The 115343-nt window shown below is 52.3% G+C and carries 99 protein-coding genes, 1 tRNA gene and 2 pseudogenes (1 of these 102 only partly in view); 59 read left to right on the top strand and 43 right to left on the bottom strand.

Going from position 1 to position 115343, the window contains the following annotated elements:
- Positions 1-15 precede the first annotated feature (15 nt).
- Both ICA20_RS16105 and ICA20_RS16100 read right to left on the bottom strand, forming a co-directional pair.
- On the bottom strand, positions 16-831 hold the full coding sequence (locus ICA20_RS16105; protein WP_038639210.1) for a Cof-type HAD-IIB family hydrolase: 816 nt from the start codon (positions 829-831) through the stop codon (positions 16-18).
- Positions 831-2039, bottom strand: coding sequence for an MFS transporter (locus ICA20_RS16100; RefSeq protein ID WP_038639212.1), 1209 nt, complete (start codon positions 2037-2039; stop codon positions 831-833). Before ICA20_RS16100 ends, ICA20_RS16105 begins: the two co-directional genes overlap by 1 nt.
- 85 nt (positions 2040-2124) lie before the next feature.
- Here ICA20_RS16100 and ICA20_RS16095 point away from each other — a divergent pair, with 85 nt between their 5' ends.
- Positions 2125-2673, top strand: a complete 549-nt coding sequence (locus tag ICA20_RS16095) for a TetR/AcrR family transcriptional regulator (protein ID WP_038639215.1) — start codon at positions 2125-2127, stop codon at positions 2671-2673.
- Positions 2674-2678: 5 nt separating this feature from the next.
- On the opposite strand, the gene ICA20_RS16090 is transcribed toward ICA20_RS16095, so the two are convergent.
- Positions 2679-3593: a LysR family transcriptional regulator gene (locus tag ICA20_RS16090; RefSeq protein WP_038639218.1), complete on the bottom strand. Its 915-nt coding sequence runs from the start codon at positions 3591-3593 to the stop codon at positions 2679-2681.
- A 102-nt stretch (positions 3594-3695) separates the two neighbouring features.
- Here ICA20_RS16090 and ICA20_RS16085 point away from each other — a divergent pair, with 102 nt between their 5' ends.
- The gene (locus ICA20_RS16085; RefSeq protein WP_038639220.1) at positions 3696-4610 is read left to right on the top strand and encodes a DMT family transporter; all 915 of its coding nucleotides are present in this window, start codon (positions 3696-3698) and stop codon (positions 4608-4610) included.
- Between the two features lie 13 nt (positions 4611-4623).
- Here ICA20_RS16085 and ICA20_RS16080 read toward each other — a convergent pair whose 3' ends face one another.
- A complete protein-coding gene (locus ICA20_RS16080; RefSeq protein WP_038639222.1) occupies positions 4624-5421 on the bottom strand; it encodes an SDR family oxidoreductase in 798 nt (265 codons plus the stop codon).
- Positions 5422-5688: 267 nt separating this feature from the next.
- Positions 5689-7374, bottom strand: a complete 1686-nt coding sequence (locus ICA20_RS16075; RefSeq protein ID WP_038639225.1) for an aspartate:alanine antiporter — start codon at positions 7372-7374, stop codon at positions 5689-5691.
- A 269-nt stretch (positions 7375-7643) separates the two neighbouring features.
- Between ICA20_RS16075 and ICA20_RS16070 the strand changes: the two genes are divergently transcribed.
- Positions 7644-8024, top strand: a complete 381-nt coding sequence (locus ICA20_RS16070) for an inner membrane protein YbjM (RefSeq protein WP_061388467.1) — start codon at positions 7644-7646, stop codon at positions 8022-8024.
- Between the two features lie 34 nt (positions 8025-8058).
- Here the strand turns inward: ICA20_RS16070 and ICA20_RS16065 are convergent, their stop codons facing one another.
- A complete protein-coding gene (locus tag ICA20_RS16065) occupies positions 8059-8322 on the bottom strand; it encodes a GrxA family glutaredoxin (RefSeq protein WP_016152408.1) in 264 nt (87 codons plus the stop codon).
- 173 nt (positions 8323-8495) lie between these two features.
- Between ICA20_RS16065 and ICA20_RS16060 the strand changes: the two genes are divergently transcribed.
- The 10 genes and pseudogenes from ICA20_RS16060 (at position 8496) to rlmC (ending at position 17502) form a co-directional block, all read left to right on the top strand.
- The gene (locus ICA20_RS16060) at positions 8496-8786 is read left to right on the top strand and encodes a YbjC family protein (RefSeq protein ID WP_038639228.1); all 291 of its coding nucleotides are present in this window, start codon (positions 8496-8498) and stop codon (positions 8784-8786) included.
- A pseudogene (gene nfsA / locus ICA20_RS16055) lies at positions 8770-9492 on the top strand (nitroreductase NfsA). The gene ICA20_RS16060 and the pseudogene nfsA overlap by 17 nt, the downstream one beginning before the upstream one ends.
- 57 nt (positions 9493-9549) lie before the next feature.
- The gene (gene rimK, locus ICA20_RS16050; RefSeq protein WP_038639233.1) at positions 9550-10452 is read left to right on the top strand and encodes a 30S ribosomal protein S6--L-glutamate ligase; all 903 of its coding nucleotides are present in this window, start codon (positions 9550-9552) and stop codon (positions 10450-10452) included.
- A 90-nt stretch (positions 10453-10542) separates the two neighbouring features.
- Complete coding sequence (locus tag ICA20_RS16045) at positions 10543-11019, top strand: YbjN domain-containing protein (protein WP_038639236.1); 477 nt, start codon at positions 10543-10545, stop codon at positions 11017-11019.
- Positions 11020-11452: 433 nt separating this feature from the next.
- Positions 11453-12565, top strand: a complete 1113-nt coding sequence (gene potF / locus ICA20_RS16040) for a spermidine/putrescine ABC transporter substrate-binding protein PotF (RefSeq protein ID WP_038639239.1) — start codon at positions 11453-11455, stop codon at positions 12563-12565.
- A gap of 138 nt (positions 12566-12703) precedes the next feature.
- Positions 12704-13837 carry a putrescine ABC transporter ATP-binding subunit PotG gene (gene potG, locus ICA20_RS16035; protein WP_038639242.1) on the top strand — a complete coding sequence of 378 codons (1134 nt, stop codon included), beginning with the start codon at positions 12704-12706 and terminating at the stop codon, positions 13835-13837.
- Positions 13838-13846: 9 nt separating this feature from the next.
- Positions 13847-14800, top strand: a complete 954-nt coding sequence (potH, locus tag ICA20_RS16030) for a putrescine ABC transporter permease PotH (RefSeq protein ID WP_038639245.1) — start codon at positions 13847-13849, stop codon at positions 14798-14800.
- Complete coding sequence (gene potI, locus ICA20_RS16025; protein ID WP_038639247.1) at positions 14797-15642, top strand: putrescine ABC transporter permease PotI; 846 nt, start codon at positions 14797-14799, stop codon at positions 15640-15642. Before potH ends, potI begins: the two co-directional genes overlap by 4 nt.
- 59 nt (positions 15643-15701) lie before the next feature.
- Complete coding sequence (locus tag ICA20_RS16020) at positions 15702-16190, top strand: YbjO family protein (protein ID WP_038639250.1); 489 nt, start codon at positions 15702-15704, stop codon at positions 16188-16190.
- 184 nt (positions 16191-16374) lie between these two features.
- Positions 16375-17502, top strand: coding sequence for a 23S rRNA (uracil(747)-C(5))-methyltransferase RlmC (rlmC, locus tag ICA20_RS16015; RefSeq protein WP_038639253.1), 1128 nt, complete (start codon positions 16375-16377; stop codon positions 17500-17502).
- A 142-nt stretch (positions 17503-17644) separates the two neighbouring features.
- Here the strand turns inward: rlmC and ICA20_RS16010 are convergent.
- From ICA20_RS16010 to ICA20_RS16000, 3 genes are all read right to left on the bottom strand, one after another.
- A tRNA-Ser gene (locus ICA20_RS16010) sits at positions 17645-17732 on the bottom strand.
- Between the two features lie 149 nt (positions 17733-17881).
- Complete coding sequence (locus ICA20_RS16005) at positions 17882-18559, bottom strand: isochorismatase family protein (RefSeq protein ID WP_038639255.1); 678 nt, start codon at positions 18557-18559, stop codon at positions 17882-17884.
- A gap of 16 nt (positions 18560-18575) precedes the next feature.
- On the bottom strand, positions 18576-19436 hold the full coding sequence (locus ICA20_RS16000; protein ID WP_038639258.1) for a pirin family protein: 861 nt from the start codon (positions 19434-19436) through the stop codon (positions 18576-18578).
- Positions 19437-19544: 108 nt separating this feature from the next.
- On the opposite strand from ICA20_RS16000, the gene ICA20_RS15995 reads away from it, so the two are divergent.
- The gene (locus ICA20_RS15995; protein ID WP_038639261.1) at positions 19545-20456 is read left to right on the top strand and encodes a LysR family transcriptional regulator; all 912 of its coding nucleotides are present in this window, start codon (positions 19545-19547) and stop codon (positions 20454-20456) included.
- An 81-nt stretch (positions 20457-20537) separates the two neighbouring features.
- Here ICA20_RS15995 and infA read toward each other — a convergent pair whose 3' ends face one another.
- The 6 genes and pseudogenes from infA to trxB all read right to left on the bottom strand — a co-directional run bounded on the left by infA (position 20538) and on the right by trxB (position 26362).
- Positions 20538-20756: a translation initiation factor IF-1 gene (gene infA, locus ICA20_RS15990; RefSeq protein ID WP_002211347.1), complete on the bottom strand. Its 219-nt coding sequence runs from the start codon at positions 20754-20756 to the stop codon at positions 20538-20540.
- Positions 20684-21041, bottom strand: a pseudogene (locus tag ICA20_RS15985) (hypothetical protein). Before ICA20_RS15985 ends, infA begins: the two are co-directional and overlap by 73 nt.
- Complete coding sequence (gene aat, locus ICA20_RS15980) at positions 21042-21746, bottom strand: leucyl/phenylalanyl-tRNA--protein transferase (RefSeq protein ID WP_038639268.1); 705 nt, start codon at positions 21744-21746, stop codon at positions 21042-21044.
- A gap of 44 nt (positions 21747-21790) precedes the next feature.
- A complete protein-coding gene (gene cydC, locus ICA20_RS15975) occupies positions 21791-23512 on the bottom strand; it encodes a cysteine/glutathione ABC transporter ATP-binding protein/permease CydC (RefSeq protein ID WP_038639270.1) in 1722 nt (573 codons plus the stop codon).
- Positions 23513-25279 (bottom strand): cysteine/glutathione ABC transporter permease/ATP-binding protein CydD, encoded by a 1767-nt coding sequence (cydD, locus tag ICA20_RS15970; protein WP_149282223.1) that lies wholly within the window; start codon positions 25277-25279, stop codon positions 23513-23515.
- A gap of 114 nt (positions 25280-25393) precedes the next feature.
- Entirely contained in the window at positions 25394-26362 is a 969-nt protein-coding gene (gene trxB, locus ICA20_RS15965; protein WP_003831889.1) for a thioredoxin-disulfide reductase, read from the bottom strand.
- A gap of 547 nt (positions 26363-26909) precedes the next feature.
- On the opposite strand from trxB, the gene lrp reads away from it, so the two are divergent.
- The 8 genes from lrp to ICA20_RS15925 all read left to right on the top strand — a co-directional run bounded on the left by lrp (position 26910) and on the right by ICA20_RS15925 (position 39121).
- Positions 26910-27404 carry a leucine-responsive transcriptional regulator Lrp gene (lrp, locus tag ICA20_RS15960; protein ID WP_002439523.1) on the top strand — a complete coding sequence of 165 codons (495 nt, stop codon included), beginning with the start codon at positions 26910-26912 and terminating at the stop codon, positions 27402-27404.
- 134 nt (positions 27405-27538) lie between these two features.
- A complete protein-coding gene (gene ftsK / locus ICA20_RS15955) occupies positions 27539-31516 on the top strand; it encodes a DNA translocase FtsK (protein ID WP_038639280.1) in 3978 nt (1325 codons plus the stop codon).
- Positions 31517-31627: 111 nt separating this feature from the next.
- Positions 31628-32239: an outer membrane lipoprotein chaperone LolA gene (gene lolA / locus ICA20_RS15950; RefSeq protein ID WP_038639282.1), complete on the top strand. Its 612-nt coding sequence runs from the start codon at positions 31628-31630 to the stop codon at positions 32237-32239.
- Positions 32240-32249: 10 nt separating this feature from the next.
- Positions 32250-33593 carry a replication-associated recombination protein RarA gene (gene rarA, locus ICA20_RS15945; RefSeq protein WP_038639284.1) on the top strand — a complete coding sequence of 448 codons (1344 nt, stop codon included), beginning with the start codon at positions 32250-32252 and terminating at the stop codon, positions 33591-33593.
- A gap of 91 nt (positions 33594-33684) precedes the next feature.
- Positions 33685-34977, top strand: a complete 1293-nt coding sequence (gene serS / locus ICA20_RS15940; RefSeq protein ID WP_003836908.1) for a serine--tRNA ligase — start codon at positions 33685-33687, stop codon at positions 34975-34977.
- Between the two features lie 206 nt (positions 34978-35183).
- A complete protein-coding gene (gene dmsA, locus ICA20_RS15935; RefSeq protein WP_038639287.1) occupies positions 35184-37628 on the top strand; it encodes a dimethylsulfoxide reductase subunit A in 2445 nt (814 codons plus the stop codon).
- Positions 37629-37638: 10 nt separating this feature from the next.
- Positions 37639-38256 carry a DMSO/selenate family reductase complex B subunit gene (locus ICA20_RS15930; RefSeq protein ID WP_038639290.1) on the top strand — a complete coding sequence of 206 codons (618 nt, stop codon included), beginning with the start codon at positions 37639-37641 and terminating at the stop codon, positions 38254-38256.
- Between the two features lies 1 nt (position 38257).
- Entirely contained in the window at positions 38258-39121 is an 864-nt protein-coding gene (locus ICA20_RS15925; protein ID WP_038639293.1) for a dimethyl sulfoxide reductase anchor subunit family protein, read from the top strand.
- Positions 39122-39229: 108 nt separating this feature from the next.
- On the opposite strand, the gene ycaC is transcribed toward ICA20_RS15925, so the two are convergent.
- Positions 39230-39856 carry an isochorismate family cysteine hydrolase YcaC gene (gene ycaC, locus ICA20_RS15920; RefSeq protein WP_016152433.1) on the bottom strand — a complete coding sequence of 209 codons (627 nt, stop codon included), beginning with the start codon at positions 39854-39856 and terminating at the stop codon, positions 39230-39232.
- A 385-nt stretch (positions 39857-40241) separates the two neighbouring features.
- On the opposite strand from ycaC, the gene ICA20_RS15915 reads away from it, so the two are divergent.
- Positions 40242-41390 carry an MFS transporter gene (locus ICA20_RS15915; protein WP_038639295.1) on the top strand — a complete coding sequence of 383 codons (1149 nt, stop codon included), beginning with the start codon at positions 40242-40244 and terminating at the stop codon, positions 41388-41390.
- A 123-nt stretch (positions 41391-41513) separates the two neighbouring features.
- Here the strand turns inward: ICA20_RS15915 and pflA are convergent, their stop codons facing one another.
- The 4 genes from pflA to ycaO form a co-directional block, all read right to left on the bottom strand.
- A complete protein-coding gene (pflA, locus tag ICA20_RS15910) occupies positions 41514-42254 on the bottom strand; it encodes a pyruvate formate lyase 1-activating protein (protein WP_003035751.1) in 741 nt (246 codons plus the stop codon).
- A 185-nt stretch (positions 42255-42439) separates the two neighbouring features.
- Entirely contained in the window at positions 42440-44722 is a 2283-nt protein-coding gene (gene pflB / locus ICA20_RS15905) for a formate C-acetyltransferase (RefSeq protein ID WP_006685273.1), read from the bottom strand.
- 59 nt (positions 44723-44781) lie between these two features.
- Positions 44782-45639, bottom strand: coding sequence for a formate transporter FocA (focA, locus tag ICA20_RS15900; protein ID WP_032939923.1), 858 nt, complete (start codon positions 45637-45639; stop codon positions 44782-44784).
- 404 nt (positions 45640-46043) lie between these two features.
- The gene (ycaO, locus tag ICA20_RS15895) at positions 46044-47804 is read right to left on the bottom strand and encodes a 30S ribosomal protein S12 methylthiotransferase accessory factor YcaO (protein WP_038639300.1); all 1761 of its coding nucleotides are present in this window, start codon (positions 47802-47804) and stop codon (positions 46044-46046) included.
- A gap of 135 nt (positions 47805-47939) precedes the next feature.
- Here ycaO and ICA20_RS15890 point away from each other — a divergent pair, with 135 nt between their 5' ends.
- The 13 genes from ICA20_RS15890 (at position 47940) to ICA20_RS15830 (ending at position 62911) form a co-directional block, all read left to right on the top strand.
- Positions 47940-48632 carry a DUF421 domain-containing protein gene (locus tag ICA20_RS15890; RefSeq protein WP_038639302.1) on the top strand — a complete coding sequence of 231 codons (693 nt, stop codon included), beginning with the start codon at positions 47940-47942 and terminating at the stop codon, positions 48630-48632.
- Between the two features lie 213 nt (positions 48633-48845).
- Positions 48846-49934, top strand: coding sequence for a 3-phosphoserine/phosphohydroxythreonine transaminase (gene serC, locus ICA20_RS15885; RefSeq protein ID WP_038639304.1), 1089 nt, complete (start codon positions 48846-48848; stop codon positions 49932-49934).
- A gap of 68 nt (positions 49935-50002) precedes the next feature.
- Positions 50003-51286: a 3-phosphoshikimate 1-carboxyvinyltransferase gene (aroA, locus tag ICA20_RS15880; protein WP_038639307.1), complete on the top strand. Its 1284-nt coding sequence runs from the start codon at positions 50003-50005 to the stop codon at positions 51284-51286.
- A 171-nt stretch (positions 51287-51457) separates the two neighbouring features.
- Positions 51458-52141 (top strand): (d)CMP kinase, encoded by a 684-nt coding sequence (cmk, locus tag ICA20_RS15875; RefSeq protein ID WP_032939922.1) that lies wholly within the window; start codon positions 51458-51460, stop codon positions 52139-52141.
- A 113-nt stretch (positions 52142-52254) separates the two neighbouring features.
- Positions 52255-53928, top strand: coding sequence for a 30S ribosomal protein S1 (gene rpsA, locus ICA20_RS15870; RefSeq protein ID WP_003035776.1), 1674 nt, complete (start codon positions 52255-52257; stop codon positions 53926-53928).
- A gap of 159 nt (positions 53929-54087) precedes the next feature.
- Positions 54088-54372, top strand: coding sequence for an integration host factor subunit beta (gene ihfB, locus ICA20_RS15865; protein WP_003035780.1), 285 nt, complete (start codon positions 54088-54090; stop codon positions 54370-54372).
- A gap of 205 nt (positions 54373-54577) precedes the next feature.
- The gene (locus tag ICA20_RS15860) at positions 54578-56842 is read left to right on the top strand and encodes a ComEC family protein (protein WP_038639309.1); all 2265 of its coding nucleotides are present in this window, start codon (positions 54578-54580) and stop codon (positions 56840-56842) included.
- Between the two features lie 36 nt (positions 56843-56878).
- Complete coding sequence (msbA, locus tag ICA20_RS15855) at positions 56879-58627, top strand: lipid A ABC transporter ATP-binding protein/permease MsbA (protein WP_038639312.1); 1749 nt, start codon at positions 56879-56881, stop codon at positions 58625-58627.
- The gene (lpxK, locus tag ICA20_RS15850) at positions 58624-59601 is read left to right on the top strand and encodes a tetraacyldisaccharide 4'-kinase (RefSeq protein ID WP_038639315.1); all 978 of its coding nucleotides are present in this window, start codon (positions 58624-58626) and stop codon (positions 59599-59601) included. The genes msbA and lpxK overlap by 4 nt, the downstream gene beginning before the upstream one ends.
- A gap of 41 nt (positions 59602-59642) precedes the next feature.
- A complete protein-coding gene (locus ICA20_RS15845; protein ID WP_038639320.1) occupies positions 59643-60875 on the top strand; it encodes a winged helix-turn-helix domain-containing protein in 1233 nt (410 codons plus the stop codon).
- A 51-nt stretch (positions 60876-60926) separates the two neighbouring features.
- Positions 60927-61109: a protein YcaR gene (gene ycaR, locus ICA20_RS15840; protein ID WP_038639323.1), complete on the top strand. Its 183-nt coding sequence runs from the start codon at positions 60927-60929 to the stop codon at positions 61107-61109.
- On the top strand, positions 61106-61852 hold the full coding sequence (gene kdsB / locus ICA20_RS15835; RefSeq protein ID WP_038639327.1) for a 3-deoxy-manno-octulosonate cytidylyltransferase: 747 nt from the start codon (positions 61106-61108) through the stop codon (positions 61850-61852). The genes ycaR and kdsB overlap by 4 nt, the downstream gene beginning before the upstream one ends.
- A gap of 165 nt (positions 61853-62017) precedes the next feature.
- Positions 62018-62911 (top strand): YcbJ family phosphotransferase, encoded by an 894-nt coding sequence (locus ICA20_RS15830; protein WP_038639330.1) that lies wholly within the window; start codon positions 62018-62020, stop codon positions 62909-62911.
- 92 nt (positions 62912-63003) lie between these two features.
- On the opposite strand, the gene elyC is transcribed toward ICA20_RS15830, so the two are convergent.
- Positions 63004-63768: an envelope biogenesis factor ElyC gene (gene elyC / locus ICA20_RS15825; RefSeq protein WP_038639334.1), complete on the bottom strand. Its 765-nt coding sequence runs from the start codon at positions 63766-63768 to the stop codon at positions 63004-63006.
- Between the two features lie 135 nt (positions 63769-63903).
- Here elyC and cmoM point away from each other — a divergent pair, with 135 nt between their 5' ends.
- From cmoM to ICA20_RS15790, 7 genes are all read left to right on the top strand, one after another.
- A complete protein-coding gene (cmoM, locus tag ICA20_RS15820) occupies positions 63904-64707 on the top strand; it encodes a tRNA uridine 5-oxyacetic acid(34) methyltransferase CmoM (protein ID WP_038639337.1) in 804 nt (267 codons plus the stop codon).
- Positions 64700-66022 (top strand): chromosome partition protein MukF, encoded by a 1323-nt coding sequence (gene mukF, locus ICA20_RS15815; RefSeq protein ID WP_038639340.1) that lies wholly within the window; start codon positions 64700-64702, stop codon positions 66020-66022. The genes cmoM and mukF overlap by 8 nt, the downstream gene beginning before the upstream one ends.
- Positions 66003-66707, top strand: a complete 705-nt coding sequence (gene mukE, locus ICA20_RS15810; protein WP_038639343.1) for a chromosome partition protein MukE — start codon at positions 66003-66005, stop codon at positions 66705-66707. The genes mukF and mukE overlap by 20 nt, the downstream gene beginning before the upstream one ends.
- The gene (gene mukB, locus ICA20_RS15805) at positions 66707-71167 is read left to right on the top strand and encodes a chromosome partition protein MukB (RefSeq protein ID WP_038639346.1); all 4461 of its coding nucleotides are present in this window, start codon (positions 66707-66709) and stop codon (positions 71165-71167) included. Before mukE ends, mukB begins: the two co-directional genes overlap by 1 nt.
- 260 nt (positions 71168-71427) lie before the next feature.
- Positions 71428-73179 (top strand): L,D-transpeptidase, encoded by a 1752-nt coding sequence (gene ldtD, locus ICA20_RS15800; RefSeq protein WP_038639348.1) that lies wholly within the window; start codon positions 71428-71430, stop codon positions 73177-73179.
- Positions 73180-73356: 177 nt separating this feature from the next.
- Complete coding sequence (locus ICA20_RS15795; protein ID WP_003831948.1) at positions 73357-73905, top strand: YcbK family protein; 549 nt, start codon at positions 73357-73359, stop codon at positions 73903-73905.
- A 28-nt stretch (positions 73906-73933) separates the two neighbouring features.
- Positions 73934-74581 carry an MBL fold metallo-hydrolase gene (locus ICA20_RS15790; RefSeq protein ID WP_038639351.1) on the top strand — a complete coding sequence of 216 codons (648 nt, stop codon included), beginning with the start codon at positions 73934-73936 and terminating at the stop codon, positions 74579-74581.
- A 53-nt stretch (positions 74582-74634) separates the two neighbouring features.
- Here the strand turns inward: ICA20_RS15790 and aspC are convergent, their stop codons facing one another.
- The 4 genes from aspC to pncB form a co-directional block, all read right to left on the bottom strand.
- Complete coding sequence (gene aspC, locus ICA20_RS15785) at positions 74635-75825, bottom strand: aspartate transaminase (protein ID WP_038639354.1); 1191 nt, start codon at positions 75823-75825, stop codon at positions 74635-74637.
- A 183-nt stretch (positions 75826-76008) separates the two neighbouring features.
- Positions 76009-77082, bottom strand: a complete 1074-nt coding sequence (gene ompF / locus ICA20_RS15780; RefSeq protein WP_042309425.1) for a porin OmpF — start codon at positions 77080-77082, stop codon at positions 76009-76011.
- A 605-nt stretch (positions 77083-77687) separates the two neighbouring features.
- Positions 77688-79088, bottom strand: coding sequence for an asparagine--tRNA ligase (gene asnS, locus ICA20_RS15775; RefSeq protein WP_038639361.1), 1401 nt, complete (start codon positions 79086-79088; stop codon positions 77688-77690).
- A 165-nt stretch (positions 79089-79253) separates the two neighbouring features.
- Positions 79254-80456 carry a nicotinate phosphoribosyltransferase gene (pncB, locus tag ICA20_RS15770; protein WP_038639364.1) on the bottom strand — a complete coding sequence of 401 codons (1203 nt, stop codon included), beginning with the start codon at positions 80454-80456 and terminating at the stop codon, positions 79254-79256.
- Positions 80457-80722: 266 nt separating this feature from the next.
- On the opposite strand from pncB, the gene pepN reads away from it, so the two are divergent.
- Positions 80723-83335: an aminopeptidase N gene (gene pepN / locus ICA20_RS15765; RefSeq protein WP_038639369.1), complete on the top strand. Its 2613-nt coding sequence runs from the start codon at positions 80723-80725 to the stop codon at positions 83333-83335.
- A 71-nt stretch (positions 83336-83406) separates the two neighbouring features.
- Here the strand turns inward: pepN and ssuB are convergent, their stop codons facing one another.
- Genes ssuB through ssuE form a run of 5 tightly spaced genes read right to left on the bottom strand, consistent with a single transcriptional unit; the run spans position 83407 to position 87658 of the window.
- Complete coding sequence (ssuB, locus tag ICA20_RS15760; RefSeq protein ID WP_038639372.1) at positions 83407-84174, bottom strand: aliphatic sulfonates ABC transporter ATP-binding protein; 768 nt, start codon at positions 84172-84174, stop codon at positions 83407-83409.
- Positions 84171-84962, bottom strand: a complete 792-nt coding sequence (gene ssuC / locus ICA20_RS15755; protein WP_038639375.1) for an aliphatic sulfonate ABC transporter permease SsuC — start codon at positions 84960-84962, stop codon at positions 84171-84173. The genes ssuB and ssuC overlap by 4 nt, the downstream gene beginning before the upstream one ends.
- A gap of 11 nt (positions 84963-84973) precedes the next feature.
- On the bottom strand, positions 84974-86119 hold the full coding sequence (ssuD, locus tag ICA20_RS15750; RefSeq protein WP_038639379.1) for an FMNH2-dependent alkanesulfonate monooxygenase: 1146 nt from the start codon (positions 86117-86119) through the stop codon (positions 84974-84976).
- Positions 86116-87090 (bottom strand): sulfonate ABC transporter substrate-binding protein, encoded by a 975-nt coding sequence (locus ICA20_RS15745; RefSeq protein ID WP_087857549.1) that lies wholly within the window; start codon positions 87088-87090, stop codon positions 86116-86118. Before ICA20_RS15745 ends, ssuD begins: the two co-directional genes overlap by 4 nt.
- Complete coding sequence (gene ssuE / locus ICA20_RS15740; RefSeq protein WP_038639389.1) at positions 87083-87658, bottom strand: NADPH-dependent FMN reductase; 576 nt, start codon at positions 87656-87658, stop codon at positions 87083-87085. The genes ICA20_RS15745 and ssuE overlap by 8 nt, the downstream gene beginning before the upstream one ends.
- A gap of 242 nt (positions 87659-87900) precedes the next feature.
- Between ssuE and pyrD the strand changes: the two genes are divergently transcribed.
- Positions 87901-88911 (top strand): quinone-dependent dihydroorotate dehydrogenase, encoded by a 1011-nt coding sequence (gene pyrD / locus ICA20_RS15735; RefSeq protein WP_038639394.1) that lies wholly within the window; start codon positions 87901-87903, stop codon positions 88909-88911.
- Positions 88912-89076: 165 nt separating this feature from the next.
- Positions 89077-89619, top strand: coding sequence for a cell division protein ZapC (zapC, locus tag ICA20_RS15730; protein ID WP_038639397.1), 543 nt, complete (start codon positions 89077-89079; stop codon positions 89617-89619).
- Here zapC and ICA20_RS15725 read toward each other — a convergent pair.
- A complete protein-coding gene (locus ICA20_RS15725; protein ID WP_038639402.1) occupies positions 89616-90722 on the bottom strand; it encodes a YcbX family protein in 1107 nt (368 codons plus the stop codon). The two genes, zapC and ICA20_RS15725, sit on opposite strands and share 4 nt — an antisense overlap.
- Before the next feature lie 98 nt (positions 90723-90820).
- Between ICA20_RS15725 and rlmKL the strand changes: the two genes are divergently transcribed.
- The 6 genes from rlmKL to rmf all read left to right on the top strand — a co-directional run bounded on the left by rlmKL (position 90821) and on the right by rmf (position 98746).
- Positions 90821-92929, top strand: coding sequence for a bifunctional 23S rRNA (guanine(2069)-N(7))-methyltransferase RlmK/23S rRNA (guanine(2445)-N(2))-methyltransferase RlmL (gene rlmKL / locus ICA20_RS15720; RefSeq protein ID WP_038639405.1), 2109 nt, complete (start codon positions 90821-90823; stop codon positions 92927-92929).
- 12 nt (positions 92930-92941) lie between these two features.
- Entirely contained in the window at positions 92942-94849 is a 1908-nt protein-coding gene (locus ICA20_RS15715; RefSeq protein WP_038639409.1) for an ABC transporter ATP-binding protein, read from the top strand.
- Positions 94850-94864: 15 nt separating this feature from the next.
- Positions 94865-96118 carry a membrane integrity-associated transporter subunit PqiA gene (pqiA, locus tag ICA20_RS15710; protein ID WP_038639412.1) on the top strand — a complete coding sequence of 418 codons (1254 nt, stop codon included), beginning with the start codon at positions 94865-94867 and terminating at the stop codon, positions 96116-96118.
- A gap of 4 nt (positions 96119-96122) precedes the next feature.
- Positions 96123-97763 (top strand): intermembrane transport protein PqiB, encoded by a 1641-nt coding sequence (gene pqiB, locus ICA20_RS15705; RefSeq protein ID WP_038639416.1) that lies wholly within the window; start codon positions 96123-96125, stop codon positions 97761-97763.
- A complete protein-coding gene (gene pqiC, locus ICA20_RS15700) occupies positions 97760-98323 on the top strand; it encodes a membrane integrity-associated transporter subunit PqiC (protein ID WP_038639420.1) in 564 nt (187 codons plus the stop codon). Before pqiB ends, pqiC begins: the two co-directional genes overlap by 4 nt.
- A gap of 255 nt (positions 98324-98578) precedes the next feature.
- Positions 98579-98746, top strand: coding sequence for a ribosome modulation factor (gene rmf, locus ICA20_RS15695; protein WP_071888121.1), 168 nt, complete (start codon positions 98579-98581; stop codon positions 98744-98746).
- A 114-nt stretch (positions 98747-98860) separates the two neighbouring features.
- On the opposite strand, the gene fabA is transcribed toward rmf, so the two are convergent.
- On the bottom strand, positions 98861-99379 hold the full coding sequence (gene fabA / locus ICA20_RS15690; RefSeq protein ID WP_003035875.1) for a bifunctional 3-hydroxydecanoyl-ACP dehydratase/trans-2-decenoyl-ACP isomerase: 519 nt from the start codon (positions 99377-99379) through the stop codon (positions 98861-98863).
- 68 nt (positions 99380-99447) lie between these two features.
- Complete coding sequence (locus tag ICA20_RS15685; RefSeq protein ID WP_038639423.1) at positions 99448-101208, bottom strand: Lon protease family protein; 1761 nt, start codon at positions 101206-101208, stop codon at positions 99448-99450.
- Between the two features lie 185 nt (positions 101209-101393).
- Here ICA20_RS15685 and matP point away from each other — a divergent pair, with 185 nt between their 5' ends.
- Positions 101394-101846, top strand: a complete 453-nt coding sequence (gene matP / locus ICA20_RS15680; RefSeq protein WP_038639426.1) for a macrodomain Ter protein MatP — start codon at positions 101394-101396, stop codon at positions 101844-101846.
- 98 nt (positions 101847-101944) lie between these two features.
- Here the strand turns inward: matP and ompA are convergent, their stop codons facing one another.
- A complete protein-coding gene (gene ompA, locus ICA20_RS15675; RefSeq protein WP_038639429.1) occupies positions 101945-103003 on the bottom strand; it encodes a porin OmpA in 1059 nt (352 codons plus the stop codon).
- 357 nt (positions 103004-103360) lie between these two features.
- A complete protein-coding gene (gene sulA / locus ICA20_RS15670) occupies positions 103361-103870 on the bottom strand; it encodes an SOS-induced cell division inhibitor SulA (RefSeq protein WP_038639432.1) in 510 nt (169 codons plus the stop codon).
- A 216-nt stretch (positions 103871-104086) separates the two neighbouring features.
- Between sulA and ICA20_RS15665 the strand changes: the two genes are divergently transcribed.
- Positions 104087-104701 (top strand): TfoX/Sxy family DNA transformation protein, encoded by a 615-nt coding sequence (locus tag ICA20_RS15665; protein WP_038639434.1) that lies wholly within the window; start codon positions 104087-104089, stop codon positions 104699-104701.
- Here ICA20_RS15665 and yccS read toward each other — a convergent pair.
- Both yccS and ICA20_RS15655 read right to left on the bottom strand, forming a co-directional pair.
- Positions 104679-106832 (bottom strand): YccS family putative transporter, encoded by a 2154-nt coding sequence (gene yccS, locus ICA20_RS15660; RefSeq protein ID WP_038643097.1) that lies wholly within the window; start codon positions 106830-106832, stop codon positions 104679-104681. The genes ICA20_RS15665 and yccS overlap by 23 nt on opposite strands.
- 18 nt (positions 106833-106850) lie before the next feature.
- Positions 106851-107297: a YccF domain-containing protein gene (locus ICA20_RS15655; RefSeq protein WP_038639436.1), complete on the bottom strand. Its 447-nt coding sequence runs from the start codon at positions 107295-107297 to the stop codon at positions 106851-106853.
- A 125-nt stretch (positions 107298-107422) separates the two neighbouring features.
- Between ICA20_RS15655 and helD the strand changes: the two genes are divergently transcribed.
- A complete protein-coding gene (gene helD, locus ICA20_RS15650; RefSeq protein ID WP_038639439.1) occupies positions 107423-109477 on the top strand; it encodes a DNA helicase IV in 2055 nt (684 codons plus the stop codon).
- Positions 109478-109509: 32 nt separating this feature from the next.
- On the opposite strand, the gene mgsA is transcribed toward helD, so the two are convergent.
- Positions 109510-109968 carry a methylglyoxal synthase gene (mgsA, locus tag ICA20_RS15645; protein ID WP_038639442.1) on the bottom strand — a complete coding sequence of 153 codons (459 nt, stop codon included), beginning with the start codon at positions 109966-109968 and terminating at the stop codon, positions 109510-109512.
- Between the two features lie 93 nt (positions 109969-110061).
- Complete coding sequence (locus ICA20_RS15640) at positions 110062-110724, bottom strand: DUF2057 family protein (RefSeq protein WP_038639445.1); 663 nt, start codon at positions 110722-110724, stop codon at positions 110062-110064.
- Between the two features lie 172 nt (positions 110725-110896).
- Here ICA20_RS15640 and ICA20_RS15635 point away from each other — a divergent pair, with 172 nt between their 5' ends.
- A complete protein-coding gene (locus tag ICA20_RS15635) occupies positions 110897-111310 on the top strand; it encodes a CoA-binding protein (protein WP_006685217.1) in 414 nt (137 codons plus the stop codon).
- A gap of 104 nt (positions 111311-111414) precedes the next feature.
- Here ICA20_RS15635 and hspQ read toward each other — a convergent pair whose 3' ends face one another.
- Positions 111415-111732: a heat shock protein HspQ gene (gene hspQ / locus ICA20_RS15630; RefSeq protein WP_038639447.1), complete on the bottom strand. Its 318-nt coding sequence runs from the start codon at positions 111730-111732 to the stop codon at positions 111415-111417.
- A gap of 57 nt (positions 111733-111789) precedes the next feature.
- Positions 111790-113001 (bottom strand): 23S rRNA (cytosine(1962)-C(5))-methyltransferase RlmI, encoded by a 1212-nt coding sequence (rlmI, locus tag ICA20_RS15625; RefSeq protein ID WP_038639450.1) that lies wholly within the window; start codon positions 112999-113001, stop codon positions 111790-111792.
- 214 nt (positions 113002-113215) lie between these two features.
- On the opposite strand from rlmI, the gene ICA20_RS15620 reads away from it, so the two are divergent.
- The 3 genes from ICA20_RS15620 to yccX are packed head-to-tail and all read left to right on the top strand — an operon-like array spanning position 113216 to position 114896.
- A complete protein-coding gene (locus ICA20_RS15620) occupies positions 113216-113767 on the top strand; it encodes a YbhB/YbcL family Raf kinase inhibitor-like protein (RefSeq protein ID WP_038639453.1) in 552 nt (183 codons plus the stop codon).
- 13 nt (positions 113768-113780) lie between these two features.
- Positions 113781-114569, top strand: a complete 789-nt coding sequence (locus ICA20_RS15615; RefSeq protein ID WP_038639456.1) for an AraC family transcriptional regulator — start codon at positions 113781-113783, stop codon at positions 114567-114569.
- A 45-nt stretch (positions 114570-114614) separates the two neighbouring features.
- Positions 114615-114896 (top strand): acylphosphatase, encoded by a 282-nt coding sequence (gene yccX, locus ICA20_RS15610; RefSeq protein ID WP_038643100.1) that lies wholly within the window; start codon positions 114615-114617, stop codon positions 114894-114896.
- Here the strand turns inward: yccX and tusE are convergent.
- Together tusE and ICA20_RS15600 are read right to left on the bottom strand one after the other, a co-directional pair.
- Positions 114893-115222: a sulfurtransferase TusE gene (tusE, locus tag ICA20_RS15605; RefSeq protein ID WP_038639458.1), complete on the bottom strand. Its 330-nt coding sequence runs from the start codon at positions 115220-115222 to the stop codon at positions 114893-114895. The two genes, yccX and tusE, sit on opposite strands and share 4 nt — an antisense overlap.
- A 69-nt stretch (positions 115223-115291) precedes the next feature.
- Positions 115292-115343: the final stretch of a LuxR C-terminal-related transcriptional regulator gene (locus tag ICA20_RS15600; protein ID WP_038639461.1), read on the bottom strand. Its footprint extends 500 nt past the window's final position; 52 of the gene's 552 nt are visible here — the last part of the coding sequence; the start codon falls outside the window, past its right edge; the stop codon is at positions 115292-115294.

Raw genomic sequence — 115343 nt, 5'->3', positions numbered from 1 at the left:
GTCTGTGCTGAGGCGTTAATGCGTAAACGGCGCTTCGTTTTTTAATACGCGGTCGATAACATCCAGCACACCCTCTTCGTTGTTCGATCCCGCGCGATATTTTGCCGCCTGGACAACCGGTTCGTGAGCGTTGGCCATTGCGAAACTAAATCCCGCCTGACGCAGCATCTCAATATCATTTCCGCCATCGCCAAACACAACAACCTCGTCGTCGCTAATATTCCAGCGTTGTTGCAGCAGGCGCAGACCGTTTGCCTTATGCACACCTGGAATAATTAAATCGATGCTGCCGTAGCCGGTATGCACCGGTACCATGATATCGCCAATTGCCTCATGGAGATCGGCCTGCACCTGCGGGATACGGTCGTCTGAAATATTCAGCCCGAATTTGAAAAAAACGTCGTTGAGGTTGTCAAAATTATCTACAAATTCAAGACGATGATAGTACATGGCGGAAACGGATTTATGCTCATCGCTGTATTTTTTGAGCGTATAGGCGCTGTTTTTACCGCAGGCGATAATGTCGATGTCCGTACGGGTCAACAGATGCTCCACGATGGCCTTGAAATCGTCTTTTGCCAGTTCACCGTTAAAAATATCTTTCCCTTCACTGACTACCCAACCGCCGTTTTCAGCGACAAATGAGATTTCATTGGCCAGTTCAGGGAAAAAGGAGATGAGCTGGTAATACTGGTTGCCGCTGGCGACGACAAAACGGATGCCTTGTTTTTTCATCTGCTGGTATTGCGCCATAAACCGCTCACGGTTATAGGTTTTTTGGTCGCTTAAAAAAGTGCCGTCCATGTCGACCGCAATTAATTTGATGCTCATTAGCTGTTCTCCATCACAGGGGGATTTTTGAGATCCGGTTTCGCCACCGCTTTCGCGACGATGGCGGCGATAAGCACCAGCGCCAGCACCACCAGCATAGCGCTGCGCAGGCCGTAGTGTTCACCCAGATAGCCGAGCAGCGGCGGCCCTACCAGGAACGCCAGGTAGCCGGTGGTCGCCACAACGCTGACGCGGGTTGGCGCATCGGGACCGGTGTCGCTGGCGGCTGAAATGGTCAGCGGGAAGCCGAGCGATGCGCCAAGCCCCCAGAGAATAACGGAAACACCTGCTACCCATGTGCTATCGACAAAAATAATCAGACTGATGCCAAGCGCACCCATCAGCGCGCTGGCACGCACTACCGCGACGCGGCTGTAGCGGTCGATGAACCAGCCGCCGGTGAATCGACCCACGGTCATCCCCAGCGTAAAACCAGCATAAATCAGCGAGCCTGATGTCGGGCTAAACCCGTGGCCATCCACCATTAGCAGCGGCAGCCAGTCGTTGGCCGAACCTTCAGCAAACGCCATTGCCAGCACTACGACGCCAATCAGCAGCAACTGAATGTCGCGATAAAAAGGCACGCCTTTTTCGCTGGAGTGAGCGCCGTCAGAGGCATTCTTGCCTGTGCCGTCTGGAATGGCCTTGATGGCGATAAAGATAGGAGTGATTGCCACCATTGCCGCCAGTAAAATATGTAAAGTCGCTGGAACGCTGAAGGCGGTAAGCATCATCCCGACCCCGGCTCCCGCCAGCGTTCCCAGACTGTAAAAACCATGCATCATCGGCAGCACGGTTTTGTTCATTTCGCGCTCAACTGCCGCGCCTTCGACGTTGATGGCGACTTCCGCCGCGCCAAAACTGGCGCCAAACACGCCCAGGCCAAACGCGAAAAGCCATGCGGAATGCAACCAGAGCGCCGCGCTGAGGATAGCCATCCCGAGGACTGCACAGGACATGGTGGTGCGGATCACTTTACGCGTGCCAAATCGTTTCACCAGCCAGGCCGAACAAAGAATGCCACTCATCGAACCAACAGAGAGTCCAAACAATACCGCGCCCATTTCGGCGGTGGAGATGGAGAGGATATCTCGGATGGCAGGAGTACGCGTTGCCCAGGAAGCCATTAGTAATCCGGGTAAAAAGAAAAACGTGAAAAGCGCCCAGGTGCGACGTCTTAAGGCTTTGCGTGGTGAGGTGCCAGTCATGAATTCGAGCCAAAGAAAAGAGGGAAGAAGACAACATTAGCAAGACTGTGTACATTTGTACACAAATGCAAGGAGAGGAAATGCAGTGCGACGCGCGAACGATCCGCTACGGCGGGAAAAGATAGTTCAGGCCACCTTGGAGGCGGTAATCGCCTACGGTGTCCATGGGGTTACGCACCGAAAAATCGCCATGATTGCCGGGGTGCCGCTGGGTTCAATGACCTATTATTTCTCAGGAATAGATGAGCTTTTAATGGAGGCGTTCGGGCGCTTTACTGACACAATGTCTCAGCAGTATCAGGCTTTTTTTGCCGACGTTGCGGATGCGCAGGAAGCCTGCCATGCCATTACCGAGATGATTTACAGCTCCCAGGTTACGACGCCCGATAATATGGAACTTATGTACCAGCTGTATGCTTTCGCCAGTCGCAAACCGACGTTGAAAATGGTGATGCAAAACTGGATGTTACGCAGTCAACAAACACTGGAACAATGGTTTGAACCGGTAACTGCGCGGGCGCTGGATGCATTTCTCGAAGGAATGACGCTGCATTTTGTCACCGACAAAAAACCGCTGTCGCGGGAGGATATTCTGGTGATGGTGGAGCGTATTGCTGGATTGCCGCAGAGATAACATTATCAAAATGGTTTGTCGAGGCGGGTAACGGCCTGACGTAAAAAATCGATGACTTTCATCGCCGCTGGCGTCAATGGTCGGGCGGCTATTTTTACCGTCCCGACATCCATATAAGTAATAAAATCATCAATCGTTCTGTGCATAACGCGCAGACCATCCAGTGACCACGGGCGATACACCAGGTCGGATAAAATGGTTATGCCTCTGCCTTTTGCAACCAGGCTTCTTATGGCTTCAAAAGAGTTGCTGCGAAAACTGATATTGGGCGTATAACCACGCTGCTGCCAGTAATCGATGATTACGTCAGGGTACTTATCGGTTTCCAGCAGTAAAAATGGAAGCTTCTCGACGTCTTTTAAACGGATCGAAGATTTGCTCTGTAGCGGATGCCCAATAGACGTCCACAGGCGGCGCTGTGAACGAATAAATGTTTCGATCTCCAGGTCGTTATCATGGCTGATGTTTGAGGTCAGAAGCAGACAAAAATCGACCTTGTGTTCCCGGAGCGCCTGTACCAGTTCCGGTGCTGTAGCTTCATAAAACACGATCTCCAGCAAAGGAAAACGTCGTTCAATATCGTTGAGTATATCCGGGATAAGATAAGCAGAGAGCGTTTCGGCAATGCCTATGCGCACCGTGCCGGTAAGAATTTCACTTCTGTCATGCAGGTCGTCAACAGCCGAGTGGCTACTGTTGATGATGTTGCAGGCATGTGCCAGAAAGCGCTCGCCCTCGGCGGTGAGCTTCACCCCTTTGGGGTAACGTACAAATAGTTGCACGTCTAATGCTTCTTCCAGATTCCGCATGGCAATGGTCATTGATGACTGAGAAATATGACAGCGCGCAGCAGCTTTGGAAATTTGTAATGTTTCTGCAAGCGCGATGTAAAACTCAAGTTGCCTTAGCGTAAATTTCATAGTTTTAATCTATGCACATGGATAAAAACGTTATATTAGCATTCATTTTCACGCCGCCGTAGCCTTGTGGTCATACCGTACAACTGACAATAAGGCGCATATATGCCCTATTTTTTACTCAGTCTGGCCGCCTGTTTTTGGGGTGGAAATTATGTGATTGGTCATCTATTGGTTGCTGAAGTTGATCCCATTGTTTTATCAGCGGCACGCTGGATATTTACCGCGTTATTATTGATGGCGCTCTATTTTCGTCAGGTCGCAGAGCAATGGCCGGTGATGAAAAAATCCTTTGGTACTATCGTCTTCCTCGCGCTTTGTGGTCAGGTTCTTTTTCCCTTAACGCTGTATATCGGCCTGCAATATACAACCTCGCTCAATGCGGCGATTTATATGTCCACCACCCCGGCGCTCGTTCTGTTAATCAATAAGTTCTTTTTTAAAGAGCGGATTTCTGCGCGAAATATAGCCGGTGTGATCCTGAGTACTGTTGGTGTTATCTGGCTGGTGTCGCAGGGCGATATGATACACGCGCGGGTATTTGCACATCTGAATCAGGGCGATGTCTGGACCATGGGGTCGGCGGTAAGTTGGGCTGTTTATTGTGCTTTTTTGCGCATTAAACCGCGTGAGGTGAAGGGAAACGCCTTTGTCGCCGTGAGCGCGCTGCTCGGTGCGATGGTGCTGATTCCGGTACTGGTTGTGGAGCTGATGCGCAATGGTATGCCGGGCTGGGATAGCTATGCCAATACAGGTGTTATTACTGGGCTGGCATACCTTGTTATTTTTCCTTCCTGGCTGTCATATCTGTTATGGAACAAAGGGATTAGCGCCATTGGCGCAACCCGCGGAGAGATATACTCGCACTTGATCCCACTGAGTGGCGGATTATTTAGCGTTATGTTTTTGCACGTCACTCTGCATTCATATCATCTGGTGAGCGCGTTGGTTATTATGTGCGGTATAGCATTGTGTTCCCGCCCGAGTGCCAAAAAAGGCTCGCAGCAGCGCACGGCGTAAAAAAGCGAGTAAATTAGCTTACAGTTGCGCCCCCGGTAATATTTACCACTGTGGCGGTTATTGCTCCGGCATGGTCTGAAGCCAGAAAGGTTGTAACCTCAGCGATTTGTGCCAGCGTAGGCAGGCGTCCGATCATGGTGCTTTGTGCCGCACCGCCTAACCATTGTTCGATGGTTAAACCCATTGACTGTGCTTTCGCGGTGAAAATCTCCCCGGTATAGGAACCGGCCGCTACCGCATCCACAATCGCATGCGAGCGCACGCCGACGACACGAATGTTTATTGGTCCCGTCTCGCTGGCAAGCGCTTTAATAAACGCTTCTGTTCCTGCACAGCCGACGATATGGCCGAGATGCCCGGGCATCGCCATCGGGGCGGCGGGCGCAACGATGGTGAGAATGACGCCCGCTCGATCGCCGCCCATGTGCGGCGTTACGGCTTTTGCGATATTGAACTGCGCCGCAAGGAAAGGGGTGATACCACTCATAAACTCAGAGAGGGATAATGCGTCGATGTGCTTGCCCTGTTCATGCATAAAGCCGGTCGCGTTAACCACCACATCAATTCCACCGGTTTGCTGTACCAGGCGGGTAACTTGTGTTAAGGCGTCGTGCTCGTCGAGCACATCGGTGATAAACGTATCGACGGTACCCCCCGCCATTCGCAGGCGACTGGCCGCCCAATCAAGCTTTTCCTGACAGCGCGCGCCCAGGTATACATGAGCACCTTCGCGCGCCATCGCCTGTGCAACCGCGCTACCAATAGCGCCGCTGCCGCCGAAGATCACCGCAACCTTTCCAGTAAGCAACATAGTAAACTCCCGTCACCTGTAAGCACCGATTAAAAGTATGTGCCATAACCGGCGTGCTGCAAATTTGGGGAGGAATTACGGGGAGAAGGGGGGATAGCAAATTTCAGGCAACAAAAAACCCATCAACCTTGAACCAAAACGGCGGGGTTGATGGGCTCCACAAATTGGGGACATCAAAGAAAAGCAGTGGCAATAGTTATGACTGACACCTTGAAGAAAAGTTCTGCTGAACTGCAAAAAATTTTCTTTTAAGGGTAATTTTCAGTGCTAACCAAGGCCTGGCCAGACGATGACGATGAGTGTCCCCGCCAATGTCAGCAGAACGTTGGCAATGGCGTAGGTGCCAGCATAGCCTAATGCCGGGATGTTGCTGCGGGCCGTGTCGCTGATGATTTCCATTGCCGGAGCGCAGGTACGCGCGCCCATCATGGCGCCAAACAGCAGGGCGCGGTTCATGCGCAATACGTAAGCGCCAAACAAGAAACAAATAACAACCGGAACCAGGCTTACAATCAGACCGGCAATCAGCATTTGACCACCCACGGCGCCAAGGCCATTGCCAATGCCGCTACCCGCGCTTAAACCGACGCCTGCCATGAATACCATCAAACCAAACTCTTTCACCATGTTCAGCGCGCCCTGCGGGATATAGCCAAACGTAGGATGGTTGGCACGCAGGAAGCCCAGCATAATCCCGGCGAACAGTAATCCAGCTGCATTCCCGATGCCGAAGCTGAAATTGCTGAACTGGAAGGTGATCATTCCAATCATCAGACCAATGATAAAGAAGGCGCAGAAGGCCAACAGATCGGTCACCTGACTGTGAATGGAAATGAAGCCGATACGATCTGCGATCGTTTTAACGCGACGGGCATCACCGCTCACCTGCAACACGTCACCTTTATTGAGCACGACGTTGTCATCAATAGGCATTTCGATCTGGCTGCGGATCACGCGGTTGAGAAAACAGCCGTGGTCGGTCAGTTTCAACTGGGCCAGGCGACGGCCAACGGCATTGTGGTTTTTCACCACAATCTCTTCCGTGACGATACGCATATCGAGCAGATCGCGATCGAACACTTCTTTGCCGTTACGGAAACTGGGATCGAGGCGGGCATGCGCGTCTGGATAACCTACTAAGGCTATTTCGTCGCCCATTTGCAGCACTGCGTCACCGTCCGGGTTAGCCAGGATGCCGTTGCGGCGGATGCGTTCAATGTAACAGCCGGTCTGACGATAAATACCTAACTCGCGCAGGTTCTTACCATCAGCCCATGCTACCAGCTCCGGGCCCACGCGGTAGGCGCGGATCACTGGCAGATAAACCTTACGGTTGGCGTCAGTGTCCAGACCTCGTTCACGCGCAATTTGTTGGGCGCTGGTTTGCAGGTCCTGATGCTGAAGTTTCGGCAGGTAGCGCGCACCGACAATCAGACTGACCAGTCCAATCAAATAGGTGAGGGCGTAACCCAGACTCAGGTTATCAAGGGCAGTGGAAAGCTGCGCGCCTGCCATTCCGGAATGGCGCAAGGTATCGCCTGCGCCGACCAGCACCGGCGTGGAGGTCATCGAACCGGCCAGCATACCCGCCGTCAGGCCGATGTCCCAGCCAAATAGCTTACCCAGCCCCAGGGCGATCAGCATTGCGCTACCGACCATCACCAGAGCAAGCATTAGATAATTTTTCCCATCGCGAAAAAAAATCGAAAAAAAGTTGGGGCCGGCTTCGACGCCGACACAAAAAATAAACAGCATAAAGCCGAGATTTAATGCATCGGTGTTAATACTAAAGTGCTGCTGACCTAATAATAGGGACACCACTAAAACGCCAATGGAATTACCGAGTTGGACTGAACCCAGGCGTAATTTACCCAGGCAGAGGCCCAGAGCCAGGACCACAAATAATAACAGGATGTAATTCCCATTTAACAAATCTGCGACGTTTATATTCACTGAGGCTAACTTCTTGTTTACTAGTAAGCTATTGAAAGAAATGGCAATTTACGCTAATGTTTTTGCCAGAAATTAAGGGGCGACAGCACCGCACACAGCCCCGATTAATGCAGCATAACAATATATGCGGATAGTTTAATCTCATTACGTATCAACGGCTATAAGAATCGTGTGGGTGTGTTTTTGGCATGGAATGCCGAGTTACTTTATCTGACTGGACGCCTGCGGGCGAAAAGAGTGTTCGATAGAGAATGTGTCAGGAGGAACGATTGAAACATAAGCAAAGTTGGGCGGGGGCGATCTGCTGCTTTGTGCTGTTTATTGTGGTGTGTCTTTCATTAACGCTAAACGTGAAAGGGGCATTCAGAGCGGCAGGGCATCCTGAGGTCGGGTTGTTGTTTTTTATCTTGCCTGGTGCTGCAGCAAGCTTTTTCTCCCACCGTCGGGAGGTGCTCAGACCTCTTCTTGGTGCAATGTTGGCGGCGCCATGCTGTCTGTTGCTAATGCGGTTCGTTTTTATGCCGACGCGTTCATTGTGGCAAGAACTGGCGTGGTTATTCAGTGCGGTGTTTTGGTGCGCGCTTGGCGCATTGTGTTTTTTGTTTATCAGTAGCTTGTTCAATCAGCATCAACGACGGAAAAAGAACTGAACACGCCCTCCCGCGGAGGGCGTAGAAACAGCTGTCAGGCGAACAGATTCATATTCTCTTTTGCCCACGCCTCAAAATCCGTGCAGCCGCCGATGTGTTTTTGATCAACAAAAATCTGCGGAACGGTTTCAACCGGCTTACCTACCGTCTTTTCCAGATCGGCTTTCGTAATACCTTCGGCATGAATATCAATGTAGCGGAAGTTAAAATCGTCATGCTCATTGCTTAATTTTTCTGCTAATTCTTTTGCGCGCACGCAATACGGGCACCCTGGACGACCAAAAATAACGGCAAACATCTCTCTCTCCTCGAACTTATCAGGCCGGATGGCGAATACTTATTATGATGCCGCGATTTGTGACGGATGGAAAGCAGGTTCGGCCTGTTGCTTTGATATCCTCAAGCTATAACTGTTAAACACGACGAGCCGGAACGTTTTATAATGAAAGCCATTTCGCCGGGAGACCGCTTATGCGCACCATTGGTGTATTACCGAAAAGCGTATTGATGCTGGAAATAATGGGGATGGTTTTGTTATCGCTGGCGCTGCTGTCGCTTAACGATTACCTGACCTTACCCGCGCCGCTTAACAGCCCGCTCGCCTGGGTTGTGATGATATTTCTGGGCGTACTGCTGATGCTCCCCGCTGCGGTGATGTTGATGTGGCGCATTGCTCAACTGCTGGCGCCGCAGCTCCTGTCGCGCGCTCCCGACGATTCTTCCCATTCAGACAGAGAAAAAAGAGATGACGCCAACTATTGATTTAATCCGCAGCCACCGTTCCATTCGCCATTTCACCGAAGAAGCTATTTCTGACGCACAGCGAGAGGCGATTATTGCCGCCGCTCAGGGCACCTCAAGCTCCAGTTTTTTACAGTGCACAACGATTGTTCGGATAACCGATAAAACCCTGCGTGAATCGCTGGTTACCTTATCTGGCGGTCAAAAGCACGTGGCGCAGGCCGCTGAATTCTGGGTGTTTTGCGCTGACTTTAACCGTCATTTGCAGATTTGCCCTGACGCGCAGTTGGGGCTGGCAGAACAACTGCTGCTGGGCGTGGTTGATACGGCGATGATGGCGTAAAATGCGCTGACGGCGGCAGAATCGCTGGGACTTGGCGGTGTGTATATAGGTGGGTTGCGTAACAATATTGAGTCGGTCACGGAATTATTGAAGTTGCCGCAGCATGTTCTGCCGCTGTTTGGTTTGTGCCTTGGCTGGCCTGCGGATAACCCGGATATCAAGCCGCGCCTGCCAGCGTCGCTGGTTGTGCACGAAAACCAGTATCAGCCGCTTGATACAGACGTTTTGTCGCAGTATGACGAACAGCTTGCGCAGTACTATCTGACCCGCGGCAGTAATACGCGTCGTGACACCTGGAGCGATCACATTCGTCGAACCATCATTAAAGAAAGTCGTCCCTTTATCCTGGAATATTTGCATAAACAGGGATGGGCCACGCGCTAAAGATTTCAACCCAGTGTATGATACGCCTGCTTTTACCAGGTCATTGAGAGGTGCAGGGTGAAAATTGCCATTTTGTCCCGGGACGGAACGCTCTATTCTTGTAAGCGCCTGCGTGAAGCGGCGATGCAGCGCGGTCACCTGGTTGAAATTATCGATCCGCTTTCTTGCTATATGAATATCAGCCCGGCGGCGTCATCTATTCATTACAAGGGCCGCCAGCTTCCTCATTTTGACGCGGTGATCCCACGGATTGGTTCAGCGATTACCTTTTATGGTACGGCCGCACTGCGGCAGTTTGAAATGTTGGGTAGCTATCCGTTAAATGAATCGGTAGCGATTACGCGCGCGCGCGATAAGCTGCGTTCGCTGCAGTTGCTGGCGCGTCAGGGAATCGATTTACCCATTACCGGGATTGCTCACTCCCCGGACGATACCAGCGACATGATTGATATGGTCGGCGGCGCGCCGCTGGTGGTGAAACTGGTTGAAGGTACACAGGGGATCGGCGTGGTGCTGGCGGAAACGCGGCAAGCCGCGGAAAGCGTCGTGGATGCGTTTCGTGGGCTGAATGCTCATATTCTGGTTCAGGAATATATCAAAGAAGCGCAAGGGCGGGATATTCGCTGTTTCGTGGTGGGTGACGAGGTGGTGGCCGCCATTGAACGCCGGGCGAAAGAGGGCGATTTTCGTTCTAATCTCCATCGCGGCGGGGTTGCTACGATTGCGAATATCACGCCGCGCGAAAGAAAAATTGCGCTCAAAGCCGCTCAGACTATGGGGCTGGATGTTGCAGGTGTGGATATTTTGCGTGCAGAACGTGGGCCGCTGGTCATGGAGGTTAACGCTTCTCCGGGACTGGAGGGGGTCGAGAAAACCACCGGGATAGACATTGCCGGCAAGATGATCCAGTGGATTGAGCGCCATGCTACGCCTGAATTTTGTCTTAAAATCGGCGGCTAAACACAATATCGATTGCGATCGTGGTATGACACGCTCTTTTTTCGTAAGCTGTGCCGGTATTTTTTTCATCAATAGAGGTCGCACATTATTATGACATCACTGGTCGTTCCCACTCTGGATACGTTGCGTCAATGGCTCGACGACCTGGGCATGAGTTTTTTTGAATGCGATACCTGTCAGGCGCTGCATTTACCTCATATGCAGAACTTTGACGGCATCTTTGATGCAAAAGTTGATTTGGTGGATAACGTCATCCTGTTTTCTGCAATGGCGGAAGTCAGACCTTCCGCACTGCTGCCACTGGCCGCCGATTTGTCCGCGATTAATGCCAGTTCGCTGACGGTAAAAGCATTTCTGGATATGCAGGATGATAATCTGCCAAAGCTGGTGGTTTGCCAGTCTTTATCCGTTACGCCGGGCGTAACGTTTGAACAGTTTGAGTGTTTTGTTCGCCAGAGCGAAGAGCAGATATCGATGGTGATCCTCGAAGCCGGGGCGCATCAGCTGTTATTCAACGCTGAAGACGATACGCAAAACAGCAATGCTGAAGTCCATTTCCTCCATTAATTCCCCCTGAATCTGGACACATTTTGCGCAGCCGCTACCAGAGCGGTTGCGTACTGCCTGTTTTTATTCTGCGTTTAACCTTTTATTAAAGAATTATTCACTTCCATTCTGCTCCTTCCGCTTTATGTCATAGACAATTCCTGCATAAAAAATTGATAAAAGACGTTTTTTAATCTGGGCTATATCCACAAAACCTGGCTAAAGTTATTCTTGCGAAGCATATAGACGTCAATTCTCGAACTGCCCCGTGTGACCTGAGCTGTGACTACAATACGTGGTGAATGAGTGAGCGGATATCTGCGCGCGATAGCGGCATCGGGAGAGGACTCTCTTTTCATTGATGCCGCATGAAAGAATATGCACGTTTCTTGCATATCATTAGAGTGTGACATTTTTGTTCGTTTGTTAACGAACTTTCAGAAGGAAAGAGATTATGACCGCCTTAAATAAAAAATGGTTATCAGGCCTGGTTGTGGGTGCTCTGATGTCCATCTCTGCCGGCACGCTCGCTGCTGAACAAAAAACGCTGCATATTTATAACTGGTCTGATTATATTGCTCCGGATACGGTGGCTAACTTTGAAAAAGAGACCGGAATTAAAGTTATCTATGACGTATTTGATTCCAATGAAGTACTGGAAGGTAAGCTCATGGCGGGTAGCACCGGTTTTGACCTGGTTGTTCCTTCCGCCAGTTTCCTCGAACGTCAACTGACCGCTGGCGTCTTCCAGCCGCTGGATAAGAGCAAACTACCGGGCTGGAAAAACCTCGATCCTGAGCTGCTGAAGCTGGTGGGTAAACACGATCCGGACAACAAGTTTGCGATGCCGTATATGTGGGCAACGACCGGCATTGGCTATAACGTGGACAAAGTGAAAGCGGTGCTGGGGCCAGATGCGCCGGTTGATAGCTGGGATCTGATCCTCAAACCGGAAAATCTGGAAAAACTCAAAAGTTGCGGTGTCTCTTTCCTTGATGCGCCTGAAGAGGTGTTTGCTACCGTGCTGAACTATTTGGGTAAAGATCCCAACAGTACCAAAGCAGATGATTACACCGGACCGGCGACCGACCTGCTGTTGAAACTGCGTCCGAATATTCGCTATTTCCACTCTTCGCAATATATTAACGACCTGGCAAACGGAGATACCTGTGTAGCAATTGGTTGGGCGGGGGACGTATGGCAGGCGGCGAACCGTGCAAAAGAAGCGAAAAATGGCGTCAATATCTCTTTCTCAATTCCTAAAGAGGGGGCGATGGCGTTCTTTGACGTGTTTGCAATGCCAGCCGATGCCAAAAACAAAGAAGAAGCCTATCAGTTCCTCAACTACCTGCTGCGTCCTGATGTGATTGCGCATATTTCCGACCACGTGTTCTATGCCAATGCCAACAAAGAAGCGACGGCTCTGGTCAGTCAGGAAGTTCGTGATAACCCTGGTATCTACCCGCCTGCGGATGTGCGCGCCAAGCTGTTCACGCTGAAAGTACAGGATCCGAAGATCGACCGTGTCCGTACCCGAGCGTGGACGAAAGTAAAAAGCGGAAAATAACCTGATGTTTGGGACATGACCCGGCAGGATTTATGCCTGCCGGGCAGTGTTGATCCTAAACACACCTAACCCGGCAATACGCACCACCGTGGTGCGTTATTTGCACCGTTTCTTTGTTTTATGCCGGAGAGCACCTGAGTGAATGATGCAACCCCACGCCCACACGCGAAAATCCGCAAGGCGCTGACCCCGCTGCTTGAAATTCGCAACCTGACCAAGTCTTTCGACGGGCAACACGCCGTCGATGACGTCAATCTTACTATCTACAAAGGTGAAATATTTGCCCTGCTCGGCGCATCCGGCTGTGGCAAATCGACTCTGCTGCGCATGTTAGCGGGATTTGAACAGCCGACAACCGGGCAAATTATGCTTGATGGCGTCGATTTAGCGCACGTCCCGCCTTATCTGCGCCCGATCAATATGATGTTTCAATCCTATGCCCTGTTTCCGCACATGACGGTAGAGCAGAACATTGCCTTTGGCCTCAAGCAGGACAAGCTGCCAAAAGCTGAAATTGCCAGCCGGGTGAATGAGATGCTGGGCCTGGTGCATATGCAGGAATTTGCCAAACGCAAACCGCATCAGCTTTCCGGCGGTCAGCGTCAGCGTGTGGCACTGGCGCGTAGCCTGGCGAAACGGCCGAAGTTGCTGCTGCTGGATGAACCGATGGGGGCGCTGGACAAAAAGCTCCGTGACCGCATGCAACTGGAAGTGGTGGATATCCTTGAACGCGTCGGCGTGACCTGCGTGATGGTAACGCACGATCAGGAAGAAGCCATGACGATGGCAGGGCGGATTGCGATCATGAACCGTGGAAAATTTGTGCAGATCGGCGAACCGGAAGAGATCTACGAGCATCCGACTACGCGCTATAGCGCCGAGTTTATCGGTTCGGTTAACGTCTTTGAAGGACTACTGAAAGAACGCCTGGAAGATGGGCTGATTATTGAGTCTCCTGGACTGGTGCATCCGCTGAAAGTAGATGCAGATGCGTCTATTGTCGATAACGTCCCTGTGTATGTTGCGCTGCGCCCGGAAAAAATCATGCTCTGTGAGGCTCCTCCCCCAGACGGTTATAACTTCGCGGTAGGTGAAGTGGTGCACATTGCCTATCTGGGCGATTTGTCGGTGTATCACGTACGTTTGAAAAGCGGCCAGATGCTGAGCGCTCAGCTACAAAATGAACATCGTTATCGCAAGGGATTACCAACCTGGGGTGACGAGGTCCGTTTGTGCTGGGATGCAGACAGCTGTGTGGTGTTGACGGTTTAAGGAGCGAAGATGAGTACACTTGAACCTCCGGCGCGCGTGGATAAAGCAGGGCGATTCACGCTGCTTATGTCGCGGCTGCAAATGAACCACGGGCGCAAGCTGGTGATTGCGCTGCCGTATGTGTGGCTGCTGCTCCTGTTTCTTCTGCCGTTTCTGATCGTCTTCAAAATCAGTTTGGCTGAAATGGCGCGCGCTATTCCACCGTATACCGACCTCGTTTCATGGGCTGACGATCAGCTATCCATCACGCTCAACTTAGCCAACTTCCTGCAACTAACGGATGATCCGCTCTATTTTGATGCCTACCTGCAATCTTTGCAGGTGGCGGGGATTTCGACGATCTGTTGTCTGCTGTTGGGCTATCCGCTGGCGTGGGCCGTCGCACACAGTAAACCCTCGACACGCAATATTCTGTTATTGCTGGTGATCCTGCCGTCCTGGACGTCGTTTTTGATTCGCGTGTACGCCTGGATGGGGATCCTGAAAAATAACGGTGTACTGAATAACTTTCTGATGTGGCTGGGCGTTATCGATCAACCATTGACGATTCTGCACACCAATCTGGCGGTCTATATCGGGATTGTTTATGCCTATTTACCCTTTATGGTGCTGCCGATTTACACCGCGCTGACGCGTATTGATTATTCGCTGGTAGAGGCGGCGCTGGATTTGGGCGCCCGACCGTTGAAAACCTTCTTTAGCGTGATTGTGCCATTGACCAAAGGCGGGATTATCGCCGGATCGATGTTGGTGTTTATCCCGGCTGTGGGTGAGTTTGTAATTCCGGAACTGCTGGGCGGCCCGGATAGCATCATGATTGGTCGCGTGCTGTGGCAGGAGTTCTTTAACAACCGCGACTGGCCGGTGGCATCTGCCGTTGCCATTGTTATGCTGCTGTTACTGATTGTGCCAATCATGTGGTTCCACAAATATCAGCAAAAAAGCATGGGGGAACACGGATGAATAACTTACCGGTCGTGCGTTCGCCGTGGCGTATTTTTATCCTGGTGCTGGGCTTTACCTTCCTGTACGCGCCGATGCTGATGCTGGTTATCTATTCGTTTAACAGTTCGAAGCTGGTAACGGTCTGGGCGGGGTGGTCAACGCGTTGGTATGGTGAACTTTTCCACGATACCGCGATGATAAGCGCCGTTGGCATGAGCTTAACGATTGCTGCGGGTGCGGCGACGATGGCGGCAATCCTCGGCACTATAGCCGCCGTGGTAATGGTGCGTTTTGGCCGTTTTCGCGGATCGAATGGGTTTGCTTTTATGATTACCGCACCGCTGGTTATGCCGGATGTCATTACCGGTTTATCACTGCTGCTGCTGTTTGTGGCGCTGGCGCATGCCATCGGCTGGCCTGCGGATCGCGGTATGTTGACCATCTGGCTGGCGCACGTCACCTTCTGTACGGCGTACGTGGCGGTGGTGATTTCCTCACGGTTGCGCGAACTGGATCACTCCATTGAGGAAGCGGCAATGGATCTTGGCGCCACGCCGCTGAAGGTCTTTTTCGTTATCACGCTGCCGATGATTATGCCTGCGGTGATCTCCGGCTGGTTACTGGCCTTCACGTTGTCGCTTGATGATCTGGTTATCGCCAGCTTTGTCTCTGGTCCTGGCGCCACAACATTACCGATGCTGGTGTTCTCCAGCGTACGTATGGGGGTTAACCCGGAGATCAACGCGCTGGCGACGCTGATTCTTGGCGTGGTAGGAATCATCGGATTTATCGCGTGGTATCTGATGGCGCGAACAGAAAAACAACGGATTCGCGATATCCAACGTGCAAGACGCGGCTGAAAAAACTAAAATCTGCCAACCTGTCTATACGGCGCCGCTGTGGTGGCTGCGCCGTTTTCATGGAAGACGACGCGTTGGGATTTTTTAAGAAATCATCCACATCACATGCTCGCTTAAACGTCCCTGCGTTGGTGCAGGTGGCGGCGCTGGCTATTATCATGATCCGCTGTCTCGATCTGTTGATGATTTTTAATACGCTAGGGTTGCGTGGAACCAGCGAATTTATTCATCGCAGCGTGCAGACCTGGAATTTGACGCTGGTGTTTCTGGGCAGCCTGGCGCTGCTGTTTATTGAAATCTACTGCGCATTTTCGCTGGTGAAAGGACGTAACTGGGCGCGTTGGGTTTATCTGTTGACCCAGATTATCGCCAGCGTTTATCTGTGGGCGGCCTCGTTGGGTTATGGTTATCCTGAACTGTTCAGCATTGCGGGAGAGTCCAGACGTGAGATCCTGCGTACGCTGGTGATGCAAAAGTTGCCGGATATGCTGGTGTTGCTGCTACTGTTTGTTCCCGCGTCCAGTCGGCGGTTCTTCCGTTTGCAGTAAATGTGGTCGGTGTTGTTTGTAGGCCGGATAAGGCGTTTATGCCGCCATCCGGCACCGACGCCGCACAATTGCCTAATGGCGACCCTAACGCGTCTTATCAGGCCTACGAAAGCTCAGGCCTGATATGCATCCCGAATGATTTTACGTATATAATCTCCGCCCTCGATCACGTAAAGGTTTTTGTATGCAGTGCGCACTCTATGACGCCGGTCGCTGTCGTTCCTGTCAGTGGATTGAACAGCCGGTTTCCCACCAACTCACCGCCAAAATGGCCGATTTACGCCAACTGCTTGCTGAACATGCGGTGGCGGAGTGGCGCGCGCCGGTCAGCGGCCCGGAACGCGCTTTTCGCAACAAAGCCAAAATGGTGGTCAGCGGCAGCGTGGAAAAACCACTGCTTGGGATGCTGCATCGTGACGGTACGCCGGAGGATTTGTGTGATTGTCCGCTCTATCCTGCGTCTTTTTCGCCCGTATTTGCCGTGCTCAAACCGTTTATCGCCCGCGCGGGGTTAACGCCCTATAACGTGGCGCGTAAACGCGGGGAGCTTAAATATCTGCTGTTAACGGAAAGCCGGTTTGATGGCGGTATGATGCTGCGCTTTGTCCTGCGTTCAGACGCCAAACTGGCGCAGTTGCGTGCAGCGCTACCGTGGTTGCAGGAACGGTTGCCACAGTTAAAAGTGATCACTGTGAATATTCAACCGGTGCATATGGCGATTATGGAAGGGGAGACAGAAATCTTCCTCACCGAACAACAGGCGCTGGCGGAACGCTTTAATGATGTGCCGCTGTGGATACGTCCACAGAGCTTTTTCCAGACCAACCCAGTGGTGGCGGGTCATTTATATGCCACCGCACGCGACTGGGTGCGCCAGCTTCCGGTTGATCATATGTGGGATCTGTTTTGCGGCGTAGGAGGGTTTGGTCTGCATTGCGCCACGCCGCAGATGAAACTGACAGGTATTGAAATCGCGCCAGAGGCGATTACCTGTGCGAAACAGTCGGCGCAGGAGCTTGGGTTGCAAAATCTGCGTTTTCAGGCGCTGGATTCGACTCAGTTTGCTACCGCCCAGGACGAAGTACCCGATCTGGTTCTGGTGAACCCACCGCGTCGCGGGATTGGCAAACCGCTGTGCGATTTTCTTTCCCGCATGGCGCCACGTTTTATTGTCTATTCAAGCTGCAATGCGCAAACCATGGCGAAGGATATTCACGAGTTGCCAGGGTATCGCATTGACCGCGTTCAGCTTTTCGACATGTTCCCACATACCGCGCATTACGAAGTGTTAACGCTACTCAGCAGACAATAACGGATATGCCTGATGGCGCTTCGCTTATCAGGCCTACGAGGAGGGGCATGACTGTAGGCCGGATAAGGCGCTTGCGCCGCATCCGGCAAATGCAACATGCGAAAAAAAAGCCCGTACTTGCGTACGAGCTCTTCTTAAAATATGGCGGTGAGGGGGGGATTCGAACCCCCGATACGTTGCCGTATACACACTTTCCAGGCGTGCTCCTTCAGCCACTCGGACACCTCACCATATTGTATTGCTGCCTGACCGCTTGGGGGGCAACGGGGCGCTACTATAGGGAGTTGCGCTAAAACGGTCAAGCAGAATTTACATGTTCACTGTTGTTTGGTTACGCAGTGTACATATTCCTCCGCCCGGACTGGCGCGGAGGATATAATTAACGCTGAGAGTCCAGTTTTTCGCCGTTGGTCACGACTTCCTGGGCTTTGCTATAGCTTTCTATCAGCAACTGATACGCCGGGAAGACTTTGGTATACACTTCAGCCCATTCAGCGGCGTCTTCACGGTTCCATGTCCCCTGAATTTCAGAAGCGACGGCAGCGGTATCCATCGGCACGACGCCAGCCTGAACCACGCGAGCCAGGGTGATTTCCTGCGCCATTTTGCTGTAGGTGCCGGAGGCGTCGATTACCGCGAACACCTTATAACCTTCAGCCACTGCGCTGATGGCCGGGAAAGCCATGCAGACGCTGGTGATCGTACCGGCGATAATCAGCGTCTTACGACCTGTTGCTTTTACCGCTTTAATGAAGTCTTCGTTATCCCAGGCGTTGATTTCGCCTTTACGCGCCACGTATTGGGCGTGGGGCGCATTGGCATGGATCTCAGGGATCAGCGGGCCATTAGGTCCCTGCGGTACAGACGCCGTGGTAATCACCGGCATTTTCGCCAGGGTGGCCATTTTAGCCAGCGCAGCAGCACGCGCACGCAGCTCTGGCATTGGCATATCGCCGACGGTCTGGAAAAGCCCGCTCTGATGGTCGATAAGCAGCATGACGGAATCATTCACATCGATGACCGGACGTGAACCATTAAAGTTTGCAGGACTGGACATATTCTTCTCCTTCGATTCAGATTTGGCCAAAACGGCCGGAGTTAAAATCGCGTACGGCTTCAGCGATTTCTTGTTTCGTGTTCATGACAAACGGGCCGTAACCTACAATTGGCTCGTTCAACGGTTCGCCAGACAGCAGCAGCACGATGGCATCGCTGGTGGCTTCAATGTGCAGCGTTTTCCCCTGCTGGCTTAGCACCACCAGTTGCGCTTCGCTGGCTGGCGTGGTGCCGTTTACGGTGATATTGCCTTTCAATACCACCAGTGCGGTGCTCCATCCTTCAGGCTGAGACAACGCGAGCTGATGATTACGTTGCAGTCGCATATCCCAGACGTTCAGCGGCGAAAAAGTATGTGCAGGCCCTTTGGTTTCCTCGTAGCTACCCGCAATAACGCGAACGCTTCCTGCTTCATCAGGGAGAGCAACCGTTGGGATAACATCGCTGGTGATGCTCTGATAACCCGGCGTGGCCATTTTGTCTTTTGCCGGCAGGTTGACCCACAGCTGTACCATTTCCAGTTCGCCGCCCCGACGGGTAAATTCCGGTGAATGGAATTCTTCGTGCAAAATTCCTGCACCTGCGGTCATCCACTGCACGTCGCCGGGACCGATAATGCCGCCGCGACCAGTTGAATCACGATGTTCAACTTCACCGCTGTAAACGATGGTCACCGTTTCAAAACCACGGTGAGGGTGTTCGCCGACGCCGCGCTTTTCGTTACCCGGTGTGAACGTATGCGGACCGGCGTAATCCAGCAGCAGGAATGGACTTAACTGCTCTGCATGAGACTGGTAAGAGAACATTGAGCGAACCGGAAATCCATCGCCAACCCAGTGCGGGCGAGGTGCGGTGTAGACGCCTGTTACTTGTTTCATTTGTGTCTCCTCAGTGGCGTTATCTTGATGTGAATAAGCTTATATTCATGACAGCGAATTGAGTAGTCGCTAAAATGGTCTTCACTGTCTCATTAATAGGACAATAAAATGACAAAGCCGGATCTCAATGATTTTGCTTGGTTTGTACATGTCGTAGAGGAAGGTGGTTTCGCCGCGGCGGGGCGTGCGCTTGATGAACCGAAATCAAAACTGAGCCGACGTATTGCGCAACTTGAAGAGAGGTTGGGGGTTCGACTTATTCAGCGAACCACCCGGCAGTTTAACGTGACTGAAGTCGGACAAACCTTTTACGAGCACTGTAAGGCGATGCTGGTGGAAGCGCAGGCGGCGCAGGATGCCATTGCGGCTTTACAGGTTGAGCCGCGTGGCGTTGTGAAGCTGACTTGTCCGGTCACCTTGTTGCATGTGCATATTGGGCCAATTCTTGCCCGATTTATGGCGCGTTATCCCGATGTATCCGTGCAGCTTGAGGCGACGAACCGTCGCGTTGATGTCATCGGTGAAGGTCTGGACGTGGCGATTCGCGTCAGACCTCGTCCATTTGAGGATAGCGACCTGGTGATGCGGGTACTTGCAGACAGGGGACACCGGTTATATGCCAGCCCGCGATTAATTGAACAAATGGGCGCGGTTAACTCCCCGGCGGAATTGACCCGTTGGCCGGGCCTGAGTCTGGCATCGGGTAAACATGTGCATCGCTGGGAGTTATTCGGCCCACAGGGCGCACGGGCGGAGGTGCATTTCACGCCGCGAATGATCACCACTGATATGCTGGCGTTACGTGAAGCCGCGATTGCCGGCGTGGGGGTTGTACAACTTCCGCAACTGATGGTGAAAGAGCAATTAGCGGCGGGTGAACTGGTGGCATTGCTCGACGGTTGGGAGCCCAAGCGGGAAATTATTCACGCAGTCTTTCCGTCTCGTCGGGGATTACTGCCCTCGGTACGCGCCCTGGTGGATTTCTTAACAGAAGAATATGCGCGGATGATTGAGGATTAAATACAGATCCTCAGCCTATAAAAAAGGCCGGTTAAACCGACCTTTTATTATCTGGACGCCATCATGGTGGCGTGAAAACAATCAGCGACTACGGAAGACAATGCGGCCTTTGCTCAGGTCGTACGGGGTCAGCTCAACAGTCACTTTGTCGCCCGTCAGGATGCGGATATAGTTTTTGCGCATTTTACCGGAGATGTGTGCAGTAACCACGTGACCGTTTTCTAACTCTACGCGGAACATGGTATTAGGTAACGTATCGAGAACGGTACCCTGCATTTCAATATTGTCTTCTTTGGCCATCTAATCCTCTGGGGTATCACTACCGTAATTTGAACCGGCAAGATAATGCCGAAGTTCTTTTAATAAGTAAAGATTTGTGCGTTTAAAACACAGCAAATCGGGTTTGGCGCATTACTCTGACCACCCACGGCAAAGCCGCACGTAAAGCGCAACGTATAAGGGAACGAGGAGATAAACGATAGGCGTTGCCTGGCGCGAACTGTTCCTTAACGGCGGCGGGGTAATGGGCTAAACCAACTCTGCGGCACAATTATAACACCCCGACAAAAAATGTGCCGAAAACATTCACCCCTGAGGCGAAAATAACGTCCTTGGTATCCAGAAATGGCTCGGTAGCCGCTGCTGACGCAGTCTGCTCAGCTGCTCAAGGTACTCCCGCCGCGGGGTTTCGATGGCGCCCAGGGATGCTGTGTGGCTATTTAACACCTGGCAGTCGATTAATTTTCCGCCCTGACGGATAAATTCCGCGCAAAAAACAAGTAGTGCGGTCTTGGATGCATTTTCCTGACGACTGAACATTGATTCGCCACAAAACAGCGTACCTTGCGCCACGCCATACATGCCGCCGACTAATTCATTTTGTCGCCATACTTCAATTGAGTGCGCATGTCCCAGTTCGTGCAGCCGATGGTAAGCGTCCACCACATCGTGTGTGATCCAGGTGCCTTCTTCCCGATCGTTCGCACAGCCTTCAATCACCTGACCGAACGCGTAGTTGAGCGTCACACGATAAGGCGAATTTTTATGAAAGCGTTTCATGCTGCGACTGAGGTGAAAGTTCTCAGGCCAAAGAATGGCGCGCGGATCGGGTGACCACCAGAGAATAGGGTCACCGGGAGAAAACCACGGGAAAATACCGCGCTGGTAGGCCATCAACAGGCGGGCAGGGCTAAGATCGCCTCCCAGCGCCAGTAAACCGTTAGGCTCGCGTAAAGCGCCTTCCGGTGATGGGAAGGCTATAGAATGGCGGGACAGTTGCACCAGGCGCATGACAGCGAAACTCCACTACGCGAGTTTGATCGTTCAATAATAGCTTACAGACGTTGCTTAAACTGGTAATAACGCCCCTGCCTGGCTAACAGATCTGCGTGATTACCTTGCTCAATAATTTGTCCGTTGTCCATCACTATTATTTGATCGAAACGCGACAATCCGCGCAGACGATGTGTGACCATCAGCACGGTTTTATCCCGCATCACATCGCCAATTAATTCAAGCATTTGGCTTTCTGTTGTGGCATCAAGCCCTTCGGTAGGCTCATCCAGCAGCATCAGCGGGGCATCATGCAGCAAGGCGCGGGCGATAGCCAGACGGCGGAGCTCGCCGCCGGAAAGCTGACGACCGCCTTCGCCCAACCAGGCGTTGAGCCCATCGTCTTCAAGCAGTTTTTCCAGACCGACGCGGCGCAGGATCGCGGATAATGCTTCATCGCTGGCGTGCGGAGCTGCCAGCAGCAGGTTATCGCGAAGCGTAGCGCTAAACAGATGTACGCGCTGTGGCACGACGCTGATGATTTGGCGCAATGTGGCTTCATTCAGGGCTGAAAGCGGTCGATCGTTAATCAGGATTTCGCCACTCTGCGGATCCCAGGCGCGGGTCAGCAATTGTAACAACGTTGACTTTCCGCAGCCAGTGCGACCTAAAATAGCGATGTGCTCACCGGGTTTTGCCAGTAAAGAAAGGGTGTCGAGTGCTTTTTGCGTCTGCCCCGGATAGCTGAATGAGACCTCACGCAGGGTAAGAGTGAGCTGCTCAGAAACCGGAGATTCGGTATCCGGGAAGGTGACTTCTGGCTGCTGTTCGGTCAGTTCGGTGATGCGTAATGCAGAGGCGATAACCTGGCCGAGATGCTGAAACGCGCCGGTGACAGGCGCTAATGCCTCAAACGCAGCCAGCGCACAGAAGACAAACAGCGCGATTAGCGCGCCTGGCTGGGTATTTCCGCCCATGTCGCCTGAGGCCATCCATAACATCATAATCACCGCCAGCGCGCCGATTAACAGCATGATCGCCTGCGACAGTGCCGTTAATTCGGACTGACGTCGCTGCGCTTCATGCCACTGCAATTCGGTGGCTTCCATTTGAGCCCGGTAGCGTTCACTGGCGCCGAAGATAGTTAATTCAGCCTGGCCCTGCAGCCAGGAGGTTAATTGCTGACGATATTGCCCACGCAAATGCGTCAGGTTTTGCCCGGTACTTTTACCGGCCTGATAAAAGAGTGGGGGCAGAATGAATAAGGTCAGCAGCATAATACCGCCGAGGGTGACAGCCAGCGTGAAATCGAGAACGCTCAGTCCCAGCGTGACCACCATGATGACGACAAACGCTCCCACCAGCGGAGACAGAACGCGTAAATAAAGATGATCGAGCGTGTCGACATCAGCGACGACGCGGTTAAGTAATTCACCTTGTCTATAGCGGGACAGGCCAGCAGGGGAGAGCGGTAGCAGCTTGCTGAAGGTATAAATCCGCAGGTGTTGCAGCACTCGGAACGTGGCGTCGTGACTGACCAGGCGCTCGAAATAACGGCCTGCGGTTCGGGTGATTGCCGCACCACGTACGCCCGCGGCGGGGAGCATATAGTTAAAACTGTAAATTCCAGTGACGCCCACCACCGCAGAAGCAGACAGGAACCAACCTGAGAGCGTCAGCAAGCCAATACTGGCCAGCAGCGTAACGATCGCCAGAACGATGCCCAGCGTTAACATCCATTTGTGACGTTTATACAGCGTCAGATAGGGTAGCAAAGCGCGCATTTAGATATCCTCCTGACGATGAGCCAGTAGTGTTGCAAAAGCACCGTTGGCAGCGCTAAGTTCAGCCCAGCTACCTTGTTCAACGATCTGACCATCCTGCATGACCCAGATAGCGTCCCAGTCGGCAAGATCTTCAAGCTGGTGCGTCACCATCAGCGTGGTCTGGCGGCGCGATGCTGCGTTCAATGCCTGCATCACGCGTTGTTCACTGTGGGCATCAAGGCTGGCTGCGGGTTCGTCCAGCAGAAGCAACTGACACGGATTAAGTAACGCGCGCGCCACGGCCACGCGCTGCGCTTGACCAACAGAAAGTCGGGCCGCCTGATCGCCGACTGGCGTATCTACGCCCTGCGGCAGCAGCGGTAAAAACTCGCTCACCCAGGCGCTGTCGAGTGCGGCCTGAAGCTGTTCTTCACTGGCATCGGGCCGTGCCAGCAGTACGTTTTCGCGTAACGTGGCGGCAGGAAGCTGCGGGTTTTGCCCAACCCACGACAGCTGTTTGCGCCAGGAATCAGGCGACAGGTCGCGTAGTTCAAAACCATTGATCCGCAGCGATCCCTGATAAGAAAGAAAACCGGACAGAACATTCAGCAGCGAACTTTTTCCGGATCCGCTACGTCCTACCACTACCGCACGTTGACCTGCTGTCAGGGTAAAGTTGAGCGGTCCCGCAAGCACTTTGCCTTCCGGTGAGGTGATGACCAGACCTGCAGCCTCAATTGAAACGGCATCTTTCGTCGCCAGCTCAATCTCACCACGCTCAGGGTGCGCCAGCGGGGTTTCCATAAAGGTTTTCAGACTGTCTGCTGCTCCGACGGCTTGCGCTTTGGCGTGATAAAACGTCCCGAGATCGCGCAGGGGTTGGAAAAACTCCGGTGCCAGAATGAGCGCCAGGAAACCGGACGCCAGCGTTACGCCCATACCGTAGTGGCCGAAGTCGAGCTCGCCGAGGTAGGAAAAACCGAAGTAAACCGCGACCAGAGCGATAGACAACGACGTAAAGAACTCGAGGACCCCGGATGACAGGAATGCCAGGCGCAGGACTTCCATCGTACGCTGGCGGAAATCCTGTGATGCTGCGCGAATACTTTCTGTTTCGGCTTCACCGCGGCCAAATATTCTCAGCGTTTCCATACCCCGGAGGCGATCGAGAAAATGACCGCTTAGTCGGGCAAGCGCCTGAAAGTTGCGGCGGTTAGCGTCGGCTGCGCCAATACCGACCATCGCCATAAACAGAGGGATTAGCGGGGCGGTTCCGAGCAGAATAAGAGCGGCTACCCAGTTTGACGGAAAAACGGCCGCCACAATCAACAGGGGAACGCATACGGCCAGCGCCATTTGCGGCAGATAACGCGCATAGTAATCATGCATATCGTCAATCTGCTCGAGGATCAGGGTCGCCCAGCTCCCGGCTGGTTTACCCTGTATCCAGGCCGGACCCGCCTGTTGCAGGCGATCGAGAACCTGGCGACGAATCTCAAAGCGAATATGTTGCCCGGCGTGAAACCCGACGCGTTCGCGCAACCAGACGACCCATGCGCGCAGGATGAAAACCAAAATCAGCACGATGAAAGGGAGCAGAAGCGCTTCCCGGGGGATATTGCCCATGATCATATGGTCCAGAATTCGGGCCATGAGCCAGGCCTGAGCGACAATTAACAGGCCGCTCACGAATCCCAGCAGGCGTGAAATGTTCAGCCATCGTTGGGATATTACACTTTGCTGTTTTAACCAGCGGGTCAGCTCTTTTTGACGGGTTTTATTCATTGCACGCTTAGCAGGTGAGTTATTGGAATTTTTGGGCAGGACAATGTTACAACGAGGCAAAAATAAAGGCGACTTATAGTCGCCTTTTTTACTTTTGTTACTGATTTGTAAAACTTATTTGCAAGCGTCTGCCAGACCGTCGAGATAACGTTCTGCGTCAAGCGCAGCCATACAACCCGTGCCAGCAGAAGTGATCGCCTGGCGATAAATATGGTCCATCACGTCACCCGCTGCGAAGACGCCTGGAATGCTGGTTTGCGTCGCATTGCCGTGAATACCGGACTGAACTTTGATGTAGCCGTTTTCCAGTTCGAGCTGACCGTCGAAAATGGCGGTATTCGGGCTGTGACCGATGGCGACAAACAATCCCGCAACGTCAAGTGATTCAACGTTGTCAGTATTTTGCGTATCGCGCAGACGCAGTCCGGTTACGCCCATTTGATCGCCAGTCACTTCTTCCAGCGTACGGTGCGTATGCAGCACGATGTTGCCGTTTTCCACTTTATCCATCAACCGCTTGATAAGAATTTTCTCAGCACGGAAGCTGTCGCGACGGTGAATCAAATGTACTTCAGACGCGATATTTGCCAGATACAACGCTTCTTCAACAGCGGTATTACCGCCGCCGATCACCGCAACTTTTTGGTTACGGTAGAAGAAACCGTCGCAGGTGGCGCAAGCGGAAACGCCGCGGCCTTTAAATGCTTCCTCTGAAGGCAAGCCCAGGTAGCGTGCGGACGCGCCAGTGGCGATGATCAATGCGTCACAGGTGTATTCACCGCTGTCGCCGGTCAGACGGAAAGGACGGTTTTGCAGATCAACTTTGCTGATGTGATCAAAAATGATTTCTGTCTCAAATTTGGTCGCATGTTCGTGCATACGTTCCATCAGCAGCGGGCCAGTAAGATCGTGCGGATCGCCAGGCCAGTTTTCCACTTCTGTTGTTGTGGTCAGCTGACCACCTTTTTCCATACCGGTAATCAGTACCGGTTGCAGGTTAGCGCGTGCAGCGTAGACCGCAGCGGTATATCCCGCAGGGCCTGAGCCCAGAATAAGAAGTTTACTGTGTTTGGTTGCGCCCATGAGATCCCCATAGTTGTTGGCAGGCAATGAGCAGGATTGTAGGGAATTTACAGGCGTAAAAAAAGAGTATGGCGATTTTGTTAACAATATGTGTAATAGCGGAAACCGATGAACGACAGATTGAGTCGTAATACTATAACGATTTCTACTTAAAATCGGTCAGTTATAAGGTGATAAAATGACGAATTTCCATCACTGCGACTGAATAACTGGCATGTTGTACTAAAAATCGATGTTTTGCTTTGACAATCCCCTGCTGTTTTGCGAAAACATTCAAGGAAGAAAAAAACTGTGTCATGTATGTGCTGCATAATCATGCATGTAGATACCATGTTTACCGTGTTAGCGAAATCTACGCATGGTGTGGACAGATGCCATTCGTGATGTCGATAGCCGCCGACAGGCAACGGTCTTCTCACCATAAACCCAGACATTGCAAGCCGTAAATCCCTCTGGGCTGCGGTTTATTTTGATGGGGAGCGACTCTGAACAGTGATGTTAGTAGAGTCAGGCAGGAGTAGGGAAGGAATACAGAGAGACAATAATAATGGTAGATAGTAAGAAGCGCCCTGGCAAAGATCTCGACCGTATTGATCGTAACATTCTTAATGAGCTGCAAAAGGATGGGCGTATTTCTAACGTCGAGCTTTCTAAACGTGTGGGACTTTCACCGACGCCCTGCCTTGAGCGTGTGCGTCGGTTGGAAAGGCAGGGTTTCATTCAGGGCTATACAGCGCTGTTAAACCCACATTATCTGGATGCATCACTTCTGGTTTTTGTTGAGATAACTCTGAATCGTGGCGCCCCGGATGTGTTTGAACAATTTAACTCTGCAGTACAAAAACTTGAAGAAATTCAAGAGTGTCATTTAGTTTCCGGTGATTTCGACTATTTGCTGAAAACACGCGTACCGGATATGTCAGCATACCGTAAGCTGCTGGGAGAAACCCTGCTGCGTCTGCCTGGCGTAAATGACACACGTACTTATGTAGTAATGGAAGAAGTCAAACAGAGCAATCGTCTGGTAATTAAGACGCGCTAACACGGAACAGGTGCAAAATCGACGCAGTTTGATTACACTCCTGTTAATCCATACAGCAACAGTGCCGGGGCAACCCGGTGCTGTTGTCCGTTTTAGCATCGGGCAGGAAAAGCCTGAAACCTGGAGAGCCGTTTTTGAGCCAGGAATACACTGAAGACAAAGACGTCACATTGACGAAGTTAAGCAGCGGGCGCCGACTTCTGGAAGCGCTACTGATCCTTATTGCCCTTTTTGCCGTCTGGTTGATGGCTGCCTTACTCAGCTTTAACCCTTCGGATCCCAGTTGGTCGCAAACCGCATGGCATGAACCTATCCATAACCTGGGAGGCATTCCCGGTGCATGGCTGGCGGACACGCTGTTCTTTATTTTTGGCGTCATGGCCTACACCATTCCGGTCATTATTGTCGGCGGCTGCTGGTTTGCCTGGCGACACCAGGCCAGCGACGAATACGTCGATTATTTTGCTGTTTCATTGCGCATTATTGGCGTTCTGGCCCTGATCCTCACCTCCTGCGGGCTGGCCGCAATTAACGCCGATGACATCTGGTATTTCGCCTCTGGCGGGGTGATTGGCAGCCTGCTCAGCACTACGCTGCAGCCATTACTGCACAGTAGCGGCGGTACGCTTACGCTTTTGTGCATCTGGGCTGCGGGATTAACGCTGTTTACCGGCTGGTCATGGGTGAGCATTGCGGAAAAACTGGGTGGCTGGTTACTTAATATCCTGACATTTGCCAGCAACCGTACCCGCCGCGACGATACCTGGGTCGATGACGAAGAATATGAAGATGAAGAAGAGTTTGTCGACGCCGCTGATGGTAAACCCCATGAATCGCGTCGGGCTCGAATTCTGCGCGGTGCGTTAGCGCGCCGTAAACGCCTTGCTGAGAAATTTACCAATCCGCTGGGCCGTCATACTGATGCTGCGCTGTTCTCCGGCAAACGCATGGATGATGAAGACGACATTGAATACAGCGCCCGTGGCGTGGTCGCCGATCCGAACGATGTGCTGTTTTCCGGTAATCGGGCAACATTGCCTGAATACGACGAACTCGATCCACTGCTGAACGGTCATTCGGTGACAGAGCCGGTAGCTGCCGCAGCAGCAGCCACAACGGCATCTCAGGCCTGGAGCGCGCCGGTTGATCCGCTGTTGCAAACGTCGCCAGTTACCAGCACCGTTATGGAGCAATTGACGCCAGCCGTTGCCTGGCAATCCGCGCCTGGCCCGCAAACCGGTGATGCGGTGATTGCGCCTGCGCCTGAAGGTTATCCGCAGTCAGCCGAATATGCTCAGCCTGCGGTGCAGCAGCCGTATGAGCCATGGCAACAGCCAGTTGCACAGGAGAATCCTCAGCCGGAATATTACGCACCGCAAACGTCTGAACCGGTGTATGCGCAACCCGCCGCGCCGCAGCCGCAGGAATTCACCGCGCAGCAAAACTGGCAGCAGGAACCTGTTTATCAGCCGGAGCCTGAGCCGCAACCGGTCTATCAGCAGGAGCCTGGCTTCCAACAACCTTCCGCGTTCCAGCAATCTGTGGTTGAACAACCTTCTGTAGTGGAACCTGAGCCAGTTGTTGAGGAGACGAAACCCTCTCGTCCGCCGCTCTACTATTTTGAAGAAGTCGAAGAGAAACGAGCGCGCGAGCGTGAGCAGTTGGCCGCCTGGTATCAGCCTATTCCAGAACCCGCTCAGGAGCCTGAGCGTGTTAAGCCGTCTATGCCATCTATGCCGACGGCTGCCTCCATTCCGCCCGTGGAGTCTGTTGCTGCCGTTGCGCCGTTGGCTGCCGGGGTGAAAAGCGCCGCTTCTGGGGCAAGTGCCGCTGCCGCAGCACCTGTGTTTAGCCTTGCGGGTAGCGGTGCGCCGCGTCCGCAGGTGAAAGAAGGGATTGGCCCGCAACTGCCGCGCCCGAATCGTGTGCGCGTGCCTACTCGTCGGGAGTTAGCATCGTATGGCATAAAACTGCCGTCACAGCGTATGGCTGAAGAGAAAGCTCGCGAAGAGCAGCTTGATACCAATGCGTACAGCGACGATGAAATTGATGCAATGCAGCAGGATGAGCTGGCACGTCAGTTTGCCCAGTCTCAGCAGCATCGTTATGGCGATGATTATCAGGACGATACCCATCAGACTGATGACGAAGATTTGGCCGCAGAAGCGGAACTGGCTCGCCAGTTTGCCTCGTCCCAGCAGCAGCGCTATTCCGGCGAACAGCCCGCCGGGGCCAATCCGTTCTCGCTTGATGACTTTGAATTTTCGCCAATGAAAACGCTGGTGGATGACGGTCCGCATGAGCCGCTGTTTACGCCAGGCGTGATGCCTGAGCCTGCGCCGCAGCACCAGGAACTTGTCGCACCGCAGCAGCATTATCAGCAGCCGGCACAGCCTGCCGCACCGCAGCAGCATTATCAGCAGCCGGCACAGCCTGCCGCACCGCAGCAGCATTATCAGCAGCCGGCACAGCCTGTCGCACCGCAGCAGCATTACCAGCAGCCGGCACAGCCTGTCGCTCCGCAGCAGCATTACCAGCAGCCAGCACAGCCTGTTACACCGCCGCCGCAGGATAGCCTGATCCATCCACTCTTGATGCGTAACGGCGACAGCCGTCCGGTTCAGCGTCCGAGTACGCCGCTGCCATCGTTAGATCTGCTCACGCCGCCGCCGAGTGAAGTTGAGCCGATTGATACTTTTGCACTGGAACAAATGGCGCGTCTGGTGGAAGCGCGTCTGGCGGACTTCCGTATTAAAGCTGATGTAGTGAACTACTCTCCAGGGCCGGTCATTACCCGTTTTGAACTAAACCTGGCGCCAGGGGTTAAAGCGGCGCGCATTTCCAACCTGTCACGAGATCTGGCGCGTTCGTTGTCGACCGCTGCGGTCCGCGTGGTCGAGGTCATTCCTGGCAAACCGTATGTCGGACTGGAATTACCGAATAAAAAACGTCAAACCGTTTATCTGCGCGAAGTGTTAGATAACGCTAAATTCCGTGATAACTCGTCTCCGTTGACTGTGGTGCTGGGTAAAGATATTGCGGGCGAACCGGTTGTTGCCGATCTGGCGAAAATGCCGCACCTGCTGGTGGCAGGGACTACCGGTTCCGGTAAGTCTGTTGGGGTGAACGCCATGATCCTCAGCATGTTGTATAAGGCGCAGCCAGAAGACGTTCGCTTTATCATGATTGACCCTAAAATGCTGGAGCTGTCGGTTTATGAAGGCATTCCGCATCTGCTGACTGAAGTTGTGACCGACATGAAAGATGCTGCCAACGCTTTGCGCTGGAGCGTCAATGAAATGGAACGTCGCTACAAACTGATGTCGGCGCTCGGCGTACGTAACCTTGCCGGTTATAACGAGAAAATCGCCGAAGCAGCTCGTATGGGACGTCCGATCCCGGACCCGTACTGGAAGCCGGGCGACAGCATGGACGTTCAGCATCCAGTGCTGGAAAAACTGCCGTATATCGTTGTTCTGGTGGATGAGTTCGCCGATCTAATGATGACCGTAGGTAAGAAAGTGGAAGAACTGATTGCACGTCTGGCGCAAAAAGCGCGTGCGGCGGGGATCCACCTGGTGCTGGCAACCCAGCGACCATCCGTTGACGTCATTACCGGTCTGATTAAAGCGAATATCCCGACGCGTATTGCCTTTACCGTGTCCAGCAAAATTGACTCGCGTACTATTCTTGATCAGGGCGGCGCGGAATCGCTGCTGGGGATGGGCGACATGCTCTATTCGGCGCCGAACTCGACGATCCCTGTGCGTGTACACGGCGCTTTTGTACGCGATGAAGAAGTTCACGCGGTGGTTCAGGACTGGAAAGCGCGCGGGCGTCCGCAATATGTTGATGGCATTACCTCAGACAGCGAAAGCGAAGGTGGCGCTGGTGGTTATGATGGTGGCGAAGAGTTAGATCCGTTGTTCGATCAGGCGGTGAACTTTGTTACCCAAAAACGCAAAGCTTCCATCTCCGGTGTTCAACGACAGTTCCGTATCGGTTACAACCGAGCGGCGCGCATCATCGAACAGATGGAAGCGCAGGGAATTGTCAGTGAGCAAGGGCATAATGGTAATCGTGAAGTGTTGGCTCCGCCGCCCTTCGATTGATTGCAAAGTTAAGTAATTCAGTATTATCTACTTTCCTCATGCTGTTTTTTGGCCTGAAATGGATAGCAGAGGGATCTCCCCGTTGGGAGTGACGTATTTTGAGGAATAACGATGAAAAGAATCGCAATCACCTGTGCATTACTGTCGAGCTTTGTAGTGAGCAGCGTCTGGGCTGATGCTGCCAGCGACCTGAAAAGCCGCCTGGATAAAGTCAGTAGCTTCCATGCCAGCTTTACGCAAAAGGTTACGGACGGTAGCGGTGCGGCAGTGCAGGAGGGGCAGGGTGATTTATGGGTTAAACGTCCTAATCTGTTTAACTGGCACATGACGCAGCCTGACGAGAGCATCCTGGTCTCCGATGGTAAAACGCTGTGGTTCTTTAACCCGTTTGTTGAACAAGCTACAGCAACCTGGCTGAAAGACGCCACCGGCAACACGCCGTTCATGTTGATTGCGCGTAACCAGGCCGGCGACTGGCAGCAGTACAACATTAAGCAAAACGGCGATGATTTCGTGCTGACGCCGAAAACCAGCAACGGTAACCTGAAACAGTTTACGATCAATGTTGGGCGTGACGGGACGATCCATCAGTTTAGCGCCGTTGAGCAAGACGATCAGCGCAGCAGCTATCAACTGAAATCGCAGCAGAATGGCGCGATTGAACCATCTAAATTCACCTTTACCCCGCCACAAGGTGTAACGGTTGACGATCAACGTAAGTAGAGGCGTGTGAGTGAGCAATCTGTCGCTCGACTTTTCTGATAATACCTTTCAGCCACTGGCCGCGCGTATGCGGCCAGAAAATTTAGCGCAGTATATCGGCCAGCAGCATCTGCTGGCTACGGGTAAGCCTTTGCCCCGCGCCATTGAGGCCGGGCACCTGCACTCTATGATTTTATGGGGACCGCCGGGAACGGGTAAAACCACCCTTGCTGAAGTTATTGCCCGTTACGCTAACGCCGATGTTGAACGAATTTCGGCGGTCACCTCTGGCGTAAAAGAAATTCGTGAAGCGATTGAGCGTGCGCGTCAGAACCGTAACGCTGGCCGACGCACAATACTGTTTGTGGACGAAGTCCATCGATTTAATAAAAGCCAGCAGGATGCGTTTTTACCGCATATTGAAGACGGTACAATTACGTTTATTGGCGCTACCACCGAAAACCCCTCGTTTGAATTGAATTCGGCGCTGCTGTCGCGGGCACGCGTTTATTTGCTGAAATCGTTAACCACCGATGATATTGAACAGGTGCTTGACCAGGCGATGTCTGACAAAGCGCGTGGCTACGGCGATCAGGATATTGTTCTGCCACAAGAGACGCGTCGGGCGATTGCTGAACTGGTTAATGGTGATGCGCGGCGGGCACTGAATACGCTGGAAATGATGGCCGATATGGCCGAAGTTGATGATTCCGGCAAGCGCGTATTGAAAGCGGAATTACTGACCGAAATTGCCGGTGAACGCAGCGCGCGCTTTGATAATAAAGGCGATCGCTTTTACGATCTCATCTCCGCCTTACACAAGTCGGTACGTGGTAGCGCGCCGGATGCGGCGCTCTACTGGTATGCGCGAATCATTACCGCTGGTGGCGATCCGCTGTACGTTGCCCGTCGCTGCCTGGCGATTGCCTCTGAAGATGTGGGCAACGCAGATCCTCGTGCTATGCAGGTGGCGATTTCCGCGTGGGATTGTTTCACTCGCGTGGGACCCGCGGAAGGCGAGCGGGCAATCGCTCAGGCGATCGTCTATCTGGCCTGTGCGCCGAAGAGTAACGCGGTTTACACCGCCTTTAAAGCCGCGCTGGCCGACGCCCGTGAACGTCCGGATTACGACGTTCCCGTTCACCTGCGCAATGCGCCGACTAAGCTGATGAAAGAGATGGGCTACGGTCAGGAGTATCGTTACGCGCATGATGAACCAAATGCCTATGCCGCCGGAGAAGAGTACTTCCCACAGGAAATGGCACAAACGCGCTATTATCGCCCCACAAACAGAGGTCTTGAAGGCAAGATTGGCGAAAAGCTCGCCTGGCTCGCCGGACAGGATCAAAATAGCCCTATAAAACGCTACCGTTAGTGTTATCGTTGCGGTAATGTTGTCTCTGTATCCCTGTGACCGCAGGCTGTGGTCACTTTTCCCATTTTAATTCGATAAGCACAGGATAAGCATGCTCGATCCCAATCTGCTGCGTAATGAGCCAGACGCAGTCGCAGAAAAACTGGCAAGCCGGGGCTTTAAGCTGGATGTAGATAAGCTGCGCGCTCTTGAAGAGCGTCGTAAAGTTCTGCAGGTACAAACTGAAAACCTGCAGGCAGAGCGTAACTCTCGATCGAAATCCATTGGCCAGGCAAAAGCGCGCGGGGAAGATATCGAGTCTTTACGTCTGGAAGTGAACAAACTGGGCGAAGAGCTGGATGCCGCGAAAGCTGAACTTGATACCTTACAGGCCGAGATCCGCGACATTGCGCTGACCATTCCTAACCTGCCAGCGGATGAAGTTCCGGTGGGTAAAGATGAAAATGACAACGTCGAAGTCAGCCGCTGGGGTACACCGCGTGAGTTTGATTTCGAAGTGCGCGATCATGTTACCCTGGGTGAAATGCACACGGGTCTTGATTTCGCCGCTGCGGTGAAGCTTACCGGCTCTCGTTTCGTGGTCATGAAAGGGCAGATCGCACGTATGCATCGTGCGCTGTCTCAGTTCATGCTGGATCTGCATACCGAACAGCATGGTTACAGCGAAAACTATGTTCCGTATCTGGTTAACCATGACACGCTGTACGGTACCGGGCAACTGCCGAAATTCGCTGGCGATCTGTTCCATACCCGTCCGCTGGACGAAGAAGCTGACAGCAGCAACTACGCGCTGATCCCAACGGCCGAAGTTCCGCTGACTAACCTGGTGCGTGACGAAATCATTGACGAAGATGCGCTGCCGATCAAAATGACCGCGCATACGCCGTGCTTCCGTTCTGAAGCAGGCTCTTACGGTCGTGATACCCGTGGTCTGATCCGTATGCACCAGTTCGATAAAGTTGAGATGGTGCAGATTGTTCGTCCGGAAGATTCAATGGACGCACTGGAAGAGATGACCGGCCACGCCGAGAAGGTTCTTCAACTGCTGGGTCTGCCGTACCGTAAGATCATTTTGTGCACAGGCGACATGGGCTTCGGCGCATGCAAAACCTACGATCTGGAAGTGTGGATCCCAGCGCAGAATACCTATCGCGAAATCTCATCCTGCTCCAACGTGTGGGATTTCCAGGCGCGTCGCATGCAAGCGCGTTGCCGCAGCAAATCCGACAAAAAGACCCGTCTGGTGCATACCCTGAACGGTTCCGGTCTGGCAGTTGGGCGTACGCTGGTGGCGGTAATGGAAAACTATCAGCAGGCAGATGGCCGCATTCAGGTTCCGGAAGTATTACGTCCGTACATGAATGGCCTGGAATTCATCGGCTAACCTATCTTTCTATGCTAAAAAGCGCCTCAGGGCGCTTTTTTTATGCCCGTTTGACGTTGGACAATAACCCTTACCTACATAGGAGTAATACTGCCTTCGAATGAAAGTCAGTATCTACCAGTCTGTATAGTGATACTAGCGATATATAAAAATATATACAACGAGTATTTATTTTTTGTTTATTGTGAGCAGCAGAGTGAGCCCCTATGAAAACTAAGATCCCCGATGCCGTGCTGGCAGCTGAGGTTAGTCGCCGCGGTTTGGTAAAAACGACGGCGATAGGCGGGCTGGCGGTGGCCAGTAGCGCGTTTACCCTGCCATTTACCCGTATTGCAAACGCTGCAGAAGCCATTAATCCCACGCAGCGCAATGAGAAAGTCATCTGGAGCGCGTGTACGGTGAACTGCGGTAGCCGCTGTCCACTGCGGATGCATGTGGTAGACGGTGAAATAAAATATGTCGAAACCGACAATACAGGTGATGATAACTATGACGGCCTGCACCAGGTGCGTGCTTGTCTGCGTGGTCGCTCCATGCGTCGTCGCGTTTATAATCCCGATCGTCTGAAATACCCGATGAAACGTGTCGGTAAGCGCGGCGAAGGTAAATTTGAGCGCATCAGTTGGGATGAGGCGTACGAGATTATTGCCAGCAACATGCAGCGTCTGATTAAAGACTATGGTAACGAATCTATCTATCTGAACTACGGCACCGGCACGCTGGGTGGCACCCTGACACGCTCCTGGCCGCCGGGTAAAACCCTGGTGGCACGTCTGATGAACTGCTGTGGTGGGTACCTGAATCACTACGGGGACTACTCTTCGGCACAAATCGCTGCCGGGTTGAACTACACCTACGGCGGCTGGGCCGACGGTAACAGCCCGTCCGATATAGAAAACAGCAAGCTGGTGGTGCTGTTCGGTAATAACCCTGGTGAAACCCGTATGAGCGGGGGCGGGGTAACCTACTACCTTGAACAGGCGCGCCAGAAATCCAATGCCCGGATGATTATTATCGATCCCCGATATACCGACACCGGCGCGGGGCGTGAAGATGAATGGATCCCGATCCGTCCTGGTACAGATGCGGCGCTGGTTAATGGTCTGGCGTATGTTCTGATCACCGAAAACCTGGTGGACCAGGCGTTCCTCGACAAATACTGCGTGGGTTACGACGAGAAAACCTTACCGGCCGATGCGCCGAAGAATGGCCACTATAAGGCGTATATTCTTGGGGAGGGGACAGACGGTATTGCCAAGACCCCGGAATGGGCGGCGCAGATTACCGGTATTCCCGCTGACCGTATCATCAAACTGGCGCGTGAAATTGGCAGCGCTAAACCGGCATACATCAGCCAGGGTTGGGGGCCGCAGCGTCATGCTAACGGTGAAATAGCGACCCGCGCTATTTCTATGCTGGCCATTCTGACCGGTAATGTTGGTATCAACGGCGGCAACAGCGGTGCGCGTGAGGGTTCATACAGTCTGCCGTTTGAGCGTATGCCTACGCTGGAAAACCCTGTTGAAACCAGCATCTCAATGTTTATGTGGACGGACGCTATTGAGCGTGGCCCGGAGATGACGGCGCTGCGTGACGGCGTTCGCGGCAAAGATAAGCTTGATGTTCCGATTAAAATGATCTGGAACTATGCTGGTAACTGCCTGATTAACCAGCACTCTGATATTAACCGTACGCACGAAATCCTGCAGGATGAGAAAAAGTGCGAGATGATCGTGGTCATCGACTGCCATATGACCTCCTCGGCGAAATATGCGGATATTTTGCTGCCAGACTGTACCGCTTCCGAACAGATGGACTTCGCGCTGGATGCGTCCTGCGGAAACATGTCCTATGTGATTTTCACCGATCAGGCGATCAAACCACGTTTCGAATGCAAGACTATCTACCAGATGACCAGCGAGCTGGCGAAACGCCTTGGCGTCGAGCAGCAGTTTACCGAAGGTCGTACTCAGGAAGAGTGGATGCGTCATCTGTATGAGCAGTCGCGTAAAGCCATTCCTGAACTGCCTGGGTTTGAAGAGTTTCGCAAACAAGGCATCTTTAAGCAGCGAGATCCTGAAGGGCACCACGTGGCGTACAAAGCGTTCCGTGAGGATCCCAAAGCCAATCCGCTCACCACGCCGTCGGGTAAGATCGAAATTTATTCGCAGCAGCTTGCCGAGATCGCGGCAACCTGGGAACTGCCGGAAGGGGATGTGATCGATCCATTGCCGATTTATACCCCTGGCTTTGAAAGTTTAGACGATCCGCTGGTGGAGAAATTCCCGCTGCAACTGACCGGCTTCCACTACAAATCTCGCGTTCACTCGACCTATGGCAACGTAGATGTTCTGAAAGCATCCTGCCGCCAGGAAATGTGGATCAATCCGTTGGATGCGCAGCGACGTGGCATTAACAACGGCGACAAGGTACGCATCTTTAACGATCGTGGCGAGGTGCATATCGAAGCGAAAGTGACCCCGCGAATGATGCCCGGCGTGGTGGCATTAGGCGAAGGGGCCTGGTACGACCCGGACACGAAGCGTGTGGATCAGGGCGGCTGTATTAACGTCCTGACGACTCAGCGTCCTTCTCCTCTCGCGAAGGGGAATCCGTCACATACGAACCTTGTTCAGGTTGAAAAGGTGTAAGGAGTAACCGATGACAACCCAGTATGGATTTTTTATTGATTCCAGCCGTTGCACCGGTTGCAAAACCTGCGAACTGGCCTGCAAAGACTTCAAAAATTTAACCCCGGATGTCAGTTTCCGCCGCATTTACGAGTACGCGGGTGGCGACTGGCAAGAAGACAATGGCGTCTGGCATCAAAACGTCTTTGCCTATTACCTCTCTATTGCCTGTAACCACTGTGAAGACCCGGCCTGCACCAAGGTGTGTCCGAGCGGCGCGATGCACAAACGTGAAGATGGCTTTGTCGTCGTGGATGAAGATGTGTGCATTGGCTGTCGGTATTGCCACATGGCCTGTCCTTACGGTGCGCCCCAGTACAATGCTGAAAAAGGACATATGACCAAATGCGATGGCTGCCATGAGCGCGTCGCTGAAGGTAAGAAACCTATCTGCGTTGAGTCCTGCCCACTGCGTGCGCTGGATTTCGGTCCGATTGACGAACTGCGCAAAAAACACGGTACTCTGGCCGCGGTTGCGCCACTACCGGGCGCGCACTTCACCAAACCGAGCATTGTTATCAAACCTAACGCCAATAGCCGCCCGACCGGGGATACCACGGGTTATCTGGCCAATCCGAAGGAGGTGTAAGATGGGAAGTGGATGGCATGAATGGCCGCTGATGATCTTCACGGTCTTCGGACAGTGTGTGGTTGGTGGCTTTATCGTTCTGGCATTGGCGTTAATGAAAGGGGACTTACGTCCTGAATCACAGCAGCGGGTAATCGCCTGCATGTTCGGGCTGTGGGTACTGATGGGCATTGGCTTTATTGCTTCTATGCTCCACCTGGGCTCGCCGATGCGTGCCTTTAACTCGCTCAATCGCGTAGGCGCTTCTGCGCTGAGCAATGAAATCGCCAGTGGTTCAGTGTTCTTTGCCATTGGCGGCATCGGCTGGCTGCTGGCGATGTTGAAAAAAATGCCGCCCGCACTACGCAATCTGTGGTTAGTTGTCACCATGGTGCTGGGCGTCGTTTTTGTCTGGATGATGGTACGTGTGTATAACACCATTGATACCGTGCCGACCTGGTACAGCGTCTGGACGCCGCTGGGTTTCTTCCTGACGCTGTTTATGGGCGGTCCGCTGCTGGGATATCTGCTATTGAGAATTGCCGGTATTGACGGTTGGGCGATGCGTCTGCTGCCTGCCATTTCGGTTCTTGCTCTGGTCATAAGCGCCATTATGTCTGTAATGCAGGGGGCCGAACTGGCGACGATCCACAGTTCGATTCAACAGGCGTCTGCGCTGGTTCCGGATTATGGCTCACTGATGGCCTGGCGGATCGTGGCACTGGCGTTAGCGTTGTGCTGCTGGATTGTACCGCAAGTCAAAGGTTACCAACCCGCAATACCACTGCTTTCCGTCGCGTTTATTCTGTTGATAGTCGGCGAGCTGATTGGTCGTGGCGTGTTCTATGGCCTGCATATGACTGTCGGTATGGCGGTTGCAAGCTAATTCATAATATGCCGGATGGCGGCTCGTGCCTTCTCCGGCCTACAGATCCGTAGGCCTTAACGCGCGCGCCATCAGGCATTATGTTACGCCAGGTTTTTCCCCGGTTTTTTATTTCTGTTTCGTTAACGTATCGTAGCTGGTCATCAGATTGCGATAATCCGGAATGTGATTAGAGAACAACGTCGCCAGCCCTTCGATATCGTTACGCCAGTCACGGTGTAGTTCACACGCGACGCCGAACCATGTCATCAATTGCGCGCCAGCCTGCGACATCCGATCCCATGCTGAATGGCGGGTGATTTCGTTAAATGTACCTGAAGCATCAGTGACGACAAAAACGTCAAACCCTTCTTCTATCGCGGAGAGCGCAGGGAAGGCGACACAAACTTCCGTCACGACCCCAGCAATGATCAACTGCTTTTTACCAGTCGCTTTCACCGCCTTCACAAAATCTTCGTTATCCCACGCGTTGATGTTTCCCGGGCGAGCAATATAAGGCGCATCGGGGAATTGAGCTTTCAGTTCCGGTACCAGCGGTCCGTTCGGTCCTGTTTCAAAACTGGTGGTCAGAATAGTCGGGAGCTTGAAGTATTTTGCCAGATCACCCAGGGCAAGCACGTTATTCTTGAATTTATCGGGATCGATATCCCGAACCAGAGAGAGCAAGCCAGCCTGATGATCGACCAGCAATACTGCCGCATTATCTTTATCAAGTCTTACGTAAGGTTTCGTCATGATATTTCTCCTGTTCGGCATCGGTGCGGGAAATTTGATGAGTTTAAGTCTGGAGAAAGAACGGTATCCGGACTGGAAGTATAAATAAGAACTGACTGTTCTATTTCGAAGACAATACCGCTCTGCATCTCGCATAGAGTTTAGTAAGAAATAAAAGTAAGGGGAGTCCATGAAATTTTTCGACTGAACGTAACGTGAGATTTTTGTTTTAGATCAATAAAAACAAGCAGATGTGTTTTTGTATTTTTTATCTATTCACATTAAGAATCAGTAATGCAAATCGATCGTCAGAAAAGCGCCTCAGCCCTTTGATTACGCCGATTGACAATGTTTTTGGCAGTGGCATGATGCGCATGAAATTTGAACTTCCTCACGGTTTTTATTCATGTCCATCTATACCCGTCCCGTCATGCTTCTGCTGTGCGGGCTGCTTCTGTTGACCCTGGCGATCGCCGTGTTAAACACGCTCGTCCCGCTTTGGCTCGCCCATGAAAATCTGCCAACCTGGCAGGTCGGTATGGTGAGTTCGTCCTACTTTACCGGTAATTTGGTAGGGACGTTGCTGACCGGGTATTTAATTAAACGCCTTGGATTTAACCGCAGCTATTACCTCGCCTCGTTTATTTTTGCCGCGGGCTGTGTTGGGCTGGGGGTTATGGTTGGATTCTGGAGCTGGATGAGCTGGCGCTTTATTGCCGGCGTTGGCTGCGCCATGATTTGGGTGGTAGTGGAAAGTGCGCTGATGTGCAGCGGGACTTCGCGCAATCGCGGACGTTTGCTTGCCGCCTATATGATGATCTATTACGTGGGGACGTTCTTGGGACAATTGCTGGTCAGTAAGGTATCAACAGAATTGATGAACGTGCTGCCGTGGGTGACGGGAACCATCCTGGCTGGGGTTTTACCGCTGCTCTTTGCGCGCATCGCCAATCAGCAGGGTGATGAACAGCACTCAACCCCTATTGTATCGATGCTGAAGCTGCGACAGGCGCGTCTGGGCGTTAATGGCTGCATTATTTCCGGGATTGTGCTGGGCTCTTTGTACGGCCTGATGCCGCTGTATCTGAACCATCAGGGAGTAAGCAATGCCAGCATTGGTTTCTGGATGGCGGTTCTGGTTAGCGCCGGTATTCTGGGGCAATGGCCGATTGGCCGCCTGGCGGACAAGCTGGGACGCCTGCTGGTCTTACGCGTCCAGGTGTTTGTGGTGATCGTCGGTAGTATTGCTATGCTGAATCAGGCGGCGATGGCCCCTGCATTATTTATGTTGGGTGCGGCAGGTTTTACTCTCTATCCGGTCGCGATGGCCTGGGCCTGTGAAAAGGTGGAACATCATCAACTGGTCGCCATGAATCAGGCTTTGCTATTAAGCTATACCGTTGGCAGTCTGCTTGGCCCTTCGTTTACCGCAATGCTGATGCAGAATTACTCAGATAGCTTGCTGTTTATCATGATTGCCAGCGTATCGTTTATTTATTTACTGATGCTGCTGCGCAAGACGGGCCATACGCCCAATTCTATCGCGCATATTTGACCTGTTTTAACAGAATGCGAACAGGTGTACTTGTTGAGCTGGGATTGATTTTCCCGCTGCTGGCGAGAAGAGGGCGTTAAGAAGGCATGAGGTGGGTAACTGGTTTGTTACCCACCTTAAGACTTAATACATCACTTTATGACCATACTGTTCAAGGATGCCTTTCACTCGCTCCATGGTCTCTTTCTTCGGCGGCTTCACACCATCGAGTTTGTACTCTTCACCCATCGCTACCCATTTGTGTTTGCCCAGTTCGTGGTAAGGTAGCAGTTCGATTTTTTCAACGTTGCCCATATCGCGGGTAAATTCGCCCAGACGGTGCGCGGAGTCGTCATCGTCAGACCAGCCTGGCACTACCACGTAACGGATCCACACTTTAATGTCTTTGTTCGACAGGTAACGAGCAAACTCCAGCGTGCGATGGTTAGACACGCCGACCAGATTCTGGTGGATTTCGTCGTTCATCTGTTTGAGATCGAGCATCACCAGGTCGGTGACTTCCAGCAGTTCATCAATTACCGGATCGTAGCGGCGAACAAAACCGTTGGTGTCCAGGCAGGTGTGAATGCCTTCTTTTTTACAGGCACGGAACCAGTCACGTACGAACTCAGCCTGCAGGATGGCTTCACCGCCGGATGCCGTCACGCCGCCACCGGAGGCGTTCATAAAGTGGCGATAAGTCACCACCTCTTTCATTAATTCGTCGACAGTGACTTCTTTACCGCCGTGCGTATCCCATGTGTCACGGTTATGGCAATACAGGCAGCGCATCAGGCAGCCCTGGAAGAAGGTAATAAAACGGATGCCCGGGCCGTCTACAGTGCCACAGGATTCAAAGGAGTGAATGCGACCAATAACTGACATTGCGGTGTTTCTCCAGATGTGGCCCATCCGGGGCCTGTGTTAGTGCACAGTTATTAACTGTGTCGAGTCTGTTTTGGCTGCTATCCATAAGTATAGATAGCTGACAAAGCAGGCTATTAAAAAGGCCCCACTTACGTGGAGCCTTTATTGTACGCTTTTTAAAGTACGATTTCAGTCAAAACCAATTACATGGTCTGAGTGAAGGTACGAGTAATAACGTCCTGCTGCTGTTCTTTAGTCAGGGAGTTAAAACGTACTGCGTAGCCAGAAACGCGGATGGTCAGCTGCGGATATTTTTCCGGATGTTCCATCGCATCCAGCAGCATTTCACGGTTCATGACGTTCACGTTCAGGTGCTGACCACCTTCGATGGACGCTTCGTGGTGGAAGTAACCATCCATCAGACCAGCCAGGTTAGTCTTACGAACTTCGTCGTCTTTACCCAGTGCGTTCGGAACGATAGAGAAGGTATAAGAGATACCATCTTTAGCGTAAGCAAACGGCAGTTTAGCAACGGAGGTCAGAGAGGCAACAGCACCTTTCTGGTCACGACCGTGCATTGGGTTAGCACCCGGTCCGAACGGCGCGCCAGCACGACGACCGTCTGGGGTGTTACCCGTTTTCTTACCATAAACCACGTTAGAGGTGATGGTCAGAACAGACTGAGTCGGGATAGCGTTACGGTAAGTAGTCAGTTTCTGAATTTTCTTCATGAAACGTTCTACCAGGTCAACCGCCATGTCATCTACACGAGAGTCGTTGTTACCAAACTGCGGGTATTCGCCTTCGATTTCGAAGTCGATAGCCAGACCGTCTTCGTCACGAATCGGTTTAACTTTCGCATATTTGATTGCAGACAGGGAGTCAGCAGCAACGGACAGACCAGCGATACCACACGCCATGGTGCGGATAACGTCACGGTCGTGCAGCGCCATCAGAGAGGCTTCGTAGCTGTACTTGTCGTGCATGTAGTGGATAACGTTCAGCGCGGTGACGTACTGCTTCGCCAGCCAGTCCATGAAGTGATCCATGCGGTCCATCACTTCGTCGAAGTTCAGAACGTCGCCTTTGATCGGTTCAGATTTAGGACCAACCTGCATTTTCAGTTTTTCATCAACGCCGCCGTTGATTGCGTACAGCATGGTTTTCGCCAGGTTTGCACGCGCACCGAAGAACTGCATTTGTTTACCAACAACCATCGGGCTTACGCAGCAAGCGATAGCGTAGTCGTCGTTGTTGAAGTCCGGACGCATCAGGTCATCGTTCTCGTACTGCAGAGAAGAGGTGTCGATGGACACTTTAGCGGCGAATTTCTTGAAGTTCAGAGGCAGTTTTTCAGACCACAGAACGGTGATGTTCGGCTCCGGAGAAGGACCCATGGTGTACAGGGTGTTCAGGAAGCGGAAGCTGTTTTTGGTAACCAGAGTACGGCCATCAACGCCCATACCACCGATAGATTCAGTTGCCCAAATCGGGTCACCGGAGAACAGTTCATCATATTCCGGAGTACGCAGGAAGCGAACCATACGCAGTTTCATGACCAGGTGGTCAATCATTTCCTGAGCGTCTTGTTCCGTGATTTTGCCTGCTTTGATATCACGTTCGATGTATGCATCCAGGAAGGTGGATACGCGACCGAAGGACATTGCTGCGCCGTTCTGAGATTTAACCGCGGCCAGGTAGCCGAAGTAAGTCCACTGGATAGCTTCCTGAGCGTTGGTAGCCGGACCAGAGATATCGCAGCCATATTTCGCTGCCATTTCTTTGATCTGACCCAGCGCGCGGTGCTGTTCAGCGATTTCTTCACGCAGACGGATAGTCGCTTCCAGGTTGACGCCGTTTTCCAGGTCAGACTGCAGGGAAACAAACTGCGCGTATTTGTCTTTCATCAGGAAGTCGATACCGTACAGCGCAACGCGACGGTAGTCACCGATGATACGGCCACGGCCATACGCATCTGGCAGACCAGTCAGAACACCGGATTTACGGCAGTTCAGAATGTCTTTGGTATAAACATCGAATACGCCCTGGTTGTGGGTTTTACGGTATTCGGTGAAGATTTTTTTCAGCATCGGATCCAGTTCGCGATTGTACGCTTTGCAGGAACCTTCAACCATTTTGATGCCGCCGAACGGAATGATCGCACGTTTCAGCGGAGCTTCAGTCTGCAGACCAACAATTTTCTCCAGCGCTTTGTTGATGTAACCAGCGTCGTGAGAAGTGATGGTAGAAGCAACGGAGGTGTCAAAGTCAACAGGCGCGTGAGTGCGGTTTTCCTGTTTAACGCCTTCCATTACGCTGTCCCACAGCTTGGTGGTCGCGTCAGTAGCGCCAGCCAGGAAGGACTCGTCACCCTCATACGGAGTGTAGTTTTTCTGAATGAAGTCACGTACGTTTACTTCATTCTGCCAGTCACCTTTGGTAAAACCTTCCCAGGCTGTGGCTAACTTTTCATTAAGCTCGGACATGTAACACCTACCTTCTTAAGTGGATTTTTTATTTACTGCGTGTAATGGGCATCAACAGATTAATGATGATCGTTACCACGCAGGTAAATGACCCAGTATGTCAACCCGACCAACAAACCGCCGCCGATAATATTACCGATCGTAACCGGAATCAGGTTATCGGTGATGAAATTCATCACGGTCAGGTGAGAAAAATTCTCCGGAGAAGAACCGACAGCGGTCCAGAATTCCGGGGTGGCGAAATCGCGTATTACAATACCCATAGGGATCATAAACATGTTTGCGATACTGTGCTCAAAACCGCTGGCAACAAACATTGCGACCGGTAATACCATGATAAACGCTTTGTCCATCAGGCTGCGACCTGAGTAGCTCATCCATACGGCCAGACACACCATCAGGTTAGCCAGGATACCGAGGCTTACCGCTTCAACAAAAGTATGGTGTACTTTGTGGTCGGCTGTTTGCAGGACGTTGAGTCCCCACGCGCCGTTGGCGGTCATATACTCGCCGGAAAGCCACATAAGTAACACGAAGATCAGGGCGCCAATCAGGTTGCCGACATAAACGTTAAGCCAGTTTTTAGCCAACTGTCCCCAGGTAATACGACCACTGGCTTTAGCAACAACAATCAGTACGGTTGAGGTGAAGAGGTCTGCACCGCAGATAACACAAAGGATCAGCCCCAGGGAAAAGCAGATACCACCTATTAATTTTGCCATGCCAAAAGGCATGGTGCCGGTACCGGTTGTGGCGGTGATATAGAAAACAAAGGCAATTGAAATGAATACACCGGCAGTAATTGCCAGATAGAACGTCTTAAGCGGATGTTTCGTTGCTTTATAGACGCCTGCTTCTTCGGCAACTTTGGCCATTGCAGCAGGAAGTAAAAGATCAAAAGGGTTGTCAGCTTTCACACTAACTCTCTCTTTATTAAGTCGGCGACGAGATACTAACAAAGCATTATAGATGAGAATTTGATATAGATCATATCTCGCCTGGCTTATAGGCCCGCAAGACGCATGGTTTTTATGCAAATGCGGAGTAACTTATTGATTATACATATAAAAATAAATTTTAAAAATTATAAAGTGAGTTGAATTTTTTCTTTCAGCCTCCTGTTGGACGGTTAATTAATATGGAGTAATTGAGATAAAAAGCCACATTAATAAGCTAATTTTTTTAATATCAACTACTAATATTTAACCTTGCTTTTACATTTATTTTTTGATTTGACCAAAATAAAAAACAGGGCGCTTAAAGCGCCCCGTAATATAGCCCAGACAATACATTTAGCCTACTTAACGCAGGCTGTTTGGTACTATTTTGACCAGTGCGCCGCTTTCGCGCGCTGCAGTTTTTCATAGGCTTTCAGCAGAGACTGATGCGCCGGGAACGCGTGCAGATCGCTGTCTACTGGCTGAAGACCATAAAATGCGGCTTCACCACTCAATGCCGCACTTGCCGCTTCAACCGCATCGGCGCCGTACATGCGGACAAAGGCGTTCAGATATTGCAGCGGCTGACGCTCCTCTTCCTGCGACAATAGCAGCAGCGTTTGCAGGCAACGGTAGTAGTTTGCACGTTCAGCGCTAAACACGGAGGCGTTGAATTCCATCGTCCATTCTGTCCATACCAGCGCTTGCTCTAGGTCACCACCGGCCAGCGCCAGCATCACTTTAAGCTCGCCAATGCGCAGGGTATACCAACCGTTATCTGCGCCGGTCGCCAGACCAAGCAGTTCGCGTACGCGGGTGAAGTCGTCAAAACCTTCTTCATCCAGTTGTTCGAGCAGATTGAGATAGTCTTCTTTATCCCACTCACTGCCTGGCAGAGAGAGGATCGTTTCGCGCAGATGCGTACCCATTGCGTTGTTGGCTAACCACAGATCTTCAGCCGGGTAGATGTCAGACATCCCCGGAACGATAATGCGGCAGGCGTATACCCCCAGATGTTCGTAGTCGGCGATATACACTTCTTTATCTTCTGCGTTGAAGATGGACATCAGGGTGGCGAACTCTTCTTCCGTAGTGCCGGAGAAATTCCAGTTAACGAACGGATAATCAGCATCCTGCTTGAACAGATCCCAGGAGATCAGACCGCTGGAATCAATGAAGTGGGTTTCAAGGTTAGTGTGTTCAGCCACTTCTTCATCGTCGAAGGTTGGCGGGGTGAATACATCAAGATCTTTCAGACCACGACCCTGCAGCAGTTCGGTAACGGTACGCTCCAGCGCAACGCCGAAATCCGGGTGCGCGCCGAAGGACGCAAAGCAGGTACCGTTGGCCGGGTTGAACAGGACAACGCAAATCACCGGGTATTTGCCGCCCAGCGAGCCATCGTAGGCGAAAATCGGGAAACCTTCCGCTTCCAGTGTGGCGATGGACTCCTCTACCGCCGGGTAACGCGCCATCACCTCGGCCGGGATTTCCGGCAGGCTGATGCTTTCCGCGATAATGCGGTTCTTCACATAACGTTCAAAGACTTCAGACAGGCCCTGAACGCGCGCTTCGTTAGGCGTGTTACCCGCAGACATACCGTTAGAAACGTACAGATTGCCGATAATATTCATCGGAATATAGACAGTCTGGTTATCAGACTGACGGGTAAACGGCAGGCCGCAGACGCCACGATCTTCATTTCCGGATTGCAGGTCGATAAGCATGCTTCCGGTCAATTCATTTTCTGGATCGTAAAACGCGCGCAGACGCGCATCCAGCAGACCTTCCGGCACGTCATCGTCTTCCGTCAGCGGGAACCATTTTTCGTTTGGATAATGCACGAACGGGCCGTTGGCGATGGTTTCGCCCAGCCAGAAATCCGCAAAGAAGTAGTTCGTAGACAGACGCTCAAAATATTCGCCCAGCGCGGAGGCCAGCGCCGCTTTTTTCGTCGCGCCTTTACCGTTGGTAAAGCACAGCGCGCATTCTTTGTCGCGAATATGCACAGACCAAACGTTAGGCACAGGGTTCAACCAGGAGGCTTCTTCAATCTGAAAACCAAGGTCGAGTAATTTTTGCTGGAAGCGAGCGATGGAGTCTTCCAGAGCGGCATCTTTGCCGGGAATAAATGTTTGCGTCATGAAAATCACTTTTGTCGTACGGAAAGCGCGCAATGATACGGGTTTTCAATGAACGGCGCTATCGCCGCCGGAGCCCAGGCGTAAATAAAACTATTGGCTATGCTTTCACACAGTCAACAATGTTAAGAGCACAAAATGAAAGCATTCGATTTACAGCGTATGGCACTGGATAAGGTGCCAATGGAGTTTCTTGGCGAGGTTGCGCTGCGTAGTCTCTATACCTTTATATTGGTTTTTCTGTTTTTAAAGCTAACGGGGCGGCGTGGCGTACGGCAGATGTCGCTTTTTGAAGTGCTGATTATTCTTACGCTGGGCTCAGCGGCGGGCGATGTGGCGTTTTATGATGATGTGCCGATGATTCCGGTGCTGGTGGTTTTTATTACCCTGGCGCTGCTTTATCGTCTTGTCATGTGGCTGATGTCACACAGCGAAAAGCTGGAAGATCTACTGGAAGGTAAGCCAGTGGTCATCATTGAAGACGGTGAATTGTCATGGTCAAAGCTTAATCGCGCCAATATGACGGAATTCGAATTCTTTATGGAGCTGCGTTTGAACGGCGTAGAGCAACTGGGGCAGGTGAAACTCGCTATTCTGGAGACGAATGGGCAGATCAGCGTTTACTTCTTTGCCGATGAAGACGTAAAACCGGGACTCAGCATTCTGCCTAAACATTGTACACAGCGATTTAAGGTGGTGCCTGAAACAGGCGACTATGCATGTGTACGGTGTAGTGAAGTGGTGCAAATGAGCGCGGGGGATCATCAATTATGTCCGCGCTGCGCAAATCCAGAATGGTCGAAGGCCAGTCGGGCAAAACGGGTCACCTGACAGCGAAAATCTCGGTTTTTACCCGTCAATCCGATAGATTCTGTTGTGTGACCTATGACTCATTTTTACCCCGCTCAGTTTTACCCATTGCGGCGCGTGTCACTGAATGATAAAACCGATATCCACAGGAATAACTTATACCCAATGTCTGTCACAGGATTATCGTCAATGACAGGATGTTGATTGGATAACAACACAACGTGGTGAGGGGAAATGGCTCAGGTCTTCAATTTTAGTTCAGGTCCGGCAATGCTACCGGCGGAAGTACTTAAACTGGCTCAACAGGATCTTCGCGACTGGAACGGTCTTGGCACGTCGGTCATGGAAATTAGCCACCGGGGCAAAGAGTTTATCCAGGTGGCAGAGGAAGCAGAGCAGGATTTTCGCGATCTCCTCAGCATCCCCTCTAACTATAAAGTGTTGTTCTGTCATGGCGGTGGCCGTGGGCAATTCGCCGGTATCCCGTTAAATATTCTCGGTGATAAAACGACAGCGGATTACGTCGATGCCGGTTACTGGGCCGCCAGTGCGATTAAAGAAGCGAAAAAGTACTGCACGCCAAACGTTATCGATGCCAAAGTCACCGTTGACGGTCTGCGCGCTGTTAAGCCAATGAGCGAATGGCAGCTTTCTGACAACGCCGCGTACCTGCACTATTGCCCGAATGAAACCATCGATGGCATTGCGATTGATGAAACGCCGAACTTTGACAGCAATGTGGTGGTTACGGCGGATCTCTCTTCTACTATCCTCTCCGCGCCGCTTGATGTTAGCCGCTATGGCGTAATCTATGCCGGGGCGCAGAAAAACATTGGTCCTGCGGGACTGACGATTGTCATTGTACGCGAAGATCTGCTGGGTAAAGCGCATGTTTCATGCCCGTCAATCCTTGACTATACCGTGCTAAATGACAACGACTCCATGTTCAACACGCCGCCAACCTTTGCCTGGTATCTGTCTGGCCTGGTCTTTAAGTGGCTCAAAGAGCAGGGCGGTGTTAATGCGATGAATAAAATTAACCAGCAAAAAGCAGAGCTGTTGTATGGCGTGATCGACAACAGCGACTTCTATCGTAACGATGTCGCAAAGTCGAACCGTTCACGTATGAACGTCCCGTTCCAACTGGCTGACAGCGCCCTGGATAAACTCTTCCTGGAGGAGTCTTTCGCTGCGGGGCTGCATGCGCTGAAAGGGCACCGTGTGGTCGGCGGTATGCGTGCGTCTATCTATAATGCGATGCCGCTTGAAGGCGTAAAAGCACTGACCGATTTCATGGTCGATTTCGAACGCCGCCGCGGTTAATCTGCTGTACTTTTCATCCCCACAGCCCGCCTGTGGGGTTTTTATATCTGTTTTGAGAGTTGAGTTTCATGGAATCCCTGACGTTACAACCCATTGCGCGGGTGGATGGCACCATCAATCTGCCTGGATCCAAAAGTGTTTCTAACCGCGCTTTGCTGCTGGCCGCATTAGCAAATGGCACCACTGTCCTGACCAACCTGCTGGACAGCGACGATGTCCGTCATATGCTCAATGCACTCAATGCGTTAGGGATTAGCTATACCCTTTCCGCCGATCGCACCCGCTGCGAGATTATCGGCAACGGCGGCGCATTACATGCCGAAAGGGCAGTGGAACTGTTTCTTGGCAATGCCGGAACCGCAATGCGTCCGCTGGCCGCTGCGCTGTGCCTTGGCAGCAATGACATCGTGTTGACAGGCGAACCGCGCATGAAGGAGCGCCCGATTGGCCATCTGGTTGATGCGCTGCGCCAGGGGGGAGCCAACATTGAGTACCTGGAGCAGGAAAACTATCCGCCACTTCGTTTGCGCGGTGGTTTTAGCGGCGGTCAGGTTGAGGTAGACGGCAGCGTATCCAGCCAGTTCCTTACTGCGCTACTGATGACTGCACCGCTGGCGCCGCAGGATACAACGATCGCCATTAAAGGCGAGCTGGTATCTAAACCTTATATTGATATCACCCTGAATCTGATGAAGACGTTTGGTGTTGAAATTGAGAATCAGAACTACCAGCGCTTTGTCGTGCAGGGGCAGCAGCAGTATCAGTCTCCGGGCGCCTATCTGGTTGAGGGCGATGCTTCTTCTGCTTCATACTTCCTCGCGGCGGGCGCCATTAAAGGCGGCACGGTTAAAGTCACCGGGATTGGCCGCAACAGTATGCAGGGCGATATTCGCTTTGCTGATGTACTGGAGAAAATGGGCGCGACCATTACCTGGGGTGATGATTTTATTGCCTGTACTCACGGCGAACTGAACGCAGTGGATATGGATATGAACCATATTCCCGACGCGGCGATGACTATTGCCACGGCCGCGCTGTTTGCTAAAGGCACCACGACCCTACGCAACATCTACAACTGGCGCGTCAAAGAGACCGACCGTCTGTTTGCGATGGCGACGGAATTACGCAAAGTGGGCGCGGAAGTTGAAGAGGGGCATGACTTCATCCGCATCACACCACCAGCGACGCTGCAGTTTGCGGATATCGCAACCTATAACGATCACCGTATGGCGATGTGTTTCTCGCTGGTGGCGCTGTCTGATACCCCGGTGACCATTCTTGACCCCAAATGTACCGCCAAAACTTTCCCGGATTATTTCGAACAGTTGGCGCGTATTAGTACACCTGCCTGATTTTATTGCCGCACTACCCAGTGCGGCACATTCTGCCATCTCCGATTGTCTATTTCTTCTACACTCAGCTTCAATGATTCTGCATTTTTCACACAAAGATAACGATCGTTGTCGTTGGCGCGTATAATGCGCGGCGTTCACGTTAACGTATGCCCGTTTAAGGAGAAAAAGATGACGGCAATTGCCCCGGTTATTACCATTGATGGCCCAAGCGGTGCAGGTAAAGGCACCTTGTGCAAGGCAATGGCGGAAGCATTGCAGTGGCATCTGTTAGATTCAGGCGCGATCTATCGCGTACTGGCGCTCGCAGCGTTACATCACCATGTCGATGTCACCTCTGAAGATGCTCTGGTACCGCTTGCCTCACACCTGGATGTGCGTTTTATCTCAACGGACGGCAACCTGGAAGTCATTCTGGAAGGTGAAGATGTTAGTGGCGAAATCCGCACTCAGGAAGTGGCGAATGCCGCATCCCAGGTGGCTGCTTTTCCCCGCGTGCGCGAAGCGCTTTTACGTCGTCAACGCGCGTTTCGCGAAGCGCCTGGCCTGATTGCCGACGGACGCGATATGGGAACCGTCGTGTTCCCGGATGCGCCGGTGAAAATTTTTCTGGACGCCTCCTCGCACGAACGTGCGCATAGACGTATGCTACAGTTGCAGGAGAAGGGCTTTAGTGTTAACTTTGAACGCCTTTTGGCCGAGATCGAGGAACGCGATTACCGCGATCGTAACCGTGCTGTAGCGCCGCTGGTTCCCGCTGCTGATGCTTTAGTTTTGGATTCAACCCGATTAAGCATTGAGCAAGTGATTGAAAAAGCGTTACAATATGCGCGCCAAAAACTGGCACTCGCTTAAGTGCGACCGAATTTGCAGTACCCCCGTTGCAATGGACTGACAGCGGGTATGTTAAACAACCCCATCCGGCATGGAGCCAGGTGGACGTTAAATATGAAACCTGAAGATTAAACATGACTGAATCTTTTGCTCAACTGTTTGAAGAATCCTTAAAAGAAATCGAAACCCGTCCGGGTTCCATCGTTCGTGGTGTTGTTGTTGCTATCGACAAAGACGTAGTACTGGTTGACGCTGGTCTGAAATCTGAGTCCGCCATTCCGGCTGAGCAGTTCAAAAACGCCCAGGGCGAGCTGGAAATCCAGGTTGGTGACGAAGTTGACGTTGCTCTGGATGCAGTAGAAGACGGCTTCGGTGAAACCCTGCTGTCCCGTGAGAAAGCTAAACGTCACGAAGCTTGGATCACGCTGGAAAAAGCTTACGAAGAAGCTGCAACCGTTACTGGTGTTATCAATGGCAAAGTCAAGGGTGGCTTCACTGTTGAGCTGAATGGTATTCGCGCGTTCCTGCCGGGTTCCCTGGTAGACGTTCGTCCGGTCCGCGACACGCTGCACCTGGAAGGCAAAGAGCTTGAGTTCAAAGTCATCAAGCTGGATCAGAAGCGTAACAACGTTGTTGTTTCCCGTCGTGCCGTTATCGAATCCGAAAACAGCGCAGAACGCGATCAGCTGCTGGAAAACCTGCAGGAAGGCATGGAAGTTAAAGGTATCGTTAAGAACCTCACTGACTACGGTGCATTCGTTGATCTGGGTGGCGTTGACGGCCTGCTGCACATCACCGACATGGCATGGAAACGCGTTAAGCATCCGAGCGAAATCGTAAACGTTGGCGACGAAATCACTGTTAAAGTGCTGAAGTTCGACCGCGAGCGTACTCGTGTATCTCTGGGCCTGAAACAGCTGGGCGAAGATCCATGGGTAGCTATCGCTAAGCGTTATCCGGAAGGTACCAAACTGACTGGTCGCGTGACCAACCTGACCGACTACGGCTGCTTCGTTGAAATCGAAGAAGGCGTTGAAGGCCTGGTTCACGTTTCCGAAATGGATTGGACCAACAAAAACATCCACCCGTCCAAAGTTGTTAACGTTGGCGATGTAGTGGAAGTTATGGTTCTGGATATCGACGAAGAACGTCGTCGTATCTCCCTGGGTCTGAAGCAGTGCAAAAACAACCCATGGCAGCAGTTCGCGGAAACCCACAACAAGGGCGACCGTGTTGAAGGTAAAATCAAGTCTATCACTGACTTCGGTATCTTCATCGGCCTGGACGGCGGCATCGACGGCCTGGTTCACCTGTCTGACATCTCCTGGAACGTTGCAGGCGAAGAAGCAGTTCGTGAATACAAAAAAGGCGACGAAATCGCAGCAGTTGTTCTGCAGGTTGACGCAGAGCGTGAGCGTATCTCTCTGGGCGTTAAACAGCTCGCAGAAGATCCGTTCAACAACTGGGTTGCACTGAACAAGAAAGGCGCAATCGTAAACGGTAAAGTCACTGCAGTTGACGCTAAAGGCGCAACCGTAGAACTGGCTGACGGCGTTGAAGGTTACCTGCGCGCTTCTGAAGCTTCCCGTGACCGCGTTGAAGATGCAACTCTGGTTCTGAGCGTAGGCGACGACGTTGAAGCTAAATTCACCGGCGTTGATCGTAAGAACCGTGCAATCAGCCTGTCTGTTCGTGCTAAAGACGAAGCTGATGAGAAAGATGCAATCGCAACTGTTAACAAACAGGAAGATGCAAACTTCTCTAACAACGCAATGGCTGAAGCTTTCAAAGCAGCTAAAGGCGAGTAATATCGAGTTCTCTAAATCCTTTGTGCCGTTAACAGCACAAAGGGTGACGAGTAGCTTGACAGATTACAGGATTCGTCCTGTAATCAATGACAAAGGGCGGCTACGGCCGCCCTTAATCAATGCAGCAGCTAATTATGCCTTTAAGGAACCGGAGGAATCATGACCAAGTCAGAATTGATTGAAAGACTTGCAACCCAGCAACCTCATATTCCCGCGAAAGCGGTTGAAGATGCAGTAAAAGAGATGCTGGAACATATGGCCTCGACTCTTGCGCAGGGCGAGCGTATTGAAATCCGCGGTTTCGGCAGCTTCTCTTTGCATTACCGCGCACCTCGCACCGGACGTAATCCGAAGACCGGCGATAAAGTGGATCTGGAAGGGAAATACGTTCCGCACTTTAAACCAGGTAAAGAACTGCGCGATCGCGCCAATATTTACGGTTAAGTTTTTAGCGAGACTTAACGCCGAGGAAAGCACCTGCATGGGTGCTTTTTTCATTTCTGCAGGCCCATGCTGGAATCCCCATCCCAATTAATTCGCATGTTACATCCGCCGTCAAAGATCAGCGGAACGCGTGCTGCATAATAGTAAATTGTCGCCAGACAACCGTTGAGTATTACTACACACTCCCCGCAACAGGGAGGTATTGATGAAAATAACAACGGTGAGTACGTGTGCATTGTGCGGCATTCTTCCTCTGATGCTATTACCCGCGCTACCTGAGATACTGAGCATCAGCGTTGTATTTTGTCTGGCATGTCTGCTCTGCCTTTTTCCCCACAAACATATGCGTTTTGCCGGGTTGACCCTGCTGTTTTTTCTTTGGGGAATAATGGCGGCGAAAGATGCACTTTGGGCGGGTAATACGCTTCCTGCTAGAAACCAGCAGGCAATTGTGCGCATAACTGGAACCGACAATATGACCACGCACTATGGTCAGATCACGCACCTGCAGGGGCGGCGAATCTTTCCTGCGCAAGGAGTTGTGCTGTATGGACAGTACCTGCCCAGTGACGTTTGCGCGGGCCAGACATGGGCGATGACGCTGAAAGTTCGCGCCGTACACGGTCAATTAAATGAGGGAGGATTTGACAGTCAACGTTATGCGTTAGCACAGCATCAGCCGCTGACGGGACGGTTCTTACAGGCTTCGGTCATCGCGCCACAATGTAGTTTACGTTCGCGATATCTTGCCTCGCTGAAAATGGCACTCGCCGACTATCCCTGGCAGCAGGTCATACTGGGGCTGGGAATGGGAGAGCGCTTGTCCGTGTCACAAGAGGTAAAAGCCATTATGCGTGATACCGGCACGGCGCATTTGATGGCTATCTCCGGGCTGCATATTGCGTTTGCCGCACTTTTGGCGGGAGGACTGATTCGCGGTGGACAATTTTTTATGCCAACCAGATGGATTTGCTGGCAGGTTCCATTGATTGGCGGGATTATCTGCGCGACATTTTATGCATGGTTAACGGGGCTTCAGCCGCCTGCATTGCGCACGATTGTCGCGCTGATGGTCTGGGGGGCGCTGAAGCTAAGCGGCAGGCAGTGGAGCGGATGGTCGGTCTGGGTCTGTTGTCTCGCAGCCATCGTGGTGGCTGATCCTCTCGCTATTCTGTCACAAAGTCTGTGGTTGTCTGCTTTTGCCGTCGCGGCGCTGATATTCTGGTATCAGTGGGTACCTTTACCTGCCTGGTCGCTCTCTCGCATTGGACGCATACTGCTGGCGCTCGCTCATCTGCAACTGGGTATCACGATTCTGCTTTTACCTGTGCAAATTTCGATGTTTCACGGCATAAGTCTGACTTCATTGGTGGCTAATATATTTGCCGTACCGCTGGTCACGTTTATTTCCGTACCGCTGATACTAGCCGGAATGCTCGTACATTTAACCGGTCTGGGAGGGCTGGAGTCGGGACTGTGGTATTTAGCCGATCGGTCTCTGGCGCTGTTATTTGGGGGACTTAATGCTCTGCCTCAAGGCTGGATTAACATAGATGCCCGCTGGCAATGGCTTGCATTTGCACCTGGGCTGATGCTCATCGCATGGCGACTGAATGCCTGGCGTACTCTACCGATGCTTTGTTTCACGGCGCTATTTTTGCTGAGTGAACCGCTCTGGCGAGCGCCACGCACGGACGCATGGCAAGTGCATATGCTGGACGTCGGGCAGGGACTGGCGATGGTGATCGCCCGCAATGGGAAAGCGATTCTTTATGATACGGGTCTGGCATGGCCCGAGGGCGATAGCGCGCAGCAACTGATCATTCCCTGGTTACGCTGGCATAACCTCGAGCCTGAAGGGGTTATTTTAAGTCACGAGCATATGGATCATCGGGGAGGGTTGCGCTCGCTGCAACAAGCATGGCCATTCTTATGGATAAGAAGCCCACTAGGCTGGAAAGGTCATCTCCCGTGTTTTCGCGGGGAACGCTGGCAATGGCAAGGATTAACGTTCAGTGCGCATTGGCCGGTGCGCGGAAATACAGCGCAAGGGAATAACCAATCCTGCGTGGTTAAAGTCGATGACGGACATCAGAGTATTCTTCTGACCGGGGATATTGAGTCTCCCGCTGAACAAAAAATGCTAAGTCACTACTGGTCGCATCTGCAGGCTACTGTTATGCAGGTTCCACACCATGGCAGCAATACATCATCATCACTGGCGCTGATTCAGCGGGTTGGCGGACAGGCGGCGCTGGCCTCGGCATCCCGTTACAATGCCTGGCGACTGCCTTCCTGGAAGGTGAAGCGGCGCTATCGGCAACAAGATTATCAATGGCTGGATACGCCACATCAGGGGCAGATTACGCTGGATTTTTACCCGCAAACCTGGCAAATACGCAGCATGCGGGATCAGATTTTACCCCGTTGGTATCATCAGTGGTTTGGCGTGTCGGAGGATAACGGGTAGAATATGCGGCTATTCTAACAAATGCTGGTTTTTTGAATGCATAACGATAAAGATCTCTCTACGTGGCAGACGTTTCGCCGACTATGGCCAACCATAGCGCCTTTTAAATCGGGTCTGATCGTGGCGGGTATAGCGTTAATCCTTAACGCGGCCAGCGATACCTTCATGTTATCGCTCCTTAAGCCATTACTGGATGATGGTTTTGGTAAAACTGACCGCTCGGTGCTGTTGTGGATGCCGCTGGTGGTCATTGGGCTGATGATAGTTCGTGGCTTAACCAGCTATGTCTCCAGCTACTGTATCTCATGGGTGTCAGGCAAAGTGGTTATGACCATGCGCCGCCGCCTGTTTGGTCACATGATGGGCATGCCAGTCTCCTTTTTTGATAAACAGTCTACAGGTACGTTGCTGTCACGTATTACCTATGATTCAGAACAGGTTGCGTCATCGTCTTCCGGCGCGCTGATCACCGTGGTACGTGAAGGGGCGTCAATTATTGGCCTGTTCATCATGATGTTCTATTACAGCTGGCAGCTGTCATTGATCCTGATAGTACTGGCGCCAATTGTGTCAGTGGCGATTCGTGTGGTTTCTAAGCGCTTTCGTAGCATCAGTAAAAATATGCAAAACACCATGGGGCAGGTTACGACCAGTGCGGAGCAGATGCTGAAAGGCCACAAAGAAGTTCTGATTTTTGGTGGTCAGGAAGTCGAAACCAAACGCTTTGATAAAGTCAGCAACAAGATGCGTTTACAGGGTATGAAAATGGTTTCCGCCTCTTCTATCTCCGATCCTATCATCCAGTTGATTGCGTCTCTGGCTCTGGCATTCGTGTTATATGCAGCCAGTTTCCCAAGCGTCATGGAAAACCTGACGGCAGGGACCATTACCGTTGTCTTCTCGTCAATGATCGCGCTGATGCGTCCGTTGAAATCGCTGACTAACGTCAACGCGCAGTTCCAGCGTGGTATGGCGGCATGCCAGACCTTATTTACGATTCTGGATAGCGAACAGGAGAAAGACGAAGGTAAACGCGTTATCGAACGCGCTACCGGCGATCTGGAATTCCGCAATGTGACCTTTACTTATCCAGGACGTGAAGCCCCTGCGCTGCGTAACATCAACCTGAATATTCCGGCGGGCAAAACCGTCGCTCTGGTGGGACGTTCAGGTTCAGGTAAATCCACTATCGCCAGCCTGATCACGCGCTTCTACGATATCGATGAAGGGCAGATTCTGATGGACGGACACGATCTGCGCGAATATACCCTCGCATCATTGCGCGATCAGGTTGCTTTGGTTTCGCAGAATGTGCACCTGTTTAACGATACGGTTGCCAATAACATCGCCTACGCGCGTACCGATTTATACAGTCGCGAACAGATCGAAAAAGCGGCGCAGATGGCCTATGCCATGGATTTCATCAATAAGATGGATAATGGTCTGGATACGGTGATTGGCGAAAACGGCGTACTGCTTTCCGGTGGACAGCGCCAACGTATCGCTATCGCCCGTGCCTTACTGCGTGACAGCCCGATCCTGATCCTTGATGAAGCTACGTCGGCTCTCGATACTGAATCCGAACGCGCGATTCAGGCGGCACTGGATGAGCTACAGAAAAACCGTACTTCTCTGGTCATTGCACACCGTCTTTCTACCATTGAGCAGGCGGATGAAATCATCGTGGTGGAAGACGGGGTGATTGTTGAGCGCGGAACCCATAACGAGCTGATTGAGCAACGCGGCGTGTATGCGCAATTACACAAAATGCAATTTGGTCAATGATCGCACGTATCTGGTCTGGTGAATCGCCGCTGTGGCGCTTATTACTTCCACTCTCCTGGCTGTATGGCCTGGTGAGTGGGGGGATCCGCTTATGCTACAAACTTGGGCTCAAGCGCGCATGGCGCGCGCCGGTACCAGTGGTCGTAGTGGGAAACCTTACCGCAGGCGGGAACGGTAAAACGCCGGTGGTGATTTGGCTGGTTGAACGACTACAGCAACGCGGTATCCGCGTAGGCGTGGTTTCTCGTGGTTATGGCGGAAAAGCCGCGGCTTACCCGCTGTTGCTGACAACGGATACCACGACTGCAGAAGCGGGCGATGAACCTGTGCTCATCTACCAGCGTACCGGCGTGCCTGTAGCGGTCTCTCCGAACAGAGCGGATGCGGTAAAAGCTATTTTGGCGCATCATGATGTGCAGATTATTGTGACGGACGATGGTCTACAGCACTATCGTCTGGCGCGAGATGTTGAAATCGTGGTGATTGACGGCGAGCGTCGGTTTGGCAATGGCTGGTGGCTTCCTGCCGGTCCAATGCGGGAACGCGCAGGTCGGCTTAAGTCGGTGGATGCGACAATCGTTAACGGCGGCAGTCCACAGCCGGGGGAGATTCCCATGCGACTTGAACCAGGGCTGGCCGTTAATTTACGCACGGGTGAACGCCGTGATGTGGCACAGCTAACCAATATTGTCGCCATGGCGGGTATTGGTCATCCGCCACGTTTTTTTGCCACGCTTGAAGCGTGCGGCGTCAAACCACAAAAATGTATTGCGCTGGCAGATCATCAATCTCTGACCTACAGTGACGTCAGTGCGTTTTCAGACGCAGGGCAAACGCTGGTGATGACGGAAAAAGATGCGGTTAAATGCCGCGCATTTGCTGATGATAACTGGTGGTATTTACCTGTGGACGCACATTTGTCAGGCGAACGGCCTGATGTGTTGCTGGATAGCTTAATCTCGCTGACTCGCTAACGGATTCAAGCTGCGACAGCGAATCATTTATGAGGTCATAAATGTCGTTGCCGCACCTTTCTCTGACGGATGCTCGTCATCTTCACCTTGCCGCTCAAGGTCTGCTGAAAAAAACACGCCGCCGGGCATCTCCTGCCGATATTCTTGCCACCATTTCGCGCATGTCTTTATTGCAAATCGATACCATCAATATTGTGGCGCGCAGTCCTTACCTGGTGCTGTTCAGTCGTTTAGGTGATTATTCCCCGCAATGGCTGGATGACTCGTTACGGCAGGGTGAACTGATGGAGTACTGGGCGCACGAGGCCTGCTTTATGCCGCGCAGTGACTTTATGCTGATACGCCACCGCATGCTGGCGCCGGAGAAAATGGGCTGGAAATATAAAGCGGCGTGGATGACAGAACATGCCCATGAGATTGAGCAGTTACTCCAGCATATCCATCATAACGGGCCGGTACGCTCAGCCGATTTTGAACATCCCCGTAAGGGGGCTAACGGCTGGTGGGAATGGAAGCCGCATAAGCGACACCTTGAAGGACTGTTTACTGCCGGGAAAGTCATGGTGGTGGAGCGGCGTAATTTCCAGCGAGTCTATGATTTAACCCATCGCGTCATGCCGCACTGGGATGATGAACGTGACAGGCTTTCACAAGAGGAAGCCGAAATTGTCATGCTGGACAACAGCGCCCGTAGTCTGGGGATTTTTCGCGAACAATGGTTGGCAGACTACTATCGTCTGAAGCGTCCGGGGTTAAAAAACTGGTGTGATGTGCGCAAGGAACAGCAACAAATTATTCCGGTCGACGTTGAAGGGCTGGGAACCCTGTGGTTGCATAGCGATCTTCAACCGCTGCTTGAGCAGGCATTGGCGGGTAAATTAACAGCAACGCATAGTACGGTTTTATCGCCGTTTGATCCGGTGGTCTGGGATCGCAAACGGGCAGAGCAGCTATTTGATTTTAGCTATCGGCTGGAATGTTATACGCCAGCAGCGAAACGACAATACGGTTATTTTGTCCTGCCTTTGCTGCATCATGGGCAGTTAGTGGGGCGGATGGATGCCAAAATGCACCGTAAAACAGGTGTACTGGAGGTGATTTCGCTATGGTTACAGGATGGGGTCAAACCTGGCGTTACTCTGCAAAAAGGGTTGTTCCAGGCGATTGATGATTTTGCCCGCTGGCAGCAGGCAACGCGCGTGACGCTGGGGCGCTGCCCCGAAGGTATATTTGCTGGCGTACGTCATGGTTGGGAAATAGCCCCAGCCCGTTAAGCGATTATGTTAATATTTACGGATTCACAATCCGGTCCATCTGGAGGAACTATGGATCATCGTCTGCTTGAAATCATTGCCTGCCCGGTATGCAATGGCAAACTCTGGTTTAACCAGGAAAAACAGGAACTAATTTGTAAACCGGATAACCTTGCTTTCCCACTGCGTGATGGCATTCCCGTTTTACTGGAAACTGAAGCTCGCGTTCTGACTGCGGATGAGAGTAAATCATGAGTTTTGTGGTCATTATTCCTGCGCGTTATGCGTCCACCCGTTTGCCGGGCAAGCCACTGCTGGATATCAACGGCAAGCCGATGATCGTGCATGTGCTGGAGCGTGCGCGTGAATCTGGCGCTGAGCGCATTATCGTTGCCACCGATCATGAAGATGTCGCTCGTGCGGTAGAAGCGGTGGGAGGGGAAGTTTGCATGACCCGGGCCGATCACCAGTCTGGTACCGAGCGTCTGGCGGAAGTCGTCGAGAAATGTGGCTTTAGCGATGATACCGTTATTGTGAACGTTCAGGGTGATGAGCCGATGATCCCAGCGGTCATTATTCGTCAGGTGGCCGAAAATCTGGCGCAACGCCAGGTTGGCATGGCGACTCTTGCGGCTCCCATTCATAGTGCGGAAGAAGCATTCAATCCGAATGCGGTTAAAGTCGTTCTGGACAGCGAAGGCTATGCGCTCTATTTTTCGCGTGCAACGATTCCCTGGGATCGCGACCGTTTTGCCAAAAGCCTGGAAACGGTAGGCGATACCTTCCTGCGTCACCTCGGTATTTACGGTTATCGCGCCGGTTTTATTCGCCGCTATGTTAACTGGCAGCCCAGCCCGCTTGAGCATATTGAAATGCTGGAGCAACTGCGTGTGCTGTGGTACGGCGAAAAAATTCACGTGGCCGTCGCTAAAGAAGTACCGGGTACTGGCGTAGACACTGCTGAGGATCTTGAGCGCGTTCGCGCTGAAATGCGTTAGTTTTTCTCATGGCACTCCACCCATAATACCGCCTATTTTTGGGAGGAGTGTCGTATCGTTACGTTTTCCCTGTGCTTTTCTTTTCATCAATTGATCTCATCCGGGTGACATCTGTCTGCGCGACGCTCATTATGAAAGCAGTAGCTTTTATGAGGGCAATCTGAAATGGAACAGTTGCGTGCCGAACTCAGCCATCTGCTGGGTGAAAAACTCAGTCGTATTGAATGCGTGAATGAGAAAGTGGATACCGCTCTGTGGTCACTGTACGACAGTCAGGGTAATCCGATGCCGCTGATGGCGAGAAGTTTCACCACGCCGGGGATGGCGCAGCAGCTGGCATGGAAAACCTCTATGCTGGCGCGCAGTGGCACGGTACGTATGCCGGTCATTTATGGCGTCCTAACGCATGAGGAGCATCCCGGTCCTGATGTGCTCCTGCTTGAGCGTTTACGTGGCGTGCCGGTGGAAGCGCCTGCCCGAACGCCCGAGCGCTGGGAACATTTAAAAGATCAAATCGTAGAAGGTTTGCTGTCATGGCATCGGCAGGACAGCCGCGGCTGCGTGGGTGCGGTGGATAACACGCAAGAGAACATCTGGCCGTCCTGGTATCGCCAGCGTGTCGAGGTATTGTGGAGCACGTTAAATCAGTTCAACAATACTGGGCTGACGATGCAGGACAAGCGGATTCTGTTCCGCACCCGTGAATGTTTACCCGACTTATTTGCCGGATTTAATGATAACTGCGTGCTGATCCACGGCAATTTCAGTTTACGCAGCATGCTCAAAGATGCGCGTAGCGATCAGCTCCTGGCGATGGTGGGGCCGGGCTTGATGCTGTGGGCGCCAAGAGAATATGAATTGTTCCGCTTAATGGACAATGCGCTGGCGGAAAGCCTGCTTTGGCAATATCTGCAACGCGCGCCAGTGGCGGAGTCATTCATCTGGCGGCGTTGGTTGTATGTGTTATGGGATGAGGTGGCGCAACTGGTCAATACCGGACGCTTTAATCGTTCCAACTTTGATCTGGCGACAAAATCCCTGCTGCCGTGGCTCGCCTGATCAACACGTGAACACCGTATCCGGCCCGGAATTCTGCGCTGACCCGTAGGCCTGATAAGACGCGATAGCGTCGCCATCAGGCAATATTTCGGTCAATGTCCCGCTCCCTTCAGCCACTGCCAGATGCGCCCCAGCGTTTCGTATCCGGCACGATCGCTGTGCATCAGCCAGACCGGCGAGGGAATTGCCCGCTCCCATGGATTAAGCGGGGAATCAATCGCTAACTGATTGGCAGGTGCTGGCAGCGGATGTAGCCCGGCCTGCTGGAAGAAAATCATGGCACGCGGTAAGTGCGATGCGGAGGTCACCAGCAGAAACGGCGCGTTGCCGATGGCCTGCCTTACTGCCGCTGCTTCTTCTTCAGTATCTTTGGGTTGATCCAGCGTGATGATGTCACCAGCCGGCACCCCCAGCGACTTTGCTACGCGGGCGCCAGCTTCCGCGGTACTAACGTTATTCGTTTTTGCGGCGGCACCGGTAAAGATAAGCTTCGACCCTGGATTCGCGCGCCATAGGCGAATACCTTCATTCAGGCGTGGGAGGCTATTGTTAATCAGGTTTGAACTCGGCGCCCACTGAGGGTTCCAGGTATATCCCCCGCCCAGCACCACAATGTATTCCACTTTTTGCGTATCCTGCCAGGTGGGATAGCTGTCCTCAATGGGCTTGAGCAGACTGTCGGCGACGGGTTGTAAACTCAGGAGTAATAGCGCCAGCCAACTCAGGCTGATACACACTTTCCCTGTTTTTTGAAAGCGGCTAAACCAGACCAGCGCCAGGCCAATACCCATCATTGTTAGCATCAGCGGAAGCGGCAGCATCATACCGCCAATCACTTTCTTCAGCGTAAAAAGCATCCTTTTTGGTTCCTTTTTTAACCATACAGCAGGGGATCTGCAGGGATATTACACCAGGAAGGTTCATTCTCGGCGCGGGTGTGACAAAATAGCGGTTTTACTTAGTCACCCTAAAGCCAGTATGTGGAGAGCCCGATGCGGGATCGCAATTTTGATGACATTGCAGAGAAGTTTTCCCGTAACATTTACGGCACTACCAAAGGCCAATTAAGACAGGCTATTCTTTGGCAGGATTTGGATCGATTATTGGCGACATTCGGCGAGCAACAATTGCATATTCTGGATGCCGGCGGCGGTGAAGGGCAAACGGCCATCAAGATGGCAGAACGTGGGCACTTCGTGACATTATGCGATCTGTCAGGCGAAATGATCGCCCGTGCGCGACAGGCGGCAGAGGCAAAAGGTGTGAGCGGAAACATGCATTTCATACAATGCGCCGCTCAGGACGTTACTGCGCATTTGGAAACCCCGGTTGATCTGATATTGTTTCATGCTGTGCTGGAATGGGTGACGGATCCCGTCAGCGTGTTGCAGACGTTGTGGTCAGTATTGCGTCCCGGCGGCGCGCTGTCGTTAATGTTCTACAATGCTAACGGTCTGTTGATGCATAACATGGTCGCAGGGAACTTTGACTATGTGCAGGTGGGGATGCCGAAACGTAAAAAGCGTACGCTTTCACCGGACTACCCACGCGATCCGGGGCAGGTTTACCAGTGGCTGGAACAGATCGGTTGGCAGATAACAAGTAAAACGGGCGTCCGAGTGTTTCATGACTATCTGCGGGATAAGCATAAACAACATGACGACTATGAAATGTTACTTGAGTTAGAAACGCGCTATTGCCGCCAGGAACCGTATATCAGCCTTGGGCGCTATATTCATGTCACCGCGATTAAAAGTCCGGCCCGAGCCGCAGATGTAAGGATAACCTATGAGTGAATTTTCCCAGACAGTCCCCGAACTGGTTGCCTGGGCCAGAAAAAATGACTTCTCCATCTCTCTGCCGGTAGACAGACTTTCGTTCCTGCTGGCGGTCGCCACTCTGAACGGCGAGCGACTTGACGGCGAGATGAGTGAAGGTGAGCTGGTGGATGCGTTCCGCCATGTGAGTGATGCGTTTGAGCAAACCAGCGAAACCATTGGCGTACGTGCTAACAACGCGATTAACGATATGGTGCGTCAACGTCTGCTGAACCGCTTTACCAGCGAGCAGGCGGAAGGCAATGCCATATATCGTTTAACGCCGCTCGGGATTGGCATCACGGATTACTACATACGTCAGCGCGAATTCTCTACGCTGCGTCTTTCAATGCAACTGTCGATTGTTGCAGGCGAACTGAAGCGCGCGGCGGATGCGGCAGCGGAAGGCGGCGATGAGTTCCACTGGCATCGCAATGTTTACGCGCCATTGAAATATTCGGTGGCGGAGATTTTCGACAGTATCGATCTCACCCAGCGCATCATGGATGAACAGCAGCAGCAGGTGAAAGACGATATCGCGCAGTTGCTGAACAAAGACTGGCGGGCGGCGATTTCCAGCTGTGAACTGCTGCTTTCTGAAACTTCCGGGACGCTGCGCGAACTGCAGGATACGTTGGAAGCGGCGGGGGATAAGCTACAGGCAAACCTGCTACGAATCCAGGATGCCACGATGGCGCATGACGATTTGCATTTTGTCGACAGGCTGGTGTTTGACTTACAAAGTAAGCTCGACCGTATTATCAGTTGGGGCCAGCAGTCTATTGATTTGTGGATCGGTTACGATCGCCATGTGCATAAGTTTATCCGTACCGCGATTGATATGGATAAAAACCGCGTCTTTGCCCAGCGTTTGCGCCAGTCCGTGCAGACTTATTTTGACGATCCATGGGCGCTGACTTATGCCAACGCCGACCGTCTGCTGGATATGCGTGATGAAGAGATGGTCCTGCGTGACGAAGAGGTCACCGGTGAGCTTCCGACAGATCTGGAATATGAAGAATTTAACGAGATCCGTGAGCAACTGGCGGCGATCATCGAAGAACAGTTGGCTATCTACAAATCCAGACAAACGCCACTGGATCTCGGTTTGGTTGTGCGCGAGTATCTGGCGCAATATCCACGTGCGCGTCACTTCGACGTCGCGCGTATTGTTATCGATCAGGCGGTACGTCTTGGCGTAGCGCAAGCAGATTTCACCGGACTGCCAGCCAAATGGCAGCCGATTAATGATTACGGAGCCAAGGTACAGGCGCATGTCATTGACAAATATTGAACAAGTGATGCCGGTAAAGCTGGCGCAGGCGCTGGCGAATCCGTTATTTCCGGCGCTGGATAGCGCCTTACGTTCGGGCCGACATATCGGCCTGGATGAACTGGATAATCATGCCTTCCTGATGGATTTTCAGGAATATTTTGAAGAATTTTACAGCCGCTATAACGTGGAACTGATCCGCGCGCCGGAAGGATTCTTCTACCTTCGTCCGCGTTCAACGACGCTCATTCCGCGTTCGGTTCTGTCCGAACTGGACATGATGGTGGGTAAAATTCTTTGCTATCTCTATCTCAGCCCGGAACGCCTGGCGAATGAAGGGATTTTTACCCAGCAAGAGTTATACGACGAGTTGTTGACGCTGGCGGATGAAGCGAAACTGCTGAAGCTGGTGAACAATCGTTCAACCGGTTCGGACGTTGACCGTCAGAAGCTACAGGAAAAGGTACGTTCTTCGCTAAACCGTCTGCGTCGCTTAGGCATGGTGTGGTTTCTGGGTCACGACAGCAGCAAATTCCGTATTACGGAATCGGTCTTCCGCTTTGGCGCGGACGTACGCACCGGTGACGATCCGCGCGAAGCACAGCGTCGCTTAATTCGTGATGGTGAAGCGATGCCGGTCGAAAACCGCCTGCAGCTTAACGATGAGCCCGAAGAGAATCAGCCGGACAGTGGAGAAGAAGAATAATGATTGAACGCGGTAAATTTCGCTCACTTACGCTGATTAACTGGAATGGCTTTTTTGCCCGTACGTTCGACCTGGATGAATTGGTCACCACGCTGTCTGGTGGTAACGGTGCGGGTAAATCCACGACCATGGCGGCATTTGTTACGGCGCTCATCCCGGATTTAACCCTGCTGCATTTCCGTAATACCACTGAAGCCGGTGCGACCAGCGGTTCACGTGACAAAGGTCTGCACGGTAAGCTGAAGGCGGGGGTCTGTTACTCAATGCTCGACGTCCTCAACTCCCGCCATCAGCGCGTGGTTGTCGGCGTTCGTCTGCAACAGGTTGCCGGTCGCGATCGTAAAGTGGATATCAAGCCGTTTGCCATTCAGGGGCTGCCGATGTCGGTGCAGCCCACTCAGTTGGTTACGGAAACGCTGAACGAACGCCAGGCGCGCGTCCTGTCTCTCCCTGAGCTGAAAGAAAAGCTTGATGAGATGGAAGGCGTGCAGTTTAAGCAGTTCAACTCGATAACGGATTATCACTCGCTGATGTTCGATCTGGGCATCATTGCCCGTCGTCTGCGCTCTGCGTCCGATCGTAGTAAATTCTATCGTCTGATTGAAGCCTCGCTTTATGGCGGTATCTCCAGCGCTATTACTCGCTCACTGCGTGATTACCTGCTGCCAGAAAACAGCGGCGTACGCAAAGCGTTCCAGGATATGGAAGCCGCGCTGCGTGAAAACCGCATGACCCTGGAAGCCATTCGCGTAACTCAGTCTGACCGCGATCTGTTTAAGCATTTGATCAGCGAAGCGACCAACTATGTGGCAGCGGATTATATGCGCCATGCCAACGAGCGCCGTATTCATCTGGATAAAGCGCTGGAATATCGTCGTGAACTGCATACCTCACGCAAGCAGTTGGCTGCTGAGCAGTATAAGCACGTGGATATGGCGCGCGAACTGGGCGAGCACAACGGCGCGGAAGGCGATCTGGAAGCTGATTACCAGGCGGCGAGCGATCACCTCAATCTGGTGCAAACCGCGCTGCGTCAGCAGGAAAAAATTGAACGCTATGAAGCGGATCTCGAGGAATTACAGATCCGTCTCGAAGAACAAAATGAGGTCGTCGCGGAAGCCGTTGACCGCCAGGATGAAAACGAAGCCCGCGCGGAAGCCGCTGAGCTGGAAGTGGATGAGCTGAAAAGTCAGCTTGCCGATTACCAGCAGGCGCTGGATGTCCAGCAAACGCGAGCTATCCAGTATACCCAGGCGATTCAGGCGTTAAGCCGGGCCAAAGAGTTGTGCCACTTACCGGATCTGACAGCCGACAGCGCTGCCGAATGGCTGGAAACCTTCCAGGCCAAAGAGCAGGAAGCCACAGAAAAACTGTTGACGCTGGAACAAAAAATGAGCGTGGCGCAAACCGCGCACAGCCAGTTCGAACAGGCTTATCAGCTGGTGGCGGCGATCAACGGCCCACTGGCGCGTGGTGAGGCCTGGAGCGTGGCGCGTGAACTGCTGCGGGAAGGCGTTGAGCAGCGTCACCTGGCGGAACAGGTTCAGCCGTTGCGTATGCGTCTTAGCGAACTGGAGCAGCGTCTGCGCGAGCAGCAGGACGCCGAGCGGCTGCTGGCTGAATTCTGCAAACGCCAGGGTAAACAGTTCGATATCGATGAACTGGAAGCGCTGCATCAGGAACTGGAAGCGCGCATCGCCGCCTTGTCGGACAGCGTATCGTCAGCCAGCGAACAGCGAATGACGCTGCGTCAGGAACAGGAACAACTGCAGTCGCGTATCCAGCATTTGATGAAACGCGCGCCGGTCTGGCTGGCCGCGCAAAATAGCCTGAATCAACTTAGCGAACAGTGCGGCGAAGAGTTTACCTCCAGCCAGGACGTGACCGAGTATTTGCAGCAATTGCTGGAGCGCGAGCGTGAAGCCATTGTTGAGCGCGATGAAGTTGGCGCGCGCAAAAACGCGGTTGATGAAGAAATTGAACGTTTAAGTCAGCCGGGCGGGGCGGAAGATCAGCGTCTGAACGCGCTGGCGGAACGCTTCGGCGGCGTGCTGCTGTCAGAAATTTATGACGACGTTAGCCTTGAAGATGCGCCGTACTTCTCCGCGCTGTACGGTCCGTCGCGCCATGCTATCGTGGTGCCGGATCTGTCGCTGATTACCGAACAGCTTGAAGGACTGACGGATTGTCCGGAAGATCTCTATTTTATCGAAGGGGATCCGCAGTCGTTTGATGACAGCGTTTTCAGCGTTGATGAGCTGGAAAAAGCGGTGGTGGTGAAAACCGCCGAACGTCAGTGGCGTTATTCCCGCTTCCCAACGGTGCCGATTTTTGGCCGCGCCGCGCGCGAAAGCCGTATCGAAACCCTGCATGCCGAGCGTGAAGGGCTGTCTGAACGTTTCGCCACGCTCTCTTTTGACGTCCAGAAAACCCAGCGTCTGCATCAGGCGTTCAGCCGCTTTATCGGCAGCCATTTGTCGGTGGCGTTTGAAGCTGATCCAGAAGCGGAGATTCGTCAGTTGAACAGCCGCCGCGTTGAGCTGGAGCGTGCGCTGACCAATCATGAAAATGATAACCAGCAAAGCCGTATGCAGTTTGAACAGGCGAAAGAGGGGGTTTCCGCGCTGAACCGCCTGCTGCCGCGTTTAAATCTGCTGGCCGATGAAACGCTTGCCGATCGCGTGGACGAAATTCGTGAGCGTCTGGATGAAGCTCAGGAAGCGGCGCGTTTTGTGCAGCAGCACGGCAATCAGTTAGCCAAACTGGAACCGATGGTTTCGGTTCTGCAAAATGACCCTGAGCAGTTTGAACAACTGAAGGAAGATTACGCCTATTCCCAGCAGATGCAGCGTGATGCGCGTCAGCAGGCGTTTGCGCTGACAGAGGTCGTACAACGTCGGGCGCACTTTAGCTATTCCGATTCAGCCGAAATGCTGAGCGGCAACAGCGATCTGAACGAAAAACTGCGCCAACGCCTGGAACAGGCGGAAGCTGAACGTACCCGCGCTCGTGAAGCGCTGCGCAGCCACGCCGCGCAGTTAAGCCAGTACAACCAGGTCATGGCGTCGCTGAAAAGCTCCTATGACACTAAAAAAGAACTGCTCAACGATTTACAACGTGAACTGCAGGATATCGGCGTTCGTGCTGACAGCGGTGCTGAAGAGCGTGCCCGTATTCGTCGGGATGAACTGCACGCGCAGCTCAGTAACAACCGTGCGCGCCGTAACCAGCTGGAAAAAGCGCTGACCTTCTGCGAAGCGGAGATGGACAACCTGACCCGCAAACTGCGCAAACTGGAACGCGATTATTTTGAGATGCGCGAACAGGTAGTGATGGCGAAAGCCGGCTGGTGTGCCGTGATGCGCATGGTGAAAGACAACGGCGTTGAACGCCGTCTGCACCGTCGCGAGCTGGCATATCTTTCTGGTGATGAACTGCGTTCGATGTCGGATAAGGCGCTCGGTGCGCTGCGTCTGGCGGTGGCGGATAACGAACACCTGCGTGATGTGTTGCGCATGTCTGAAGATCCGAAGCGCCCGGAGCGTAAAATTCAGTTCTTTGTCGCGGTTTATCAGCATCTGCGTGAACGTATTCGTCAGGATATTATTCGTACCGACGATCCGGTGGAAGCGATTGAACAGATGGAGATCGAACTGAGCCGTCTGACGGAAGAATTAACCTCGCGTGAACAGAAGCTGGCGATCAGCTCCCGCAGTGTGGCGAACATCATTCGTAAGACGATTCAGCGCGAACAAAACCGTATTCGTATGCTGAACCAGGGGCTGCAAAACGTGTCGTTTGGCCAGGTCAACAGTGTACGTCTGAACGTCAACGTGCGTGAAACGCATGCCACCTTGCTGGACGTACTTTCCGAGCAGCATGAACAGCACCAGGATCTGTTTAACAGCAACCGTCTGACCTTCTCTGAAGCACTGGCGAAGCTGTATCAGCGACTGAATCCGCAGATTGATATGGGGCAACGCACGCCGCAAACCATTGGCGAAGAGCTGCTGGACTACCGTAACTATCTGGAAATGGAAGTCGAGGTTAACCGTGGATCTGACGGTTGGCTGCGTGCTGAATCTGGCGCACTGTCCACCGGTGAAGCGATCGGGACCGGGATGTCTATTCTGGTGATGGTTGTGCAAAGCTGGGAAGACGAAGGTCGCAGACTGCGTGGGAAAGATATCTCGCCATGCCGACTGTTGTTCCTTGATGAAGCCGCACGACTTGATGCCCGCTCCATCGCGACCCTGTTTGAACTGTGCGAGCGTTTGCAGATGCAACTGATTATCGCGGCACCGGAAAACATCAGCCCGGAGAAAGGCACCACCTATAAACTGGTGCGTAAAGTCTTCCAGAACACCGAGCACGTTCACGTGGTGGGGCTACGCGGGTTTGCCCCGCAGTTACCTGAACCACTGCCGGGAACTGAAGACGCTTCCTCACAGGCAAGCTAACGAAGAAGGCGGCTAAATAGCCGCCTTCTGCTTTTCAGAAAAGCACGTAATGCCTGGTGTGATTTCTTTAGACTTCTTTACATTAGGTTAGGCAAAAACTATTTGATGTTTATATACTAAAGGTAAGCCTAACGCATCGCAGGCTTGCTCGTCATACTTCAGCGTGTATTGGCGTTTTACAGGTCCGACCCCAACTAACTTAGGGGGAATGCATACGGCCTGGCTATCCAAAGTATGATAAAGAAAACAGGGGGCAAGGGATGTTGCTTAATAAAATGTGTGGTCGTCGGCTCTCGGCAATCAGTTTGTGTCTGGCCGTAACATTCGCTCCACTGTTCAATGCGCAGGCCGATGAGCCTGAAATGATCCCTGGCGACAGCTCAGCGTCCGTCAGTGAACAGCCTACGGCGTTATCGCAACCGCAGGTTCAATCTTCCGCTACTGCTATTATGGCGGGTATTCAACCGCTGCCAGAGGGCATGTCTGTCGATAAGGCGCGCGCCGAATTACAATCTCAACTTCCAGCGGGCTTCACGCCGGTATACATGAGTCAGTTGGAGCTGCTGTACGCTGCGCGCGATATGAAACCGATGTGGGAAAATCGTGATGCGGTAAAAGCATTTCAGCAACAGTTAGCCGAGGTGGCGATTGCTGGTTTCCAGCCGCAATTTACCACTTGGGTCGCATTGCTGACTGACCCGGCGGTAACCGGTCAGGCGCGAGACATCGTACTTTCTGATGCCCTGATGGGATATCTGCACTTTATCGCGAATATTCCTGTCAAAGGTAATCGCTGGCTCTACAGTAACAAGCCCTATGCGCTGGCAACTCCGCCGATTTCCGTTATCAACCAATGGCAGGTGGCGCTGGATAATGGCCAACTGACGTCGTTTATTGCCAGCCTGGCGCCTCAGCATCCGCAGTATGCAGCCATGCATGAATCGTTGCTAAAACTGGTGAGCGATACGCGTCCCTGGCCGCAGTTAACCAGTACCGCGACGCTGCGTCCTGGCGAGTGGAGTAACGACATCCCCGCGTTGCGTGAAATTTTACGCCGCACCGGGATGCTCGAATCAGTCGTCAGTACGGCTGCTAAAGAAGGGCGTAGCGCTTACGGCAGTGAACTGGTCGAGGCGGTGAAGCGGTTTCAGACCTGGCAGGGGCTGGGGGCTGATGGCGCAATTGGACCCGCGACGCGTGACTGGCTGAACGTAACGCCCGCGCAGCGTGCGGGGGTGCTGGCGTTGAATATTCAGCGTTTGCGCCTGCTGCCGAGTGACTTATCTACCGGGATCATGGTCAATATTCCTGCCTACTCGCTGGTCTATTACCAGAACGGTAATCAGGTGCTGGCCTCCCGCGTCATCGTCGGGCGTCCCGATCGTAAAACGCCGATGATGAGCAGTGCGCTGAATAATGTGGTCGTGAACCCGCCGTGGAACGTCCCGCCGACGCTGGCACGAAAAGATATTCTGCCTAAGTTGTGGAATGATCCGGGATACCTTGAGCGTCACGGCTATACCGTAATGCGCGGCTGGAATAGCAAAGAGACGATAGATCCGTGGCAGGTTGACTGGGCGACCATCACCGCATCCAATCTGCCGTTCCGCTTCCAGCAGGCGCCGGGCGCGCGTAACTCACTCGGACGTTATAAATTTAATATGCCGAGTTCAGATGCTATTTATTTGCACGATACGCCGAATCACAATCTGTTCCAGAAAGATACGCGGGCGCTTAGTTCAGGCTGCGTGCGTGTGAATAAGGCATCTGAGCTGGCGAATATGCTGTTACAGGATGCGGGATGGAATGATTCGCGCATCTCGGACGCCCTGAAGCAAGGGGATACACGGTACGTGAATATTCGCCAGAATATTCCGGTCAATCTCTACTACCTGACCGCGTTTGTGGGAGCGGATGGTCGGACGCAGTATCGTACAGATATTTACAATTACGATCTGACAGCGCGATCCAGCGCACAAATTGTGTCAAAAGCCGAACAATTAATCAGATAAATGAAGCAGTTCGAGGAAAATGATTGTCGTAAGTTATGTCGGAAACGGGGCAAAATGGCTGTAAGCCCCGTATTTCCTGGGGTTGGGAGCCTTGACGTGGACTACTTAGCCAGATAAGGTTTCCCGCGTGCGCTAGAGCATACATACGATAACATTGACCTTGTAGATCTTAATACCATGGACAAATTTGACGCTAATCGCCGCAAACTGCTGGCGCTTGGTGGCATTGCCCTCGGCGCTGCCATCCTGCCTACGCCCGCATTTGCCACACTCTCTACCCCACGTCCGCGTATCTTGACTCTGAATAACCTGCATACCGGTGAGTCAATAAAAGCAGAGTTTTTTGATGGCAGGGGCTATATTCAGGACGAATTAGCAAAACTTAACCACTTTTTCCGTGATTTTCGGGCCAATAAAGTGAAATCCATTGACCCGGGATTGTTTGACCAACTCTTCCGTCTGCAGGGCCTGCTGGGCACGCGTAAACCCGTACAGCTGATCTCTGGCTATCGCTCAATCGATACCAATAATGAACTCCGTGCTCGCAGCCGTGGTGTCGCTAAGAAAAGCTACCACACGAAAGGCCAGGCTATGGATTTCCATATTGAAGGCATCGCATTAAGTAATATTCGCAAAGCTGCGTTATCTATGCGCGCAGGTGGTGTAGGATACTACCCCAGCAGTAACTTTGTGCATATTGACACCGGACCTGCACGGCACTGGTGATCCGTAAGCTTAATGAAACAGGAGCTGTATGAACTATCGTATTATTCCGGTCACTGCATTTGCCCAGAACTGCTCGTTAATCTGGTGTGAGCAGACTCGTCTGGCCGCGCTGGTCGATCCCGGCGGCGATGCCGGGAAAATCAAACAGGAAGTGGATGCCAGCGGTCTGACGCTTATGCAGATCCTGCTCACTCATGGTCATCTTGACCACGTTGGGGCGGCGGCTGAACTGGCACAGCATTATGGTGTACCGGTTATTGGCCCGGAAAAAGAAGATGAGTTCTGGCTACAGGGGCTGCCTGCTCAGAGCCGGATGTTTGGCCTGGGAGATTGTGAGCCGCTGACGCCCGATCGCTGGTTGAATGAAGGCGACCGGATAAGCGTGGGCAATGTGACGTTACACGTACTGCATTGTCCGGGCCACACGCCGGGGCATGTGGTCTTCTTTGATGAGCAGTCAAAATTACTGATTTCGGGTGACGTGATTTTCAAAGGCGGCGTAGGACGCAGCGACTTCCCGCGCGGCGATCACAGCCAATTGATTGATTCGATTAAACGTAAACTGTTGCCGTTGGGCGATGACGTGACGTTTATTCCGGGCCACGGTCCACTTTCTACGCTGGGTCACGAACGGTTGCATAACCCGTTCCTGCAGGATGAAATGCCTGTCTGGTAAAAGCGCAGATAAATAAAAAGGCCGCGATTGCGGCCTTTTTTATGCGCTATTGATTACAGTACTGCGACAATCGCTTCGCACAGCGGCGCCATGTTATCTGGTGTCATTCCGGCTACGTTTACACGTCCGGAAGCGACGGCATAGACACCAAACTCTTCACGCAGACGCAGAACCTGTTCTTTAGTCAGGCCGCTGAATGAGAACATGCCGTTCTGTTTAATGATAAAGCTGAAGTCGCGGCTTGCACCTTTCTCCTGCAGCGTATTCACGAACAGTAAACGCATGCGCTGAATGCGTTGGCGCATATCAGTCAGCTCTTGTTCCCAGATGGCGCGCAGCGCGTCGTTGCTCAGAATCGTAGCGACTACGGATGCACCGTGCGCCGGCGGGTTGGAATAGTTAGCACGAATGGCTGATTTCATCTGGCTAAACGCGCGGTCAACGGTTTCAGCATCGGCTGCAACCAGCGTACAGGCGCCTACGCGCTCATTGTACAGACCAAAGTTCTTGGAGTAGGAGCTGGCGACGATCAGCTCTTTGTGCAGCGCCGCGAATGCGCGCAGACCTTCCGCATCTTCTTCCAGACCACGGGCAAAACCCTGGTAAGCGAAGTCAAACAGCGGCAACCAACCTTTATCGACGGAAAGCTGAGCCAGCGTTTGCCACTGCTCCAGTGTTGGATCGATACCGGTTGGGTTATGGCAGCAGCCGTGGAATAACACCACGTCGCCGGCCTGCGCTTCGCTGAGGCTTGCCAGCATCGCATCAAAGTCTAAAGAATGGTTTGCCGCATCGTAATAATTGTATTCACGAACTTCCAGACCGGCAGAGTTAAAGACGCTCTTATGGTTCGGCCAGCTTGGATTGCTCACCCAAACGCATTTAGCCGAGGTGTTTTTTGCCAGGAAATCAGCTGCTACACGCAGTGCGCCAGTACCACCAGGGGTCTGTGCTGTACGTGCGCGTTTGTCGTTGATAAGCGAACTCTCTTTACCAAACAGTAATTCCTGAGTGCAGCGACCAAACTCTGGAATACCGTCAATGCCAAGGTAGTTTTTGGTGGTTTCATTTTCCAGTATATATTGCTCGGCTTTTTTAACGCTGGTCAGTACCGGCGTTTTGCCTGTCTCATCTTTATATACACCGATCCCGAGGTTTATTTTTCCTGGGCGGTCATCGGCACGAAACAAATCAGCCAGACCCAAAATAGGGTCGGCAGGAGCGGCGGTAATGTTCTCAAACATGACGAGGTTCCATAGTGATTACAGAAGGGAAGTCCGCTATCAGGTTAACGGTAGATTTACAAAATGCCAACCGTTACTGACGAAAAGCTGAGGTGTTTTTTTAAGACGCAAGAATCCGCTAGCAGAGATAAAAAAACAGGACCGAAGTCCTGTTTTTTAGGCATTTAACAAAGAGGTCTGCTATTAGAACTGGTAAACGATACCTACTGCGACGGTGTCGTCAGAGCCTACGCCCAGTTTGTTGTCAGAATCGATCTGGTTGATGATGTAATCAACATAGGTGGACATGTTTTTGTTGAAGTAGTAAGTCGCACCCACTTCGAAGTAGTTCACCAGATCTACGTCACCGATGCCTTCAATGTCCTTACCTTTAGATTTGGTATAGGCGAGGGACGGACGCAGGCCGAAGTCGAACTGATACTGGGCAACCAACAGCACGTCTTCAGTTTTGTTGGCATAACCGTTAGCGATACGGGTTGCGTTGTGGGTTTCGCTATAGTTAGCTGCCAGGTAGATGTTGTTCGCATCGTACTTAACGCCGGTCGCCCACTGCTCAGCTTTGTCGCCATGGCCGCGCAGAGCCGGGTTTTGTTGAGCATCGGTACGGTCAGCTGCGCCATATGCACCTACGATACCGAAGCCGTCGAATTCGTAGCTGATAGAACCGCCAACGCCATCACCGTTAGAGCGACGAACGTCATCACGCTCATTTTTGCCCAGGTACTGAACGGCGAAGTTCAGGCCTTCAACCAGACCGAAGAAGTTGGAGTTACGGTAGGTTGCGAGACCGCCGTTACGCTGGGAGAAGAACTGGTCAGAAGCAGCGGTATCACCACCGAATTCTGGCAGCATATCGGTGTAACCCAGCGCATCGTATACGACGCCGTAGTTACGACCGTAGTCGAAGGAGCCCGCGTCGCCGAATTTCAGACCGGCAAACGCCAGACGAGTTTTGTTACCGTCCTGCGCGTTTGAGCCTTCAGCATTGTTGCCGGCAAAGTTGTATTCCCACTGGCCGTAACCGGTCAGTTGGTCGTTAATCTGAGTTTCCCCTTTGAAACCAAGACGGGCGTATGTCTGATCGCCGTTAGCAGCGTAGGCATTTTCACCGTTGTGCTTGGAAAAATAGTGCAGACCCACGGCTTTACCGTAAATGTCTACTTTGTTGCCATCTTTGTTATAAACTTCTGCAGCGTTAGCTGCCCCGGCTACCAGCAGAGCAGGGATAACCACTGCCAGAATATTGCGCTTCATCATTATTTATTACCCTCATCGGTTTTTATATGACACCTGCCACTGCCGCCAATAAATTCCGTCAATTAAAATTTACGGAACTATTGATGAGAGTTTGGTGTCTTTATGTGTCTGACAGGCATCTTTCCATTCAAACTATCGTTTCGCTACTCTCAAAGTGCTACAAATATAAAGAATTGGTTTCAAAAAGAAAAAATATGTAACAAAATGTTATTTTTGTGCAACTTTGTGAACAACTTCAAACTTCAGATGTCTCTGCGCTAAAAATTACCCCTATTATTTCTATTTATATGATTTTCTTATATTTAATTTTGCTAAGACCGCTTTTTCTTCGCTATGACTAAAAGAACTGATTTAACTGAAGGTGATTTATGGACATCTGGACAGCCATGTGAAAGGTTAAAAAATGTACTATTTAATCAGAAAATGCTAATCCACAATAAAACTGCTGATTATTTTTTGTGCGAATGTGTTTCTGTGAAATATTACGTAACAGGAAGAGGGGAGGCGAAGGGTTGTATCTAACGTGTTATGGGGATCCCTGTAACGTGGAGCGGTTACAAAAAAGGCCAGCAATGAATGCTGGCCTTTGGATTAAAAATTCAGCTTTAGAAGCTGGCGTTACGCGGAGTACGCGGGAACGGAATGACATCACGGACGTTCTGCACGCCAGTAACGTAGGCAATCAGACGCTCGAAGCCTAAGCCGAAGCCGGAATGCGGAACGGTACCGTAGCGGCGCAGGTCGCGATACCACCAGTAATCTTCTTTATTCAGACCCATCTCCAGCATACGGGCATCCAGCACGTCCAGACGCTCTTCACGCTGAGAACCACCGATGATTTCACCGATTCCCGGAGCCAGTACGTCCATTGCCGCAACGGTTTTACCGTCTTCGTTAAGGCGCATATAAAACGCTTTGATATCTTTCGGGTAGTTTTTAACCACAACTGGCGCTTTAAAGTGCTCTTCAGCAAGATAACGTTCGTGCTCGGAAGAGAGATCCACACCCCAGTAAACCGGGTTTTCAAACTGTTTGCCGCATTTTTCGAGAATGCTTACCGCGTCGGTGTAGTCCACCTGCGCGAAGTCGGCGTCAATGAAACGTTCCAGGCGTGAAATCGCGTCTTTGTCGACGCGTTCAGCGAAGAATTTCATATCATCCGCACGCTCTGCCAGTACGGCCTTGAAAGCATACTTCAGCATGGCTTCAGCGAGGCCAGCCACGTCGTCCAGGTTAGCGAAAGCCACTTCTGGCTCCAGCATCCAGAACTCCGCCAGGTGACGGCTGGTGTTAGAGTTTTCCGCACGGAACGTCGGGCCAAAGGTATAAATTTTGGACAGGGCGCAGGCGTAGGTTTCGCCGTTCAACTGACCAGAAACGGTCAGGAAGGCTTCTTTACCGAAGAAGTCCTTATCGAAGTCGACTTTTCCCTGATCGTTACGCGGCAGGTTTTCCAGATCCAGCGTAGAAACACGGAACATCTCACCAGCGCCTTCCGTATCGGAAGCGGTGATCAGCGGCGTGGATACCCAAAAGAAACCCTGCTCATGGAAGAAGCGATGCAGCGCTTGCGCCAGCGTATGACGTACACGCGCTACCGCACCAATCATGTTGGTACGCGGACGCATGTGCGCCACTTCACGCAGATACTCGATGCTGTGACGCTTGGCCGCCATTGGGTAGGTGTCAGGATCTTCAACCCAGCCCGCGACTTCAACCTCAGTGGCCTGAATTTCAAAGCTCTGTCCCTGTCCAGGCGACGCAACGACTTTACCCGTTACGATAACTGAACAGCCCGTTGTCAGGCGCAATACGTCCTGATTGTAATTGGGCAGAGAATTATTGATGACGGCCTGTACAGGATCAAAGCAGGAACCGTCATAAACGGCGAGGAAGGAGATGCCAGCTTTTGAATCTCGGCGGGTACGTACCCATCCGCGCACGGTGACTTCGCTGTCAACGGCTACGCGGCCCTGGAGTACGTCGGCTACAGGCACAACGCTCATAATATTCTCTCTGTTAATAGTCGGATATATAAACACATGTCCACCCGTAATGGGGGGATACCTATGTTACCTGGCATCTGCAATCAGACAAGCAGAATTCGTTGCTGGAGTGAAAGATTTCGGAAATAAACGCGAAAAGGGAGCCGATGTGGCTCCCTGTGAAGATTAACTGGCTTTTTTAATATGCGGCAAATCGAAAGCTTTGCGCAACGCACGAACAAACGCTTTATCGTGGCAGATGGTTTTACCGGGGCTATCAGATAACTTCGCTACCGGTTTGCCGTTACATTCCACCAGCTTGATAACAATATTGAGCGGCTTAACCTGCGGAATATCACACGTTAGCCGTGTACCAATGCCAAAACTCAACTGTACGCGAGAAGAGAAGTGGCGGTAGAGCTCAATCGCTTTTTTCAGATCGAGGTTATCGGAGAACACCAGCGTTTTGCTCAGCGGATCAATCCCCAGTTTTTCATAGTGGGCAATGGCTTTTTCACCCCATTCAACCGGATCGCCAGAGTCGTGACGTAAGCCCTGGTAACGGGTCGCAAATTCAACGCCAAAGTCGCGTAAAAACGCGTCCATGGTGATGCAGTCCGTCAGCGCAATCCCGAGTTGATCAGGGTATTCATTTAACCATGCGGCCAGCGCAACGCGCTGGCTGGTGGCAAGCTCCGGGCTGATTTGCTGATGAGCCTGGAACCACTCATGCGCTTGCGTACCCATCGGGGTTAATGACAGACGACGGGCGAGATCGTAGTTGCTGGTGCCGACAAACCAGGATTCTTGCTGCAGGCGTTTAACAATGGCCTGCTGTACTTCGCGTGAAAAACGACGGCGCGTACCGAAATCCATCAGATGGAAGCGGGACATATCGACATCTTTCGTTAAAGCAGAGAATTCGACTAGTTTGCTTTCCAGCTCATGGAGTGCCTGTGGGACGCCTGATTCGGGCGAACGGTAACGGTGCACCAGTTCGCTGATAACCGCCAGCAGCGGGACTTCCCACATGATCACTTCACGCCATGGACCGGTTAAGCGGATGTTCAGCTTGCCGTTATCGTTGGTGACGCACACCTGTTCCGGGTCATAGCGGAAATCACGTAACCAGGCGAGGTAATCAGCTTTAAAGAAAGGCAGGCCGGAGAGCCACTGGTACTCGTCCTCCTGCAGTCGCAGGTGCTGCATGGCATTCACCTGCTCACGAATAGCATCGGCATAAATACCGAGCAGGTCATCGCCACGGCAACGAAATTCAGCCGCTACTTGTACATCATAGTAGTGGTGAAAAACGGCTTGCTGCATATGCAACTTATAAGCGTCTGTATCCAGCAGCGAGTGCAGAACAGGAGAAGCGAATTGTGTCATAGGTGCGCAGTAGCATCCTCTCACGGGAGCGTTTAGTACAATAAACAACTAAGAAAACCGCTGGAGTATACCCTGTTTAGCGATTTATTGAACCCCGATCACACCATAAGCTGTCTTTCTGGTCGAGGGCAATTCGTGCCGCGTGTTATGAAAATGTAGCAAAAAGGGCGTTTGTGCCTGAAAAGATGAACATTCTGCGTAGCGCGATTTACGCAACAGGAATAGACTGAAGCCGAGACTCTACCAAAGATGCTAAAGGTTTTTTTATGACACAACAGCCACAAGCCAAATACCGTCACGACTATCGTGCGCCGGATTACCAGATTACCGATATTGACTTGACCTTTGACCTGGATGCTGAAAAAACCGTGGTCACCGCCGTGAGCCAGGCTGTCCGTCATGGTGCGTCCAGTGCGCCGCTGCGCCTGGATGGCGAAGATCTGACCCTGGTGTCAATCCACGTGAACGACGAGCCGTGGACAGAGTATAAAGAAGAAGAGGGCGCTCTGGTCATCAGTCAACTGCCGGAACGTTTTACGCTGCGTATCGTGAATGAAATTAGCCCGGCGGCCAATACCGCGCTGGAAGGACTGTATAAGTCTGGCGATGCGCTGTGCACCCAGTGTGAAGCAGAAGGGTTCCGCCATATTACCTGGTATCTCGACAGACCCGATGTTCTGGCGCGTTTTACCACCAAAATTATCGCCGATAAAACCCAATATCCGTTCCTGCTCTCTAACGGCAACCGCGTGGCGCAGGGTGAACTGGAAAACGGTCGTCACTGGGTGCAGTGGCAGGATCCGTTCCCGAAACCGTGCTATCTGTTTGCGCTGGTAGCCGGTGATTTCGACGTCCTGCGTGACAGCTTTACCACCCGCTCAGGACGTGAAGTGGCGCTGGAACTGTATGTTGATCGCGGCAATCTGGACCGTGCGCCGTGGGCAATGACCTCGCTGAAAAACTCCATGAAATGGGATGAGGAGCGTTTCGGCCTCGAGTATGACCTCGACATCTATATGATTGTCGCCGTCGACTTCTTCAATATGGGCGCGATGGAGAATAAAGGTCTGAACATCTTTAACTCCAAATATGTGCTGGCCCGCACCGATACGGCCACCGACAAAGACTATCTCGATATTGAACGCGTTATTGGTCACGAATATTTCCATAACTGGACCGGCAACCGTGTGACCTGTCGCGACTGGTTCCAGTTGAGCCTGAAAGAAGGTTTAACCGTGTTCCGCGATCAGGAGTTCAGTTCCGATCTCGGCTCACGTGCGGTAAACCGTATCAGCAATGTACGTACCATGCGCGGCCTGCAGTTTGCCGAAGACGCCAGCCCGATGGCGCACCCGATCCGCCCGGATATGGTCATCGAAATGAACAACTTCTATACCCTGACCGTGTATGAAAAGGGCGCTGAAGTCATTCGTATGATCCACACTCTGCTGGGTGAGACTAACTTCCAGAAAGGGATGCAGCTGTACTTTGAGCGTCATGACGGCAGCGCTGCTACCTGTGATGATTTCGTGCAGGCGATGGAAGATGCGTCCAATGTCGATCTCTCTCATTTCCGCCGCTGGTACAGTCAGTCCGGTACGCCGATTCTGACCGTGCGTGATGACTACAATCCGTCAACGGAACAATACACGCTGACTATCAGCCAGCGTACGCCAGCCACGCCGGATCAGGCCGAGAAACAACCGCTGCATATTCCTTTCGCCCTCGAGTTGTATGACAACGAAGGGAAAGTGATCCCGCTACAAAAAGGCGGGCATCCGGTGAATGCTGTGCTCAACGTGACCCAGGCAGAACAGACGTTTGTCTTTGATAACGTGTACTTCCAGCCGGTTCCGGCACTGCTGTGCGAATTCTCCGCACCGGTAAAACTGGAATACAAATGGAGCGATCAGCAACTGACCTTCCTGATGCGTCATGCGCGTAACGATTTCTCTCGTTGGGATGCGGCGCAAAGTCTGCTGGCGACCTATATTAAGCTCAACGTTGCCCGTCATCAGCAGGGCCAGCCGTTGTCGCTGCCGGTACATGTGGCCGATGCTTTCCGCGCGATTTTGCTCGATGAGAAAATCGATCCGGCGCTAGCGGCAGAAATCCTGACGTTGCCTTCGGTAAATGAAATCGCCGAACTGTTCGACATCATCGATCCGGTGGCGATAACGGAAGTTCGCGAAGCATTGACCCGCACGCTGGCGGCTGAGCTGGCGGATGAATTCCTCGCTATCTATAACGCTAATCATCTTGACGAGTACCGCGTTGAGCATGCTGATATTGGTAAGCGTACGCTGCGCAATGCCTGCCTGCGCTTCCTGGCCTTTGGCGAAACCCATCTGGCTGACACGTTGGTTAGCAAGCAGTACCGCGAAGCGAACAATATGACTGACGCCCTGGCGGCGCTGTCCGCTGCGGTGGCGGCGCAACTGCCATGCCGTGACGCATTGATGCAGGAGTATGACGATAAATGGCATCATGACGGTCTGGTAATGGATAAATGGTTTATCCTGCAATCCACCAGCCCGGCGAGAAACGTGCTGGAAACGGTACGCGGTCTGCTGGAGCATCGTTCCTTCAGTATGAGTAACCCGAACCGTATTCGTTCCCTGATTGGTGCTTTTGCGGGCAGCAACCCGGCGGCTTTCCATGCGGAAGATGGCAGCGGCTATCAGTTCCTGGTCGATATGCTGACTGAGCTGAACAGCCGCAATCCACAGGTGGCGTCACGTCTGATTGAGCCGTTGATTCGTTTGAAACGCTATGATGCCAAACGTCAGGCGAAGATGCGTGCGGCGCTGGAACAGTTGAAAGGCCTCGAGAATCTCTCCGGCGATCTGTTCGAGAAGATTGACAAAGCGTTAGCCTGATAATATTGCCGGATGGATCCGGCCTACCATTCACGCGTAGGCCGGATAAGCAGTAGCGCCATCCGGCGTTTTTAACCCTGCTTGCGTAGCTGAACTTCATTTTCGCCACGCTTCATAACCCGGTTCAACACTTCCGCTTCCAGTTCGGCTAACCGCACCGATCCCAAACGGCGGGGGCGCTGAATATCCACCGTCAGATCCAGCCCGATTTTGCCATCTTCGATCAACAGCACGCGGTCTGCCATCGCGACGGCCTCACTGACATCGTGCGTCACCAGCAGCACCGTAAAGCCGTGGTCCTGCCATAGCGAGACGATCAGATCCTGCATCTCAAGACGGGTTAACGCATCCAGCGCGCTGAGCGGTTCATCCAGTAACAGCAGGCCAGGGCGGTGAATTAATGCCCGCGCCAGGGCCACGCGCTGTTTTTGGCCGCCAGACAGGGCGGCAGGCCACTCCTGTGCCCGGTTTTCGAGGCCAACAGCGGCCAACGCATTACGGGCCGCATCGCGCCATTGACCTTTCAGCCCCAGACCAACGTTATCAATAACCGTTTTCCATGGCAGCAGACGCGCATCCTGAAACATCATGCGCGTATCATCCTGAATCTCTGCCAGCGGGGTAGTTCCGGCAAGTAATGCGCCTGAAGTGGGCGATTCCAGCCCAGCCAGCAGGCGCAGCAAGGTGCTTTTGCCACCGCCGCTGCGGCCCACTACGGCAACAAATTGCCCTGCCGGAATATGCAGATCTAATTGATTCAGCACCGTATTGGCGGCGTATTGTTTGGTCACGGCGCTCAGCAAAAGCGGCGTACCCTGATTCAAGCGAGCGGTATTCATACAGTAGCCTCCTTCACATGGTAAGCCGGGTTCCAGCGCAGCCAGACTCGCTCCAGCAGTTGGGCGCTGACATCGGCAAGTTTGCCGAGCAGGGCGTAGAGAATGATGGCCACTACCACCACGTCGGTTTGCAGAAATTCTCGCGCATTCATCGCCAGATAACCAATGCCGGCATTGGCGGAAATGGTCTCCGCAACGATCAACGTCAGCCACATCAGCCCAAGGGCGAAGCGTACGCCAACCATAATCGAGGGCAGGGCGCCGGGGAGGATCACATGGATAAACAGTGAAAAGCCGGACAACCCATAGCTGCGCGCCATCTCCACCAGGCCGCGATCGATATTGCGGATCCCGTGCCAGGTGTTGATGTAAATCGGGAACAGTGTGCCCAAGGCGACGAGAAAGATCTTCGCCGATTCATCAATGCCGAACCACAAAATCACCAGCGGGATCAGCGCCAGATGGGGAACGTTGCGCAGCATCTGTATCGACGTATCCAGCAGGCGTTCCCCCCAGCGTGAAAGACCGCTGATGAGTCCCAGCGTCAAACCTAACGATCCACCGATCGAGAATCCGATCAGCGCGCGCCAGGAACTGATCGCCAGATGCTGCCAAAGCTCGCCACTGGCGGAAAGTGTCCAGAAGGCTTCGACAACGCCTTCCGGGGAGGGCAGGATGCGGGTGGATAGCCAGCCCATTGACGAGGCTATCTGCCAGAGCGCCACCAGACCTACCGGCAAAAACCAGGGTGCGAGGCGCAATAGCCACCTGTTTTTCGGTGTTGTCATCAGCGTGCTCCTTAACTTTGCGCGACCTTACGGGGAATAAATTCGTTAGCCACCGCTTCGCCTTGTTGGTGCAGACGCTGTGGCTGTGGAATTTCAGGTATCGAAACATCCAGATGCGGGAACAGTAGCTCGCCAACTTTGTACGCCTCTTCCAGATGCGGATACCCCGACAGCACAAAGCTGTCGATACCCAGCGCGGCGTACTCGTTTATGCGCGCTGCGACGGTCGGGCCGTCGCCGACCAGCGCGGTTCCGGCGCCGCCACGCACCAGCCCAACGCCTGCCCACAGGTTCGGGCTTATTTCCAGTTTGTCGCGTTTACCGTTGTGCAGCGCGGCCATCCGCTGTTGGCCAACCGAATCTGTTCTTGAGAAGGCGGCCTGGGCTTTGGCAATCGTGTCGTCATCAAGATGCGAAATCAGACGCTCCGCTGCCTGCCACGCCTCATCCGTCGTCTCCCGCACGATCACATGCAAACGAATACCAAAGCGGATCTTGCGTCCAAGCGCTGCTGCTTTGGCTCGCACTTGCTCAATCTTCTCTTTCACCTGTTCAGGCGGTTCACCCCAGGTCAGATAGAGATCAACCTGCTCGGCAGCCAGGTCTTGCGCGACATCGGAAGAACCGCCGAAATAAAGCGGCGGCCAGGGTTGTTGTACGGGAGGAAAAAACAGCTTCGCGCCGCGGACGTGCATATGTTTGCCGTTGAAATCCACCGTTTCTCCCTGTAACAGCCGACGCCAGATCTGGGTGAATTCAGCAGAAGCTTCATAGCGCTCGGTGTGATCAAGAAACACGCCGTCGCCAGCCAGCTCCTGCGGATCGCTGCCGGTCACCAGGTTAAACAGCGCCCGGCCGTTAGAGAGTCTGTCGAGCGTTGCAGCCTGGCGTGCGGCAACCGTTGGCGAGGTTACGCTTGGACGCAGCGCGACCAAAAACTTGAGCCGCTGAGTAACAGGGATCATGGAGGCGGCTACCAGCCAGGCATCTTCACAGGAGCGACCGGTTGGGATCAAAACGCCGGTAAATCCCAGGCGATCGGCAGCCTGCGCGATTTGCTGCAGATAACTGTGATCGACCGGACGCGAGCCTTCTTCCGTCCCCAGATAGTGGCCATCCCCGTGGGTGGGTAAAAACCAGAACATGTTCAGACTCATAATTTTGCTCCTGTCTGCTGAGTGGGTTGCCAGATACGCTGGCGAATATCGATTTTTTTCGGCACCAGACGATTGTCATAAAACAGATCGGCGGTTTGTTGTTGCAGGGCGGCAACCGAGGCGCTGACGGGTGAGATGGTCGTTGGCGGCCGGTGATCAAGATAAGACGCAATCACCGGCTCTGGCAGTCCCATGGTTTTGGCCAGCAGGGTAATACTTTGCTGGCGCTGGCTGAGGGTTAACGCATCAGCCTGGCTAAAGGTATCCAGCACGCCAAGAACAAACGCGCCATTTTTCTCGGCATAAGGACGCGCGGCAAGATAAAAGGAGCCGGTCTGTTTGAGGTCTGAGCCGTCTTTCAGCACGCGCACATCACCCTGCAGCAACGCGGCGGAATAGTAAGGATCCCAGATAGCCCACGCATCAACGTTACCTTGCTGGAAGGCTGCTCTGGCATCTGCGGGTGTCAGATATGTTGGTTGAATATCGGTAAATTTCAGCCCGGCCTGTTGTAAGGCTCGCAGCAGTAAATTGTGGGCGCTGGAACCTTTCTGGAAGGCGACTTTATGCCCTTTGAGCTGCGCAACGCTCTGGATCGGGCTGTTTTTGGGCACCAGAATCACTTCGGCTTTTGGTTTGGGCGGCTCGACGCCAACGTAAACCAGATCGGCTCCGGCGGCCTGGGCGAAAATCGGTGGAATGTCACCGGTACTGCCGAGATCGATACTGCCAATATTGAGTGCTTCCAGCATTTGCGGCCCTGCCGGAAACTCAATCCACGAGATTTTGGTCTGTGGGTAGCGTTTCTCCAATAACTGATGGCTTTTTGCCAGCACCATACTGACGCTTCCTTTCTGGTAACCTATGCGCAGCGCGTCTGGTGCAGACTCTGCGGCATGGACGAGCGTTGAAAGTGACAGCAATCCGGTCAACGCCAACCACGGCGTGTGACGCTTGAGCAGATTAAGCATGGGCGGCACCTCGCAGAGCATTCAATTGAGGAAGTTGGACATCACGACGATGCAACGCCAGCCAGAAGGTGTCGAGCGCATTGTCCAGACGCAGTTGCAGGTTGGGCGTAAACTGCGGTTTATGCTGATAATCAATGACCTGTGAATCATCAGCAAAAACACCGTGCAGGATTTCCTGGGCTTTTAACGCGCTCAGCACCGGCTTAAGCGCGTAATCAACGGCCAGTAAATGCGCAACGGTACCGCCTGTTGCCAGCGGCAAAACCACTTTTCCTTCCAGTGCGCGTTCGGGAAGCAGATCGAGCAACGTTTTCAACGCTCCGGAGTAAGCTGCTTTGTAGACCGGCGTTGCAACAATCAATCCGTCGGCGTCGTGCAGTTGTTCGACAAAGGTTTTCAGCGCTGGGCTGTCGAAGCGCGCATAGATCAGGTCTTCTGGGGCAAAGTTGTGCAGATTCCAGTGACAGACTTCGACATCCTGGTCGTTCAGTTTTTCCCGGGCGTATTCCAGTAAGGCGCTGGAGCGAGAGGGGAAGCGTGGACTTCCCGCCAGAGTAATGACGCGCATAATTTCAATCTCCCCTTATAACTAATTGTTCGCTTTTATTTAACATTGATAACAATTCGTGCAGTCTGGCAGAGAGATTTTGTTTATCGAAATGATTTATACGGGATAGAAAAGTTGAAAAATGAATAAAACGGCAGAAGCAGGAAAACGATTGCTATTTATTGCCGCAGGTCAATTCCCTTTTTGCTCGCGATCGCACATAATACGCCCCCGGTTTGCACACCGGGAATCCAGGAGAGTTCATGTACTACCCCTTCGTTCGTAAAGCCCTTTTCCAGCTCGATCCTGAGCGCGCTCATGAATTGACATTCCAGCAGTTACGTCGCATTACCGGCACGCCGCTCGAAGCGCTTGTCCGCCAGAAAGTACCCGCAAAACCGGTTACCTGTATGGGGCTGACGTTTAAAAATCCGCTCGGGCTTGCTGCCGGACTGGATAAAGACGGGGAGTGCATTGATGCGCTCGGTGCGATGGGATTCGGTTCAATTGAAATTGGTACCGTGACGCCACGCCCTCAGCCCGGGAACGATAAACCACGTCTGTTCCGTCTGGTGGATGCGGAAGGTTTGATCAACCGCATGGGATTCAATAACCTGGGTGTTGATAATCTGGTAGAGAACGTTAAGAAATCACATTTTGACGGCATTCTCGGCATTAATATTGGTAAGAATAAAGATACTCCGGTAGAAAACGGCAAAGATGACTATCTGATTTGTATGGAAAAAGTCTATGCTTATGCCGGTTATATCGCGATTAATATCTCTTCACCGAATACGCCGGGATTACGCACGCTGCAATACGGTGAAGCGCTGGATGATCTGCTGACGGCAATTAAAAATAAGCAAAACGATCTGCAAGCGATCCACCATAAATATGTTCCGGTGGCCGTAAAGATCGCGCCGGATCTTTCCGTCGAAGAACTGATCCAGGTTGCCGACAGTTTAGTTCGGCATAATATTGATGGTGTAATTGCAACTAACACCACTCTCGATCGTTCTCTCGTACAGGGAATGAAAAATTGCGATCAAATGGGGGGGCTGAGCGGTCGTCCGTTACAATTAAAAAGTACAGAAATTATTCGCCAGTTGTCTCAGGAATTAAATGGTCAGTTACCGATTATTGGCGTTGGCGGTATTGACTCGGTGATTGCCGCGCGCGAGAAAATAGCCGCCGGCGCTACCCTGGTACAGATTTATTCGGGCTTTATTTTTAAAGGCCCGCCGTTGATTAAAGAAATCGTCACCAATATCTGAATGCTACCTTAATCACAATCCAGGGCTTTATTTCTAGCCCTGGTTGTTTTATATTCCTTTACTGTTGCTTATTTAAACATTCTGAGCTTTTATTATTAGGGCAATAAACGAAGCGGCAAAAGGATACTGTCGTAACGGCGATGATTAAGGAAAGGAGAGAAACTGATGCGAATTAAACCCGACGATAACTGGCGCTGGTATTATGATGAAGAGCACGATCGTATGATGCTCGATTTAGCCAATGGTATGTTATTCCGTTCGCGTTTTGCTCGTAAAATGCTCACGCCTGATGCCTTTACTCCTTCCGGATTTTGCGTTGATGACGCCGCGCTTTATTTTTCCTTTGAAGAAAAATGCCGCTACCTGGATTTAGCGAAAGAACAAAAAGCGGAACTGGTGCTCAATGCGCTGGTGGCTATTCGTTATCTTAAGCCGCAGATGCCAAAAAGTTGGCACTTTGTCGCCCACGGCATTAACTGGACGCCAGTGCCAGGGGACGCTGCCTGTGTCGATTTAAGCGATACCGATGAACAGGTAAACCTGTTAGTGGTTGAGCCGGGTGAAAACGCTGCGCTTTGTCTGCTGGCGCAACCGGGTGTGGTGATTGCCGGACGCACCATGCAGCTTGGCGACGCAATTAAAATCATGAATGACAGACTGAAACCGCAGACAATGGTTGACAGTTTCAGCCTTGAGCAGGCGGTTTAACTTTCCAGCCTGATTGCCGTTTTGGGCACACAACTGCAGCACAGAATTGTCCCGTCATCTCCCATCGCTGATTTTTTCAGCGGGGTCACTTCGCCTTCTACCAGCCGAATTCGACAGCATCCGCAAATTCCCGCCCGACATGAGTAGGGAACCCGGATACCCTGGTTTTCCAGTTGTTCAAGCAATACCTGCTGATTATTTCCGCGAAAGGTCTGTCCCTGCCACTCGATAAGCACCGTGGCATCGGGTTGTTGCACCGGGGCAGTATCATCGGTTTCTGCCGCGCCATATACTCTGGCCGGACCGGTGGACAGAATTTCAACCTCGTCGCCGACGCGAATCACGCCACTGTTACGCGCAATGAGATTCTGACCAAAATCGACATCGCCGTTATCCGTCGCAGTGCGAAAGCTTTGCAGCGTGGCCAGCGGTTCGCCGGACGGATGCTTCTGACCTTTCTCAGGGCTGACGGTGGTGAAAATGCAGCGGCTACAAGGTTTAGCCACGTCAAAAATAACCTCGCCAATGCGGATCACTTTCCAGGTATCTTCTTCCCAGGCGGCAGCGCCTGAAACCACCAGATTGGGGCGAAACTGCTCCATTTTTACGCTTGCCGGGCAGCGCTGTTGCAAATCGCGCAATGACGCTTCGTTAGTTAAAAGGTAGGGATAACCATCGGCAAAGGATAACGGAACATCATCGCGGCGCTTCACTCGGCGCGTCAGCTGCGGACCAACCCAGCGAAGCTGCACGTCACGGGAGAAAAAACCGCTCAGCCACTGGTTGATAGCCGCTGGCGCAATCCGCGCGGTAAAATGGTTGCCCCACACTTCCGTCGGCGCATCCTGCAGGGCGAAGTCGGCAAATCGCACAAGCGCGCTGCTACCGTCTGGCGCCGTAAGATGCAATCCATCGTGGAAAGGGGAAGGGGTAAAACGCACCATCTGTGGGAACTGTCGGGCGGTAATGAACGTCCCGTCAGGTTCGGTAATCATAAATATGCGATCAAAGGCGAGACCACTAACGTCTGCCAGAGCGTGGGTAAGCCCAATACCGCGCATTGATTTAACCGGATGAATAAAAAGTCGGGTTAACGTGACCACTGTACAGCCCCTCGAGCGAAAATAAGCCTTCAACTTTATGACATACCACCCATATTAGCTATAATGCGCAGCAATTTTCTCGGAGTAAAAGTGACATTATGAATTCTCTGTTTGCCAGTACGGCCCGCGGGCTGGAAGAGCTGTTAAAAACTGAACTGGAAAACCTTGGCGCGCTGGAGTGTCAGGTCGTTCAGGGTGGTGTCCATTTTAAGGGCGACACGCGGCTTGTTTACCAGAGCCTGATGTGGAGCCGCCTGGCCTCGCGCATTATCCTGCCGATGGGAGATTGCAAGGTCTACAGCGATCTTGATCTGTACCTCGGTGTTCAGGCAATCGACTGGACAGAGATATTTAATCCGGGCGCTACATTTGCGGTGCATTTTAGCGGCCTGAACGAAACCATTCGTAATAGTCAGTACGGGGCGCTGAAGGTAAAGGATGCGATTGTCGACGCCTTTACCCGTAAAAATCTGCCGCGTCCGAATGTGGATCGTGAATCTCCGGGTCTGCGCATTAACGTGTGGCTGAATAAAGATACCGCCAGTATTGCGCTCGATCTGAGCGGTGATGGCCTGCATCAGCGTGGGTATCGCGATCGCGCAGGTCAGGCGCCGATTAAAGAAACGCTGGCTGCCGCCATTGTAATGCGTTCAGGTTGGCAACCGGGCACGCCGTTACTCGATCCGATGTGTGGCTCCGGTACACTGCTGATTGAAGCGGCGATGTGGGCAACCGATCGTGCGCCTGGTCTGCACCGTGGTTATTGGGGCTTTAGCGGTTGGGCGCAGCACGATGACGCTGTGTGGCAAGAGGTTAAAGCCGAAGCGCAGGTGCGCGCGCGTAAGGGTCTCGCAGACTACACCTCGCACTTCTATGGATCTGACAGCGATACTCGCGTAATTGAAAAAGCACGCAGTAACGCCCGTCGCGCCGGAATTGCCGATCTGATGACGTTTGAAGTTAAAGATGTCGCCAAACTGAGCAACCCGTTACCGAAAGGACCGTACGGGACGGTTATCAGCAACCCGCCGTACGGCGAACGTCTGGATAGCGAACCGGCGCTGATTGCCCTGCACAGCCTGCTGGGGCGCACAATGAAAAACCAGTTTGGCGGCTGGAATCTGTCCCTGTTTAGCGCCTCGCCGGATTTGCTCAGCAGCCTGCAATTACGTGCTGATAAGCAGTTTAAAGCGAAAAATGGTCCGCTGGATTGCGTGCAGAAGAACTATCACGTTGCAGAAACCACCGCCGACAGTAAGCCTGCCACGGTCGCGGAAGATTATGCCAACCGCCTGCGTAAGAATCTTAAGAAGCTGGAAAAATGGGCGCGTCAGGAAGGTATTGAATGCTATCGCCTGTACGATGCCGACCTGCCGGAATACAACGTGGCGGTAGATCGCTACGGTGACTGGGTCGTGGTGCAGGAATACGCGCCGCCAAAAACGGTCGATACGCAGAAAGCGCGTCAACGCCTGTTCGACATCATTGCCGCTACGCTCTCGGTACTTGAGATTGCCCCGAATAAACTGGTGCTGAAAACCCGTGAACGTCAAAAAGGCAAGAACCAGTATCAGAAGATGAATGAGAAGGGTGAATTCATTGAGGTAAGCGAGTACAACGCTCGTCTGTGGGTGAACCTGACTGACTATCTTGATACCGGTTTGTTCCTCGATCACCGCATTGCGCGTCGCATGCTGGGTCAGATGAGTAAAGGTAAGGATTTCCTCAATCTGTTCTCCTACACCGGTAGCGCCAGCGTTCATGCCGGACTGGGCGGCGCGCGGAGCACCACGACGGTTGATATGTCGCGTACCTACCTGGAATGGGCTGAACGCAACCTGCGTTTGAACGGCCTGAGTGGTCGCGCTCACCGTTTAATTCAGGCCGATTGTCTGGGCTGGCTGCGCGATGCCAATGAACAGTTCGATCTGATTTTCATCGATCCGCCAACGTTCTCTAACTCTAAACGCATGGAAGATTCGTTTGATGTGCAGCGCGATCATCTGGCGCTGATGAAAGATCTGAAACGTCTGTTACGTAAAGACGGGACGATCATGTTCTCCAACAACAAACGTGGATTCCGTATGGATCTCGAGGGGCTGACTGAGCTGGGATTGAAAGCACAAGAAATTACCCAAAAAACGCTTTCCCAGGACTTTGCCCGTAACCGTCAGATCCACAATTGCTGGCTGATTACCGCAGCCTGAAAGGATAAGTAAATGTCATTGATCAGTATGCATAGTGCATGGCTGTCGTTCAGCGATGCGCCCCTTCTTGATAATGCGGAACTGCATATCGAGGATAACGAACGCGTCTGTCTGGTAGGCCGTAACGGCGCGGGCAAATCGACGCTGATGAAGATCCTGAACCGTGAACAGGGTCTTGACGACGGGCGTATTATTTATGAGCAGGATCTGGTCGTCGCGCGTCTGCAACAGGATCCGCCGCGTAACGTCGAGGGCAGCGTGTATGACTTCGTTGCCGAAGGTATTGAGGAACAGGCTGAATACCTGAAGCGGTATCATGATATTTCGCGCCTTGTCATGACCGATCCCAGCGACAGAAATCTGAATGAGATGGCGCGGGTTCAGGAAATGCTCGATCACCACAATCTGTGGCAGCTCGAAAGTCGCATTAATGAAGTGTTGGCGCAACTGGGGCTGGATCCTAACGCCGCGCTTTCGTCGCTGTCTGGTGGTTGGCTGCGTAAAGCGGCGCTGGGCCGCGCGTTGGTGAGTAATCCGCGCGTATTGCTGCTCGATGAACCGACGAACCATCTGGACATTGAAACAATTGACTGGCTGGAAGGGTTCCTGAAATCCTTCAACGGAACAATCATTTTCATTTCCCACGACCGTTCATTTATTCGCAACATGGCGACGCGTATTGTTGATCTTGACCGCGGCAAACTGGTGACCTATCCGGGGAACTACGATCAGTATCTGCTGGAGAAAGAAGAAGCGCTGCGGGTAGAAGAGTTACAAAACGCGGAGTTTGATCGCAAGCTGGCGCAGGAAGAGGTTTGGATCCGCCAGGGTATCAAAGCGCGTCGTACCCGTAACGAAGGCCGTGTGCGCGCCCTGAAAGCGATGCGTCGCGAGCGCGGTGAACGTCGCGAAGTGATGGGCACGGCGAAGATGCAGGTTGAAGAGGCGAGCCGTTCGGGCAAGATTGTCTTCGAAATGGAGAATGTGGATTATCAGGTTGATGGTAAGCAACTGGTAAAAGATTTCTCCGCGCAGGTGCAGCGCAGCGACAAAATTGCGTTAATTGGCCCTAACGGTTGCGGCAAGACGACGCTGCTCAAACTGATGTTAGGCCAACTGCAGGCTGACAGTGGACGTATTCATGTTGGGACCAGGCTGGAAGTGGCTTATTTCGATCAGCACCGCGCTGAACTGGATCCGGATAAAACCGTGATGGACAATCTGGCCGAAGGTAAGCAAGAGGTGATGGTTAACGGTAAACCCCGCCATGTGCTGGGCTACCTGCAGGACTTCCTGTTCCACCCGAAACGGGCGATGACGCCAGTACGCGCGCTCTCCGGTGGGGAACGAAATCGTCTGTTGCTGGCGCGTTTGTTCCTGAAACCCAGTAATCTTTTAATTCTCGATGAACCAACGAACGATCTTGACGTCGAAACGCTGGAACTGCTTGAAGAGCTGATTGACAGCTATCAGGGCACCGTACTGCTGGTGAGCCACGACCGTCAGTTTGTGGATAATACCGTTACGGAATGTTGGATCTTCGAAGGCGGTGGTAAAATTGGTCGTTATGTCGGCGGTTACCATGACGCGCGCAGCCAGCAATCGCAGCATGTGGCGTTTAAACAGCCCGTTGTGAAAAAAACAGAGGAAGCTATTGCTCCTAAAGCAGAAATTGTCAAACGTGGCACGAGCAAACTAAGCTATAAACTGCAGCGCGAACTGGAGCAGCTCCCCGCATTGCTTGAAGAACTGGAAGCTAAGCTGGAAACATTACAAGCTCAGGTTGCTGACGCCGCTTTTTTCAGTCAGCCGCACGAGCAAACGCAACAAGTTTTAGCTAATCTGAACGAAGCGGAACAAGAACTTGAGCAAGCCTTTGAGCGCTGGGAGTATCTTGAATCTTTGAAGAATGGCGCATAATTTAAAGGAGCACATATGTGCGAACATCACCATGCCGCGAAGCATATTTTGTGTTCGCAGTGTGACATGCTGGTGGCGTTACCGCGCCTTGAGCATGGTCAAAAAGCGGCATGTCCACGATGTGGCACTACGTTAACGGTTGAGTGGGACGCGCCGAGGCAGCGTCCTACTGCCTATGTTTTAGCAGCGCTGTTCATGCTGCTTTTATCAAACCTCTTCCCTTTTGTGAATATGAACGTCGCAGGGGTAAGCAGCGAAGTGACGTTGCTGGAAATCCCCAGCGTGCTCTTCTCTGAAGATTACGCCAGCCTCGGCACGTTTTTTTTATTATTCGTCCAGTTGGTTCCCGCGTTTTGTTTACTGACTATTCTGCTGCTGGTGAACCGTGCCGAAATGCCTGGCTGGCTAAAGGCCAGGCTTGCGCGCGTCCTGTTCCAGTTGAAAAGCTGGGGGATGGCGGAAATCTTCCTCGCCGGAGTGCTGGTCAGTTTCGTTAAGCTAATGGCTTATGGTGATATCGGCGTGGGCAGCAGTTTCATCCCATGGTGCTTCTTTTGTGTACTACAGCTACGGGCGTTCCAGTGCGTTGACCGCCGTTGGCTGTGGGATGATATTGCGCCAATGCCTGTCATTAACCAGGAATTAAAGCCAGGCGTGCCCGGCATCCGGCAGGGGTTGCGTTCTTGTTCCTGCTGCACCGCGATTCTTCCCGCTGACGAACGGGTGTGCCCGCGCTGCGAGACGAAAGGCTACGTGCGTCGCAAAAACAGTCTGCAATGGACGATGGCGTTATTGTTCACGTCAATCATGCTTTATCTTCCTGCCAACATCCTGCCGATCATGATTACCGATTTGCTCGGATCCAAATTGCCGTCAACGATTCTTGAAGGCGTGGTTTTGATTTGGAGTGAGGGCTCTTATCCGGTGGCGGCGGTTATCTTTATCGCCAGTATTATGGTGCCGACGTTGAAAATGATTGCCATTGCCTGGCTATGTTGGGATGCCAAGGGTCACGGCAAACGTGACAGTGAACGTATGCACTTGATTTATGAAGTGGTGGAATTTGTCGGTCGCTGGTCAATGATCGACGTTTTTGTGATTGCGGTACTCTCTGCGCTGGTGCGCATGGGAGGGTTAATGAACATTTATCCTGCAATGGGTGCTTTGATGTTTGCTTTAGTCGTCATTATGACAATGTTTTCTGCGATGACATTTGATCCGCGTCTGTCGTGGGACCGTGAACCAGAACCAGATCATGAGGAGTCCTGACAGCATGGAATCTAAAAGTGGGGAAGCCAAAGTGCAGAAGGTGAAAAACTGGTCGCCCGTGTGGATATTCCCGATCGTTACTGCGCTTATTGGCGCGTGGGTCCTGTTTTATCATTACAGCCATCAGGGGCCGGAAGTCACGCTGATTACCACCAATGCCGAAGGGATTGAAGGCGGCAAAACGACGATTAAAAGCCGCAGCGTGGATGTCGGCATCGTCGAGAGCGCGACTCTGACGGACGATTTGACCCATGTGGAGATTAAAGCTCGTCTTAACTCCGGAATGGAAAAGCTGCTGCATAAAGACTCTGTTTTTTGGGTGGTGAAGCCGCAGGTTGGTCGTGAAGGTATCAGCGGTCTGGGCACGCTATTGTCCGGGGCATATATTGAACTGCAGCCCGGCAATAAAGGTAATAAGCTGGAAAATTACCAACTACTGGACTCACCGCCGCTGGCACCGCCAGATGCGAAAGGGATCCGCGTGATACTGGACAGTAAAAAAGCCGGGCAGTTAAGCCCGGGCGATCCGGTATTGTTCCGTGGATATCGTGTGGGGTCGGTTGAGACCAGCACCTTCGATGCGCAAAAGCGTACTATCAGCTACCAGCTTTTCATTAATGCGCCCAACGATCGTCTGGTGACCAGCAATGTGCGTTTCTGGAAAGACAGTGGGATCGCCGTGGATCTTACCTCCGCAGGTATGCGTGTGGAAATGGGATCGCTCTCCACGCTGTTTGGCGGAGGCGTAAGTTTTGACGTGCCAGAAGGTTTAGAACAAGGTGAGCCGGTTGGGCAACAGTCCGCGTTTAATCTTTATGACGATCAAAAAAGTATTCAGGATTCCCTGTATACCGATCATATTGACTACCTGATGTTCTTTAAGGATTCGATTCGTGGCCTGCAGCCAGGCGCGCCACTGGAATTCCGCGGCATTCGTCTGGGGACGGTGAGTAAAGTACCTTTCTTCTCACCGAACATGCGTCAGGTATTTAACAATGATTACCGCATTCCGGTGTTGGTACGCATCGAGCCTGAGCGCCTGAAAGCACAGCTGGGCGAGGACACTGATGTTGGCGCTCATCTGGAGCAATTGCTCAAACGCGGATTACGCGCATCGCTGAAAACCGGGAATCTGGTGACCGGCGCGCTGTATGTCGATCTCGACTTCTACCCGAAAGAACCACCGATTAGTGGTGTACGAGAATTTAATGGTTATCAGATTATCCCGACGGTGAGTGGCGGTTTAGCGCAGATCCAGCAGCGCCTGATGGAAGCGCTGGATAAGATTAATAATCTGCCGTTGAACCCGATGATTGAGCAGGCGACCAATACGTTGTCAGAAAGCCAGCGTACGATGAAGCATCTGCAAACCACGCTGGATAATATGAATAAGATCACATCCAGCCAGTCAATGCAGGATCTTCCGGCGGATATGCAAAATACGTTGCGTGAACTTAATCGTAGCATGCAGGGCTTCCAGCCGGGCTCGGCAGCCTACAACAAGATGGTGGCGGATATGCAGCGTCTTGATCAGGTACTGCGCGAACTGCAACCGGTACTGAAAACGTTGAACGATAAGAGCAATGCGCTGGTATTTGAAGCGAAGGACAAAAAAGATCCAGAGCCGAAGAGGGCGAAACAATGAAAAAGTGGCTAGTGGTGATGATGGCGGTCTGGCTGACGTCATGCAGCTCCAGCGGAGAAAATAAAAGCTATTACCAGCTTCCTATCGCGCAAGGGGGCGTCCAAAGCTCCGCCAACCAGGGTAACCGGCTGCTGTGGGTTGAGCAGATTGCGGTGCCGGACTATCTGGCGGGTAATGGGGTGGTTTACCAGACCAGCGATGTGCAATATGTGATAGCGAATAATAATCTCTGGGCCAGTCCTTTAGATCAGCAATTGCGCAATACGCTGGTGACGAACCTCAGTATGCAATTACCTGGCTGGGTTGTCGCTTCGCAGCCGCTGGGAAGCACGCAGGACACGCTGAACGTCACTGTGACCGGCTTCCACGGTAGGTACGATGGGAAGGTTATTGTCAGCGGCGAATGGTTACTGAATCACCAGGGGCAGTTGATCAAGCGTCCGTTTCACATCGAAGCAGTGCAGACCAGGGACGGCTACGATGAGATGGTGAAGGTTCTCGCCAGCGCCTGGAGTCAGGAAGCGACGGCCATAGCTCAAGAGCTGAAACGCATCCCTTAAGCTTAAATAATTGTAAATTATGCCGCCCCTGGTTCATTGCCCGGGGCGGTTTTTTTTATTTTTTAGCCGTGGAGATAACTGTTCTGTCTGATTTTTTTTGTACAAATGATTTCGCGGGTAGCTCACAAATATGACACTGGCGTGAATTTTGCGCATTGACGAGCCTGATGTTTAGGGGTATTCGTTTAGTGTGATTGCACACTTAGTAATCACTGTTTTCTTTTCCACCAGAACTAAAGATGAGGGAAACGAGGCATGAAGAGACAAAAACGAGATCGCCTGGAACGGGCACATCAACGTGGATATCAGGCCGGCATTGCCGGACGCTCAAAAGAAATGTGTCCCTATCAGGCGCTGAATCAGAGATCATACTGGCTGGGAGGCTGGCGAGAAGCCATGGGGGATAGGGTTTTAATGGCCTGATTCTGTCTCTTTAGATAAAAGAAACCTCCGCAGAGCGGAGGTTTCGCCTTTTTGCAGACCGGATAAGGCGTTTACGCTGTCATCCGACAACGAAGCAACGCCTGATCTCTGCGATTAGAACGCGGAAGTGTCCTGGAAAAGACCCACTTTCAGATCGTTTGCGGTGTAGATCAGACGACCATCAACCAGCACTTCGCCATCAGCCAGGCCCATGATCAGGCGACGGTTAACGATGCGTTTGAAGTGAATGCGGTAAGTGACTTTCTTCGCAGTCGGCAGAACCTGACCGGTGAATTTCACTTCGCCTACGCCCAGCGCGCGGCCTTTACCTTCGCCGCCCAGCCACCCGAGATAGAATCCAACCAGCTGCCACATGGCATCCAGACCCAGGCAGCCTGGCATTACCGGATCGCCGATGAAGTGACATCCGAAGAACCACAGGTCCGGGTTAATATCCAGTTCAGCTTCAACATAACCTTTGTCAAAGTTGCCACCGGTTTCGGTCATCTTAATGACACGGTCCATCATCAGCATGCTTGGTGCAGGCAGTTGCGGGCCTTTTGCGCCAAACAGCTCACCGCGACCAGAGGCAAGAAGGTCTTCTTTTGTATAGGATTCGCGTTTATCTACCATGTTCTCTGTAAGCCTTATTTTATTGAAGCACGCAGGATAGCTAACACGTGTACGCTGAACAAGTCCGATCAGTTCGGAATAATCCAGTTCAGCCAACGTAGCGGCCATGGAAAACGGTGACGGCCTTCCTGTTGCGTTGCTGTCGCAATACGTTCCTGGATGGTTTGCATCAGCGTTGTCTGGCCTTCGCCATCCCACACCAGATTTAGTAATAGCGGCAATGCATCGGTTACGTCGTCCACCGCCCAGATAGTGAATTTTTCTTCTTCTATGGCCTGTAGCAGTGCCGGTTGCAGGCTCAGATGTCTGACATTAGCTGATGGAATGATAACGCCCTGAGTACCTGTCAGCTCACGCTGCTGGCAGATGGCGAAGAAACCTTCAATTTTCTCGTTAAGACCGCCGACAGGTTGCGCCCGACCAAATTGATCAACAGAACCCGTAATGGCGATGCTTTGATTCACAGGGACGTCGGCGAGAGCGCTAATCAATGCGCACAACTCCGCCATGGACGCGCTGTCACCATCAACTTCGCTGTATGATTGTTCAAAGGTCAGCGAGGCCGAGAAGGGAATTTGCTGCTCAAGCTGGAGTTCAGACATCAGGAACGCCTGCATAATCATCATCCCCTTGGCATGAATATTTCCTCCCAGCTCGGCTTTGCGCTCAATATCTGTGAATTCGCCATCGCCAATATGCACCACGCAACTGATACGTGATGGTTCTCCAAACGCGCGAGGATGACCCGGAAACTCAATGACCGACAGGGCGTTGATCTGACCAATTCGCTCGCCTTCCGTTTCGATAAGGATTTGCTCTTGCAGGATCTCATCCTGCATACGTTCGGCCAGGAATCCTTCCCGCCATTCGCGCTGCGCCAGCATCAGGCTGAACTGTTCCGCTGTGCAGGTTTCGCTCGCGCATAGCGGGGCCACTTCTTTGAACTGTCGGATGATCCACAAGGGGTTAAGCGGCAACGTATCCTGTTCGCCGGTATAGCGCACAGCTTCGCGGATTAGAACCTGCCAGGCATCAGGCGCGGGGTAGGGCAAATTGTTGCGCGTGGCGGTATGCGTTACCCACTGGCACCACTGGGTCATGGTTTCGGCATCGACTATCTGCAGGTTGTCTTCAAATTCGCTGTAGATGGCCTGCTCAGCCAGTTCTGGCTCCATGTCCTGAAAATCTGCCAGTGATTCACGCTCCCCGACTAAAATCACTTTCAGTTTAAGCGGCATAGGCGGAACGGAAACGGGCAATGGGCGAGACTCATCAAAAGCTACCCAGTCAAAGCGCTCGTGGCTGACAATGGCTTTCAGACGCATCCACAACAGCGGTTGGGCCAGCAGAGTGCGTAATGAGATAACCAACACCCCACCATTCGCCTGATGTACCAGACCTGGTTGCAGGGAAATATCGCCATTGAACTGACGCAGGCAGCCAAACAGTTGCTCGGCTTCAACCCAGTCAGCGTTGACCACCTGAGTTAGCGTCGCAAAATTGTCTTCTGCTTTTTCCGCTGTACGATAGCGGATAGTGTGACCAGAGATATCATAATGACCCCCAGTCAGGCGTCCTGCGTCCGTGTGCAGTGTATGTGCAGCAGTTGCAATAAGGTTAAGGTATTCAAGCTCTTCCGGTGCTTTTACCAGCATGAACGAGGACGTCGTCCAGTGCTGCAGAAGCTGCTCTAGCGCGAATTGTAAACGTGGCTGAGTATCACTAAGTAAGGTATCGGTGTCGTCAGTGACGTGCGGCTGTGCAAATACTTCCTGATAACTGTCGGTATCAGGAACCAGATCACGCCATGCAAGTTTCGTAATGGTCAAAGTTGATGTTTTTTAGTCTGTTGTTAAAAACGAGATTATACCGTAACCCTCATCACTACACACCTGGAAAGCACCGCGAAACGGAAGTGATGACGCGCGGCAGTTCACAGGCTGGATATTCTTTTCTTCAGTTGCTCAAAAAGCTGATATTCTGATAAGAGTTACACGGTAACATTGAGATCGCAATGAAATATCAACAACTTGAAAATCTTGAAAGCGGCTGGAAGTGGAAGTACCTGGTGAAGAAGCATCGTGAGGGGGAATTAATAACCCGTTACGTAGAGGCCAGCGCTGCCAAAGAAGCCGTTGATTTATTGCTAACCCTCGAAAATGAACCGGTTCGGGTCAATACCTGGATTGAAGAACACATGAACCCTGCGCTACTCAATCGTATGAAACAGACCATACGGGCGAGGCGCAAGCGGCATTTTAATGCTGAGCATCAGCATACACGAAAGAAATCTATCGATCTGGAATTCATGGTTTGGCAACGCTTAGCAGGCCTTGCCCAGCGGCGCAGTAAAACGCTTTCTGAAACCATTGTGCAACTGATTGAAGATGCGGAACATAAAGAGAAGTACGCGAATAAAATGTCAACCTTAAAACAGGATTTACAGGCACTGCTGGGAAAAGAGTAGTGGCAGGGTGCTTTAATGGGTGACGTAGTCGTGTGCTTTGATTAAAACACAGATGAAAAAAAACCCCGCGATGCGGGGTTTTTTTATAAGACGATAACTTAAGCCTGAGGCTGAGTTACAACGTCTTTGATACCTTTAACTTCGATCTCAACACGACGATCCGGAGCCAGGCAGTCGATCAGTGCAGCGCGAGCTTTCACGTTGTCACAGGTGTTGCCAGTAACCGGGTTAGATTCGCCCATGCCACGTGCAGAGATTTTGTCAGAAGGAATACCTTTAGAGATCAGGTAATCAACAACGGACTGAGCACGTTTCTCGGACAGACCCTGGTTGTAAGCGTCAGAACCGATGCGGTCAGTGAAGCCCAGAACCACTACGGAACCGTCTTTCGGATCCAGGTTGCTCAGCTGGCTGTACATCTGGTCCAGAGCCTGCTGGCCTTCTGGTTTCAGAGTTGCTTTGTTGAAGTTGAACAGAACGTCAGACTTCAGAGTGAAGTGCTTGGTCTGTACTTCTGGAGCCGGAGCCGGAGCAACAACTACTGGAGCTGCTTCTTCCTGCTGGCCGAAACGATAAGAAACACCAACGCTTAACAGACCGTTATCCGGACGACCGCCAACGGTGTTCGCGTCACCGATGTTGTTGGTCCACTGGTATTCCAGACGGGTAGCGATTTCAGGAGTAATTGCATACTCTACGCCACCAGCGAATACTGGGGATACACCAGTGTCGTGGTCTTTGAAGCCGGTGTTGTTTTTAGCGTCTGCACGCCAAACCATACCACCCAGACGGGTATAAACGTCCAGATCGTCAGTGATTGGGTAACCCAGTTTAGCGGTCAGCTGAACGCCCTGAGCTTTGAAAGCGCCGTTGTTGTGAGTCTGGTCAGTGTAGCCTTTGTACGGCATACGGCCTAACCAGTCATAACCCATTTCGAAACCAACGTACGGGTTAACCTGATAACCACCGAACGCACCAGCACCCAGTTGGCTTTCGTGGGTAGGGCCGGCGTTGTTGATCTGGTTGTTGCCAATATCATGGTACTGAGACCAGCCCAGTTTAGCACCAGCGTACCAGGTGTTATCTTTCGGAGCGGCCTGCGCCACGGTAGCGAAACCAGCCAGTGCCACTGCAATTGCGATAGCTGTCTTTTTCATTTTTTGCGCCTCGTTATCATCCAAAATTCGCCATGAATATCTCCGAAGAGAGATAACACGGTTAAATCCTTCACCCGGGGACCAGTTCAATAGTTACTCTACCGATATCTGCGGCTTACGCCGAGCACCCCTGGCGATGTAAAGTCTACAACGTAGTTGAAAACTTACAAGTGTGAAGTCCGTCAGGCATATGAAAAAAAAAGGCTTGTATACATAATATTTAACATTTATTGATGTCTAAATGCACTGGAGATTTCCTGAAAACCGCTTGAGACAGGCGTTCGCACGAAAAACGCGTTAAAGCTCAAAGGCAAATTGAAGCATGAAAAAAAATTCCAGGATAAATCCTAATTTTACTCAATGATACAAATTCGAGTGAATTTTTAGCCCGGAATGCTGTCTCCCCGCAAGTGACTGTGCGCGAACAGGACGCATGATAAATCCCATAGCATTTCCTTCTTCAGCCGCTTTAACCAGTTCAGCGTGTTCGTCTTCCGTTAACTCTTCTCCCAGCCAGCCGATAACGACGCTGTAATTACCTGTGCGCAGCGCACGGATCATCGATTCCAGCGTATTGCAGGGGGAGAGTTGGCGAATCTGCATCACTTTTGTCAATGGAAGCCCGGCTGACTGTACCCACTCCCGGCTTAATTTTTGCTGAGGCGTCAGCCACAACTGCCAGCGCGATTGCTGCCCTAATTGCTGCAGCAGGGGAAGCAGCAGTAGTTGCGTCATCATGGGCTGGTCCTCGCGATAGACCACTTCACTGATAAGCCCAGCGGTTGCGTTCTCTGATGAAACGCGCGCAATGTTGCTTGATGTGGAAGAGAACGACGAAGAACGATTTGCATAGCCTGAAGTGTACATAATCAATCCAGCCCTGTGAGTTACTGTATGGATATACAGTAACCCTGCTATCAACAAAGATCAACCTTATTTTCGGAAACAGGTTCGCAATTTTTAGTCGTAGTTACGGGAAAAATAAAATTCATCTTGCCCCGTGTGAATAAGTTGCCTATTTTCGTCATTAACGGATCTGTTATTGAAAATCATTTGCTTACGTTATGATTTAAAAGGATTTTTATGAAAGAACTTTCTTATGCAAAGATCTATAAATCACAAGAATATCTGGCGTCTCTGGGAACAATTCACTATCGCTCATTATTTGGCAGTTACAGTCTGACGGTTGGGGATACGGTCTTTGCTATGGTCGCCAACGGTGAGTTATATCTTCGGGCCTGCGAACAGAGCGTACAGTACTGTGTAAAAAATTCGCCTGTCTGGCTGACATTTATAAAGCGCGGGCGTCCGGTGGTACTCAACTACTATCAGGTGAATGATGCGCTGTGGCAAAACCAGCAGCAGTTGGTGTCGTTATCGCGGTACTCATTGGATGCTGCTGTTAAGGAAAAACAGAGTCGCTTTGCTCAACATCGTCTGCGGGAACTACCAAATATGACGTTTCATCTGGAGACCCTGCTAAATGAAGCAGGGATTAAAGATGAGGGAACATTGCGAACGTTGGGCGCCCAAATGTGCTGGCTGAAACTGCGGCAAAACAATCCAGCCCTGACGGTAAAAATACTTTATGCCCTTGAAGGTGCGGTCAGTGGCATGCATGAAGCTGCGCTCCCGGCGGTCCGTCGCCAGGAGCTGGTGGAGTGGGTCAGTTCTCTTACGCCGGAGCCGGGGTATTAGAAGGCAGCATGGCAATTTGCTGTTGTAATCGCCGGATTTCCGGTAGCAGGGCGATCAATAGCCCAACCTGCTGTATAACAAGCGGTTCTTTACTATCCGGACGTGGCTCAAGATGCTGAATTCGATGCTTCAGCCCCTCCAGCGCCTGGTAGACGCGCTGTTCGTCTGCGGGTTGATAGTGAAGCGCGTCATCAACGTAGCAGACGGCATCATCCAGTAATGCCAGAACTTCCGGGTTGGTTAACTGTTCGCGGTGTGCGCCAAGGGCGGAAATGTAACTGGTAAACGTATGATTGAGGCACAGCAAGCGAAATGCTGTTTCTCGCGTTTGGGCCGTGACATCCGGTTCACTCGACATGTTCGACACCACGGAGGCAAGCTCTGCATCACGATTGTGCGCGTCACGACGGGCGATACGGTATGCCATACGATTATCACGACCCTGATGATATTGTTCGAGAATAGCATCGAGGTAACGACAGTTTGCGTCAGTGGCCCGCTCAATGACACGCGGCAGGTTACGAAAACGCCAGTCAGGCCAGATGAAACTCACGGCAGCCCATGCGATGGCACACCCTATCAGCGTATCGATAACGCGCGGCAGCGCAACTTCGAAACCTTCACCGAGCAGATTAAAGCACAGCAGTACCAGCAGCGTGATAAACATCGTGGCGTGCGCATACTGGACGTTGCGAAAGGCAAAAAACAGTACGCCAGTGATCACCAAAAGTATCAACTGACCTTCCAGAGAGGGAACGAACCACAGGATAGGTAAACCAATGGCGATTCCTACCAATGTACCGATAATCCTTAGCGCCAGGCGATGTCGGGTGGCGTTGTAGTTTGGCTGACAGACAAACAGACTGGTCAGCAGGATCCAGTATCCGTGGTTCATCCCGGTAATCTGGATGATGGCATAGCCGACACAAAGCACCAGCGACATGCGTACTGCATGGCGAAACAGGGCTGACTCAGGCGTAAAATTACGGCTCAGACGTAACCAGATATCGCTGAACCCATGCGGACTGTCATCGGCAAGCTGATTTTCAGACTCATTACGCGAGAGTACCTGGGCCTGCTCTGACTCGATGGTGGCCAGTTGGGCGTCGATAGCTCGCAGGTTTGAGAGCAAAAATCCCAGCGTGTTGAGCAGGTCTGCAGGCGCACCGCTCGCACGCATACGCTCGAGGGCGGCATCTATATGCGTGAAGACGCGCTCAAAGTGCGGATCGTGCTGGTAAGGCGTGCGTAATAAAATACAGCGGGACAACTGGGTGCAGGCTTGCCCCTGCATCGACATCAAGCGCTGGAAGCGAAACATCACGTCGCTGTGACGGAAATGGTCGCGTAGCGTTTGATACTGAATATGGGAGGAGCTGGCGCGTTCGTGAATATCCTGCGCTACAAAATAGTAATGTAGCGTGCGACGCGTTCCGCGCTGACCGCGGTCGCCGCGCAGGCGAGTCAGTAACGATACCTTTGTCTGGTTTAGCGTCGCCATCAATTGCCCATTAGCGAGGGCCAAATCATACAACGGCGCCTGGCTTTCATCTTCAATGTCGGGATCAAAAAGGCGTGATTTCAGTTCCAGGTAGTGCGCTAACTGTTCGTAGCTACGCGCCAGGTTGTCCTGCAGTGGGCGGATGGGGAACAGAAGATGCCCGGTCAGCGTCAGAAGGTTGTACCAGATAGCGCCAGCGAGCAACAGGATCGGCTGCTGATACCACTGATCGTAAAGCGACGTTCCCAGCATGGTATAAATGGCAATCAACAACGCACCAAAGGCGATGGTTGCATAGCGCTGGCCTAAGCCCCCCAGCAGAATGAAGCCGCTGGTGGAAAGCGTTAACCCAATGGCAAACAGCCATGGCCATGGGAAGAGCAGTTCTACGGAGGCCGAGGCAATAAAAAAGCAGATCAATGTAATGATCAAATTGCGCAGTCGGCCAGCGAGGCGATCGTCCAGATCGGTCAGCGCGGCAGCGACCATACCCAGCGTGAGCGGGATGGTCAGCTTAACATCGCCCAGCCACCAGGGTAGCGCTGTTGTGCCACAAAGCGCGATAAAAATTCTTACGTAGTACAGCCAGGTGCTGTTCCAGGTATAGCGTTTAAGCAGCGGACTTAACATAAAGGCCATCAGTCCTGATTATTCAAAGCGACGGCGCGCATTGGCTTCACGCGCTGCGCGGGCAACTTCGACTGAAACCACCCGACGCCCCACCGGCCAGAGCGCAATAGCGGCAATTTTAAAGTTCGCAATACCCACCGGAATACCAATAATCGAAATGCACTGGGCAATGCCGGAGACAATGTGCATCAGGCACAGCCACCAACCGAAGAAAATCAGCCAGAAAATATTGAGCAATGTGCCACCGGTATTAAGAAGCACATTTTTCCCTGCCGGATTAAGTTCATCGACATGAATCGCTTCGTTGCCATAGGGAAATAGCGAGAGTCGGGTTATTTCCCAGCATGACCGGGTCAAGGGTAAAGTAAAAATAAGCACAATACTGACCAGCGTAGCCAATAACCAGGCTAAGGTGGTGGCGAACCCACCTAGCACAAAATTTAAAATATTCAGAACAGTACGCATAAACCCTCGATTAACTCTGGTTTTCTGTGAATTCGGCAATTGTAACGTTTTTTTGGGCTGGAGCACGTTTTCTCTGGCGGTTACACTGATATGCAAACCTCTTCGTGTGGATCCGCTTGAGTCTTATGGAACTGAAAGCAACTTCTCTTGGAAAACGTCTGGCGCAACACCCTTACGATCGGGCCGTTATTCTCAATGCCGGGATTAAAGTTTCCGGCGATCGTCACGAGTATCTTATTCCCTTCAACCAGTTATTGGCTATTCATTGCAAACGCGGCCTGGTGTGGGGAGAGCTGGAGTTTGTGCTTCCGGATGATAAGGTGGTACGGCTTCACGGCACAGAATGGGCGGAAACCCAACGCTTCCATCACCATTTAAATACGCTCTGGCAGCAGTGGAGCCAGGAAATGAGTGAGGTGGCTGCTGGAGTGTTACAGCAACAATTGGATGCGATTGCGGCCCGGACAAGTGAAAATAAATGGCTGACACGTAGCCAAACCTCAGGATTGCAACAGCAGATCCTCCGTGCCTTTGCGGCGTTGCCGCTACCGGTGAAGCGGCTGGAAGAATTTGAAAATTGTCGTGAAGCGTTACGCCAATGCCAGGCATGGTTGCAGGATATTGAGGCCTGTCGTTTACAGCACAATCAGGCCTATACCGATGCGATGCTGGCAGAGCATGCCGAGTTTTTCCAGCACATTGAATCTTCGCCGCTGAACCCTGCCCAGGCGCGCGCGGTGGTAAATGGTGAGCAAGCCTTACTGGTACTTGCCGGGGCGGGAAGCGGCAAAACATCGGTTCTGGTTGCCCGTGCGGGCTGGCTGTTGGCGCGAGGCGAGGCGGTGGCAGAACAAATTCTGTTGCTGGCGTTCGGTCGTAAAGCGGCTCAGGAGATGGATGACCGCATCCGTGAACGTCTGCATACGGATGAGGTCACCGCGCGGACGTTTCATTCACTGGCGCTGCATATCATTTCGCAGGGCAGCAAAAAAGTCCCGACAGTTAGCAAGCTGGAAAATGACGCCGTTGCGCGCAGCAAACTCTTCATTACTACCTGGCGTCAGCAGTGCAGCGAGAAAAAAGCGCAGGCCAAAGGTTGGCGACAATGGTTAGAAGAAGAGATGCAGTGGCCTGTACCCGAAGGTAACTTCTGGGACGACGAAAAGTTACAGCGGCGTTTGGCCTCCCGGCTCGATCGCTGGGTTAGCCTGATGCGTATGCATGGCGGAGCGCAGGCGGAGATGATTGCCAATGCTCCGCAGGAGATCCGCGACCTGTTCAGTAAACGTATAAAGCTCATGGCGCCCCTGCTCAAAGCCTGGAAGAGCGCCCTGAAGGACGAGAATGCCGTCGATTTTTCCGGGTTAATCCATCAGGCCATTGTTATTCTGGAAAAAGGGCGGTTTATCAGTCCCTGGAAGCATATTCTGGTCGATGAATTTCAGGATATTTCTCCTCAGCGTGCCGCCTTGTTGGCCGCGCTACGCAAGCAAAACTCGCAGACTACGCTGTTTGCCGTAGGCGATGACTGGCAGGCCATTTACCGGTTTAGCGGGGCGCAACTTTCGCTGACCACAGCATTCCAGCAAAACTTTGGCGAGGGCGATCGCTGTAATCTGGATACGACTTACCGTTTCAATAGCCGTATTGGTGAAGTCGCAAATCGGTTTATTCAACAGAATCCCCATCAGCTTACGAAACCGCTCAACAGCCTGATGACAGGGGATAAAAAAGCCGTCACCTTGCTTGATGAAAACCAGTTGGATCTGTTGCTGGATAAACTGTCGGGTTTTGTGAATACAGAAGAGAGAATTTTGGTCCTGGCGAGATACCATCATCTGAAACCGGTCAGTCTGGAGAAAGCGGCTACCCGCTGGCCTAAGTTACCGCTGGATTTTATGACTATCCATGCCAGTAAAGGACAGCAAGCGGACTACGTTATTGTCGTCGGTCTTCATGAGGGTAATGATGGCTTTCCTGCGCCAGCCCGCGAGTCGATTATGGAAGAGGCGCTGCTCCCGGCGGTTGAAGATTTTCCGGATGCCGAAGAGCGAAGGTTGCTGTATGTGGCACTAACGCGCGCACGTCACCGGGTGTGGTTGCTGTTCAATAAAGAAACACCATCGTGTTTTGTTGATGAGCTTAAGCGACTGGATGTCCCGGTGACGAGGAAACCCTGAAACGCAGGCGGTAGTTGCCGCCTGCCTGGGCATTATTTGAGGCGTTCTGCCAGATAACGGGCGTAATCCGGGATCAGTATGTCCGTCTCATCGTTGAAGTTTGGCGACTGGATAATAAAATCTGCCGTCGACACGTTGGTGGCGACCGGAATGTTCCAGACTGTGGCAAGGCGCAGCAGGGCTTTGACATCAGGATCGTGGGGAACGGCGTTGAGCGGATCCCAGAAGAAGATCAGCACATCTATTTTCCCTTCTGAAATCAGCGCGCCCACCTGCTGGTCCCCCCCCATTGGACCGCTCAGCATTGCGTTGACGTCCATTCCTGTCGCGCGTTGAATTAAGTTTCCTGTTGTTCCCGTGGCATACAGAACGTGTTTTTCCAGTAACGGCTGGTGGCGCTCCACCCAGCTCATCAACATATTTTTACAGTGATCGTGTGCCACCAGCGCAATATGCTTACGCGCTGGCAATGTGCGAGTCGTTAATTCCATAGTACAGCTCCCAAGTTAACCTTGTTACAGAGTACTGGAAGCACTTGACGCTGCAAGAGAAAGACAAAAAAAATGCGTCTGTGAACATAAATGTCATGAAGAAGGCTGTTTCTGGGCCCATTGCAGAAAGTTACTTCGCGTTTGGGCGTCGGCCTGCTCAAACCAAAATTTTAATCGTTGCTCAGTCAGCGTTTGCGACTGAGGCGGCACCCGATCCAGTTCAGACACCCCAGAAAGCAGCGAGCTGTCGTCGGCCATCATGGTGGCGAATTGTGGCAATGACGCATGTTTAGCCGCTTTGTTATAGCGCTCAGTTTCCATTTCATAATCCACGATTTTCGCCGTGGAGGTGATTGACAGAATATCCAGCTTAACGGGGATGGGCATGGCGTCCCCATCCAGCAGTTCCACACGCGGTGCATCATCGAAATGTGATGCGTCCCGCTCATTGTTCAGACGCGGAAGGTGAAAATTAACCTGGCTGACGAGCTGGGTATCAAAGCTGATAACCAGCGGAGGGGAAATATACAGACGTTCTTCGTGGCTGGACAGGCGAAGGGTTTTTTCTACGCGAAATACGAGCTGGTGCCGACCATTTTCCAGCTCAATACTGTCGGCGCCACGCAGTAATGAGCTGGAGACTTTTTTTCCATCCAGCACCAGAAGATCAATTTCACTCGACAGACGCAAAGAGGTGGCAAAAACAGTTACCGGCAAACACAGAGCAATCAAGGCTGTCATAATGCCGGCTTTCATAGGTTTCTCCTGTCCAGAAAATATCTGCATCAGATGTATCTAATTTTTTCACTGGTCACGTTTACTAACATATAGACATATTTTTGAGTTTAGCTCTCATGCGCCAGTATGGGATGAATGGTTGCAAGGCCAGGTTTGTCGTACACTTTGTTAAACAGCCTGGAGGAAGACGATGAAAGAGACCGATATTGCTGGCATTTTGACATCTACCCGTACGATTGCACTGGTTGGTGCAAGCGATAAACCCGATCGTCCAAGCTATCGGGTAATGAAGTATTTACTCGATCAGGGCTATCACGTTATCCCCGTTTCGCCAAAAGTTGCCGGGAAAACGCTGTTGGGGCAGCAGGGGTACGCGACGCTGGCGGATGTGCCGGAGAAAGTGGATATGGTGGATGTCTTCCGCAATTCAGAAGCGGCGTGGGGCGTTGCTCAGGAGGCTATCGCCATCGGTGCGAAGACCTTATGGATGCAGCTTGGCGTAATTAACGAGCAGGCAGCCGTACTGGCACGTGACGCGGGGCTGGCGGTGGTCATGGATCGCTGTCCGGCGATTGAGATCCCGCGGCTGGGACTGGCGAAGTAAGGTTGTGTTGTTGCCTTAAGGCACGTTGCTCATCCGGCCCGCGTTGCTGGCCGGATGAGCAGCATAAACCCGATAAGCGAATTGCCATCGGGCTTGTGTTCGCATCAATTACGCAGACGCGGAGCCTGAAGCTGTTTACGGATTGTTCGCGCCAGTTCATCCATCGACGGTTGCTCCGGATGTTCTTCCTGTAGCTCGCCACTCAGCTGTGCTTCGGCCAGATACGTATGCACCGGCAGACCATTATCGTCTTCCATCACCACGTGATACCAGGGAGCGGCGCGAAGTTCGTCGTTAACCGCCAGCTCATCGGCTGACGGTTCATCAAGCGAATATTCCGGGTCGATATCCACGACCACTCCGAGGTAACCTAACAGGGAATGGCGGACCTGCTGGCCGATACCGAATTTGCTGGCAATCATAGTCACCTCCCGGGAAATAGATACCCTCTATGTAAGGGTAATATTCCACTTTTCAAGTTACATGATGCGACAGGCAAACCCTTTCAGATACAGCCCTTCCGGGTAGGTAGCGATCACCGGGTGATCGGCGGCCTGACGGAACTGCTCTATAAATTGTACATCACGACCAGCATCTATTGCGGCATCAGCGATGATTTTCTGAAATAAATCGGTGGTCATCAGTCCGGAGCAGGAGAATGTCAGCAATACGCCGCCGGGGTTGAGCAACTGAATAGCCAGCATATTGATGTCCTTATAGCCGCGGCAGGCGCCCATTAACTGGCTTTTGTTTTCGACGAACTTCGGCGGATCCATCACAATGACATCAAATTTCTCACCGCGATCGCGGTAAGCGCGCAGCAGTTTGAATACGTCATCACGCACAAATTCGGCTTTGCTCAGATCCAGCTTGTTCAGTTCCACGTTCTGGCGGGCAATATCAAGCGCTTCCTGAGAGGTATCGACGCTGACCACCTGACGGCATCCGCCCATTAATGCCGAGACCGCAAAGCCGCCGGTATAAGAGAAACAGTTCAGAACCCGTTGATTTTCTACATAACGGCGCGTGGCCAGACGGCTGTCGCGTTGATCAAGGTAATAACCGGTTTTGTGACCGTGCTGAATATCAACCAGCAGCTTCATCCCGTGCTCTTCGATAGGCAGCAGGGCTGGCGGCAATTCGCCCGTTACTGGCCCTTGGGTCAGCTCCATACCTTCTTTTTTACGCACGGCCACGTCGCTACGGTCATAAATAGCGCAGTCCGGGAACACAACTTGCAGAGCGCTAATCAGTGCGGCGCGTTGATATTCAGCGCCGGCGCTGAGCAGTTGCAATACCAGAAATTTGCCAAAGCGGTCAATGGTGATGCCCGGCAGACCATCGGATTCTCCTGCGATCAAACGATAGCTGTTCAACCCGTCTTTTTTTGCCAGCCAGTCGCGCCATGTTTGCGCCTGTTGCAGACGACGGGTGAAGAAATCAATATCGATGGATTCAGACTTGTCGAATGTCCAGACGCGGGCACGGATCTGCGACGCAGGTGAGTACGCGCCGCGTGCTAACCATTTACCCTGATGGTCAACAATATCGATGGTTTCACCGAGGTTGGCTTTACCTTCCATACGTGCGACAGCACCGGAAAATACCCACGGATGGCGGCGAAGTAATGATTTATCGCGCCCTTTGGCTAACACTAAACGAGGATAATGTGGAATTGTAGATTCAGTCATGCGGAGCAACCTCTCACAAACAGTGACGCGGGCTGGAGTAAAGTACCAACCTGAAACCATTAAAATAAAATGGCGCGTAGAGTAGCACAGATGATGAGGTCAATCATCAGCGTATGGCGCTGGGCGTTTCGGCACAAAACGCTATCACAGAGGCACAGTTTCTTTTATACCCACCGTTTACATTGCTATTTCTTAATCAGAAAAAGGAAATGTAATGAAAGCTGTCTACTCTCTGGCTACCGCCGCTATTGTCGCGTTGAGTTTTGATGCCTCTGCCGCCTCGACATTTCGCCTCACCAGCGCCGATATACCCGCTAACCTGCAATTAACGCAAAAACAAGTGTTTAAGGGGTTTGGCTGCAGTGGCGACAATATTTCCCCGCAGCTGAGCTGGCAAAATCCGCCAACTGATGCCAAAAGTTTTGCCATTACGCTGTTTGATCCTGATGCGCCAACGGGAAGCGGCTGGTGGCACTGGACCATCGTAAATATTCCGGCTCAGGTCCATACGCTTCCTGGCGGAGCCAGCATGGATAAGTTACCCGCTGGAGCAGTTCAGGGACGCAATGATTTCGGTTATGCTGGATTCGGCGGCGCCTGTCCACCACCGGGCGATAAACCTCATCGCTATCAGTTTACCGTGTGGGCGTTAAATACCGACGCGTTGCCAATTGACAGTAACGCCAGCGGTGCGCTGGTCGGTTTTATGCTGAATAGCCACGTGATTGCCAAAGCGGAATTAACCGCCACTGACGCAAGAAAATAAAGAGGATACACTGGTGCAGGATGTCCATTTTCGCCATAACAACCTTACCACCGCTGAGGTGCGTTCCGGCCATCTGCACCGCCTGCACCAGGTTAAACTGTTTTCTGCTGCTATTTGCCATATTACGCAGGGAAGTAAGGTCATTATTCAGGATGACAATCGTCTGGTTGCAGGGCCGGGTGAGCTGATTATCATCCCGGCGAATACGCCTCTGGAGATTATTAATCAGCCGGAGCAGGGAGCATTTCGTTCGGATTTGCTGTTGCTGTCGGCGAGCATCATTAGCACGTTTAAAAATAACTGGGTCAAGGATTTCCCTCCGGCAAAATTGACGTCGCTATGCACGCCCATGAGTAACGGACTGGCATTTATGTGGGAAAGCCTGCTGGATGCTGTACGCCAGGACTTACCTGCAAAATTGCAGGAGCATCAGGCGATGGGATTATTGCTGGCGCTACTGCATGATGGTGTGGCGGGGCCTCTGCTTATCGAGCGACGGTTTAATCTGACTGAACAGGTGCGACAACTTATTATGTTATCCCCTGCTAAGCTATGGACAGCTCAGGAGATTGCCGGTCACTTGTCCATCGGTACTTCAACATTACGCCGACGATTACAGATGGAATCGCAGAGTTACCGGCAGATAGTCGAAGAGGTGCGCATGTCCTGTGCGCTCTCTCAACTACAATCGACCACGCTGCCGATTGGCGAAATTGCGTTACGCTGTGGCTATCTGTCAGGCTCACGATTTACCGCAAGATTCCGCCAGCATTACGGATGCCTGCCGAAACAGGTGCGCTGAGGCCTTGTAACTGTTCCTTCATTTATGTTGATTAGGAGAACCGCAATGTCGAAAGTCTGCATAATCGCCTGGGTCTATGGTCGGGTTCAGGGGGTAGGATTTCGCTACACCACGCAGCATGAAGCGCAACGACTGGGATTGACCGGATACGCTAAAAATATGGATGATGGCAGCGTAGAGGTTGTCGCCTGCGGCGAAAGCGATCGGGTGGAACAGCTAATGAAGTGGTTAAAAGCCGGAGGCCCGAGCAGCGCCAGGGTAGAACGGGTTCTCAGTGAACCACACCGCCCTGGCGACGAGCTAAAGGGATTTAGTATCCGCTATTAAATACATTTGACCGGTTTCGGCAGGCCGGCAATTTTAGTCGCCTGCTTGGCCGGACCTTTTGGGAACAGACGGTAAAGATAACGGCTGTTGCCTTTCTCTTCGCCAAACTTGTTGGCCATCGCTTTTACCAGCATGCGGATAGCGGGGGAAGTATTAAACTCCAGATAAAACTCGCGTACGAAACGCACCACTTCCCAGTGTTCAGGGGAGAGGTCGATACCTTCGTTTTCGGCGATTTTCTCCGCCAGCGGCTCGCTCCACAGCGTGGTATCTTTCAGATAGCCTTCGCTATCGGTCTCAATTTCCTGGCCTGCAAAAATGAACATAGTGCTCTGTCGATAAAGTAAAAACCGCCCCTAGTCTAGCAAATAAGGGGCGGCGTGAGAAACCTTGCCCTACAGAAGAAGCTGTAGCAGATTGTTGGCATTAAGCTTCTTCAGCGCGTTA

Origin of the sequence: Citrobacter sp. C5_2, assembly GCF_014596845.2 — a bacterium.
Classification (GTDB): domain Bacteria; phylum Pseudomonadota; class Gammaproteobacteria; order Enterobacterales; family Enterobacteriaceae; genus Citrobacter; species Citrobacter werkmanii.
This window is presented reverse-complemented; position numbering and strand designations above follow the sequence as displayed.

Coding starts and splice junctions, on each gene's coding strand:
- rlmI (WP_038639450.1), bottom strand. CDS start 113,001: ATGACTGAATCTACAATTCCACATTATCCTCGTTTAGTGTTAGCCAAA.
- ycaC (WP_016152433.1), bottom strand. CDS start 39,856: ATGACGAAACCTTACGTAAGACTTGATAAAGATAATGCGGCAGTATTG.
- ICA20_RS16085 (WP_038639220.1), top strand. CDS start 3,696: ATGCCCTATTTTTTACTCAGTCTGGCCGCCTGTTTTTGGGGTGGAAAT.
- ssuC (WP_038639375.1), bottom strand. CDS start 84,962: ATGACAACACCGAAAAACAGGTGGCTATTGCGCCTCGCACCCTGGTTT.
- ICA20_RS15795 (WP_003831948.1), top strand. CDS start 73,357: ATGGACAAATTTGACGCTAATCGCCGCAAACTGCTGGCGCTTGGTGGC.
- mukF (WP_038639340.1), top strand. CDS start 64,700: ATGAGTGAATTTTCCCAGACAGTCCCCGAACTGGTTGCCTGGGCCAGA.
- pyrD (WP_038639394.1), top strand. CDS start 87,901: ATGTACTACCCCTTCGTTCGTAAAGCCCTTTTCCAGCTCGATCCTGAG.
- elyC (WP_038639334.1), bottom strand. CDS start 63,768: ATGCTTTTTACGCTGAAGAAAGTGATTGGCGGTATGATGCTGCCGCTT.
- lrp (WP_002439523.1), top strand. CDS start 26,910: ATGGTAGATAGTAAGAAGCGCCCTGGCAAAGATCTCGACCGTATTGAT.
- cmoM (WP_038639337.1), top strand. CDS start 63,904: ATGCGGGATCGCAATTTTGATGACATTGCAGAGAAGTTTTCCCGTAAC.
- pflB (WP_006685273.1), bottom strand. CDS start 44,722: ATGTCCGAGCTTAATGAAAAGTTAGCCACAGCCTGGGAAGGTTTTACC.
- ssuD (WP_038639379.1), bottom strand. CDS start 86,119: ATGAGTCTGAACATGTTCTGGTTTTTACCCACCCACGGGGATGGCCAC.
- ICA20_RS15890 (WP_038639302.1), top strand. CDS start 47,940: ATGAAAGCATTCGATTTACAGCGTATGGCACTGGATAAGGTGCCAATG.
- zapC (WP_038639397.1), top strand. CDS start 89,077: ATGCGAATTAAACCCGACGATAACTGGCGCTGGTATTATGATGAAGAG.
- aspC (WP_038639354.1), bottom strand. CDS start 75,825: ATGTTTGAGAACATTACCGCCGCTCCTGCCGACCCTATTTTGGGTCTG.
- ICA20_RS16045 (WP_038639236.1), top strand. CDS start 10,543: ATGACATCACTGGTCGTTCCCACTCTGGATACGTTGCGTCAATGGCTC.
- ICA20_RS15830 (WP_038639330.1), top strand. CDS start 62,018: ATGGAACAGTTGCGTGCCGAACTCAGCCATCTGCTGGGTGAAAAACTC.
- rlmC (WP_038639253.1), top strand. CDS start 16,375: ATGCAGTGCGCACTCTATGACGCCGGTCGCTGTCGTTCCTGTCAGTGG.
- ycaR (WP_038639323.1), top strand. CDS start 60,927: ATGGATCATCGTCTGCTTGAAATCATTGCCTGCCCGGTATGCAATGGC.
- asnS (WP_038639361.1), bottom strand. CDS start 79,088: ATGAGCGTTGTGCCTGTAGCCGACGTACTCCAGGGCCGCGTAGCCGTT.
- lolA (WP_038639282.1), top strand. CDS start 31,628: ATGAAAAGAATCGCAATCACCTGTGCATTACTGTCGAGCTTTGTAGTG.
- ICA20_RS16065 (WP_016152408.1), bottom strand. CDS start 8,322: ATGTTTGCCGTTATTTTTGGTCGTCCAGGGTGCCCGTATTGCGTGCGC.
- ICA20_RS16090 (WP_038639218.1), bottom strand. CDS start 3,593: ATGAAATTTACGCTAAGGCAACTTGAGTTTTACATCGCGCTTGCAGAA.
- pqiB (WP_038639416.1), top strand. CDS start 96,123: ATGGAATCTAAAAGTGGGGAAGCCAAAGTGCAGAAGGTGAAAAACTGG.
- matP (WP_038639426.1), top strand. CDS start 101,394: ATGAAATATCAACAACTTGAAAATCTTGAAAGCGGCTGGAAGTGGAAG.
- mukE (WP_038639343.1), top strand. CDS start 66,003: ATGTCATTGACAAATATTGAACAAGTGATGCCGGTAAAGCTGGCGCAG.
- rmf (WP_071888121.1), top strand. CDS start 98,579: ATGAAGAGACAAAAACGAGATCGCCTGGAACGGGCACATCAACGTGGA.
- ICA20_RS15665 (WP_038639434.1), top strand. CDS start 104,087: ATGAAAGAACTTTCTTATGCAAAGATCTATAAATCACAAGAATATCTG.
- ICA20_RS16005 (WP_038639255.1), bottom strand. CDS start 18,559: ATGTCCAGTCCTGCAAACTTTAATGGTTCACGTCCGGTCATCGATGTG.
- cydD (WP_149282223.1), bottom strand. CDS start 25,279: ATGAATAAAACCCGTCAAAAAGAGCTGACCCGCTGGTTAAAACAGCAA.
- ICA20_RS15930 (WP_038639290.1), top strand. CDS start 37,639: ATGACAACCCAGTATGGATTTTTTATTGATTCCAGCCGTTGCACCGGT.
- aroA (WP_038639307.1), top strand. CDS start 50,003: ATGGAATCCCTGACGTTACAACCCATTGCGCGGGTGGATGGCACCATC.
- ompF (WP_042309425.1), bottom strand. CDS start 77,082: ATGATGAAGCGCAATATTCTGGCAGTGGTTATCCCTGCTCTGCTGGTA.
- ICA20_RS16020 (WP_038639250.1), top strand. CDS start 15,702: ATGGAAGACGACGCGTTGGGATTTTTTAAGAAATCATCCACATCACAT.
- pqiC (WP_038639420.1), top strand. CDS start 97,760: ATGAAAAAGTGGCTAGTGGTGATGATGGCGGTCTGGCTGACGTCATGC.
- ICA20_RS16080 (WP_038639222.1), bottom strand. CDS start 5,421: ATGTTGCTTACTGGAAAGGTTGCGGTGATCTTCGGCGGCAGCGGCGCT.
- ICA20_RS15915 (WP_038639295.1), top strand. CDS start 40,242: ATGTCCATCTATACCCGTCCCGTCATGCTTCTGCTGTGCGGGCTGCTT.
- sulA (WP_038639432.1), bottom strand. CDS start 103,870: ATGTACACTTCAGGCTATGCAAATCGTTCTTCGTCGTTCTCTTCCACA.
- pqiA (WP_038639412.1), top strand. CDS start 94,865: ATGTGCGAACATCACCATGCCGCGAAGCATATTTTGTGTTCGCAGTGT.
- ICA20_RS16105 (WP_038639210.1), bottom strand. CDS start 831: ATGAGCATCAAATTAATTGCGGTCGACATGGACGGCACTTTTTTAAGC.
- mgsA (WP_038639442.1), bottom strand. CDS start 109,968: ATGGAATTAACGACTCGCACATTGCCAGCGCGTAAGCATATTGCGCTG.
- ICA20_RS15925 (WP_038639293.1), top strand. CDS start 38,258: ATGGGAAGTGGATGGCATGAATGGCCGCTGATGATCTTCACGGTCTTC.
- msbA (WP_038639312.1), top strand. CDS start 56,879: ATGCATAACGATAAAGATCTCTCTACGTGGCAGACGTTTCGCCGACTA.
- yccS (WP_038643097.1), bottom strand. CDS start 106,832: ATGTTAAGTCCGCTGCTTAAACGCTATACCTGGAACAGCACCTGGCTG.
- ICA20_RS16060 (WP_038639228.1), top strand. CDS start 8,496: ATGCGCACCATTGGTGTATTACCGAAAAGCGTATTGATGCTGGAAATA.
- ssuE (WP_038639389.1), bottom strand. CDS start 87,658: ATGCGCGTCATTACTCTGGCGGGAAGTCCACGCTTCCCCTCTCGCTCC.
- ICA20_RS15860 (WP_038639309.1), top strand. CDS start 54,578: ATGAAAATAACAACGGTGAGTACGTGTGCATTGTGCGGCATTCTTCCT.
- ssuB (WP_038639372.1), bottom strand. CDS start 84,174: ATGAATACCGCTCGCTTGAATCAGGGTACGCCGCTTTTGCTGAGCGCC.
- ldtD (WP_038639348.1), top strand. CDS start 71,428: ATGTTGCTTAATAAAATGTGTGGTCGTCGGCTCTCGGCAATCAGTTTG.
- rlmKL (WP_038639405.1), top strand. CDS start 90,821: ATGAATTCTCTGTTTGCCAGTACGGCCCGCGGGCTGGAAGAGCTGTTA.
- ICA20_RS15790 (WP_038639351.1), top strand. CDS start 73,934: ATGAACTATCGTATTATTCCGGTCACTGCATTTGCCCAGAACTGCTCG.
- serS (WP_003836908.1), top strand. CDS start 33,685: ATGCTCGATCCCAATCTGCTGCGTAATGAGCCAGACGCAGTCGCAGAA.
- ICA20_RS15640 (WP_038639445.1), bottom strand. CDS start 110,724: ATGAAAGCCGGCATTATGACAGCCTTGATTGCTCTGTGTTTGCCGGTA.
- ICA20_RS15745 (WP_087857549.1), bottom strand. CDS start 87,090: ATGCTTAATCTGCTCAAGCGTCACACGCCGTGGTTGGCGTTGACCGGA.
- ICA20_RS15715 (WP_038639409.1), top strand. CDS start 92,942: ATGTCATTGATCAGTATGCATAGTGCATGGCTGTCGTTCAGCGATGCG.
- kdsB (WP_038639327.1), top strand. CDS start 61,106: ATGAGTTTTGTGGTCATTATTCCTGCGCGTTATGCGTCCACCCGTTTG.
- fabA (WP_003035875.1), bottom strand. CDS start 99,379: ATGGTAGATAAACGCGAATCCTATACAAAAGAAGACCTTCTTGCCTCT.
- cmk (WP_032939922.1), top strand. CDS start 51,458: ATGACGGCAATTGCCCCGGTTATTACCATTGATGGCCCAAGCGGTGCA.
- ICA20_RS15845 (WP_038639320.1), top strand. CDS start 59,643: ATGTCGTTGCCGCACCTTTCTCTGACGGATGCTCGTCATCTTCACCTT.
- cydC (WP_038639270.1), bottom strand. CDS start 23,512: ATGCGCGCTTTGCTACCCTATCTGACGCTGTATAAACGTCACAAATGG.
- ycaO (WP_038639300.1), bottom strand. CDS start 47,804: ATGACGCAAACATTTATTCCCGGCAAAGATGCCGCTCTGGAAGACTCC.
- ICA20_RS15995 (WP_038639261.1), top strand. CDS start 19,545: ATGACAAAGCCGGATCTCAATGATTTTGCTTGGTTTGTACATGTCGTA.
- pflA (WP_003035751.1), bottom strand. CDS start 42,254: ATGTCAGTTATTGGTCGCATTCACTCCTTTGAATCCTGTGGCACTGTA.
- potF (WP_038639239.1), top strand. CDS start 11,453: ATGACCGCCTTAAATAAAAAATGGTTATCAGGCCTGGTTGTGGGTGCT.
- infA (WP_002211347.1), bottom strand. CDS start 20,756: ATGGCCAAAGAAGACAATATTGAAATGCAGGGTACCGTTCTCGATACG.
- ihfB (WP_003035780.1), top strand. CDS start 54,088: ATGACCAAGTCAGAATTGATTGAAAGACTTGCAACCCAGCAACCTCAT.
- potH (WP_038639245.1), top strand. CDS start 13,847: ATGAGTACACTTGAACCTCCGGCGCGCGTGGATAAAGCAGGGCGATTC.
- pncB (WP_038639364.1), bottom strand. CDS start 80,456: ATGACACAATTCGCTTCTCCTGTTCTGCACTCGCTGCTGGATACAGAC.
- pepN (WP_038639369.1), top strand. CDS start 80,723: ATGACACAACAGCCACAAGCCAAATACCGTCACGACTATCGTGCGCCG.
- trxB (WP_003831889.1), bottom strand. CDS start 26,362: ATGGGCGCAACCAAACACAGTAAACTTCTTATTCTGGGCTCAGGCCCT.
- ICA20_RS16000 (WP_038639258.1), bottom strand. CDS start 19,436: ATGAAACAAGTAACAGGCGTCTACACCGCACCTCGCCCGCACTGGGTT.
- ICA20_RS16100 (WP_038639212.1), bottom strand. CDS start 2,039: ATGACTGGCACCTCACCACGCAAAGCCTTAAGACGTCGCACCTGGGCG.
- serC (WP_038639304.1), top strand. CDS start 48,846: ATGGCTCAGGTCTTCAATTTTAGTTCAGGTCCGGCAATGCTACCGGCG.
- helD (WP_038639439.1), top strand. CDS start 107,423: ATGGAACTGAAAGCAACTTCTCTTGGAAAACGTCTGGCGCAACACCCT.
- rpsA (WP_003035776.1), top strand. CDS start 52,255: ATGACTGAATCTTTTGCTCAACTGTTTGAAGAATCCTTAAAAGAAATC.
- tusE (WP_038639458.1), bottom strand. CDS start 115,222: ATGTTCATTTTTGCAGGCCAGGAAATTGAGACCGATAGCGAAGGCTAT.
- ICA20_RS15655 (WP_038639436.1), bottom strand. CDS start 107,297: ATGCGTACTGTTCTGAATATTTTAAATTTTGTGCTAGGTGGGTTCGCC.
- potI (WP_038639247.1), top strand. CDS start 14,797: ATGAATAACTTACCGGTCGTGCGTTCGCCGTGGCGTATTTTTATCCTG.
- ICA20_RS15620 (WP_038639453.1), top strand. CDS start 113,216: ATGAAAGCTGTCTACTCTCTGGCTACCGCCGCTATTGTCGCGTTGAGT.
- aat (WP_038639268.1), bottom strand. CDS start 21,746: ATGCGCCTGGTGCAACTGTCCCGCCATTCTATAGCCTTCCCATCACCG.
- lpxK (WP_038639315.1), top strand. CDS start 58,624: ATGATCGCACGTATCTGGTCTGGTGAATCGCCGCTGTGGCGCTTATTA.
- yccX (WP_038643100.1), top strand. CDS start 114,615: ATGTCGAAAGTCTGCATAATCGCCTGGGTCTATGGTCGGGTTCAGGGG.
- mukB (WP_038639346.1), top strand. CDS start 66,707: ATGATTGAACGCGGTAAATTTCGCTCACTTACGCTGATTAACTGGAAT.
- dmsA (WP_038639287.1), top strand. CDS start 35,184: ATGAAAACTAAGATCCCCGATGCCGTGCTGGCAGCTGAGGTTAGTCGC.
- ICA20_RS15635 (WP_006685217.1), top strand. CDS start 110,897: ATGAAAGAGACCGATATTGCTGGCATTTTGACATCTACCCGTACGATT.
- ompA (WP_038639429.1), bottom strand. CDS start 103,003: ATGAAAAAGACAGCTATCGCAATTGCAGTGGCACTGGCTGGTTTCGCT.
- hspQ (WP_038639447.1), bottom strand. CDS start 111,732: ATGATTGCCAGCAAATTCGGTATCGGCCAGCAGGTCCGCCATTCCCTG.